This window comes from Spirosoma sordidisoli (assembly GCF_004138325.1).
GTDB classification, from domain to species: Bacteria; Bacteroidota; Bacteroidia; order Cytophagales; family Spirosomataceae; genus Spirosoma; species Spirosoma sordidisoli.
Window position 1 is genome coordinate 1 of sequence record NZ_SBLB01000006.1, and the last position, 115,343, is coordinate 115,343.

94 protein-coding genes and 1 tRNA gene (1 of these 95 running past the window's edge) are annotated in these 115,343 nt (G+C 56.8%); 59 read left to right on the top strand and 36 right to left on the bottom strand.

The annotated features are described in order from the left end of the window. Both EQG79_RS20365 and EQG79_RS20370 read left to right on the top strand, forming a co-directional pair. On the top strand, positions 1 to 318 hold a 318-nt coding region (locus tag EQG79_RS20365), incomplete at its 5' end, for a gliding motility-associated C-terminal domain-containing protein (RefSeq protein ID WP_165358932.1). A gap of 145 nt (positions 319 to 463) precedes the next feature. Beyond that, positions 464 to 3,370 (top strand): T9SS type B sorting domain-containing protein, encoded by a 2,907-nt coding sequence (locus EQG79_RS20370; RefSeq protein WP_129603572.1) that lies wholly within the window; start codon positions 464 to 466, stop codon positions 3,368 to 3,370. Positions 3,371 to 3,453: 83 nt separating this feature from the next. Here the strand turns inward: EQG79_RS20370 and EQG79_RS20375 are convergent, their stop codons facing one another. Both EQG79_RS20375 and lysA read right to left on the bottom strand, forming a co-directional pair. Further along, on the bottom strand, positions 3,454 to 4,167 hold the full coding sequence (locus tag EQG79_RS20375; RefSeq protein WP_077923773.1) for a YebC/PmpR family DNA-binding transcriptional regulator: 714 nt from the start codon (positions 4,165 to 4,167) through the stop codon (positions 3,454 to 3,456). A gap of 54 nt (positions 4,168 to 4,221) precedes the next feature. Continuing rightward, on the bottom strand, positions 4,222 to 5,490 hold the full coding sequence (gene lysA / locus EQG79_RS20380) for a diaminopimelate decarboxylase (protein WP_129603574.1): 1,269 nt from the start codon (positions 5,488 to 5,490) through the stop codon (positions 4,222 to 4,224). Between the two features lie 40 nt (positions 5,491 to 5,530). Here lysA and EQG79_RS20385 point away from each other — a divergent pair, with 40 nt between their 5' ends. The 3 genes from EQG79_RS20385 to EQG79_RS20395 all read left to right on the top strand — a co-directional run bounded on the left by EQG79_RS20385 (position 5,531) and on the right by EQG79_RS20395 (position 9,053). Then, a complete protein-coding gene (locus tag EQG79_RS20385) occupies positions 5,531 to 6,919 on the top strand; it encodes an alkaline phosphatase D family protein (RefSeq protein WP_129603576.1) in 1,389 nt (462 codons plus the stop codon). A gap of 21 nt (positions 6,920 to 6,940) precedes the next feature. After that, positions 6,941 to 7,672, top strand: coding sequence for a glucosamine-6-phosphate deaminase (locus EQG79_RS20390; RefSeq protein ID WP_129603578.1), 732 nt, complete (start codon positions 6,941 to 6,943; stop codon positions 7,670 to 7,672). A gap of 73 nt (positions 7,673 to 7,745) precedes the next feature. After that, a complete protein-coding gene (locus tag EQG79_RS20395) occupies positions 7,746 to 9,053 on the top strand; it encodes an NCS2 family permease (RefSeq protein WP_077923777.1) in 1,308 nt (435 codons plus the stop codon). A 4-nt stretch (positions 9,054 to 9,057) separates the two neighbouring features. On the opposite strand, the gene EQG79_RS20400 is transcribed toward EQG79_RS20395, so the two are convergent. After that, positions 9,058 to 13,266 carry a fibronectin type III domain-containing protein gene (locus tag EQG79_RS20400; protein WP_165358933.1) on the bottom strand — a complete coding sequence of 1,403 codons (4,209 nt, stop codon included), beginning with the start codon at positions 13,264 to 13,266 and terminating at the stop codon, positions 9,058 to 9,060. Between the two features lie 277 nt (positions 13,267 to 13,543). Here EQG79_RS20400 and EQG79_RS20405 point away from each other — a divergent pair, with 277 nt between their 5' ends. The 4 genes from EQG79_RS20405 (at position 13,544) to EQG79_RS20420 (ending at position 17,746) form a co-directional block, all read left to right on the top strand. Then, positions 13,544 to 14,347: a 5'-methylthioadenosine/adenosylhomocysteine nucleosidase gene (locus tag EQG79_RS20405; RefSeq protein ID WP_129603582.1), complete on the top strand. Its 804-nt coding sequence runs from the start codon at positions 13,544 to 13,546 to the stop codon at positions 14,345 to 14,347. Positions 14,348 to 14,443: 96 nt separating this feature from the next. Further along, the gene (locus EQG79_RS20410) at positions 14,444 to 15,637 is read left to right on the top strand and encodes a glycoside hydrolase family 1 protein (RefSeq protein ID WP_129603585.1); all 1,194 of its coding nucleotides are present in this window, start codon (positions 14,444 to 14,446) and stop codon (positions 15,635 to 15,637) included. A gap of 58 nt (positions 15,638 to 15,695) precedes the next feature. Beyond that, positions 15,696 to 16,448, top strand: coding sequence for a hypothetical protein (locus EQG79_RS20415; protein WP_129603587.1), 753 nt, complete (start codon positions 15,696 to 15,698; stop codon positions 16,446 to 16,448). 215 nt (positions 16,449 to 16,663) lie between these two features. Beyond that, on the top strand, positions 16,664 to 17,746 hold the full coding sequence (locus EQG79_RS20420) for a lipase family protein (RefSeq protein WP_077923781.1): 1,083 nt from the start codon (positions 16,664 to 16,666) through the stop codon (positions 17,744 to 17,746). Here EQG79_RS20420 and EQG79_RS20425 read toward each other — a convergent pair. From EQG79_RS20425 to uxuA, 3 genes are all read right to left on the bottom strand, one after another. After that, a complete protein-coding gene (locus tag EQG79_RS20425; RefSeq protein WP_129603589.1) occupies positions 17,743 to 18,471 on the bottom strand; it encodes an esterase family protein in 729 nt (242 codons plus the stop codon). The two genes, EQG79_RS20420 and EQG79_RS20425, sit on opposite strands and share 4 nt — an antisense overlap. A 73-nt stretch (positions 18,472 to 18,544) precedes the next feature. Beyond that, positions 18,545 to 19,138 (bottom strand): GDSL-type esterase/lipase family protein, encoded by a 594-nt coding sequence (locus EQG79_RS20430; RefSeq protein WP_077923783.1) that lies wholly within the window; start codon positions 19,136 to 19,138, stop codon positions 18,545 to 18,547. Between the two features lie 57 nt (positions 19,139 to 19,195). Beyond that, positions 19,196 to 20,389 (bottom strand): mannonate dehydratase, encoded by a 1,194-nt coding sequence (gene uxuA, locus EQG79_RS20435; RefSeq protein ID WP_077923784.1) that lies wholly within the window; start codon positions 20,387 to 20,389, stop codon positions 19,196 to 19,198. A 127-nt stretch (positions 20,390 to 20,516) separates the two neighbouring features. Here uxuA and EQG79_RS20440 point away from each other — a divergent pair, with 127 nt between their 5' ends. From EQG79_RS20440 to EQG79_RS20475, 8 genes are all read left to right on the top strand, one after another. Next, a complete protein-coding gene (locus EQG79_RS20440) occupies positions 20,517 to 21,857 on the top strand; it encodes an MFS transporter (protein ID WP_077923785.1) in 1,341 nt (446 codons plus the stop codon). Between the two features lie 7 nt (positions 21,858 to 21,864). After that, positions 21,865 to 22,857, top strand: coding sequence for a sugar kinase (locus tag EQG79_RS20445; RefSeq protein WP_077923786.1), 993 nt, complete (start codon positions 21,865 to 21,867; stop codon positions 22,855 to 22,857). 26 nt (positions 22,858 to 22,883) lie between these two features. Continuing rightward, positions 22,884 to 23,549, top strand: coding sequence for a bifunctional 4-hydroxy-2-oxoglutarate aldolase/2-dehydro-3-deoxy-phosphogluconate aldolase (locus EQG79_RS20450; RefSeq protein ID WP_129603591.1), 666 nt, complete (start codon positions 22,884 to 22,886; stop codon positions 23,547 to 23,549). Positions 23,550 to 23,563: 14 nt separating this feature from the next. After that, the gene (locus EQG79_RS20455; RefSeq protein WP_129603593.1) at positions 23,564 to 25,072 is read left to right on the top strand and encodes a tagaturonate reductase; all 1,509 of its coding nucleotides are present in this window, start codon (positions 23,564 to 23,566) and stop codon (positions 25,070 to 25,072) included. A gap of 136 nt (positions 25,073 to 25,208) precedes the next feature. Then, the gene (locus EQG79_RS20460; RefSeq protein ID WP_129603595.1) at positions 25,209 to 26,402 is read left to right on the top strand and encodes a hypothetical protein; all 1,194 of its coding nucleotides are present in this window, start codon (positions 25,209 to 25,211) and stop codon (positions 26,400 to 26,402) included. Positions 26,403 to 26,485: 83 nt separating this feature from the next. Beyond that, a complete protein-coding gene (locus EQG79_RS20465; protein ID WP_129603598.1) occupies positions 26,486 to 26,929 on the top strand; it encodes a DMT family transporter in 444 nt (147 codons plus the stop codon). A 167-nt stretch (positions 26,930 to 27,096) separates the two neighbouring features. After that, a complete protein-coding gene (locus tag EQG79_RS20470) occupies positions 27,097 to 29,145 on the top strand; it encodes a PAS domain-containing sensor histidine kinase (RefSeq protein ID WP_129603600.1) in 2,049 nt (682 codons plus the stop codon). A gap of 95 nt (positions 29,146 to 29,240) precedes the next feature. Then, positions 29,241 to 31,127 carry a PAS domain-containing sensor histidine kinase gene (locus EQG79_RS20475; protein ID WP_129603602.1) on the top strand — a complete coding sequence of 629 codons (1,887 nt, stop codon included), beginning with the start codon at positions 29,241 to 29,243 and terminating at the stop codon, positions 31,125 to 31,127. On the opposite strand, the gene EQG79_RS20480 is transcribed toward EQG79_RS20475, so the two are convergent. The 3 genes from EQG79_RS20480 to EQG79_RS20490 are packed head-to-tail and all read right to left on the bottom strand — an operon-like array spanning position 31,124 to position 34,402. Continuing rightward, entirely contained in the window at positions 31,124 to 31,726 is a 603-nt protein-coding gene (locus EQG79_RS20480; protein ID WP_129603604.1) for a biliverdin-producing heme oxygenase, read from the bottom strand. The genes EQG79_RS20475 and EQG79_RS20480 overlap by 4 nt on opposite strands. Then, the gene (locus EQG79_RS20485) at positions 31,723 to 32,157 is read right to left on the bottom strand and encodes a response regulator (protein WP_129603606.1); all 435 of its coding nucleotides are present in this window, start codon (positions 32,155 to 32,157) and stop codon (positions 31,723 to 31,725) included. The genes EQG79_RS20480 and EQG79_RS20485 overlap by 4 nt, the downstream gene beginning before the upstream one ends. Beyond that, entirely contained in the window at positions 32,150 to 34,402 is a 2,253-nt protein-coding gene (locus EQG79_RS20490) for an ATP-binding protein (RefSeq protein ID WP_129603608.1), read from the bottom strand. Before EQG79_RS20490 ends, EQG79_RS20485 begins: the two co-directional genes overlap by 8 nt. A gap of 449 nt (positions 34,403 to 34,851) precedes the next feature. Here EQG79_RS20490 and EQG79_RS20495 point away from each other — a divergent pair, with 449 nt between their 5' ends. Together EQG79_RS20495 and EQG79_RS20500 are read left to right on the top strand one after the other, a co-directional pair. After that, entirely contained in the window at positions 34,852 to 36,018 is a 1,167-nt protein-coding gene (locus EQG79_RS20495; protein ID WP_129603610.1) for a baeRF7 domain-containing protein, read from the top strand. A gap of 39 nt (positions 36,019 to 36,057) precedes the next feature. After that, positions 36,058 to 36,354, top strand: coding sequence for an HPF/RaiA family ribosome-associated protein (locus EQG79_RS20500; protein ID WP_077923795.1), 297 nt, complete (start codon positions 36,058 to 36,060; stop codon positions 36,352 to 36,354). Positions 36,355 to 36,609: 255 nt separating this feature from the next. Here the strand turns inward: EQG79_RS20500 and EQG79_RS20505 are convergent, their stop codons facing one another. Next, positions 36,610 to 37,152 (bottom strand): alpha-amylase family glycosyl hydrolase, encoded by a 543-nt coding sequence (locus EQG79_RS20505; protein ID WP_129603612.1) that lies wholly within the window; start codon positions 37,150 to 37,152, stop codon positions 36,610 to 36,612. Positions 37,153 to 37,310: 158 nt separating this feature from the next. Here EQG79_RS20505 and EQG79_RS20510 point away from each other — a divergent pair, with 158 nt between their 5' ends. The 3 genes from EQG79_RS20510 (at position 37,311) to EQG79_RS20520 (ending at position 40,541) form a co-directional block, all read left to right on the top strand. Then, on the top strand, positions 37,311 to 38,534 hold the full coding sequence (locus EQG79_RS20510; RefSeq protein ID WP_129603614.1) for a Gfo/Idh/MocA family protein: 1,224 nt from the start codon (positions 37,311 to 37,313) through the stop codon (positions 38,532 to 38,534). 80 nt (positions 38,535 to 38,614) lie between these two features. Beyond that, positions 38,615 to 39,223: a hypothetical protein gene (locus EQG79_RS20515; RefSeq protein ID WP_129603616.1), complete on the top strand. Its 609-nt coding sequence runs from the start codon at positions 38,615 to 38,617 to the stop codon at positions 39,221 to 39,223. A gap of 28 nt (positions 39,224 to 39,251) precedes the next feature. Beyond that, positions 39,252 to 40,541 carry an MFS transporter gene (locus tag EQG79_RS20520; protein WP_129603618.1) on the top strand — a complete coding sequence of 430 codons (1,290 nt, stop codon included), beginning with the start codon at positions 39,252 to 39,254 and terminating at the stop codon, positions 40,539 to 40,541. On the opposite strand, the gene EQG79_RS20525 is transcribed toward EQG79_RS20520, so the two are convergent. Beyond that, complete coding sequence (locus EQG79_RS20525; RefSeq protein WP_129603620.1) at positions 40,542 to 41,723, bottom strand: Gfo/Idh/MocA family protein; 1,182 nt, start codon at positions 41,721 to 41,723, stop codon at positions 40,542 to 40,544. 177 nt (positions 41,724 to 41,900) lie between these two features. On the opposite strand from EQG79_RS20525, the gene argH reads away from it, so the two are divergent. Further along, positions 41,901 to 43,235, top strand: a complete 1,335-nt coding sequence (gene argH, locus EQG79_RS20530) for an argininosuccinate lyase (protein ID WP_129603622.1) — start codon at positions 41,901 to 41,903, stop codon at positions 43,233 to 43,235. A 73-nt stretch (positions 43,236 to 43,308) separates the two neighbouring features. On the opposite strand, the gene EQG79_RS20535 is transcribed toward argH, so the two are convergent. Next, positions 43,309 to 44,178 (bottom strand): SMP-30/gluconolactonase/LRE family protein, encoded by an 870-nt coding sequence (locus tag EQG79_RS20535; RefSeq protein ID WP_129603633.1) that lies wholly within the window; start codon positions 44,176 to 44,178, stop codon positions 43,309 to 43,311. Positions 44,179 to 44,396: 218 nt separating this feature from the next. Here EQG79_RS20535 and EQG79_RS20540 point away from each other — a divergent pair, with 218 nt between their 5' ends. Next, positions 44,397 to 44,621 carry a hypothetical protein gene (locus EQG79_RS20540; protein WP_236648906.1) on the top strand — a complete coding sequence of 75 codons (225 nt, stop codon included), beginning with the start codon at positions 44,397 to 44,399 and terminating at the stop codon, positions 44,619 to 44,621. A gap of 100 nt (positions 44,622 to 44,721) precedes the next feature. Here EQG79_RS20540 and EQG79_RS20545 read toward each other — a convergent pair whose 3' ends face one another. After that, entirely contained in the window at positions 44,722 to 45,975 is a 1,254-nt protein-coding gene (locus EQG79_RS20545) for an MFS transporter (protein ID WP_077923800.1), read from the bottom strand. A gap of 76 nt (positions 45,976 to 46,051) precedes the next feature. Between EQG79_RS20545 and EQG79_RS20550 the strand changes: the two genes are divergently transcribed. Next, on the top strand, positions 46,052 to 46,702 hold the full coding sequence (locus EQG79_RS20550; RefSeq protein WP_077923801.1) for a phosphoribosylanthranilate isomerase: 651 nt from the start codon (positions 46,052 to 46,054) through the stop codon (positions 46,700 to 46,702). 75 nt (positions 46,703 to 46,777) lie between these two features. On the opposite strand, the gene EQG79_RS20555 is transcribed toward EQG79_RS20550, so the two are convergent. Further along, the gene (locus tag EQG79_RS20555) at positions 46,778 to 47,194 is read right to left on the bottom strand and encodes an Hsp20/alpha crystallin family protein (protein WP_077923802.1); all 417 of its coding nucleotides are present in this window, start codon (positions 47,192 to 47,194) and stop codon (positions 46,778 to 46,780) included. A gap of 380 nt (positions 47,195 to 47,574) precedes the next feature. On the opposite strand from EQG79_RS20555, the gene EQG79_RS20560 reads away from it, so the two are divergent. Continuing rightward, entirely contained in the window at positions 47,575 to 48,912 is a 1,338-nt protein-coding gene (locus EQG79_RS20560; protein ID WP_129603635.1) for a tetratricopeptide repeat protein, read from the top strand. Between the two features lie 297 nt (positions 48,913 to 49,209). After that, on the top strand, positions 49,210 to 52,071 hold the full coding sequence (locus EQG79_RS20565) for a sugar-binding domain-containing protein (RefSeq protein ID WP_129603637.1): 2,862 nt from the start codon (positions 49,210 to 49,212) through the stop codon (positions 52,069 to 52,071). A 237-nt stretch (positions 52,072 to 52,308) separates the two neighbouring features. On the opposite strand, the gene EQG79_RS31565 is transcribed toward EQG79_RS20565, so the two are convergent. Continuing rightward, positions 52,309 to 52,842, bottom strand: a complete 534-nt coding sequence (locus EQG79_RS31565) for a glycoside hydrolase family 95-like protein (protein WP_129603639.1) — start codon at positions 52,840 to 52,842, stop codon at positions 52,309 to 52,311. An 832-nt stretch (positions 52,843 to 53,674) separates the two neighbouring features. Here EQG79_RS31565 and EQG79_RS20575 point away from each other — a divergent pair. Further along, positions 53,675 to 54,064, top strand: a complete 390-nt coding sequence (locus tag EQG79_RS20575) for a protease inhibitor I42 family protein (RefSeq protein ID WP_077923806.1) — start codon at positions 53,675 to 53,677, stop codon at positions 54,062 to 54,064. A gap of 300 nt (positions 54,065 to 54,364) precedes the next feature. On the opposite strand, the gene EQG79_RS20580 is transcribed toward EQG79_RS20575, so the two are convergent. Then, a complete protein-coding gene (locus tag EQG79_RS20580; protein WP_129603641.1) occupies positions 54,365 to 55,135 on the bottom strand; it encodes an AMP nucleosidase in 771 nt (256 codons plus the stop codon). A gap of 105 nt (positions 55,136 to 55,240) precedes the next feature. Between EQG79_RS20580 and EQG79_RS20585 the strand changes: the two genes are divergently transcribed. Next, the gene (locus EQG79_RS20585) at positions 55,241 to 55,687 is read left to right on the top strand and encodes a type I restriction enzyme HsdR N-terminal domain-containing protein (RefSeq protein ID WP_077923808.1); all 447 of its coding nucleotides are present in this window, start codon (positions 55,241 to 55,243) and stop codon (positions 55,685 to 55,687) included. A 62-nt stretch (positions 55,688 to 55,749) separates the two neighbouring features. Here EQG79_RS20585 and EQG79_RS20590 read toward each other — a convergent pair whose 3' ends face one another. Further along, the gene (locus EQG79_RS20590; RefSeq protein WP_077923809.1) at positions 55,750 to 56,622 is read right to left on the bottom strand and encodes an N-acetylmuramoyl-L-alanine amidase-like domain-containing protein; all 873 of its coding nucleotides are present in this window, start codon (positions 56,620 to 56,622) and stop codon (positions 55,750 to 55,752) included. Between the two features lie 63 nt (positions 56,623 to 56,685). After that, a complete protein-coding gene (locus EQG79_RS20595) occupies positions 56,686 to 58,419 on the bottom strand; it encodes an alpha-amylase family glycosyl hydrolase (protein WP_165358934.1) in 1,734 nt (577 codons plus the stop codon). A gap of 197 nt (positions 58,420 to 58,616) precedes the next feature. Here EQG79_RS20595 and EQG79_RS20600 point away from each other — a divergent pair, with 197 nt between their 5' ends. Both EQG79_RS20600 and pgmB read left to right on the top strand, forming a co-directional pair. Next, positions 58,617 to 60,488, top strand: a complete 1,872-nt coding sequence (locus tag EQG79_RS20600) for a glycoside hydrolase family 13 protein (protein WP_129603643.1) — start codon at positions 58,617 to 58,619, stop codon at positions 60,486 to 60,488. 187 nt (positions 60,489 to 60,675) lie between these two features. Next, entirely contained in the window at positions 60,676 to 61,338 is a 663-nt protein-coding gene (pgmB, locus tag EQG79_RS20605) for a beta-phosphoglucomutase (RefSeq protein WP_129603646.1), read from the top strand. Positions 61,339 to 61,342: 4 nt separating this feature from the next. Here the strand turns inward: pgmB and EQG79_RS20610 are convergent, their stop codons facing one another. Continuing rightward, entirely contained in the window at positions 61,343 to 62,899 is a 1,557-nt protein-coding gene (locus tag EQG79_RS20610) for a serine hydrolase (protein ID WP_129603648.1), read from the bottom strand. A 125-nt stretch (positions 62,900 to 63,024) separates the two neighbouring features. Here EQG79_RS20610 and EQG79_RS20615 point away from each other — a divergent pair, with 125 nt between their 5' ends. Then, positions 63,025 to 64,530, top strand: a complete 1,506-nt coding sequence (locus EQG79_RS20615) for a M28 family peptidase (RefSeq protein ID WP_129603651.1) — start codon at positions 63,025 to 63,027, stop codon at positions 64,528 to 64,530. Between the two features lie 30 nt (positions 64,531 to 64,560). Further along, on the top strand, positions 64,561 to 65,733 hold the full coding sequence (locus tag EQG79_RS20620; RefSeq protein ID WP_129603653.1) for a serine hydrolase domain-containing protein: 1,173 nt from the start codon (positions 64,561 to 64,563) through the stop codon (positions 65,731 to 65,733). 16 nt (positions 65,734 to 65,749) lie between these two features. Here EQG79_RS20620 and EQG79_RS20625 read toward each other — a convergent pair whose 3' ends face one another. Next, positions 65,750 to 66,124, bottom strand: coding sequence for a hypothetical protein (locus tag EQG79_RS20625; RefSeq protein WP_077923815.1), 375 nt, complete (start codon positions 66,122 to 66,124; stop codon positions 65,750 to 65,752). A 310-nt stretch (positions 66,125 to 66,434) separates the two neighbouring features. On the opposite strand from EQG79_RS20625, the gene EQG79_RS20630 reads away from it, so the two are divergent. Beyond that, the gene (locus EQG79_RS20630; protein ID WP_077923816.1) at positions 66,435 to 69,110 is read left to right on the top strand and encodes an MGH1-like glycoside hydrolase domain-containing protein; all 2,676 of its coding nucleotides are present in this window, start codon (positions 66,435 to 66,437) and stop codon (positions 69,108 to 69,110) included. Between the two features lie 221 nt (positions 69,111 to 69,331). Here the strand turns inward: EQG79_RS20630 and EQG79_RS20635 are convergent, their stop codons facing one another. Beyond that, positions 69,332 to 72,751, bottom strand: coding sequence for a S8 family serine peptidase (locus EQG79_RS20635; protein WP_165358935.1), 3,420 nt, complete (start codon positions 72,749 to 72,751; stop codon positions 69,332 to 69,334). Between the two features lie 124 nt (positions 72,752 to 72,875). After that, complete coding sequence (locus EQG79_RS20640; RefSeq protein ID WP_129603655.1) at positions 72,876 to 73,898, bottom strand: S66 peptidase family protein; 1,023 nt, start codon at positions 73,896 to 73,898, stop codon at positions 72,876 to 72,878. 228 nt (positions 73,899 to 74,126) lie between these two features. Here EQG79_RS20640 and EQG79_RS20645 point away from each other — a divergent pair, with 228 nt between their 5' ends. From EQG79_RS20645 to EQG79_RS20655, 3 genes are all read left to right on the top strand, one after another. Beyond that, positions 74,127 to 75,140 (top strand): hypothetical protein, encoded by a 1,014-nt coding sequence (locus EQG79_RS20645; protein WP_129603657.1) that lies wholly within the window; start codon positions 74,127 to 74,129, stop codon positions 75,138 to 75,140. Positions 75,141 to 75,369: 229 nt separating this feature from the next. Further along, on the top strand, positions 75,370 to 75,732 hold the full coding sequence (locus EQG79_RS20650; RefSeq protein ID WP_077923820.1) for a hypothetical protein: 363 nt from the start codon (positions 75,370 to 75,372) through the stop codon (positions 75,730 to 75,732). A gap of 120 nt (positions 75,733 to 75,852) precedes the next feature. Then, positions 75,853 to 76,227 carry a hypothetical protein gene (locus EQG79_RS20655; RefSeq protein ID WP_077923821.1) on the top strand — a complete coding sequence of 125 codons (375 nt, stop codon included), beginning with the start codon at positions 75,853 to 75,855 and terminating at the stop codon, positions 76,225 to 76,227. Positions 76,228 to 76,230: 3 nt separating this feature from the next. Here EQG79_RS20655 and EQG79_RS20660 read toward each other — a convergent pair whose 3' ends face one another. Further along, positions 76,231 to 77,070, bottom strand: a complete 840-nt coding sequence (locus EQG79_RS20660) for an SdiA-regulated domain-containing protein (protein ID WP_077923822.1) — start codon at positions 77,068 to 77,070, stop codon at positions 76,231 to 76,233. A gap of 222 nt (positions 77,071 to 77,292) precedes the next feature. Between EQG79_RS20660 and EQG79_RS20665 the strand changes: the two genes are divergently transcribed. From EQG79_RS20665 to EQG79_RS20675, 3 genes are all read left to right on the top strand, one after another. After that, positions 77,293 to 77,646, top strand: a complete 354-nt coding sequence (locus EQG79_RS20665; RefSeq protein WP_129603659.1) for a T9SS C-terminal target domain-containing protein — start codon at positions 77,293 to 77,295, stop codon at positions 77,644 to 77,646. Between the two features lie 86 nt (positions 77,647 to 77,732). After that, complete coding sequence (locus tag EQG79_RS20670) at positions 77,733 to 78,887, top strand: sensor histidine kinase (protein WP_129603661.1); 1,155 nt, start codon at positions 77,733 to 77,735, stop codon at positions 78,885 to 78,887. Between the two features lie 56 nt (positions 78,888 to 78,943). Beyond that, entirely contained in the window at positions 78,944 to 79,723 is a 780-nt protein-coding gene (locus EQG79_RS20675) for a LytR/AlgR family response regulator transcription factor (protein ID WP_077923825.1), read from the top strand. Here the strand turns inward: EQG79_RS20675 and EQG79_RS20680 are convergent. Then, positions 79,701 to 80,084 carry an Hpt domain-containing protein gene (locus tag EQG79_RS20680; protein WP_129603663.1) on the bottom strand — a complete coding sequence of 128 codons (384 nt, stop codon included), beginning with the start codon at positions 80,082 to 80,084 and terminating at the stop codon, positions 79,701 to 79,703. The genes EQG79_RS20675 and EQG79_RS20680 overlap by 23 nt on opposite strands. 44 nt (positions 80,085 to 80,128) lie before the next feature. After that, on the bottom strand, positions 80,129 to 80,551 hold the full coding sequence (locus EQG79_RS20685) for a response regulator (protein ID WP_240699405.1): 423 nt from the start codon (positions 80,549 to 80,551) through the stop codon (positions 80,129 to 80,131). Positions 80,552 to 80,902: 351 nt separating this feature from the next. Here EQG79_RS20685 and EQG79_RS20690 point away from each other — a divergent pair, with 351 nt between their 5' ends. Then, a complete protein-coding gene (locus EQG79_RS20690; protein WP_129603665.1) occupies positions 80,903 to 81,817 on the top strand; it encodes an RluA family pseudouridine synthase in 915 nt (304 codons plus the stop codon). A 25-nt stretch (positions 81,818 to 81,842) separates the two neighbouring features. Here the strand turns inward: EQG79_RS20690 and EQG79_RS20695 are convergent, their stop codons facing one another. The 5 genes from EQG79_RS20695 to EQG79_RS20715 are packed head-to-tail and all read right to left on the bottom strand — an operon-like array spanning position 81,843 to position 86,510. Then, the gene (locus EQG79_RS20695) at positions 81,843 to 82,559 is read right to left on the bottom strand and encodes a glycosyltransferase family 2 protein (RefSeq protein WP_077923828.1); all 717 of its coding nucleotides are present in this window, start codon (positions 82,557 to 82,559) and stop codon (positions 81,843 to 81,845) included. Further along, a complete protein-coding gene (locus EQG79_RS20700; protein WP_129603668.1) occupies positions 82,559 to 83,665 on the bottom strand; it encodes a DegT/DnrJ/EryC1/StrS family aminotransferase in 1,107 nt (368 codons plus the stop codon). The genes EQG79_RS20695 and EQG79_RS20700 overlap by 1 nt, the downstream gene beginning before the upstream one ends. A 28-nt stretch (positions 83,666 to 83,693) precedes the next feature. Then, positions 83,694 to 84,188 carry an acyltransferase gene (locus EQG79_RS31570; protein ID WP_077923830.1) on the bottom strand — a complete coding sequence of 165 codons (495 nt, stop codon included), beginning with the start codon at positions 84,186 to 84,188 and terminating at the stop codon, positions 83,694 to 83,696. Between the two features lies 1 nt (position 84,189). Then, positions 84,190 to 85,197, bottom strand: coding sequence for a Gfo/Idh/MocA family protein (locus EQG79_RS20710; RefSeq protein WP_077923831.1), 1,008 nt, complete (start codon positions 85,195 to 85,197; stop codon positions 84,190 to 84,192). A 56-nt stretch (positions 85,198 to 85,253) separates the two neighbouring features. Continuing rightward, a complete protein-coding gene (locus EQG79_RS20715; RefSeq protein WP_129603670.1) occupies positions 85,254 to 86,510 on the bottom strand; it encodes a hypothetical protein in 1,257 nt (418 codons plus the stop codon). Between the two features lie 232 nt (positions 86,511 to 86,742). Between EQG79_RS20715 and EQG79_RS20720 the strand changes: the two genes are divergently transcribed. Together EQG79_RS20720 and EQG79_RS20725 are read left to right on the top strand one after the other, a co-directional pair. After that, positions 86,743 to 89,397 carry a TonB-dependent receptor domain-containing protein gene (locus tag EQG79_RS20720; RefSeq protein ID WP_129603672.1) on the top strand — a complete coding sequence of 885 codons (2,655 nt, stop codon included), beginning with the start codon at positions 86,743 to 86,745 and terminating at the stop codon, positions 89,395 to 89,397. A gap of 191 nt (positions 89,398 to 89,588) precedes the next feature. Further along, positions 89,589 to 89,672, top strand: a tRNA-Thr gene (locus tag EQG79_RS20725). Between the two features lie 361 nt (positions 89,673 to 90,033). Here the strand turns inward: EQG79_RS20725 and EQG79_RS20730 are convergent. Beyond that, positions 90,034 to 90,270 carry a hypothetical protein gene (locus tag EQG79_RS20730; protein ID WP_077921173.1) on the bottom strand — a complete coding sequence of 79 codons (237 nt, stop codon included), beginning with the start codon at positions 90,268 to 90,270 and terminating at the stop codon, positions 90,034 to 90,036. Between the two features lie 300 nt (positions 90,271 to 90,570). On the opposite strand from EQG79_RS20730, the gene EQG79_RS20735 reads away from it, so the two are divergent. The 5 genes from EQG79_RS20735 to EQG79_RS20755 all read left to right on the top strand — a co-directional run bounded on the left by EQG79_RS20735 (position 90,571) and on the right by EQG79_RS20755 (position 94,015). After that, positions 90,571 to 90,777 carry a hypothetical protein gene (locus EQG79_RS20735; protein WP_129603674.1) on the top strand — a complete coding sequence of 69 codons (207 nt, stop codon included), beginning with the start codon at positions 90,571 to 90,573 and terminating at the stop codon, positions 90,775 to 90,777. Positions 90,778 to 91,103: 326 nt separating this feature from the next. After that, positions 91,104 to 91,451: a hypothetical protein gene (locus tag EQG79_RS20740; RefSeq protein ID WP_129603676.1), complete on the top strand. Its 348-nt coding sequence runs from the start codon at positions 91,104 to 91,106 to the stop codon at positions 91,449 to 91,451. Positions 91,452 to 91,734: 283 nt separating this feature from the next. After that, positions 91,735 to 93,357 (top strand): capsule assembly Wzi family protein, encoded by a 1,623-nt coding sequence (locus EQG79_RS20745; RefSeq protein ID WP_240699406.1) that lies wholly within the window; start codon positions 91,735 to 91,737, stop codon positions 93,355 to 93,357. After that, entirely contained in the window at positions 93,339 to 93,596 is a 258-nt protein-coding gene (locus tag EQG79_RS20750; protein ID WP_129603678.1) for a hypothetical protein, read from the top strand. The genes EQG79_RS20745 and EQG79_RS20750 overlap by 19 nt, the downstream gene beginning before the upstream one ends. A gap of 68 nt (positions 93,597 to 93,664) precedes the next feature. Next, positions 93,665 to 94,015 carry a LytR/AlgR family response regulator transcription factor gene (locus EQG79_RS20755; protein ID WP_129603680.1) on the top strand — a complete coding sequence of 117 codons (351 nt, stop codon included), beginning with the start codon at positions 93,665 to 93,667 and terminating at the stop codon, positions 94,013 to 94,015. A 128-nt stretch (positions 94,016 to 94,143) separates the two neighbouring features. On the opposite strand, the gene EQG79_RS20760 is transcribed toward EQG79_RS20755, so the two are convergent. The 4 genes from EQG79_RS20760 to EQG79_RS20775 form a co-directional block, all read right to left on the bottom strand. Then, positions 94,144 to 94,755 (bottom strand): YceI family protein, encoded by a 612-nt coding sequence (locus EQG79_RS20760; RefSeq protein ID WP_129603682.1) that lies wholly within the window; start codon positions 94,753 to 94,755, stop codon positions 94,144 to 94,146. Between the two features lie 52 nt (positions 94,756 to 94,807). Continuing rightward, entirely contained in the window at positions 94,808 to 95,263 is a 456-nt protein-coding gene (locus EQG79_RS20765; RefSeq protein ID WP_077921180.1) for a MarR family winged helix-turn-helix transcriptional regulator, read from the bottom strand. A gap of 57 nt (positions 95,264 to 95,320) precedes the next feature. Further along, on the bottom strand, positions 95,321 to 97,129 hold the full coding sequence (locus EQG79_RS20770; protein WP_236648770.1) for a BamA/TamA family outer membrane protein: 1,809 nt from the start codon (positions 97,127 to 97,129) through the stop codon (positions 95,321 to 95,323). 241 nt (positions 97,130 to 97,370) lie between these two features. Next, positions 97,371 to 97,904 (bottom strand): GNAT family N-acetyltransferase, encoded by a 534-nt coding sequence (locus tag EQG79_RS20775; RefSeq protein ID WP_077921181.1) that lies wholly within the window; start codon positions 97,902 to 97,904, stop codon positions 97,371 to 97,373. Between the two features lie 65 nt (positions 97,905 to 97,969). Here EQG79_RS20775 and EQG79_RS20780 point away from each other — a divergent pair, with 65 nt between their 5' ends. Further along, on the top strand, positions 97,970 to 98,542 hold the full coding sequence (locus tag EQG79_RS20780) for a Maf family protein (RefSeq protein WP_129603684.1): 573 nt from the start codon (positions 97,970 to 97,972) through the stop codon (positions 98,540 to 98,542). Between the two features lie 3 nt (positions 98,543 to 98,545). Here EQG79_RS20780 and EQG79_RS20785 read toward each other — a convergent pair whose 3' ends face one another. Further along, a complete protein-coding gene (locus EQG79_RS20785) occupies positions 98,546 to 99,892 on the bottom strand; it encodes a hypothetical protein (protein ID WP_129603686.1) in 1,347 nt (448 codons plus the stop codon). 159 nt (positions 99,893 to 100,051) lie between these two features. Here EQG79_RS20785 and EQG79_RS20790 point away from each other — a divergent pair, with 159 nt between their 5' ends. From EQG79_RS20790 to EQG79_RS20830, 10 genes are all read left to right on the top strand, one after another. After that, a complete protein-coding gene (locus tag EQG79_RS20790; RefSeq protein WP_240699407.1) occupies positions 100,052 to 101,986 on the top strand; it encodes an alpha-amylase family glycosyl hydrolase in 1,935 nt (644 codons plus the stop codon). After that, a complete protein-coding gene (locus EQG79_RS31360) occupies positions 101,875 to 102,897 on the top strand; it encodes a T9SS type A sorting domain-containing protein (RefSeq protein ID WP_240699408.1) in 1,023 nt (340 codons plus the stop codon). The genes EQG79_RS20790 and EQG79_RS31360 overlap by 112 nt, the downstream gene beginning before the upstream one ends. A gap of 69 nt (positions 102,898 to 102,966) precedes the next feature. Continuing rightward, entirely contained in the window at positions 102,967 to 104,925 is a 1,959-nt protein-coding gene (locus tag EQG79_RS20795; RefSeq protein WP_129603688.1) for a helix-turn-helix domain-containing protein, read from the top strand. Positions 104,926 to 105,184: 259 nt separating this feature from the next. Further along, positions 105,185 to 108,214 (top strand): SusC/RagA family TonB-linked outer membrane protein, encoded by a 3,030-nt coding sequence (locus tag EQG79_RS20800; protein WP_240699409.1) that lies wholly within the window; start codon positions 105,185 to 105,187, stop codon positions 108,212 to 108,214. A 48-nt stretch (positions 108,215 to 108,262) separates the two neighbouring features. Continuing rightward, positions 108,263 to 109,864: a RagB/SusD family nutrient uptake outer membrane protein gene (locus tag EQG79_RS20805; RefSeq protein ID WP_077921186.1), complete on the top strand. Its 1,602-nt coding sequence runs from the start codon at positions 108,263 to 108,265 to the stop codon at positions 109,862 to 109,864. 75 nt (positions 109,865 to 109,939) lie between these two features. Then, positions 109,940 to 111,244, top strand: a complete 1,305-nt coding sequence (locus tag EQG79_RS20810; protein ID WP_129603689.1) for a SusE domain-containing protein — start codon at positions 109,940 to 109,942, stop codon at positions 111,242 to 111,244. Between the two features lie 91 nt (positions 111,245 to 111,335). Then, on the top strand, positions 111,336 to 112,868 hold the full coding sequence (locus tag EQG79_RS20815; protein ID WP_129603690.1) for an alpha-amylase family glycosyl hydrolase: 1,533 nt from the start codon (positions 111,336 to 111,338) through the stop codon (positions 112,866 to 112,868). 52 nt (positions 112,869 to 112,920) lie between these two features. After that, positions 112,921 to 113,529, top strand: coding sequence for a Uma2 family endonuclease (locus tag EQG79_RS20820; RefSeq protein WP_129603691.1), 609 nt, complete (start codon positions 112,921 to 112,923; stop codon positions 113,527 to 113,529). A 119-nt stretch (positions 113,530 to 113,648) separates the two neighbouring features. Beyond that, entirely contained in the window at positions 113,649 to 114,572 is a 924-nt protein-coding gene (locus tag EQG79_RS20825; protein ID WP_077921190.1) for an aspartate carbamoyltransferase catalytic subunit, read from the top strand. Positions 114,573 to 114,732: 160 nt separating this feature from the next. Beyond that, on the top strand, positions 114,733 to 115,343 hold the beginning of the coding sequence (locus EQG79_RS20830; protein WP_240699410.1) for a CocE/NonD family hydrolase. 1,234 nt of this gene lie beyond the right edge of the window; the window shows 611 of its 1,845 coding nt (coding positions 1-611); its start codon is at positions 114,733 to 114,735; the stop codon falls past the right edge of the window.

Genomic DNA, 115,343 nt, shown 5'->3' on the forward strand with positions numbered 1-115,343 from the left:
AACCAGGCCTGCCCCTACTTTGCCCTGCCCAACGTGTTCACCCCCAACGGGGATGGCAAAAACGACACCTTCCGGCCGATGCGCTGCGAGCGGTTCGTGGAGCGGGTAGAGCTGGTGGTCTACAACCGGTGGGGGGCGAAGGTCTTCGAGAGCAGCGGGCCGACGGTGAACTGGGACGGTCGGACCAGCGACGGTCAGGAGCTGCCCAGCGGTCTGTACTACTACCAGGCGACGGTGTACTATGCGGTGCTGGAGCGCAACGCGGCCCCCTCGGTGATCAAGGGCTGGGTGCAGATCATCCGGGGCGGAGGGGCCTGATCCCAACCCACCCTAAATAGAAAAGCCGGGAAGGCAGGAGGCTATAGCAGCCCTTGCCTTCCCGGCTTTTCTTGTACGCCTTTTTTCCGAAGCCTGCTTATACTTTCAGCATAAGAATTCGTTGTAAGTGAAATGGATTAACTCTATGCGCTTACTATACATTTGGCTGCTGGCGTTGCTGAGTGGCTTCGCTCTTCTGCCTACGACCAGCCAGGCTACGCACGTGCGGGCCGGTGAGATTACCACCCGACGGATATCTCAAACATCGCTGACGTACGAAATCACCTTCACGGCCTACTACGACGAAATACGGGGGCGCGATGCGGCCCGGGAGGGCGACGAGTATACCATCTGCTTCGGCGATGGCACCTCGCAACTGGTTCGTCGCCAACCGCCTGTCTTCATCAATGGCCGCACCTCATCGATCAACGTATACCGGGTCGTTCACACCTATCCGGCGGCTAACCCCTACACCATCTCCGTAACGGTACCCAACCGAAACAACGAGACCAAAAACCTGCCTGCTCCCTCTGAGGCCATCTTCTTCTATGTGTCGAGCACCATTCTGATCAGCAACAACCTGGGCCAGAACTCGACGCCGATCATGCTCAACCCGCCCCTCGATTCGGCCCGGGTAGGTCAGCGCTTCTGCCACAACCCGGCCGCCTTCGACGTCGACGGCGACAGCCTGGCCTATCGGCTGAGCGTGCCTAAAGAAGGACTCGAGATCGTATGCCCCCGTTTCAGAGATATTCCGGGATATCAGAGTCCGACCCGCTTCAGCCGCACCTCCGAGACGGGTGGCACCCCCACCTTCCAGATCGACTCCCGCACGGGCGAGCTCTGCTGGGATGCCCCCGGTGAAGAAGGCCAGTTCAACTTCGCCTTCATCGTTGAAGAGTGGCGCAACGGCGTACTCATCGGCGAGATCACCCGCGACATGCAGATCATCGTGGTCGACAACCCCAACCGCCGACCCCGCATCAACCCCCTGCCCGACCTCTGCGTGGAGGCTGGTACACTGATCAACCAGCCCATAACGGCCACCGATCCCGATGGACAGCGGGTCATCATCACCGCCTTTGGGGGTGTCTTCAACGTAGGCCAGGACGGTCAGCCTCTACCAGCCGGTGAACTGATCGCCCCCCAGTATGCCCAGCTGGCGAACGGCAACACGCCCATCAACCAGCCCGGCACCGCTACCTTCCGCTGGCAAACCAACTGCAACCAGATTCGGGAAGCCCCCTACGACGTCACCTTCAAGGTCAACGACGTGCCCCCACGCGGGACAACCTCGCTGGTGTCGTTTCAAACCCTGCGCATCCAGGTCGTAGGCCCATCGGTCAAGAACCTCACCGCCCGACCTACCGCCACCGCTACCGGACGAGCCATCCAGCTCAGCTGGGACCCCTATACCTGCGGCCGGGCCGGAACAACCATTGCCATTTACCGAAAAGAAGGCTGTACCGATATTCCGCTGGATCCGTGCCAGACCGGGCTGGCAGCCAGTACCGGTTACCAGGAAATTGCGCGGGTGCCGCTAACGGCTACGTCGTACGTCGACACCAGTGCTCTGCGCCGGGGTGTCAGCTATTCGTACCGGCTGGTGGCTCAGTATCCGGACGGCAGCAGCACGATCACGGACGGGGTCATCGACCAGGCCAGCCTCAATGGGGGTCAGAGTATAGCCTCCAACCAGGCCTGCCTCGAGCTGCCCCTGCTGGCCCCCGTCATGACCCAGGTCACCGTCGACTCCACCCGCGACACCAACGGACAGATCACCGTCCGATGGAGCCGACCCATCGGACTCAACCCCGGCGACCTGCCAGGACCCTACCAGTACCGGCTCCAGCGGGCCACCGGACTCGACGCCCAGGACTTCGCCACCATCGCCACCATCAACACCAGCCTGCTGCCAAACCCCGACACCGTCTTCGTCGACCGGGGTACCCCCAGCGCCCCCCTCAACACCCAGGCCAACCCCTATAGATACCGCGTCGAGTTCTTCTACACCAGCACCGCCGGACAGCTCACCCGGCTCGACGTCACTGAAGCGGCCTCCAGCGTGCGGCTCACCACCCGACCCGCCAACCGGCAGGTCAGCCTCAGCTGGCAGGCCAACACCCCCTGGGCCAACACCAACCAGACCCACCTGATCTTCCGCAGCCGATCCGGACCCAACGGACCCTTCAACCAGATCGCCGAAGTCAGCGTCCAGGGACCCGACTCCTTCACCTACGTCGATGACGGCACCGACCGGCTCGCGGCCGATGGCAACACCAGCCGCACCCTCTCGGCCGACTCCAGCTACTGCTACCGGGTGATGACCCGGGGCCGCTACGCCGACGCCCGCCTGGCGGGACTGGGCCTGCTGATCAACTACAGCCAGGTCAGCTGCGCCACCCCCGCCGACACCACCCGGCCCTGCCCCCCCAGCCTGCGGCTCGACAGCCTGGACTGCGCTAGTTTGAGCCCCGAGAGTGGCTGCAACCAGACCAGCTTCACCAACCAGCTGGCCTGGACACCCACCCAGGGACCCACCTGCGACCCCAACATCGCCACCTACCGCATCTACTACGCCCGCTACCAGCCCGACACGCTGGGCCTGCTGACCAGCGTGGCGGCCCCCACCACCAGCTTCAGCCACAGCAGCCTGACGACGGTGGCGGGCTGCTACTACGTGACGGCCGTCAGCCAGCGGGGCCTCGAGAGCCGCCCCTCCAACCTGGTCTGCAACCAGGCCTGCCCCTACTTTGCCCTGCCCAACGTGTTCACCCCCAACGGGGATGGCAAAAACGACACCTTCCGGCCGATGCGCTGCGAGCGGTTCGTGGAGCGGGTAGAGCTGGTGGTCTACAACCGGTGGGGGGCGAAGGTCTTCGAGAGCAGCGGGCCGACGGTGAACTGGGACGGTCGGACCAGCGACGGTCAGGAGCTGCCCAGCGGTCTGTACTACTACCAGGCGACGGTGTACTATGCGGTGCTGGAGCGCAACGCGGCCCCCTCGGTGATCAAGGGCTGGGTGCAGATCATCCGGGGCGGAGGGGCCTGACCCCAACCCACCCTAAATAGAAAAGCGAAGGGGGCTGATGCGTTTGTTATAACGCATCAGCCCCCTTCGCTGTATTCGACGGATTACTTCATGTTATGGTATACGGTCTGAACGTCGTCATCTTCTTCGATGCGCTCGATCAGCTTCTCCACGTCGGCGGCTTCGTCGTCGGAGAGTTCCTTGTAGTCGTTGGCGATGCGTTCAAACTCCGCGCCTTTGATCTCGAACCCTTTTTCTTCCAGGTATTTCTGGATAGCGCCGAAGGCCGTGAATTCGCCGTAGATGACGATCTGGTTGGTATCTTCGTCGAGTTCGAGCTCGTCGCCACCGTAATCGATAATGTCGAGTTCGAGTTCTTCCATATCGACCCCGTCGGCCGGGATGCGGAATACCGATTTACGATCGAACATAAAATCGAGCATTCCCTGCGTGCCGAGGCTACCACCCAGCTTATTGAGGTAGCTGCGGATATTGGCTACCGTCCGGTTGTGGTTGTCGGTGGCGGTTTCAATGACCAGCGCTACGCCGTGGGGGGCATAGGCTTCGTATACGATTTCTTTATAATCTTCCTGATCCTTCGATGTCGCCTTCTTGATGGCCCGCTCCACATTCTCCTTGGGCATGTTGGCGGCCTTGGCGTTCTGGATGATAGCCCGCAGGCGCCCGTTGGTGTCCGGGTCGGGGCCCCCGCTTTTTACGGCGATCACAATGTCTTTACCAATTCGGGTGAAGGTCTTGGCCATCTGCCCCCACCGCTTCATTTTCCGGGCTTTCCGGTATTCAAACGCGCGTCCCATTTTGTTGAAAAAATGATGAGTGATTAGTGATGAGTTACTGCTGGTATGCCGGACTTATACAACCTGATCGTCGCTTACGGCTACCAGCTCGTCGCTGAATATATCGACCTGCCCCCGAACCAGATCCTCGAAGGTTTCGCGCTGACGAACCAGATGCGGCTTGCCGTCGTACACCAGGACTTCGGCGGGCCGTTCGCGCAGGTTATAATTCGAGGCCATGCTGAATCCGTAAGCCCCTGCATTCTCGAGCGACAGTACATCGCCGGGCCGCACTTCGGGCAGCTGCCGATCCAGCGCGAAGGTGTCGGTTTCACAGATGTAGCCCACCACGTCGTACAGCTGTTCGGCACCGGCTGGGTTCGAGACGTTCAGGATGTGATGGTAGGCTTCGTACATCATGGGCCGAATCAGGTGGTTCAGGCCAGAGTTTACCTGTACAAAGGTGCGGGTGGGGTTTTCTTTCACGACGTTGACCCCAACCAGCAGGTGGCCGCTTTCGCTCACCAGCAGTTTGCCGGGCTCGAAACACAGCTCCACCTCGCGGCCATACCGGTCGCAGAATGATCGGAAAGCGGCCGATACCCTGGCGCCCAGATCGTTCAGGTTGGTGTAGTAATCGCCTTCGCGGTAGGCCACTTTGAAGCCGCTGCCGAAGTCGATAAACCGCAGATTCGGATAGTCGCCCGCCATATCGAACAGCACATCGGCAATTTTCAGGAACGTATTGCTGTCCTTGAAGTCCGAACCGGTATGGATGTGCAGCCCCACTACCGGAATCTGATACTGCTCTACCAAGGCCAAAATCTGGTCGCGGTACTGGTTGGGGATCCCGAATTTCGAGTTTTCGTGGCCGGTCTGGATCTTGAACGTTCCGCCTTCGGCAATGCTGGGATTGATCCGCAGCGCCACCGGATACCGGCTGCCGTAGGTCTGCCCGATCTGTTCGAGTAGCGGCAGACTGTCGGCGTTCAATTGCAGGCCCATTTCCAGTGCCTCCTGAATTTCGGGCCAGGCGTTACCGCTGGGGGTGTACATGATCTGACCGGGCTCAAAGCCTGCCAGCAAGGCCAGCCGCGCTTCGTTAACCGACACCACCTCTATGTCGATACCCTGCATCTTCATCAGCTTGAGGATGCTCAGATTGGTCAGGGCTTTGGCCGCGTACTTAATCTTCAGGTTGACCCCCTGAAACGCCGACCGGAGCGAGCCGATTTTTTCGATAATTTTGTTGGCGTCGTAGACGTATAGCGGCAGGCCGAACTCGTCGGCGATGTCCAGTACATCAACACCCTGAATTTGATAGCGGTAGTCTGACAGTTGCATAATCGGAAAACGAACCGCAAAATTACTTGATCTTTCCCCCATGTACAAAATTCACTGTAGGCTCCTGCTCGTCATTCTGCTCCAGAGTGCCCTGCTGGCAACCGCCCAGGTCCCCGTTACCTCCCGAACGAGCAAGACCGGCACCCCCCGGCGGGCCGCCCCGGCTACCCTCCTGCAGTCGGGGCCCATGGTTGGCTACTCCGACAGCCGGGAAGTAGCCCTCTGGGTACAAACCAATAAACCGGCCCGGGTGCAGATCCGCTACCATGAAGCGGGCAAGCCCAGTCCGGCTTACCTGACCAGCGAGGTACAAACCCACGAGAAAACGGCTTTTACAGCCCACCTGCTCGCCAACCAGGTGGAACCCGGAAAAAAGTACGCGTACGAACTACTGATCGGGGGCCAGAAGGTGAGCCTGCCCTACCCGACAACGTTCCAAACCCAAAACCTATGGCAGTGGCGGACGGACCCACCGGCCTTCCGGTTCGGCGTCGGAAGCTGCACCTACGTCAACGAGACAGCCGTTGACCGGCCCGGTACGCCCTACGGCAATGGCTACGAAATCTTTACGGCCCTCAACGCCCAGAAACCCGACTTCATGCTCTGGACCGGCGACAATACCTACACCCGCGAGGTAGACTGGAACAGCCGGACGGGTGTACTGCGTCGCTATACGCACACGCGCTCGCTCCCCGAAATGCAGCCGCTGCTGGCCAGCACCCATAACTACGCCATCTGGGACGACCACGACTACGGACCCGACGACTCGGACCGGGCCTACTGGCTCAAACCCGTTACCCTCGAAGCGTTTAAGCTGTTCTGGAGCAATCCAAATTATATCTTCGACGAAGGCTGTACCGGCACCTTCACCTGGAACGACTGCCAGTTTTTCCTGCTCGACGATCGCACCTTCCGGGCGCCCGACGCCATGCCCGACGGACCCGAAAAGACGTATTTTGGCGAGAAACAAATGCGCTGGCTCATCGATGCCCTGCGCTTCAGCAAGGCAACGTTCAAGTTCATCATCACGGGCGGGCAGATCGTAAACCCCTCGGCTATTTTCGAAAACTATGCCGTTTACGGCACCGAACGCGAGCGACTCTTCAACGCCCTTACCGAAGCCCGCATTCCGGGTGTGCTGTTCATTACCGGCGACCGGCATCATACCATTCTTCAGAAACTCGACCGGCCCGGCACCTATCCGCTCTACGACCTGACCGTTTCGCCCCTGACATCGGGCCCGGCCAAACCCCGCCCCGAAGAACTCAAACAGTCGACCGTTATTGACGGAACCCTCGTCACCGACCGTAACTTCGGCCTGCTGAGCGTTAGCGGCCCGCTCAACGACCGCGTACTCAACATCAAAGTCTATGATCAGAAAGGCATCCAGCGCTGGACCAGAGACCTGCGTGCCGCTGAGTTAAAATAAACCAGTAACCCAACCCCTCGAATGACCCTACAAACCTTCCCGACCCACGACCTGCTCTCTCAGCATACGGCCGAACACATGGTGGCGCTGATCAATCAAAAACCCGACGCGCTGATCTGCGTAGCCTCCGGCGATACACCCATCGAAACCTACCACCGGTTTGTAGAACTGGTCAGAGCCGGCAAAACCGACGTTAGCCGCTGTATGTTCATTGGCCTCGACGAATGGGTTGGCTTTGCTCCCGACGATGTAGGCAGCTGCTCCTACTACATCTTCCGGGACCTGTTCGAACCCCTCGCCCTGCGGCCCGACCAGATTCGGGTATTCGATGCCCAGTCAGACGATCTGGCAGCGGAGTGCCGCCTGACAGACGAGCTGATCGATCGGCGGGGCGGGCTGGATCTCCTGCTGGTGGGCATGGGCATGAATGGCCATATCGCTCTGAACGAACCCGGCACGCCCTTCACGAACGGTTGCCACGTGAGCCAGCTTGCCGAGAGTACCATTACGGTGGGCCAGAAATACTTCGAGAAAGAAACCGTACTGACGCAGGGCATTACCCTGGGACTTCGGCACCTGACCGGAGCGCAGGAGGTCATCCTGCTGGTTAGTGGCGAAAAGAAAGCCCCCGTACTGCGCGATGCTCTCACCGGCCCCGTTACCGAGCAGCTGCCCGCCAGCCTAATTCAGACCCACACGAACGCCCACGTATGGGTCGACGAAGCCGCCGGGCAGCTGGTGCAGGGCCTGTAGGTACCCCGTTGACCGCCACCCAAACCCGGACTGGTTCCAGGAGCCGTTCCGGGTTCACCGTAAACTACATACCGTGTCTCACACACCTTCTTACCGTACCGAAATACTGGCTGGGGTCTCTACCTTTCTGGCTACGATGTACATCATTATCGTGAACCCGTCTATCCTGAGCCAGGCGGGGTTACCGTTCAGCGGGGTGCTGACGGCAACGGTACTGCTGTCGTTCTTCTGTAGTCTGATGATGGGGCTCTACGCCCGCAACCCGATTGTGGTAGCGCCGGGTATGGGGCTGAACGCGTTCTTCACATTTACAGCGGTGAAAGGCATGGGCATCCGGCCCGAGGTAGCGCTGGGTGCGGTATTCTGGGCGGGTATCCTGTTCCTGCTGCTTTCGCTGCTCAACGTCCGGTCGGCCATTGTCCGCATTATTCCGTTACCGATCCGCTATGCCGTATCGGCCGGCATCGGGCTGTTCATTACGCTGATCGGCTTCGAAAACGCCCGCTTCATCATTGCCAATCCGGCCACCCTGGTGGGCATCGCCCGCCTGTCGGACCCCGTCGTGCTCACGTTTGTATTCGGCTTGCTGCTGACCGCCGTTCTGGTGGTGCGCGACGTGCCGGGAGCCATCATCATCGGCATTGTGCTGACGACCCTGGCGGCCTGGCCCATCGGCCGGTACTGGGGCGATGCATCGGCCATCAACTTCGGCCAGCGAACACTCGTTAATTTTCAGGGCCTGATAGCCGCTCCCGATTTCTCGCTGCTCGGTAAGCTCGATCTGGCCGGGTCGTTTAGCTGGGCGCTGTGGCCCGTTATCTTTGCCTTTGCGTTCACCGATCTGTTCGATAGCCTCAGCACCTTTGTGGGTGTGGCCGAAGCGGGCGGCATACAGGACGAAAACGGACAACCCCGAAACCTGAACCGGTCGCTGCTCACCGATGCGGTCTCTACCACCCTGGCGGGCCTGCTCGGCACCAGCCCCGGTACAGCCTACATCGAGTCGGCAGTGGGTATTGCGCAGGGCGGCCGCACGGGGCTGACGGCCATTGTGGCGGGCTGCTGTTTTCTGCCCTTCCTGTTCCTGTCGCCCCTGCTGTCGGTCATTCCGGCCATTGCTACGGCCCCCGCGCTGGTGCTGGTGGGCGCGTTCATGATGAAGCCCATCACCCGGATCAACTGGGGTCAGCTCGACGATGCGCTACCGGCTTTTCTGGCTCTCGTGCTGATTCCGTTCAGTTACTCCATTACGCAGGGGCTGATCTGGGGGTTTTTATCCTGGACCGTCATCAAAGTAGCCGTGGGCAAACGACGCGACGTACCACTGGGGCTGTGGATCGTGGACGTCTTCTGCGTGCTGGCGCTGTTTTCGGGCCATTAGCCTCTTACTGCCCGGCCTTCAGTTGCGCATTGGTGCTGAAAACCAGCCGCTGCCCCAGGTCGACACGCACCTGTCGGGCCACCGCCACCAGACTGGCCGGAATGGTTATGACATGCCGGATATAAACCACATCGGTGCTGACGGGAACCCGGTTACACGACCATACGGCTGGATCGTTCCATAACCCGGCTTTAACGGTGGCCATATTGAGACAATTGGTAGTGAACGGTACCGAGGCCGAAAAAGCAGAGGCTTCCGTTGCCGAGCAAAGCGTCCGGATCTGCCACTCGTACGTCAGGTTGGCGGTTAGCCCGGTAATGTCCGTAAACCCCTGCCCGTTGGTACTTCCCAGCCCGGCCAGAACGATCCAGTCGGCGGCATTGACGATCCGGTAGCGGACTTCGTAGCGGGTTTCGGCATTGGCCAGAAAATAAGACCAGTTGAGCCGGGCCGAGGTGCTGGTCTGCAGACTTGCCATCAGGTTGACAGGTACTGCACACGAAGGCGTTGTAAAGCCGTTTGTTCCCGAGAACTCCGACACCACGTTACTTTCGCAAAGGGTTCTGACCTGCCATTCGTAGGCGGTGTTGCCGGTAAGCCCCGTTATGGTAGCCTCGGTACCCGTTACAGCGCTCCCCAGCAGCCAGTTCTCGCTGCCGGTGGGTCGGTATCGAATCTGGTACTGGGTGCCAAACCCGGGATAGCTCCAGTTCAGGGTTGCCGAGGTGACCTTTGCCTGCACATACAGACTGTTGGGACTCGCGCACTGGGTGGTAAAAGCGGTGCCGGCCACAAAGTCGGCCCCTTCGCTGGCCGAGCATATTGTTCTGATTTGCCACTCATACGTCGTATTGGTCAACAGCCCCGTCAGGTCGGTGGTACCAACGCGGTTCGTACTGCTCAGATTACCCACCAGGGTCCAGTCGGTGGTGCCGAGTGCCCGGTAGCGGAGTTCGTAGCGGCTGTCCGCATCGGCATAGTAAAAAGTCCAGCTCAACCGGGCCGAGCTTACGTTTGTCAGGGCCTGCAGCCCGAACGGCGCCGAACAGGAAGCGGTCTGAAACGTATACGCATCCGAAAAAGCTGAATACAGCCCGTCGCTGCATCGGGTTCTGACCTGCCACTCGTACTTGCTGTTGCTGGTCAGGCCGGTGATGGTCGCGTTGGGCGCCGTCAGCGTATTGATCATGATCCAGTCCGCTGTTCCGAACAGCCGATACCGTATCTCGAACCCGGCCCCCGTTTCGGGCGATAGCCAGCCGATGGCAGCCGACGTGACAAACGCATTGACGCTCACGTTGACGGGTGCCGCACATTGGGTGGTAAAAAGCGGGCCGTGCGTAAACGTGGAGCTGGTCGTACCGGAGCATACCGCCCTGACCTGCCATTCGTACTGGGTACTGTTGGTCAGTCCCGTTAGCGAATAGCTGGTCGTAGTCAGACCGTCGATATTGGTCCAGTTGGCGGTTCCGGCTGGCCGGTAGCGCAGATCGAACCGGGTTTCGGCATCCGTGTAGTGACTCCATCGAAACTGAGCCGCCGTGGCCCACACACCGGTGACCTGCATATAGTCCGGATTGATGGCGTAACAACCCGTCGTGAACGTAATGACGGGCAGGTAGTCTGAATAGGCGCCGGGCGAACAGAGCGTCCGCAGCCGGGCTTCGTAGGTAGTGTTGACGGCCAATCCGGTTACGGTCTGGGTCGTATAGCTACCGGACAGATACCCCACAACGGTAGTCCAGCTGAGGCTCTGCAGGGGGCGGTACTGCAATTCATACGTACTGTTCGGTTCGGGCGTACCGGCGTATGACCAGTAGAACGAAGCGGCTGTAGCAGCGGGCTGGCTGCTCATTCCTACCACATTCAGGCAAACGGTCGTAAACGTACCCGAAGGGGTATAGTCGGAGAAGCTGCCCCCCAGGCAGGCTGTTCTCACCTGCCATTCGTACTGGGTGTTGTTGCTGAGGCCGGTCAGTGAATAGCTCGTTGTCGGTACGCTGCTGGTGCTCGTCCAGGTTGGGGTATTGACCGGTCGGTACCGGATTTGGTACTGCCGACCCGGATCATAATAGGCCGTGGACCACGACAGGAAAGCCGACTGCGACCTGACGTTCTGCGAATTTGGGAACAGGGGTGGCTCACACGAGCGCGGAGTAAACTCTGCCGAACCCGAGAAGCCCGACGCTTCGGTAGGCGAACATAACGTCCGGATCTGCCATTCGTAGCTCGTGTTGGTCAGCAGACCCGTCAGATCGAGTGTACCGACGCCATTGGTACTACCCAGATCAGAAATGGTTGTCCAGTCAGTAGTTCCCTGCACCCGGTAGCGAATTTCGTAGCGGGTGCCTGCATCGGCCGAGGAAAAATTCCAGCGCAGCTGAGCCGCGTTGGCGTTGGTGGTCGTCTGTAAGCCATAGGGTGCCGAACAGGACGCGGTTTGAAAATAAGCCGGCGGGGAGAAATCAGCCGCAGCGCCATCACGACACAGGACCCGAACCTGCCACTCATACGACGATCCGCTGGCTAATCCGGTCAGGGTTGTACGGGTGCTGCTCAGGTTACCGACCGTTGTCCAAGTGGTTGTTCCGGCTGGCCGGTAGCGCAGGTCGTAGCCAGTGCCGCTGGCCTCAGTCCAGGTCAGCGAGGCCGATGTCACCAGCGCAGTGGCACTCAGGCCACTGACCAGACCGCACTGGGTGGTAAAAGCGGGTCCGGGTGTAAACAGCGAATTAGGTGTATTGGGGCACGTAGCTCTCACCTGCCACTCATAAGGGGTGTTGCCGCTGAGTGCGGTCAGGGCATAGCTTGTCGTTGTCAGGCCACTGACCGTGATCCAGTCCGGAGCCCCTACCGGCCGGTAGCGCAGGTCGAATGCGGAGCAGGCGGCTACCTCACGCCAGGCCAGCTGTACACCGGCAGACGTGATATTCGTGGCAGTCAGCGTAAGCAGGGCAACGTCGATACTGGTTGTCGGACTCAGGCTGCCCGTGGTCGTGTTGGACGGGCGAATCCGGTAATAATACGTCGTTTGGGGGGCTATGGTGGCGTCAGTAAACGTGGTACCATCCGGAGCCACCCCGCCGATTGGCACGAAGCTCGTAGTGGGCGAAACCGATCGTTCAATAAAGTACCCCATTTCGTTGGTCGCGTTATCCTGCCAGACCAGCTGCACCGACGAACTCGTCAGACTGGCAATCAGACCGCTGGGGGGCGTTACGTTGGCAGGAGGAGCGTTGAGGGTATAACTCGTATGCGTCTGCCGAAGCGCCAGCGCGGCCTGCATCTGGTTGTTCTGGTCAGGAGTAAACTCATGCGCACACTGAGACCGGTAATTTTGCCAATACGACATAATGTTCGACATCGATGGCGCATATAGCTCCCCGTTGGCATCGCGGGCGGTACTGGTGGGGCTGTAGACCAGGCAGCCATTTACGTTGATATACCCGATCTCGTCCCACCGGCCGTATGGGTCGGCCGGTGTATCGCACAGAAAATCGCCTTCCTGCAAACAGTTGGCCCCGCTCCCCCGCGTCACCAGCTCCTTGCTCAACTGAGTACCGTTCCCAAAACCAAATGTATGATAGAGCGAAAAATTATGCCCCAGCTCATGAGGTACGGTATTATTGGCCAGCCACTCCAGGTTAGCCACCGGATCGTTCAGGGCGTTGGTCAGAATATACGAATGGGTCGACAGTGGATTGTCGTACGGAAAACTCGCCAGGCCGCCATACCCGGCCAGACTACCCGAAAAGTGATTGGCATAGTACTGATTGAGGGCATTGTTATCGGTCTGTCTGGGCGATAAACTACCATCAAAATTGGCAAAAGACCCATCGTCGTCGATGTAGTCGGGGGTACTGCCGGAGAAATAAAACTGGATACCCGTATCATTTTTCAGAAAATAACTGTTGGTCAGGGCCATGACCTGGTTCATACTCGCCAGATCGAATCCGCCTGTACCGTTGCTGCGCCGAAAAATATGGGGCCGAATGGGTACGTAGGTTATAGCCGTCAATGAGCCCGTCTGCGCCCGCTTGCGTTCCAGCGCCTGAGTAGCTAGCTGAACCTGTAAACGAGCCTGGGCCGGCGTCAGTGCCGTTGTACCGCAGGCGGGTACAGCCGTCAGACTGCTGACCTGCGCCGAAGCGGCCTGATTGTGGATGCAGAGGTATACCACAGCAATAATGAATATAGTATAAATTTTTATCATATTTTGAAGAAATAATTTCATCTATATCATACTATTATCAAAGGTTGCTCTTTGCCGCAGGGATATTGCCATACTTGACCAATATTTTTTTAATCGGTAGACAATCAGGGCTTTGCTATGCTTTTACGCTAACGCGGCCGCTTATACGCACGAGCTGTATTTAGTCTTTCCTGAACCTCCGGCGGTAAAATTGTACTTTTGTTAATCAGCTTCCTGAAAATCCGGCCACCCCCATTTCAGGCTTTTGTATACAACCGACTCGATTAACGCCGAACTGATGAAGAACCTGTTTCCTGTACTCCTGCTCATCTCACACCTTGCCTTTTCTCAACAGTATAAAACCAGACCCGTTACGGGCTTGCTGGGTGCTTTTGGCGCCGAAGTGGCCCTGGTTAAACAATCGCTGAAAAACCCGAAAACGGTCGTCGTCGATGGCGTATCGTTCACCACCGGCCGCATTGGCAAACAGCAGGTGGTGGTAGCCGAAACCGGCATCGGCAAAGTCAACGCGGCCATGACCACGGCCCTGATGCTGAACCACTTCCGACCGGAGCGGATTCTGTTCACCGGTATTGCCGGCGGTACCAACCCCGACCTGCAACCCGGCGACATTGTCATTGCCCGGCAAACGGCCCACCACGACTACCAGTCGATCACGATGGACCGGAAACCGACCAGGCAGACCTATTCGCTGTCGGGCAAGGTGAACCCGGCCTTTTTCCTGGCCGATTCGGTCATGCTCAGCCGCGCCCAAACCACGGCCCGGTCGGTAGCGTTCGAGCCGATTCCGCTGACGACGCGCCCGCCAACGGTTATCACCGGGATTGTTGTCACCGGCGATCAGTTCATTTCATCGGCCGAGAAGGTAACGCAGCTCCGTCAGGCCTTCAATGCCGACGCTACGGAGATGGAAGGAGCCGCCGTGGCGCAGGTATGCTACCAGATGCAGGTGCCCCACCTGGTGATCCGCAGCCTGAGCGACCGCGCCGACGACAACGCCCGCAACGACATGCTGTCGTTTTACCAGACGGCCGCCCGCAACTCGGCCAAGCTGGTGCTGGCCATCGTAGAAGGCCTGTAAACGGCCCGGGCGCGGTCCGGAACTCCGAATCGTTCCAAAACAGTCGCTGTCGATTGGGGGTTAGTTGTCTAGATTACCTCCCGACAACTCAATCGTATGCCATTGACCACTACGCCCGATTCATTCGTAAACCCGTTCCAATCATTCTGGTGGGCAGGTTTCGAATGTACGGACCAACTCAACTGTTTCGGCAATCGGGTCGACTTTTTACCGCTGACGGGACACCTTCAGCTCCTGCGCGACGACTACCAGCGGCTCAGTCCGTTCAACATCCGGACCGTACGCGAAGGAATCCGCTGGAGCCAGGTAGAGCGAACAGCCTACCAGTACGACTGGAGCGTCGTGGAGGCCATGATGACCGAAGGCCACCGCCAGGGTATTCAGCAGGTCTGGGACCTTTGCCACTTCGGGTATCCCGATGACCTGACGCCCCTGCATCCGATGTTTGCCCGGCGCTTTGCGCACCTGTGCCGCGCGTTCGTTCGTTTTTACCGCGACCGCTACCCCGACGATACCCTGATTGTTACTCCCATCAATGAAGTCAGCTTCATGTCGTGGCTCGGGGGCGATGCCTGCGGTACCTCACCCTATTGTACCAAGCAGGGCTGGGAAGTGAAAGTGGGGCTGATGCGGGCTTATATCGAGGGGGTTGCGGCCATGCGCGAGATCGATCCCGGCATCCGTATCCTGACCACGGAGCCACTGGTGCAGATTGTCCCCCCGCTTCAGGCCACCGAGCAGCAGATCATCGATGCCGCCATTGCCGACGACAACCAGTTTCAGTCGGTCGATATGCTGGCGGGGCTGCTCACCCCCGAGCTGGGCGGCTCACCCGACTACCTCGACATACTTGGTTTCAACTATTACTACAATAACCAGTGGGTACTGGGCTTTCTGAATTTTCTGCCCTGGGCCGATGCCGTACCCGACCCGCGCTGGGTAGAGCCCCGGCGGCTGCTGATGAAAGCATACCGCCGTTACCAGCGGCCCATTGTCCTGACCGAAACCAGCCATCCCGGTATTGACCGGCCCCAGTGGATCGAGATGATCGGTCGGGAGTGTGCGGCCGTGATTGAAGCGGGGGTACCGCTCTGGGGCGCCTGCCTCTACCCCATCATCGACCGGCCCGACTGGGACCACCTCGACCACTGGCACCATTCGGGCCTGTGGGATGCCGACCTGACAACCGTGCCCCCCGGCCGGGTGCTGGCCGAACCCTATGCCGAAGCGCTTCTGCGCGCCCAGGCCACCGTAACAGCCGCTCAGCCCACGCTGATAAATACTGTCTGATTTACCGTTACATGCCGAAACCCCCGGCGTCTCAGCGCATCATTTACTAAATCAGACTATGCATCAACGGATAACAGGTTTGTTTCTGGGTACCATGCTGGTGCTTTGCGCAGCCTTCACAACGGTTTTTGCCCAGGTTCAGGGCGGTAATGGAGGAGGTTTCGGCGGTAGTAACGGAGGAGGCTTTGGCGGTGGCAACCGCCCCTCAAACGGCCGGGTCGTGTTATATACGGGTATAAAGTACACAGGGCAGTCGAGGTCATTCGGTGTCGGCAATTTCACGGCCCGGCAGCTCGGCTTCGGCGTCATCGGCAAAATTTCTTCGGTTCAGATTCCCCGGGGCTGGTATGTCGATATAGCCGACAATCGCGGACGGCGGTACCGGCTTACGGCCAGCCAGACCGCCCTGAGCAGCATTGGCTGGGACAATCGGATCGTGTCGGGCGTTATCGGGGTGCTCAACGGCTCGGGTAACGGCGATGGTTTCCAGGGGGGTAACAATGGCGGTGGCGGTAATCAGCCTATCGTGGTCACCCTGCATTACGATCTGAACATGACCGGGCGGGCGGTTAACTTCGCCACCGGCTCGTTTCCCAGCGTAGGCGTAAACGTTGACAGGAATATTACCTCCATCACGGTAGCGCCGGGCTACGCCGTTCGGGTGTACAGTCAGACGGCGCTGCGGGGTCGATCGCAGATATTTGGCCAGTCGGTCAACGATCTGCGCCGGTACGGCTGGGACAACCAGGTGGCATCTATCGTCGTGTATGCCGTGGGGCAGGGCCGCCCGCCCGGTTTCGGTTCTAACTAAGCATCTGTCTACCTGTCTCTTTTTATTACACATCTGCTACTCATATCACCCCGGCCCGGCCGGTTGGCCGCTACCGTCATTAAGATACGGCCGACCGGCCCCGGGGCAACACAGGCCTAACAAAACAGCAAAACCGATTCGTACACAGGTTCTAACCCAATCGCTACCAATCATCATTGACCGCCGGTTCGTACCGGCTCCATCCGCTCCTACTTATGCGCTATCTGCTCTCTTTACTCGCTACGGCTCTGTTTTGTACAAGTACCCTGGCCCAGGCCCTGAAGCCCGGTTTCGACAAGGCCGAATACATTGAAATGCTGAAGGTGTCGGCCCAGTTTGGCGACTCGACCTACGTGCAGGCGTTTCCGGCCCCGCAACAGTTCAAACTCGTTTACCGGTCGCCGGTTGTCGGGCTCGACAACCGCTGGGATCTATGGACCAACAACCGGTCGGTAGCGGTCATCAGCCTGCGGGGTACAACGGCCAACAGTGTGAGCTGGCTCAGCAATTTCTACGCGGCCATGGTTCCGGCCAGGGGAGAGCTTCAGCTATCGGCCGGCGAGACATTTCCGTATCAGCTGGCCACAGACCCCAAGGCAGCGGTTCATGCGGGCTGGCTGGTGAGTATGGCTTTTCTGTCGAAAGATATTATGCCCCGGCTCGACTCGGCCTATAAAAAAGGCACCAAAGACATGATTATTCTGGGCCACAGCCAGGGGGGCGCCATTGCTTTTCTGCTAACGGCTTACCTGTACAACCTGCAGAAACAGGGTCGCCTGCCGGCCGATATCCGCTTCAAGACCTACTGCAGCGCCGGCCCCAAACCGGGTAATCTGTTCTTTGCTTACGAATACGAAGCCGCTACCCAGGCCGGATGGGCCTATAACGTGGTCAACTCCGCCGACTGGGTACCCGAGGTACCCCTGTCGGTGCAGACGATCAACGACTTCAACGCCACCAATCCGTTCAAAAATGCCCCGGCCATGATCAAGAAGCAGAAGCTGCCGCAACGGATTGCGCTCAACTACGTCTACAACCAGCTTAGCAAACCGTCATTGAAAGCCCAGCGGAATTACCAGAAGTTTCTGGGTCAGTTTACGTCCAGAACCGTCAAGAAAAACCTGGCGGGCTTCGAATCACCGGCCTATTACAACAGCAGTAACTACACCCGCGCCGGCAACACCATCGTCCTGCTGGCCGACGCCGATTATTACAAACAGTATCCCGACAGCGAGGAAAAAATCTTTGCCCATCATTTTCATCCGCCCTACCTGTACCTGACCAATAAACTGCCTTAAAGATACAGCGGGGCCATTTTCTGCCAGTCGTCGGCCTGGTGGGCCCGCCCGTCCCAGACGAACAGCTCGTGCGAAACCTGCTTGTCGGCCAGCGCCTGGCTGAGTGCTACATTGCTGCCCAGGAAAGGATCGTCGGCACCGATGGTGAGCGTGATCTGCATCCGACGGAGCTGGGTCAGCAGCTGCTCATCGGTCAGGTTCGGCATAAAATGATTGGGGCTGTGAAAGTAGATATCGTCGTCGTAATAGTCGTCGAACAGCCCCCTGAACTCGCCAACCGGAGCCGAGAGGTCGTACCGCCCGCTGAACGCCACCACCTTGCCAAACCACTGCGGATGCCGGAACGCCGTATTCACCGCGTGGTAGGCGCCCAGGCTGCATCCGTGCGCAATCATAAACGGCTGCGGATTTTTGAGCCGCGAGAAAACCAGCACTTCGTTCAGGATATACTGCTCGTACTGATTATGCCGCCGGATGCGATCGTGGGGCGGCACGTACCGGTTGTAGATACTTTCGCGGTCAACGCTGTCGACGCAGAAAAGCTGTAGCCAGCCATTGTCGATCCGATCAGCCAGGGCGCTGACCAGCCCGAAGTTTTCGTATTCATAGAATCGGCCGCGTCGGGTCGGGAACACGAGTACACGAGCGCCTGCGTGGCCAAAGACCAGCAGCTCCATATCGCGATTCAGGTTCGGACTAAACCATTTGTGATACTCGCGGTGCATAACGGTAGTAACAGGGACCGGCGAAATTGCAACGTTTCTACCTGACTAGCCTACTTAGTGAGTAAACAAATCATTAAAAGTTATCAACGTGCGCCTGTAGCGCATTTTTCCAGACCTGATACCCCCTGGGGCTAAGGTGCAGACCGTCACTTTCGAAGTACTCGCGGGCGGGCCTACCGTCGGCACCCAGCAGCGGATCGGTCGTATTGACCAGTTGGGCGTGGGGCATCCGGCCAATCTCGCCGGCAATCAGCTGATTGGTCCAGCGAATCTGCCCGACCAGGTTCCAGCGGGACGGGCTAATCTTAATGCTGAGAAACGTCAGCGGTACCTGGGGCAGGTGACGACGCATTTTTTCGGCGAAAGCGCAGAAAAACAGATAGACCTCTTCGGGGTGGCGACCATCGCCCAGGTCGTTATCGCCGGCATAGAAGACCACCGAGCGGGGGTTGGCGGGCACGACCAGCCGGTCGAAGAACCAGGTGCAGGCCGCCAGCGTAGAGCCGCCAAAGCCCAGATTGAGCAGGTCCAGCTCCAGAAAATCGTTGGCCAGGGTTTTCCAGAGTCGGATGGAGGAGCTGCCGTAAAAAACAACCGGTCGGTTGCCGGCCGGTTGCTCACGCGTATTTTTTTCGAGTTCGCTTACTTCGTTTTCGTACCAGGTCATATAGCTCTTTACTTACATCCGGCTGGTTTTGTTTGCCCGGTGGCTGATCTTATGAGCTTACGCACTGGTCAGGCCAAGCATTAAACCGCGTAGTTCGGCCAGCCCCCGCAGCCGCCCAATGGCCGTATAGCCCGGGTTTATTTTCTTCGTCGACTGCAGATCGTCGAGCATCCGGTGCCCATGGTCGGGTCGGAACGGCATCCGCAGGTACCCATCACCGGGCGACGAGGCCTCGCTGACCCGGCGTTTGTTCTCGGCCAGCAACGCCCGCATGACCCCCACCATCGGCACATCGCCTTCGAGGTGGTTGGCCTCGTAGAACGAGCCGTCGGGTTCGCGCTGGGTGCTGCGCAGGTGAATAAAATGAATGCTGGGCGCCAGCCGTTCTACCATACCCACCAGGTCATTATCCGGACGAACACCGTAGCTACCGGTGCAGAAACAGAGGCCGTTGGCGGGCGAGTCGACAGCGGCCAGCAGCGCCCGGGCGTCGGCTTCGGTGCTAACCACGCGCGGCAGACCCAGAATAGGGTATGGCGGATCATCGGGATGGATGGCCAGCCGGACCCCTGCCGACTCGGCAACGGGTACGATCTCCCGCAGAAAGGCGTACAGATTCTGGCGCAGTTCCTGGTCTCCCACATCGGCGTAGGTAGCCAGCGCGTCGCGGAACTGCTCAACGGTATAGCTTTCTTCGGAGCCGGGCAGGCCCGCAATGATGGTACGGGTCAGTCGTTTGACCTGTGCGTCGGTCATGGCATCGAGCTGACGGCGGGCACGCTGTTTCTGCTCGTCGGTATAGAGGTACTCGGCCCCCGGCCGCTGCAGGATAAACAGTTCAAAAGCCGCAAACTCGGTAGCGTCGAAGCGCAGTCCCGTCGATCCGTCGACCATCGGAAAATCGAGGTCAGTACGGGTCCAGTCGAGTACCGGCATAAAGTTATAGCAGACCGTATCGATACCCGCCTGGGCCAGGTTAACGATCGACTCTTTGTAATTTTCGATATGCAGCCGAAAATCGCCGGTGCGGGTCTTAATGCTTTCGTGAACCGGAATACTTTCTACCACCGACCAGGTCAGCCCCGTTGCCTCGATCATTGTTTTCCGGTTCAGCACCTCGGCCAGCGGCCATACCTCCCCGTTTTTGATATGATGGAGCGCCGTTACGATTCCCGTGGCACCGGCTTGTCGGACGTCATTCAGCGATACGGGGTCGGCGGGGCCGAACCACCGCCAGGTTTGTTCAAGCATGGTTGATTTGATGGGTCATTCGCCCAAACGGATTGATAAAAATGGAATAAGGAACACAACTCGATAGCTGTAGTCAGGTAAAAAAGGCCCTGCCCGCGCTTTTCTCCCCAACTAAGCTATTTCTATTTTGCAAACGACCACCACTTCCGGCCGCTTCCGCTGGCGTATCGTAGCGCTCCTTTTTCTGGCAACAACCATCAACTACGTAGACAGGCAGGTCTTGTCGTTCACCATGACCGACGAAGTATTTCGCAAAGAAATGCTCGATCTGGCTCCCGATGCGGTGCTGACCAAAGAAGCAACGGATCGGTTCAAAGTGCTCTACGGCGATGTTGACGCGGCCTTCAAATTTGCCTACGCCATCGGTTTTCTGCTGGTCGGCTGGCTGATTGACCGGATCGGTACCAAACGTGGGTTCGCGCTCGGCATTACCGTCTGGAGCATTGCGGGGGTGCTGACCGCTTTTGTGAACAACATGGTAGGGCTACGCTGGGCCCGGGCGCTGCTGGGACTGGGCGAAGCGGCCAACTTCCCGTCGTCGATCAAAACCATTGCCGAGTGGTTTCCCCGGCGCGAACGGTCGTTTGCCAACGGTCTGTTCAACGCCGGAGCCAACGTAGGCATCATCCTGACGGCCATTGCCGTACCGTACCTGATTCTGGAATACGGCTGGCGATCGTCGTTTCTGGTCACGGGTATACTGGGTTTTGGCCTGCTGGTATTGTGGTGGCTGACCTACAGCAAACCCGAAACGAACCCCAAGCTCTCGGCCGACGAACTGGCGTATATCCGGAGTGACCAGGAGAAAGTAACGCCCCTGAAGATATCCTGGGGGCGGCTGCTGGGCTACAAACAAACCTGGGCTTTTGCGGTGGGCAAGTTCATGGCCGACCCCATCTGGTGGTTTTACATGTCGTGGCTCCCCGATTTTTTCAACTCGAACGATGCCCTCGACCAAAAACTCGACCTCAAAAGCTTTGGCGTTCCGTTCCTGATCATCTACGTCGTATCTGACGCGGGTAGTATTTTCTTCGGCTGGCTCACTACCCAGCTCATGAACCGGGGCTGGACGGCCAACCGGGCCCGCAAAACGACCATGCTCATCTGTGCGCTCTGCGTTGTACCGATCTTTTTTGCGGCCCAGACCAGCAGCCTTACCGTGGCCATTGCGTTAATTGCACTGGCAACGGCCGCGCATCAGGGCTGGTCCGCCAATATGTATACCTTTGCATCGGACCTGTTTCCCCGCAACGTGGTGGCTTCGGTCACCGGAATCGGGGGGATGTTCGGCGCCGTTGGCGGTATACTGCTGGCCTTGCTGGCCGGCCGGATTATAACCGCGTTTGGCTACTTGCCCATGTTCATCATTGCCAGTTGCGCGTACCTGATTGCGCTGGCTATTATCCACCTGGTACTGCCCAAAATGGAGCCGGTAAAGGCCGAAGAACTGACGCAGGAACTGGTATAACCCATCTATGAAAATTATTACGTTTGGCGAAGTCATGCTTCGGCTGAGTCCACCGGGCGTGGAACGCTTTGTGCAGACCGACGTCCTCGACATGCATTTTGGCGGCACCGAAGCCAATGTTGCCGTTTCGCTGGCCCAGTTCGGGCTCGATGCCAACCACGTCACCCGCTTTCCTGACCACGCCCTCGGGCGGGCCGCAGCGGGCTACCTGCGCCGGTACAATGTCGGTACGCAGTATATCCGTTACGGCGACGGACGCCTGGGGCTTTATTTTCTGGAGACGGGAGCCGGCAGCCGGGCCAGCCAGATCATCTACGACCGGGTCGATTCGGCTTTTACCCGCATCCAGGCTGACGGGATCGACTGGGAAACGGTGCTGACCGGGGCGGCCTGGTTCCACTGGACGGGCATCACCCCCGCCCTGTCGCAGGGAGCAGCCGACTGTCTGCTGGCCGGTATCCAGACCGCCAACCGGCTGGGGGTTCCGGTTTCGGGCGATATCGTTTATCGGAGCAACCTCTGGCAGTATGGCCGTACTCCCCAGGAAATCATGCCCGCTCTGACCGAGGGCTGTACGCTGGTGCTGGGCAGCAAAGCCTTGTTTTCAGAACTGTACGGAGTCGTTGGCAGCACGTTTACCGAAGCCGGCCGGGCGCTGATGGAGCGTTTTCCGCGGGTCAAATACGTAACCGATACCAAGCGCACGTCGCTCAGTGCCTCCCACAACCGGCTGTCGGCCAAACTCTACGATGGCGAAACCGTGTTCAAGTCCCGTACCTATACCATGAACCCCATCGTTGACCGGATCGGTACCGGCGATGCCTACATGGCCGGGCTAATTTACGGGCTGGTTTCGTTCAACGATCCGCAGCGCGCGGTCGAGTTCGGCGCAGCCGCATCGGCCCTGAAACATACTATTCCGGGCGATGTCAACCTGGCCACGGTGGCCGAGGTAGAAACCCTCGAACGGGGCGATAGCTCCGGTAAACTGAAGCGGTAATTCCGCCGTAACCATTTTTCGTTCCTATGGCTCGTTTGTCCCGACTGTCTGTCTATCAAACCATACGCGAGGTGCCGCTGGTGCCCGTTTTTTATCATCCTGACCCCGAGGTCTGCGCGGGCGTACTCACCGCCTGCTACCGGGGCGGCATCCGGGCCTTTGAGTTTACGAACCGGGGCGATTTTGCGCACGAGCGCTTTGCGGAACTGAGCCGGCTCTGCGCCCGCGAGTTCCCCGACATGGCCCTGGGGGCCGGTACGCTGGTCGATGCGCCCACCGCTGCGCTATATCTGCAGCTGGGGGCCGACTTCGTAGTAGGCCCCAATTTCATCGAGGATATTGCCCGCGTCTGCAATCGGCGGAAGGTTGCCTACATGCCCGGCTGCGCTACCCTGACCGAAATTACCACGGCCCACGAGTGGGGGGTTGAGTTTGTCAAGATTTTTCCGGGCGATGTGCTGGGGCCGGGATTCGTAAAAAGCCTGCGCGGGCCCCTGACGTATACCAACGCTATGGTGACGGGGGGCGTTGAGCCGAACCGGGAAAGCCTGACCAAATGGTTCAGCGCCGGTGTGGTAGCGGTTGGCATAGGCTCCCAGCTTTTTCCGAAAGAACGACTCGATACTCGTGCGTTTGATCAAATAGAAGCCACTGTTAGCGACCTGGTTCGTATTATTGCCGAAATAAAATGACGCCCATTGACACTATGTCCCGACTAAACCGTACTTCTCACCCGGCCCCTACTCATCCCGAAAAAATTCTGCAGTTTGGCACCGGTGTGCTGCTTCGCGGTTTACCCGACTACCTGGTCCAGAAAGCCAATGAAGCGGGCCAGTTCAATGGCTCCATTGTGGTCGTTAAATCGACGGGTAGCCAGACCGACGAATTTACCGGACAGGACAACCTCTATACGGTAGCGGTGCGGGGGGTTCAGCAAGGCCAGAACGTGGCCGAAACAACCGTGATTTCCGCCATCAGCCGGGTGCTGGCCGCTCCGACGCAGTGGGACGAGATATTACGGCTGGCCCGGAATCCGGCCCTGCAGATCATTATATCGAATACCACCGAAGTTGGTCTGAACTACGTGGAAGAAAGCATTTTTCAGCGCCCCCCCGAGTCGTTCCCGGCCAAGCTGACGGCGTTCCTGTACGAGCGGTTCCGCAGCGTGGGTGGGTCGAAAGCCAAAGGGCTGGTTGTTATTCCGACCGAGCTGGTCACCGACAATGGGCTCAAACTGCGCGAGGCCGTTGAAAAGCTGGCTACGTTCAACGAACTCGGCAAGCTCTTCACCAAATGGCTCAAGTTTCATGTCCGGTTCTGCAATTCGCTGGTAGACCGGATCGTTACCCGCCCGACCGACGAGGCCCGGCAGGCGCTGGAAGCCGAAACGGGGTATGAAGATGAGCTGCTGACGTTCACCGAACCTTACCACCTCTGGGCCATCGAAGGCGACGACCGGGTACGGCAGATGCTGAGCTTTGCCAGCGACGCAACGCCCCAGATCATCATCGACGAAGACATTAACTTCTACAAAGAGCGGAAACTGCGGGTACTGAACGGCACCCACACGCTTACCATGCCGCTGGGCTATCTGCTTGGTCTGGAAACCGTGGCCGATGAGATGCAGCATGCCGATATGAGCCGGTTTGTTGAGTCGCTGATGCTCGACGAGATCGTTCCGACCGTACCCGACTACGGCACTCCCGGTATGGACAAAGCCGCCATCCGGCAGTTTGCCCTCGACGTGCTGGACCGGTTCCGCAACCCGTATCTCGATCACCTGCTGCTGAATATTTCGTTGCAGGAGACCGCCAAGATGCAGGCCCGTAACGTAGCCACGCTGCAGCGCTATTACGACCAGTTCAATACCGTACCGAAACATATGGCGCTGGGCTTTGCGGCTTATCTGCTCTTCATGAAAGCGGTGCGGGAAGAAGAAGGTCAGTTCATTGGCGAGATCACCGCCAGCGGGGGCGTTATTTCGTACCCGATCCGGGATGAAAAAGCAGCCTATTTCTACGGCGACTGGCAAACGGTCGATGTCAAAGAGGCCAGCACCGTGCATACCTTCGTCAAAAGCGTGCTGTCTGACGCAGCCATCTGGCAGGCCGACCTCAGTACACTACCCGGTTTTGTCGACGCCGTTGCCGAGAACCTGAACCGGCTGCTGAACGAAGGAGCCGAAGCCACACTACGCCAGCATATGACTGCCTGAGATCGGTATCGGCACTGATCCATATCGGTGTGTTAATCAAGCTTTTTGTTTGATTAACACACCGATTTTTTAGTTTTATAGGCGGTTACCAGCGTTGGCCGTTTATTGACGAAACAGCCAGAAAACCGATCAGACCATGAGCTGCCTACGAAGCCGGTATTTGTTTTTTCTGCTGTTCCCATTCGCAGCCAGCGCCCAGCGTCCGGCGCCCCCAGCGCAGCTCGCTAACCCCGCCGAAACGCGGCAAGCCTACCAGGCCAGCCTGACCCAGCTCCGGCAGGGCTACCCAGCCCGGTTTGCGGTGCCGGAGCTGTCTTTTTTTCTCTTCGGCATGGGCGACCGGCTCAAGCTCATCTACCGCAGCGGGCGGCTCCTCAACGCGCTCACCGGTAATATCGAAGAACAATGGACGGTAAAAAAAGAGGTTATCGTTCCGTCCGAATACACCGTTCATCTCGACCTGGCCGACGAACCGGGGCAGCCCCCCCGGTCTGTTCAGATTCGGGAAGATGAACAGGGCGTCTGGGTACTGCAACCCGGCAAACGCCCGCGCCTGATTCCCGGTACGCGCCGACCGCTGACACTGCCCCGCTTCGCCGACCAACCGTTCGGGCCTGTTCTGCGGGTGCTGCACCACGAAGTGCTGATCAACATCAGTGCTGGTCGGCCCCTGCCCAACTTTATGGTCTATGCCAGGCCCCGGTATCGGGACGCGGCCCTGATGGCTATGGTCCTGCGCGAAACTGGCAACCTGGCTCTGATACGCGACTGGATCATGGCCCTGCGCGATCCGCTCGATCGCTACCAGGATATGACCGGCGCCGATAACCTGGGTCAGGTTCTGTTTCTGGTGTCGCTGGTGTCGGACAAAACCCATCCGGTCGTGGCCGTGGCGCTCGACTCGTCCCGGCGAGCCATACCGACCCCGGCCGAACATGGCGTTTATCAGACTACCTGGATGAACTTCGGCCTGGCATCCCTTGGCCTGCCCAACCCCTATCCGGTGCCCAGACAGACCGATAGCTATGCATCGCTGTGCTGGTGGGCCCGGGCCGAAGAGCCGGTGCCCGCTCAGCCGGTTTCAGCCGCCGACCGGGAGCGCTATCCTTACCTGGCCTGGGCCAGCGATCATTTCAGAAGCCGCACCGGCAATCGGCAAAAACTGGCTCCCGTCGGTACTGCCGACTACCCGCTGAGCTGGGAAGCGCAAACCCGCGATGCGCATTATCCGGGGCTGACCGTACTGGACAAGGGGCTCGTGAAACAGAAACTGGCGGTTCTTCACGCCTGGCAGGCCGCCGAAATGTTTCTGGCTATTGCGCAGCCGTAGGCCGGTCAGGTGCCGCAGTATTTCAGCCCAAACGGGGATTGGATTCCGGGCAGGCTGACCGTTCAGTACTTACCTTTGCGGTCATGAATTACGTTTTTTTACTCCTTGCTTTCCTGACAGGACTCGCGATAACGGTTCAGGCGGGCGTAAACGCCAATCTGCGGCAGGCCATTACCAATCCGCTACTGGCCGCTGCCATCTCATTCGGAACGGGGTTCATGTCCCTGCTGCTGGTGCTGTTGACAACGAATTCGTCGGCTCCTTCGATCGATACGTTTCGGCAAATAAGCTGGTGGAAATGGACGGGTGGCTTTATTGGGGCTATTTACGTATCGACGGTTATTGCCAGCGTCCCCAAAATAGGCTCCGGTAACCTGGTCAGCCTGAGCGTGGCGGGACAACTGCTGGCCGCGGTTGTGCTGGATCACTACGGACTGCTTGGCTTCACCCTCCACCCCGCCAACGGCTGGCGTTTGCTGGGGCTGGTCCTGATCATGGCCGGGGTTCTCCTGGTCGTTCGCAATTAGGAACGCAGCCCTGACCGCTGGCCAGCAAACGCCATTTCTTTCTGCCGGGTATGTGCTCTCCTGAACGGAGGTCAGTATGGTGTATACCACTTTATCGATTATACCTATAGAAGACAAAGCTATTAAGCCTCATTGATTATCTTGCAGGATAAACCGACACGTAATTAATGACTGGCGAGCAGAAGCCTTTTAGTCGATACGATACCCTTGCCCTGGACCGATTGCAGTTTGCCTTGCAAGCCGCCCATGTTGGAACCTGGGATATTGATCTGGTCAATCAGCAGGTCTGGTGGGACGACCATTGCCAGGAACTCTTTGGTATTTCAGGAGCGAATCAGGTGCCGTTTGCCCAGGTACTGACGATGGTGCACCCGGCCGATCAGCTGCGGGTTGGGCAGGCCGTTCAGCGGGCCATCGACCAGGAGGAAAACGGCCGATACGATATTATGCACCGCGCCAACAGCGTTGATGGCAGCGAGCGCTGGTTACACTGCCGGGGCAAAGCCTATGTAAACGAGCAGGGGCTGCCTTACCGGCTGGCGGGTACGGTAGCCGACGTTACCGAGCAGGTTCTGGCCCGCCAGCAGGTCGATGCCAGCGAAGCCAGGCTCCGCTTCATCGTGGCGTCGGCCCCCATTGCCATCGCCCTGTTCACCGGCGAAGAGCTGGTGATCGACCTGCCCAATCAGACGTTTATCGACACCATCGGCAAGGGGCCCGACATTGCGGGCAAACCCCTGCGGCAGCTGATGCCCGAGCTGGAAAACCAGCCTATTCTACAGACACTCAGCGATGTATACACAAGCGGCACCCTGCACCAGAGCTTCGGTACCCCGGTTGATGTAGTGCAGCAGGGTGTACTGCGGCATAATTTTTACGATATCACCTATACGCCCATCCAGAATGCCGTTGGTCATACCTACGCGGTGCTGAACATATCGGTCGATGTAACCGAGCAGGTACTCGCCCGGCAAAAGATAGCCGAAGCAGAAGAGCGCTTTCGGGGCGCTATCGAACTGGCCGAGCTGGGTACCTGGGAAGTCGATCTGTCTACCGCCGAGTTTTGTTTTTCTGACCGGCTAAAAGCATGGTACGGGCTGCGGCCTCACGAATCCGTAACGGGCGAACATGTTTATCTGGCCGTTCGGGAAGCGGATCGGGCCCGGCTCTGGGCGGCTGCTTCTGACATCATAAGCCAGGCGTCGCCCAACCGCCTGTACGATGTTGAGTATACCATCGATGCCGCCCGCACGGGTCGTGAACGAATTCTACGGGCGCAGGGGAACGTATTCGTCGATGCCAGCGGACGGCCCACCCGAATCAGTGGTACCGTACAGGACGTAACCGAACAGCGCTGGGTGCAGCTGGCCCTGGAACGGGAAGTGCAGGAACGCACCGAAGAGCTGGCGGTCATGAACCGGGAACTGATGACCACCAACGAAGAGTTTATGGTCGTCAATCACGCGCTCGAAGAAGCAAACAACGACCTGGTCCGGTCCAATCAGAACCTGGAGCAGTTTGCCTACATTGCGTCTCACGACCTGCAGGAACCGTTACGCAAAATTCAGCAGTTTGGCGATTTGCTCAAGATCCGCTACGCCGACTCGGCGGGCGACGAACTCGACTTTCTGAATCGGATGCAGTCGGCGGCCGGCCGCATGTCGATCCTGATTCGGGATCTGCTGGCGTTCTCCCGCATATCGACCCGGCAGGCCTCACTAACCCCGGTGGCGCTCAGGCAGGCGGTTGAGCAGGCTCTGGATAACCTATCGGTATCCATTGCCGAAACAAAAGCGCAGATTGACATTCACGACTTACCAGTCATTCCGGGCGACTCTTTGCAGCTGAGTCAGCTCTTTCAGAACCTGCTATCCAACGCCATCAAATTCAGCCGGCCGGGGGTTACGCCACACGTGGTGATCAGCAGCCACCCGGTGCAGGCCCGCGAACTCCCTCCCTCGATCAAGCCAACCCGGCTGGCGGCCGCTTACCACCGCGTCGAAGTAGCTGACAACGGCATTGGGTTCGACGAAAAATATACCGACCGCATTTTTCAGGTGTTTCAGCGACTGCATGGTAAAAACGAATTTGCGGGTACCGGGGTGGGCCTGGCCATCTGTGAGAAGGTAGCCGTCAACCACGGGGGAGGCATTACCGCCAGCAGCCAGTCGGGGCAGGGAGCCACGTTTTCGGTTTACCTGCCCGTCAGCGAATGAGCCGGAGGCTGGTCTTTTGTTATTAAATACTTATTACTTGCGTTTTGGACGCTACTCAACAAATATCGGAAAATAGCCTCATCGAAGCGTCAGCTTTGTCCACGTCGCCCGTAGCGCTGTTGCAGGGAATCCTGAACGCATCGCCGGGCTGTGTGGCGTATTACGAGCCGGTTCGTTCATCCGACAACGAACCCGGGCAGGTCATCGATTTTGTATACCGGGTGGTCAATACCCGGCTGTGTAGCCTGATTGGCCGGCCCGTTGATCAGCTCGTTGGCCAGCAAATGACTGAGCTTTCGCCGACGGTTAAAACCAACGGTCTCTTCGCGCGATACGTCCGCGTGCTGGAGACCGGAGAGGCCGATAGCTTTGAATCGACCTACCTCGCCGACGGCACCGAAGGCTGGTACATGATTACCGCCGAGCCGCTGGCCAGCGGTCTTGTTGTCTCGCTGATCGACATCACCGATCGGAAACAGGCCGAACTCCACGCCCGCCGGCAGGCCGACGAACTGCGGGCTACGCTGGATGCATCGCTGAACAGTATCCTGCTGATGCGGGCCATGCGGGATGCGGCTGGTCAGATCATCGATTTCCGGATGGAAACCGCCAACAAATCGGTGGTTAACAGCCTGTTTCGGCCACCCGAAGAGCTGGTTGGCCAAACGCTGCTGTCCGTCTTTCCGGGTAATGTAGAGTCGGGGTTCTTCGCCTTATACGCCCGGGTGGCCGACACGGGTTATTCTGAACAGGCCGAATATTATTACCAGGACAAGAACGGATTTCGGGGCTGGTTCGAAGTATCGGCCGTTCGGCAGGAAACCGACCTGATTGTTCTGACCTTCAACAACGTGACTGCTCAGCGGGAAGCCCGCCTGGCTCAGGAAGGCCAGACGCAGGTGCTACAGGCTATTCTCGACCACTCGCAAACGGCCATTTCGCTACACGAACCCGTTCGGAATGAGCAGGGTCAGATCGTCGATTTTCGCCCCGTGCTGGCCAACCGGCAGGCCCTGCTGAGTCTGGCCCCCCTGACCGACGTGATTCCGCAGCAGTCGGTTGCCAACATCCAGCAAACCGATGAGTTTGCCCGCTACGTACGGGTCATCGAAACAGGTCAGCCCGATTCGTTCGAGTTAGCCTATAACAACCGCTATTACGCCATTACCATTGCCGGCGCCGACGGGGGCGTGGTTACCTCGGCCGTCGACGTAACCAACGACCGGCAGTACCGTTTCGAGCTCGAGGCCGTCAACCGGACGCTGCAACAGTCGAACGAGAGTCTGCAATCCTTTGCCTACGTAGCCAGCCACGATCTGCAGGAGCCGCTGCGCCGGATCCAGGCCTTCAGTGATATTCTCCAGAACCAGTTCGAAGACAACCTGTCGGAAGGGGAACGCGACATGGCCCGGCGCATTCAGAAGTCGGCCAACCGCATGCAGCTGCTGATCAAGGATCTGCTGGCCTATTCGCAGGTGGCTGCCCACCGGGACCCTTACGCTGCCGTTGACCTGAACGACGTATTCGACGATGTTGTCAGCGACCTGGACGTGTCGATTGCGGAGAAAAAGGCCACCGTTCAGGTGAACCCGCTCCCTACCGTTCAGGGGAGTGCGTCGCGCCTGCGGCAACTGATGCAGAACCTGGTATCAAACGCCCTGAAGTTCAGACGACCCAGCGTAGCGCCTTTTGTTCAGATCGACGCCCGCCCGGCCCAGCCCGGCGAGCTGCCCGAAAGCCTGCCCGACAACGTACCTTTCTGGCTCATCAGCATAACCGACAACGGCATCGGTTTCGACGAGAAATACAAGGATCGCATCTTCCAGCCTTTTCAGCGGCTTCATAACGTAGCGACCTATAGCGGAACGGGCATTGGCCTGGCCATTTGCCAGCGCGTTGCCGAAAGCCACGGCGGAGCCATCGACGTCAGCAGCCGCCCCAACGAAGGTACCACCTTCAGGCTGTTTCTTCCCGTTTCCTAAACCGACGGGTCGGCCTCGGCAAGGTAAGCCTGCGCCCGGGTTTGCGGGAATAGCGTCTGATAGACTAAAAAGGCCTGGCGGGCACCTTCCACTACATCGGCCGGTTCCGCATCGGCGGTGGTCAAGAACGTCCCGAACAACCGCCAGCGCTGCCCCGTGTCGGCGCCATAGCCGCGGTAAAAACGCGCGTTCTCCAGCAGGCTATCGAGAAACGGACTCTGGCGCAGCAGGTTCCAGACGGTTTTGCCACCCAGCATAGACCCCTCGCCCACGTAGGCAGCCCCCAGCAGCCAGGCTGGCGACCAGTCTTCGAACAGAGAGGCAGACACCGCATCTGCCGACAGCCCCGTTTGGGCCAGATCGTTCAGGAGCCAGGGTGTTTTCCGGCGCGTATCGGGTTCGTAATCCTGAAAAAAGGCCGGATGCCGATCGATAGCCTGCTCCAGCGACCCGTGAAACTGCGCATGCATCAGCAGCAGGTGGCGGTACTGATCGACCGAGAGCGTACCGGCCCGCAGCGCATCGGTGTACAGCAGTTGTTCGGTCTGCTCGTGGAGCGGCCGGGTCTCCTGCCGTAGTTGTTCATGAAGTGTATTCATTGATTTCCGAATCGGGTGTTGTCATTCAGCCAGAACTCGCAGAGCCGCTGCAACATCACGCCCGTCGCCTGATAGCTGCCTGGTTTTACGAGATAGGCATTGATCCCCGCGGCATACGCCTGTTCAATATCTTTGGGGTTATCGGATGTACTGAACGCTACGATAGGTAGCCAGCGGGTTCGTTCTTCGGCCCGAATCACCTCCAGCACGTCGATGCCGCTCATACCATCCAGATTCAGATCCAGCAACAGCAGCTTGGGCAGCGAAACGTCCTGGTTCGCATGGTCAGCCGGCGGGTTCGACAGGTAATCCAGCGCTTCCGAACCACTGTTCAGTATGGTGTAGCTGACTGGCAGGTTAAGCTTCCTGATCAATCGACAGAAAATGTCAGCATCATCTATATTGTCTTCTACATATAAAATATCAGTCATGATATACGCTAGCCTGATCGATTGGAAACGAAACAAAAAACGCAGCGCCCCGATTGGGTTCGCTATGATACCAGATTTTTCCGCCATGCCGGTTGATAATCCGCTTGACAATGGCTAATCCGACCCCCGTTCCTTTGAAAGAGCGGGCATTTTCCAATCGTTTGAACAAATCGAACATCTTACCGGCCCCTTTCATATCGAAGCCGATACCGTTATCCGTCACTGAATAAATTACATCGTCGGCCGTTTGCTGACCGGTTACCACGACCTTCCCCTCGGAGGCCGAGCGGGTATACTTGGCCGCGTTGGCCATCAGGTTCGTAAACAGCTGGCGCACCATGACCGGATCGGCATGAAGGGCCGGAGCCGCGTCAATATCGAGGGTCAGCACCCGGTCTTTTTCGGTAATCAGAATCTCTTCCCGAATCGTTTGCAGGAGTTGCTCCATATCAATCGGCTGGGCGTTGATTTCGGTGCGTCCCATGCGCGAATAGAACAGGATATGCCGAATCAGCGCCCGCATACGGTCCGTAGAATCCACGATTTTCTGGAACAGCACCTGCGCATCGGGGTTCAGCTCAGCACCGTGCTCTTCCTGCAGGATTTCGGCATAGCAGCGGATCGACGACAGGGGCGTACGCAGGTCGTGCGAAACGGTATAACTGAAGGCATCCAGCTCTTCGTAGGCCGCCTGGAGCCGCTGGTTGAGCAGCCGGATTTCGTTGGCCTGCCGGGTAACTACCTGCAGCACATCTTCCCGGAGCTTCACGGCCGCCGACACTTCGGTCTCTGTCCAGGACTCCGAGGTGTTATGAACCAGTTCGGTCCAGGCTTCGAAGCTCTTGCGCGGGCTGATGCGGGCTTGCCCGTTGTCGCTTACCGTCACCGGTTTCTCGGGATTACCGGCCCAGGTCACCTGCTGCACCTGCTCCGGCTTGAACCAGATCAGGTATTCGTTCAGCTCCCTCGACAGAACGACGGCCAGTATACCCGCCCCCGTCTCGCGAAAAGCTTCGGCCGCCGGGTAAAGCCGCGGCAGCTGGCTGGTTTCGATGATCGAGTCGGTGGTGTTGGTCCTGAGCCAGTCGGCCAGGCCCTGAATAGCGGCTTCGCCGGGCGTTTGCCCCAACGGATACTGTTTGTTGTTGAAGAGCAGCACCGCCCCCGTTGCCCGGGTCAGATCCAGCGCCGTCACCGAACGTCGGGTCAGGGCCTGTACGATATCGCCATCGAGGAGGAGCTGCTCGTGTAGTTTTTTTCCGTTCTCCCGGCTCAGCAACAGCTGCGCCTGGTCTTCTTCGTCTTTTCGGAACTCCAGTGCAGCCGACAGCAGCTGGCTCACGAACCGGGCCGACTGCCGGGCCCCGTAGCCCACAAAGCGGGGCGAGTAATGGTGACACGACATCAGGCCCCACAGTTCGCCCCGGTACAGCAGCGAAATGCTCATCGACGCCTGAACCCCCATATTTTTCAGGTACTCGATATGCACCGGCGATACGGCCCGCAGCGACGACTGAGTCAGGTCGAGCGGCTGATCATCGGGCCAGCCGGGTTGCGACAGTATGGGGGCGGGCGTGCTGCCAACATCGGCAATCAGTCGCACCAGATTGATCTTGTAGAGTTCGCGCGCCTGCCGGGGAATGTCGGAGGCCGGGTAATGCAGCCCCAGAAACGGTTCCAGATGCGGTTCTTTCTCTTCGGCGATGACCTGCCCGTGCCAGTCGTCGGCAAAGCGGTAAACCATAACCCGGTCGAAGCCGATGATGGTTTTGACCCGCCGGGCGGTGTTTTGCAGCAGCTCGACCAGCTGCCGGCTCGATTGCATTTCGGTCAGCGCTTCGGCAATCAGCCGCTGGTTGAGCGAAACCAGCTCCGGCTCCTGAACGGGCTCCCACTCGAGCAGCAACAGGCCGTTATACTCGTGGACGATCAGGTTCCAGGGGTGGCCGTTGATCCGCAGGGCCTGCGGGTTAATGGTATCCCAGGAGTGATTGCGCTGCCCTACGTTCAGCAACTCGACCAGGGTACTGGCGGGCAGGTCGGTCTGGGCCAGCAGCACCTCGATCGACTGGCCCAGTACGTCGGCCACCGGCTGGTTGATCAGATCCGGCAGGTTGGCACTCGCGTGTACAACCAGGTAGGTGTCGGGCCGTAGCGCCACCAGATAACCGTGTGACTGGATATGGCCTAAGATATGAATGGGTTCCTGCTCGCAGTTCGTCAGGTCAACGTTGAAGTGAGTCATTCTGTGTAAAAACGGCATTTGTTGCCTGGTCAACTGCTAGCTAGCCGACCCCTGTTGATGGCAGTAAAAGCATTACGATAGGCAATATACGTCATATATGCTAAATGTACCAACCAGGCTATACTACTAACTGCCAGGAAAGCACCCCAAGCCCCATTGGCCCGGATAAATTTACCCATCGGCCCGGTTGGTAGTCTTCCGAAGAGCGGGCCCGACACCCGTTTCAGCACGCCTACGGCGCTACCCATGAACCAGTTGACCGGCACACAGGCCCGGCCCGGCGTTACCCTGGATCGACCTTATAAATTACTTAGAAATAAATTATAAAAAACTTATAATCAATTATTTACAAATCAATCTCTAGCCATACCGGGTTCATTTATAAAGGCTGTCATCGCACATAGCCATAGTACACCCGGTCCTGAAGGGCCGCCTAAACAGACGAACATATGGATTTAGTACGCGCCGAAAAGGAAACTATACTCAAACTGGCCGACCAGAGTCATCAACAATGCATCTCTATCTTCATACCTACCCACGTCAGGGGCAAGGAAGTTAACGAGAGACAGGATCAGCTTGCGTTCAAAAATCACAGCCAGACCATCCGGCGGGCCCTCGAACAGCAGTCGCTGCGCAGCAACGACATCGACGAGCTGATGCAACCGCTGGAATCCCTGCTCGACAACTCGCCGTTCTGGCGCCACCAGCGCGAAGGACTGGCGGTGTTCCGAAACCCCGATTATTTCGCCGTTTTCCAGAGTCCGCTTCCGCTGGAGAACAGCTGCCATCTGGACTCCAGCTTCCGGGTGCGGCCGTTGCTGACGTTTGCCGAGCCCTTCCCGATTTATTACGTCCTTCAGGTTGGCAAAGACGGCGTGGTTCTCTACCAGGCCGACCCGTTCTCTATCTCTCAGGTCGATACCGGCGAGGTGATGCCCCTGGGCCTGAGCGATATTACCCAGTATTACGATTTCGAGGAAGAGTTGCAGGGGCGTACGACAGGCCGGGGCGGTATGGCTACCAGGTACACCAGCGACGACCTGGACAACAAAGAAAAAGGGCATCTGCTGGCCGACTATTTCCGGCTTATCGACGAGGGCGTTATCAAGCTGATGGGCACCAGAAATGTGCCGCTGCTCCTGGCGTCGGTGGCCTATTACCAGCCTATCTACCAGCAGATCAACTCGTATCCGTATCTCAGAAAAGAAGGACTAACCGGCAACTTCGATCACGTTCAGCCCCGTGACATTCATCGGATGGCCAACGAACTGCTGATCGATGATTTCAGGCAAAACCGGCAGCTACGCATCGACCAGTACCAGCAGCATAGCGGCACGTCACTCGTATCGCGCGATCTGCGGCAGCTGCTGACAGCAGCCGTGATGGGCCGCATCGACGTGCTGTTTTTGCAGTCTGAGGCCGACGTATGGGGGCATTTTGACGAAGCTACGCTGGCTACTACCCTTCACGACGAGCGCCAGCCGGACGACCAGTCGCTGCTGGATCGGGTAGCGCTGCTGACGCTTCGCCAGGGCGGAGAGGTATATATGGTCGATGACATGACCATCGTAGACCCTCGGGGGTCGGGTTCCGTAGCGGCCTTGTTCCGCTTTTAACAGTCAGTTCATTATCTCATTTAATACGCTAAAACCAGTATGGAATACACCATCGATCGCATCAAAATAGACCTGCAAACGGTTGGGTTTCGGGAAACGCCCGAGTTGCTGAACCAGGTAGAACATGAACTTCGACGGGTCATGCGCTTTCGGCAGGACATCGTAGCGGCCGACTTCTACCTCCGCGAAGAAGGCCGTAACCCCACCAATAACAAGACGGTTCGCTGGCGGCTGGGGATTCCCGGCACCGATCTGTTTGCCGAAGGTGCCGGTCCATCCTGGGCAGCCGGCCTGCGCGATGCCAGCGATAAACTACGCCGGCAGTTTGTTGACTAGATAGCCCGCTACCAGCGGCAATTGATTCACAACCAAAGCCAGGCGGGGACAACAGCGCTGTCACATCCACCCGCCCCGACGATAAACACCCAACAACCAACCAATAATGCTCTATTCGTCAGCCAGTTAACTCACCGTTCGACTACCGACCTCTCGAAGTACGAGGGGTTTCCGGTAGTGAAAACAGCATGCTACAGGCCAAGGAATGAGGTTGGAGTCCTTCAACATCGGCCCAACTCTGGTTGCTGAGCCACCCTAAGTTTCGGTTTGTACGCCCGGAAAAACCATGCCTTTGTTCCAGTCCTTAGGCCGCTCCTTCGACCAGACATACCACGATCGGTATGGCGAATCCTTACGGCGCCGGGCCTCTTTGAACCACGGATGCTCGTTGGAGGTGTGGTTGATAACGAGAGCCATCACGACCCGGATATCCCGGCGGCTGGCCTGCTGCATGAACGTCTGGAAGTCGCGCTCGGTGCCCAGGCGCTTATCGATGCGGTAAAAATCGGACACGTCGTAGCCGTCGTCTTTGTTGGGCGTTGGTTGAAAAGGCGACAGCCAGATTACGTCGACGCCCAGGTTCTTCAGATAACCGAGCTGCTGGGTCAGGCCATTGACATCGCCGATACCGTCGTTGTCGGAGTCTTTGAACACCTCAACGTCGAGGTTGTAAACGAGGCTGTTTTTGTACCAAAACTCATTCAGAAAATCGGCCGGCACCGGAATGGGCTGCGCCCGTACCGACAGCGACGCCAATACGCCCGCCAACAGGCCGGCGCCTGGTCTCAATCTGCTCATAAGGGCATGGAGAACGATGTACCGAGTAAACCCCATTGAGTCAATAAGGTTAAACTACTTTACCTAGTTGATTACTATACCAATCCAAACATTTCAATTTTGACCGGGTTGACAGCTATAGTAATCAGACCAATGACCCGTAAACAACTCCTGCTCTTATGAACCGTTCGCCTTTGTTTATTCCCAACTCCTCGCTCATCCGCCGGGACTTTATCCGGCATCTGGGCGCAGCGGCCGTGGCCATACCCAGCCTGGCTACCCTGGCGAGTCTGCAAGCCTGCGGAGGCAGCTCGAACAACGAAACGGCAGGCACCGATGCCGCTGGCTCAGGCCGAACCGAGTCGGGCCGCAAACTGGGCATTGCGCTGGTCGGGCTGGGCAAGTACAGCGAGGGCGAACTGGCCCCGGCCCTGCAGGAAACGGAGTACTGCCGGCTGGCAGGGATTGTGTCGGGCACCCCCGAAAAAATAGACAAGTGGAAACGGAAATACGACATCCCTGATAAGAACGCCTACACCTACAAGACTTTCGACCAGATTGCTGACAATCCCGAAATCGACATCGTGTACGTGGTGTTGCCGAACGCCCTCCATGCCGAATACGTCATCCGGGCGGCTCAGGCCGGCAAGCACGTCATCTGCGAAAAACCGATGGCTACCACCGCCGAAGACTGTCAGAAGATGATCGATGCCTGTAAGAAAGCAGGCAAGAAACTCTCGATCGGTTACCGGCTTCATTTTGAGCCCCATAATCTGGAGATGATGCGACTGGGCCAGAAAGAGACCTACGGGAAGGTTAACCGGATCATTGCCGAAAACGGCCAGAAACAGGGCAACGATACCCCCTGGCGGCTGGGCAAAGGGCTGGCGGGTGGCGGCCCCCTGCCCGATGTTGGTGTCTACTGCATTCAGGGCGCCATCTATACCAAGGGCCAGGTACCCATTTCGGTTACGGCTAAATTCCACCCTGTAACGGACAAAGAAAAGTTCAAAGAGGTAGAAGAAGGAATCGACTTCCAGTTAAGATTTGCCGACGGGTCCGTTGCCGACTGCCGAACCAGCTACAACGACAAGTACAATAAGCTACGGGCCGAAGCGGCCAGCGGCTGGTTCGAGCTGGCCCCGGCCTATCAGTACGATGGCCTCAAGGGCGAAACCAGCCGGGGGAAGATGGACATCGAGAACGTGAACCAGCAGGCCCGCCAGATGGATGCCTTTGCCGACTGCATTCTGAACAACAAAGAAACCACCGTTCCGGGCGAGATGGGCATGCGGGATGTTCAGCTGATCGAAGCCATCTACCGCGCGGCCGAAACCGGTAAGCCCGTCTCGACCGCCGACGTACGCCAGGTACTGGACTCGACCGCCGTTGCCAGTCGGTAAGCCCTTTCTGTTCTAACCCGGTAAGGCCCTGACACGTTGGGGCTTTTGTCTCTATCTTCAGGCCCTCATCTGGCAAACGCATGTCTGTACACTATCGTTTTTACCCATCGCTGCTCAACGTTTTTTCGCGCTATGTCCGTGGTGGTAATCTCTCGGCCCAGGCGTTGATTGACAGCATCAACCGGGTGCCAACGCCCACCACCGACGCCCAGGAGCGCGGCACCTCGTTCGAGGAAGCCATTGTCAAGGGCACCAATGAAGAGCGCTTCGACCCGGAAATTGTCCGGCGGGTTCGTAAGCTGCTGCCCCGCCCTATCGTCGACACGCAGGTATTTTGTCAGTGGCAGATCGACGACGTTTTGTTCTACGGCTATGTCGACCTGATTGGTACGTTCAAGGCAGTTGACCTGAAAACAACCGGCTCGTACCAGAAAGACCGGTATCTGTTCAACCACCAGAACCTGTACCTGCACGCGCTGAAGCGAAAAGGAATCCGGCTGATGGAATACGTCATCACGGATTTTAATGACGTGTACGTAGAAAGCTACAGCCTGACCCACCCCATTGACCGGCAGCTGGAAGAGATCAGGCTGTTCAAAGCGTTTCTGGAGGAGCACCGCCCGCTCATTACCGATAAAAAGATATTTGTGGCCCCCGGCGAGGACCCGGCGGCCCAGCGCCGAGGCTGAGCCAGCCGAAACGCCTACCTTTGCGGCCATGCTGCAACGTACAATTCGTCTGTATCGCAATGCCTACCAGGGTCTCTCGCCATCGGTCTGGCTCCTGGCGGGTGTGATGCTCATCAACCGCTGCGGCACCATGGTGCTGCCTTTCCTGACGCTATACCTGACCCAGCATCTGCATTTTTCCGTCACCAACGCCGGTATCATCATGGCTGTCTACGGTGTGGGCGCTTTCGTGGGAACGTTTCTGGGTGGGCGGCTCACCGATCGATACGGCTTTTATTACGTACAGCTGATCAGCCTGCTGTCGGGGGGTGTTTTTCTGCTGCTGCTCCAGTTCGTAACCGAGTTTTACACCCTGTGCGGCAGTGTTTTTGTCTTCACCTTGCTGGGCGATACCTTCCGGCCGGCAAACCAGGCGGCCGTGGCTCATTATGCCGGCGCCGACACCCGCACCCGGGCTTTCTCGCTCAACCGGCTGGCCATCAACCTCGGCTGGGCGGTGGGGGGCGGTCTCGGCGGCTGGCTCGCCAGTGTCGACTATAGCCTGCTGTTCTGGGTAGACGGGCTAACCTGCGTAGCGGCCGGCATCGTGCTGGGCTCCTTTCTGCCCCGGCCCGCAACGGACCAGCCGCTGACCCGCCCCCCGGCCGGCAGCCACCTGCCGAACGCACCGACGGCCGGGCATCAACCCGCGCAGTCGCCGTACCGCGACCGGCTTTTTGTCGGCTTTGTGGTCTGTTCGGCCCTGTATCTGATGGTGTTCATGCAGCTGTTCACCCTTGTACCGCTGTTTTTCAAGCAGGAACTGAACCTGACCGAGCGTACCATCGGCGGCTTTATGGCGCTGAACGGACTGGTGATCGTTGCCGTAGAGATGGCGCTGGTCTATGGTCTTGAGCAACGGCAGGTCCCCAAACCCCGGCTCATCGGCATGGGGGTCGTAGTGGGCGCGTTGTCGTACGCGCTGCTGTCGCTGGCCGGGCTACCGGGCTTCACCGGGCTGAGCGTTGCGTTCTCGTTTATCATGCTGGTTACCATCAGCGAGATGCTGGCCATACCCTTTATGCAGTCCTTCACGGTAGAGCGGGCCAGCCCGGCCACGCGGGGGCAGTACCTGGCCCTGTATGCCATGGGCGGAGCCTTTGCGCAGACCACCTCGCCCGCGTTCGGCTCACTGATGGTAACCTACGTTGGCTTTGCCAGCCACTGGCTGATCATGGCCAGCATCGCGCTCCTGTCGGCAACCGGTTTCTGGTGGTTTGGGAAACAGCTCCGCATCGAGCCAACCCAGCAGCCGGTTCCTGACAACGTAACGGGCTGATCAGCTCCGCACGGGCCACTGGAAGGTCGACGCCAGCTTGATCCGCTGGCCGGTATCGCCCGACTTGCGCGCGGCTTCGATGATATCGAGAACGTGCAGGGCATGTTCGGGCCGGATAAACGGTTCTTTGCCGGTAGCCAGACATTCGGCCACTACCGACGCCCCCATTTCCCAGACATAATCGGCCCGGTCGGTGGCGTATCGCTGCCCTTTTTCGTCGTCCAGCGTGGCCAGATCGACCCCGAACGGTGCCCAGTCGTAACCGATCAGTGCTAGGTTTCCTTTGGTGCCCCAGACCGAAATAGTCGGTTTCTCCTGCCCCTTGCCTTCGTGTCCGTAGGGATCGAAATAATTGAATCCGCACTGTATGTGCGACAGCGTACCGTTGGCGTGTTCCATCAATACCATGGCGTTATCCTCGGCGACTACGGCTATAGGGCCTTTGTTGCCGGTATTGCGGGTGGGGGTTACGATGCTGGTCATGGCCATCACCGAACGGGCCGGCCCCAGCAGGCCCGTCAGGGTGGCGATGTTGTAGACCCCCAGATCGGGCAGACTACCGCCCCCCTTCTCGAAAAAAAACGCCGACCAGTCGGGGCCGAGGTGGCCGTAATGCGCGTGGGCGGCCGACACCCGCCCCAGTTTGCCCTCCTGAATAGCCTGCGCCATAAACGCAAACTGCGGACTTTGCACCACCGCCGGAGCGCCCCAGATCCGGAGCTTCTTCTGGATAGCCAGCGTGAGTAGCTCACGACCTTCGCGGTAGCTATTGGCCATCGGTTTTTCACTCCATACGTGTTTGCCAGCCAGCAGGGCCTGCCGGTTCAGCCGACCGTGTTCCTGCATATTGGTCAGGTTGACCAGGAGGTCGAAGGGCGCCCCGGCCAGGAGCGCGTCGATGTGTGGGTAGTGGTTCGGGATGGCGTATTTCGTGGCGGCCTGCTGCGCACGCTCCGGCAGAATATCGCAGGTGCTGACCAGCGTAACGAACGGCGACTTGCTCAGGTGCGGCAGGTACATATTCGAGACACTGCCGCAGCCAATGACGGCGACGCGTACTTTTTTATCGTCGGTTACACGGGCAGCCGACTGGGGGGCAGCTAAAGCCGGGGTCAGGGCCGTGGTGGTGGTCAGGGCAGTGACCTGGGCCAGAAACGTCTGGCGGGTTATTTTTCGGTTCATGGGTGCTTACGTTGTACTCAGTAGCCGGAAAAGCCGGTTCTTCCTCCGATCTAACCACGCGCCAACCGCACAAACGCCCCGGTCCGTTTGTACCTTTGCGCCCGTACATGGCTTATCCGGGCAGGCGGGTTCTAAACCAGCCGGTTGCCCGATCACACTTTTTACGCTGTCACCACCTTGAAACTCTGGCAAAAAGAAGGCGTCAGTACCGCTGACCAAATCGAACGCTTCACCGTTGGACGCGATCGGGAGATGGACCTGTTCCTGGCTCCGTTCGACGTGTTGGGAAACCTGGCTCATGCGCAGATGCTTGAGACCATCCATCTGCTGACCCGCTCCGAACTGGATGATATCAGCCGGGAGTTGAAACAGATATACGCGCAGATACAGGCCGGTACGTTCGTCATTGAAGAAGGCGTTGAAGACGTACACTCGCAGGTTGAGCTGCTGCTGACCCGGGCGCTGGGCGACGTAGGCAAGAAAATTCACTCGGGTCGGTCGCGGAATGACCAGGTGCTGGTCGACCTCAAATTATTTACCCGCGACCGGCTCTTGGCCGTTGCCGACAGCGTTCAGCGGGTGTTCGACAGGCTCGTCAGTCGGTCGGAGCAGCACAAAGATGATTTGCTGCCGGGCTATACGCACCTCCAGATTGCCATGCCGTCGTCGTTTGGCCTGTGGTTCGGTGCGTATGCTGAAGGGTTGGCCGACGATATGCTGACCCTGCAGACCGCCTACCGGCTGGCCAACCGAAACCCGCTGGGGTCCGGCGCTGGCTATGGCTCTTCGTTTCCGCTCAACCGCTCACTCACCACGGAACTGCTCGGGTTCGAAGGCATGCATGTCAACGTAGTTTACGCCCAGATGAGCCGGGGTAAAACCGAGCAGACGGCCCTAACGGCCCTGGCTGCGGTGGCCGCTACCCTCTCGCGCATGGCTATGGATATCTGCCTCTACAACAGCCAGAACTTCGGTTTCCTGACGTTGCCCGACGCGCTCACGACGGGTAGCAGCATTATGCCCCACAAGAAAAACCCCGATGTAGCCGAGCTTCTCCGGGCCAAGACCAACCGGCTGAAAGCGCTGCCGATGGAAGTGACGCTTGTGCTAAGCAACCTCCCCTCCGGCTACCACCGCGATATGCAGATTCTGAAAGAAGTGCTGATGCCCGCCTTCGACGAACTGCTCGACTGCCTGTCAATCACTGAATTCATGCTCGAGCACCTGCAGGTGAAGCCCAGCCTGCTCAACGATACGAAGTACGATCTGCTCTTCAGCGTGGAGCGGGTCAACGAACTCGTGCTTCAGGGTGTGCCGTTTCGGGAAGCGTACCGGATCGTGGGTCAGGAGATTGCCCAGCACACCTACGAGCCGCCCCGCCAGCTGCACCACACCCACGAAGGCAGCATCGGCAACCTCGGCACCGACCTGATCGTAGCCCATATGCAGGATGCCCGCGCCGGTTTCGGCGCCGAACGGGCCCAGCAGGCAACCGCCCGGCTTCTGGCCTAACAAACCAAACGACGCGACCGAAGCCCGGTCGCGTCGTTTGGTTTATAACGAATCGATCAGCTCACGGGCCAGCTTATCGGCTTAGCTCATAGGCTACCAGCTTGTTTTTCATAAACGTCGGCACGATCAGCAGCCTCCGGCCGGGAATGTAGTCGATATCGGCCGCGTTGATGCCTTCTTTGCGCGTATCGAGCAGCTGTTGTTTGGCTCCTTTGGCGTCGACGTGAAACACCTGACCGGTCCAGTCCGACACCAGGTAGTTTCCTTTGCCTTCGGACACGATACCGTCGGTCCGGTCCATGCCCTCGGCCATAGTCGTCATGGTTTTGGTATTGATGTCTACGGCTCGCAGTGCCCCGGTTTTCGTGCAGCCAATCAGGAGTTTATCCTTCCCAACGGCCAGTACGCCATTGGGTTTGTTGAGTTGCTCGCCTTCCATCCAGACCTCCCACTTATCTTCTTTCAGCCGGTAGATCTTGTCGCTGCGGCTGTCTGACACGTAGATGGTCCCATCTTTGGCTATTGTCACATCGTTCAGGAACGCGGTTTTCTGGTCAACGGCATCGTAGGTTTTCTCGGCCTGTCCCGTCTCGGTATTGATGACGACGAGCCGGTACACATCCGTAACGTAGAGCCGGTTCCTGTATAGCCCCATACCTTTGGGCGCATTGAGACCCGATGTCCAGCGCAGGTTCTCGATCTTGCCATCGAGGGATACCTTCGAGATAAATCCGGTTCCATCGAGCGCGTCGGACTTACCATCGATGTTGGTTACATACAGGGTGTTCTGCCCATCATAGAGAACCGATTCAGGTACGCGCAGGGTGGTATCCGTTTCCCAGACTTTAACCAGCTTCCGCGGTTTGGGGGCCGTAGCCGGAATCAGGGCGGTAGCGCCAATTCCCAGCAGGACAATCAATAAACAGCTGACGATGTTTTTCATACAGACGAGTTTATACCGGTTGATCTATTTTTTAATGTATACGTTTGAATTGAACAATTCTGCTTCGAATCAGGGTTCAGCCGCCGGTATGGATAGAAACGCTGGTAGTATTTCAACATGACCGAAATACAGGCATCTTTTTGGCTAAACATTCTCTACATGAGCGCGTTTACAAACTCGCGTACAAAAGATACTGACACAACTAATCTCCTTGCAGCATGAACTCGTATCAACCAATGACCTTCCAGTCATCCGATCAGCCTATGGCTATGCCGGCCGTGCCCCTGAAAGAAAGCATCCGTGACATGATCCGGTTGCAGAAAGACTACCAGCTCTCGGACGAATTGTTCTGGGAAATTTTCAATACGCGGGTTCTGCTCAACGAATCCATCGATGTGAACGCGTTTATTCATGAACTGAATGCGCCAACTGTACGCGCATAACTTACCGCCTATCATGCATCCACGAAGCAGGCTCAGGCCTGAGTACCGCCAGTAACCCGGCTGATCTGCCCGCTAGAGGGACACGATCAGCCGGTTTTTTTTAATTCAGCTTTACCGCAAAGAGGGCTTTGGAGCGTACAAAAATATAGCTGACCACCACCAGCGTTACCACTCCGCCCAGCAGTACCGACGGCACCGTACCGAACAGCCGGGCCGCGACCCCCGATTCAAAAGCGCCGATCTCATTCGACGTACTGACAAAGATGCCATTCACGGCCGCTACCCGACCCCGCAGGTGGTCGGGCGGAAAAATCTGCATGATCGTTTGCCGGATAATGACGCTCACACTGTCGAACGCGCCCGTCAGCCCCAGCATCAGCAGCGAGAGGTAGAAATTAGTCGACAGCGCAAAAATAATCGTGGCGATCCCGAAACCGGCTACCGCCAGCAGCATGTTGCGCCAGGCGTTATGGATGGGCGGGTACCGGGTCATGAACGCCAGCGTCAGCACGGCCCCTATACTCGGGGCGGCCCGCAGAAAGCCCAGTCCTTCGGCACCGACCCGCAGAATATCTTCGGCAAATACCGGCAAAATGGCCACGACTCCACCAAACAGTACCGAAAAGAGGTCGAGCGAAATCGCATAGAGCACGATGGGCGTATCGAATACGAACCGGAAACCTTCTTTCAGGCTTTCGCGGAAACCGGCCTGGGGAGCCTCGTTCACCGGCACCGGTTTGCGACTCACCAGCGAGATCAGCCAGAAACAGAGTACCAGCAGGCCGATGACTACCAGCAGCGTATTATCGAACCCCAGCCCGCTGTAGAGAAAGCCCGCCACGCCCGGACCGACAATCGCACCCGTTTGCCAGAACGAACTGCTCCAGGTGGCCGAATTGGCATATAATTCACGCGGTACCAGAAACGGCTTCAGCGACGAACTGGCCGGCGAATAAAACCCTTTGGCGGTGCCGATCAGCATCAGTACGCCATAAATCGTGGCCAGCCGCACCGTTTGCGACAGCTTAGCTACCACCGCCGGCTGGAACGTGAGATACAGGATGATAGACCCCAGAATAATTACCGCCAGACTCCATTGCAGAATCCGCTTCTTGTCGCGCCGGTCGGCCAGGTGCCCGCCAAAGAGCGACAGAATAATAAACGGGACGGCCTCAGCCAGCCCCACCAGGCCCAGCGCCAGCGGATCGTGGGTGATTTTATAGAGTTCGTACCCCAGAACCACCTCCTGAATCAGCAGCGTAGCCGTGATCAGGAAACTATTCATCACAAAATAGCGGAAGTCAGGAATACGTAGCGACGCGTAGGTATCAGTAGCCGGAGAAGGGGGTATCATTCGTCATGAACGTTTGAGAAATAACCGGATATTCGCCAAAAAATTCCGGCCCGGACCGTTAAATCTAGCTTACCTCATGCGTACCCGCCTAAAAATCTGCTGCATCAGCAGCATTGACGAAGCCCGACTGGCCATTCGACTGGGCGCCGATGCACTCGGTCTGGTAGGCCGTATGCCCAGCGGCCCCGGTGTGGTGGCCGATGAACTGGCCGCTGCCGTTGTTCGGGCCACGCCCCCGCCTGTGGCCACCTTCATGCTCACCAGCGAACGGACGGTAGCCGATATACTGGCCCATCAGCAGCGCGTAGGTGCCAACACCATCCAGCTCGTCGACGCCGTACCAGCCGGCACCTACGCCCAGCTTCGGGATGCGCTACCCGCAGTTAAACTAGTTCAGGTCATTCACGTGATCGATGAGCAAAACATAGCCGAAGCACTGGCCGCCGTTGAGGCCGGGGCCGATGCGCTGCTCCTGGACTCGGGTAACCCGAACCTGGCCGTTAAGGAACTGGGGGGCACCGGTCGGCAACACAACTGGCTGATCAGCCGGCAGATTGTGGCGCAGTCGTCGGTGCCGGTCTTTCTGGCGGGTGGCCTGCATGCCGGCAATGTTCGCCAGGCGATTGAGCAGGTGCAGCCGTTCGGACTCGACATTTGCAGCGGAGTGCGTACCAACGGTTATCTCGACGAACGAAAGCTGGACGCGTTTCTGGCCGCTCTCGGGTAATCACAGCCTGATCGTTGGGTATAAAAAAAGCCCGTATCGATCGATACGGGCTTTCTGTTAAAACGCCTGTTGCCCTTAGGCGATGGCGATTTCTTTCACCAGTTTTTCTTCTTTCACGTCTACTTTCGGCAGCGTTACGGTCAGGATGCCGTCGGTGTAGGAAGCAGCGATCTGGTCGGCATTAACGGATTTGGGCAGGCGGAAACCGCGCTCAAAAGCGTTCACGCCAAACTCGTGATGCGTAAAGGTCTCGGCGGTTTCGGTCGCTTCGGGCTTGTACGCAATGGTGAGGATGTTATTCTCTACGTTTATTTTCAGATCTTCTTTCTTCAGACCGGGGGTAGCGAGCACCAGCGTAAAGCCGGTTTCTGTTTCTTTCACGTTAGCGGCCGGTACGTTTGGCCTGGTGTTGTAAAAACGCGTTACAGCCGGGCGAACGTAAAAAGGATTAAAGAACGAAGGAGTGCGGTTATATCGAACTAAGGTTGCCATTGCTTTATCTAGTTGCTGTTGATTGTTCATTGTCAAACACAACCTTCCTAACTCAAATCCTGTACCAGGGCATAAACACAGCCATTTTGTCTTAATAATCTAAGAAAAGACCGCACATCACGACAAAATGTCACCTTCAAGCAGATCACCTGATCAAAGACTGTCAGACAAAAACCGGACTACATGCATCCCGCGCGACTCTACCTACCTGCCTGTAAGGAACGGCAATAGACTGTTAATCAGATGGATTTAGTATCATTTATACAATTATCCGATTTTTGAAAATTAATATATAGCAACTTGGCTTGCACATGGCAAAGGTCTATTTTTAGCACCCAAACTAACTATATCTCTCACCACCTGTCACTTTGTATTTACTTATGAAACGACATCTCCTGTCGGTAACGGCACTTTTGTGTGTCAGCCTCACCCAACCCGTCTTTTCTCAGCAAACCGCCGTTGATTTTTTTGAAAGTGGTGTCTCAAAAAGTAAGTCCGGCGATTACACAGGGGCATTACAGGCATTCAGTATGGCCATCACCATGAACCCCGACAATGCGGTCAGTTATTACAACCGGGGTGTGGCCAAGGCTAGCTTGAAAGACCATCGGGGGGCCGTGCTTGATTACGATCGCGCCATTGAACTGAACGGCAAAGACGCACTGGCTTATCTGAGCCGGGGTATCAGCAAAAGCAAACAGGATGACCACCGGGGCGCCCTCCTCGACTACAGCCGTTCCATCGAACTGAACCCCGACGATCCGCAGACGTACTACAACCGGGGCCTGAGCCGGAGCCGCATCGACCAGTACAGCGGAGCCCTGGCCGACTTCAACAAAGCCATCGAACTGGATCCGGCCAACGTACAGACCTACTACGTGCGCGGCATTACCAAACAGAAGCTCAACGACTACGCGGGCAGCCTCCCCGATTTTGCCAAAGTGATTGAGTTAACCCCCAAACGTTCACAGGCCTACGCCGGCCGGGGCATATCGAAAACCGAACTGAACGATTATACCGGTGCCGTGGCCGATCTCAATAAGGCCATTGAGCTGAACCCCGAAGACGGCGAATCTCATTTTTACCGTGGTTTCGCCAAAGGCAAGCTCGACGATTACAAAGGCGCCCTGGCCGATTATAACCGGGCCATCGCGCTAAAAGCCGATAATTACGCGGCTTATTACGGACGGGGGTTCTGCCGCAGTAAGCTCGGCGATCAGAAAGGTGCCATCCAGGATTTTAACGAAGCCATCGAGATCAACAACAGCAATACCGAGGCTAAAGTCGTTTACAGCGGCCGGATCAACCGCGCCACCCTTGATAACCTGCGCAACGTGGTGCAGGAACGTAACAAAATCAACGAACTGGGCAGCGAACGCGCCGAAGCCTATTTCAGCCGGGCCGTCAGCAAGAGCAAACAGGGCGACCCCAAAGCCGCGCTGCTCGATCTCAACAAAGCCATAGAGCTTAATCCAACTTACGCCGAGGCTTATTTTACCCGCGGCCTGATCCGATCGGCCCAGGGCGACCAGCGCGCAGCGATCATGGACTGCAACAGCGCCGTTAAGCTCAATCCGCGCTATGCCGAAGTCTATTACGTCCGGGGCATTATCAAACACAGCCTTGGCGACGAAAATGGCGGTTGCCTCGACCTCTCCAAAGCGGGCGAGCTGGGCTACAACCCATCGTATAAAGTCATCAGCGATTACTGCAACTAAGCGTCCGTACGCTACCGGAACGCAACAGCCACACGCCGATCAGGGTCGGGTGTGGCTGTTTTATTGTAGATCTCCGGAGAGAAACGCAGCCTCTGTACTATAAACCGCACAGGCGGCATAAATGACGTAAAAAAGTCAGCGCCTTAGCCGTCCGATTATCGGCAGGACGGGCATGTGCCTGCCCAATCAAATCAGAATAACATATATCTTTTTCAGAAGAACCATCATGGAAGCGTAACGGAGAGAAGCGGTCATTTGCACCTGTTACACCAGTCCTTACCTGGTTAACACCTCAGTATGAAAATCAGAACTACATTAACCGCTCTTCTGGTACTGCTTGGCCTCTACAACTCAATTGCGCAGTCGGAATTAACCCTGGCCGGCACCTGGCAACTACGGCTGGACCCTACCGATGAGGGCATCCGTCGACACTGGTGGTCAGAACCTTTCCCCGATACGATCAGCCTGCCAGGCTCATTAACGGAACACGGAAAGGGCAATGAAGTGACACTACAAACGCCCTGGACCGGCGACGTGGTTGACAGCACCTATTTTTTTTCAAAATCGTACCAATCCTTCCGAGAAGGGGATTTAAAAATTCCGTTCTGGCTGAAACCAGTAAAATATTACGTCGGACCAGCCTGGTACAGAAGGCAGGTTGACATACCAGCCGGCTGGAAAAAGCAGCGGGTGGTGCTCAACCTGGAACGCTGCCACTGGAAAACTATGGTTTTTGTAAACGGGCAGTTTGCCGGCAGCCAGAACAGCCTCGTAGCGGCCCATCAGTTCGATCTTACCAATCTGCTTCAGGCCGGACGAAAAAATACCATCACCATACGCGTCGATAACAACACCCAGGTTTACATTGGCCAGAACTCGCACAGCATATCCGATCATACGCAAACCAACTGGAACGGCCTCGTCGGAAACCTGTCCCTACGGTCGGGCAGTCTCACCGCGCTGGATGAGGTTCAGGTATATCCGAATATTTCTCAGAAAAACATCCGGGTAACGGTGGGCTTTAGCCAGCCCCGAAACCAGACGTTTTCCGGTAAGCTTCTGATGCAGGTTCGTTCGCTACAGAACAGCCGATCAACCCTCCCTCAGCAGGTAAAGGCAATTAAGCTTACGGCCGAGAACACAACGCTCGAAACGACTTATTCCATACCGTCTCCACAGCTCTGGGATGAATTTTCGCCGAACCGCTACGAGCTTTCGCTGGTAGTGGTTGGTAACAGGGCAGATACTATCTCCCGGAAAAAGGTAACGTTTGGCATGCGCGAGATAGGCACAAAAGGAACCCGCATTACCGTAAACGGCCGACCGGTTTTTTTGCGGGGCGACGTAGACTGCGCTGCCTTCCCGCTTACAGGTTATCCGCCAACGGACTACAAACACTGGGGAAAAATCATGCGAACGCTGAAAGAGCATGGTTTGAACCATTTACGTTTTCACTCCTGGTGCCCACCGGAGGCCGCCTTCCAGGTAGCGGATGAACTGGGTTTATATCTATACGTAGAAAGCCCGTCCTGGGCCAACCAGGGTAGCGCCGTAGGGGCAGGTGGTCTGGTCGACGACTTTATCTATCAGGAATCGGAGCGCATGCTGAAGGCATATGGGAATCACCCCTCGTTCTGTATGATGTCGTACGGCAATGAACCTGCAGGCGTTAATCAGGGCAATTTTCTGGGCAAATGGGTACTCCACTTCAAAGCCAAAGATACCCGACGCCTGTATACGAGCGGAGCTGGGTGGCCTATGCTACCCGAGAACCAGTTTCATATCCATTCAGATGCCCGAATTCAACGGTGGGGAGAGGGGCTGGCCAGCATCATCAACCGCGACAAGCCAAGAACCGACTACGACTGGCGTACTATCATCAGGCCATCTAAAGTTCCTTATATCAGCCACGAAATCGGGCAATGGTGTGTGTATCCCAACTTCGATGAAATGGCCAAATACACCGGGGTGCTAAAACCAACCAACTTTGAGATTTTCCGGCAGACGCTTCAGGATCAGGGAATGGGCGATCAGGCCCGTGACTTTCTGATGGCCTCGGGCAGGCTCCAGACTCTCTGTTACAAAGCCGACATAGAAGCGGCCCTTCGAACTCCTGGTTTTGGCGGTTTTCAGCTGCTGGGCCTCCACGATTTTCCGGGGCAGGGAACGGCACTAGTGGGCGCGTTAGATGTTTTTTATGAGCCTAAGCCCTATACCTCGAAAAGCGAATACAGCCAGTTCTGCAATGCAACGGTACTGCTGGCCCGGCTCGACAAACTTGTTTTTCAGACCAATGAATCCGTAAAAGCGGCTATTGAGATTGCTCATTTTGGTGCTCATGAACTAACCAACCAGACCGTCAGCTGGTCGGTTACCGATGACCAGTCGAAGGTGCTCGTTCAGGGTAAACTAAACAAAGAGCGGGTTCATATCGATAATGCCCAGCCGGTAGGCCTGATCAATGTCGATCTGGCTTCTATCAAAGAACCGACCCGCCTTACCCTGACGGTCCAGCTGGTCAACTCAGCCGTGAAAAACAGTTGGCACCTCTGGGTCTATCCGGCTGGTCTGAGGGCTGATGCTGCCGTAGGTAATGTACTGATAGCTCACTCTATGACGGATGAGGTGGTGCAACGGCTGGAGCAGGGCGCTACGGTTTTGCTGCTTCCTTACGGCCGTATTGCACCCGACAAAGGGGCACAGGTAAAAATCGGTTTTTCGACAGTTTTCTGGAATACTTCCTGGACCATGGGACAACCCCCTCATACCCTCGGTCTGGTTTGTAATCCGAAACACCCGGCTCTGGCCCATTTCCCAACCGAGTCATTTAGTGATTACCAGTGGCATGATGTTGTCAGCCACGCCCAGCCTATGATTCTGAATGAGTTTCCGAAGCGGTTCAGACCGGTTATCCAGCCGATCGACACCTGGTTTGAGAACCGACGACTGGCCCTGGCGTTTGAAGGAAAAGTAGGTAAGGGGAAATTGCTGGTTTGTAGCGTTGATCTGGAAACGGATCTGAGCAACAGGCCCCCTGCCCGTCAGCTGAAATACAGTTTGCTTCGGTATATGAACAGCGACCAGTTTAACCCTGAACAAGCACTGGATACACCCCTGATTCGCCAGTTGCTCACCAGTTCGGCTTCGGACCGGCGGTGAGTTATTACCCATCGTATAAAGAAACCGGGCGTTAGCACATATACGCCCGGTTTTTTATTGCCATCGATCCGCGAAAGTCCGTATGTTCCTACTATCTTCTGGTGACGCGGTTCATTAATCCGCCGATTCAGCAACGCCATGATCAGCCGTGCTTCCAGCGTTCATGATCGTAAAACTTCCTATACGCTTACGGAGCCTTTCTGGGTTTAGCTCAACGGAACAGCCTGCTCGCTACAGCTATTGCTGACGAAAAGCTTTTGAAAGCACATTTCGCATACGGCCGTTCACATTGACTTTCAGGGGCCGGGCCGTGGGAGAAGTAACCCGGTAGCTGGTAACCCGACCGTTCTTCCAGGAAAAATCGACCGTGAAATTACTGCGGGCTTTGAGTCCTTTGACGGCCCCCTCTCCTTTCCAGCCATCGGGAATAGCCGGTAACAGATCAATGTATCCCTCGTGGCTCTGGATCAGCATCTCAGCAATACCTGCTGTTCCGCCACTGAATACTAACGTAGCGGCTGGGCTCACAGTCAGTTTAAAATTTCCATCTGTATCCGTTGTCGTTCCTTTATTTGTCGCTCCATCAATAAGTATACTGACACCAGGCAGCGTGATTCCGGTAGAGTCTGGAACCGTACCTGATACACTTATTAACTCCTGAGCATACGAATGTGCTGAGCTTATCAAAACAGCAGGAATGAGGTATAAACCCATCATCCATACACGCCACGGGGAGAAACCGAAGCGTAGGAAACGTAGTATTTTCTCCATATCTATCCAGGCTTATAGTGTTAATAATGAATTGAATAAATAGAAATCGTACAAAATTAACTTGCCTCAATATCCTGTTTGGTTATATAATTGACTTTTTATAGTTCGATATTGACTTTGTTAAAAATATAAAGGCAGATTTTTTATTTTGTATTTTTAATGCAGCAACCTATTTTACAAGAAGCTCACCAATTTAATCCCTACAAAATATATAAGTGAAGTATACGGAAACTAAACGGCCTGAGAAACAATGGTATAACTACAACAAATAGAGTAAAATGATCTATTCATCTATTACAATTAATTTAACAGTATTGTACAACAGAAAAATTCTTCACAGAACAAATCCTGAAAACAAAAACGATAATAAACAAGAAATGCTATTCAACAGGCATTTTACTAGTGTGTTCCTACAGTATTATTGTGTATTCAATTTTAAAATATCAAAAAAAAATTCAGGCTAAAAAATTACTATCTATAGATCTCCGTACGCCATATTACATACTCATCAGACTACAAATCTCAGTTAATGATTATTTCTAATTCATCGATAAGCAACTAGTGACGACTGACCTATAGAAGTCAAATCATTAACAATCAAGATTTTACAAACAAATCATATTTACACGAATCATAAATTATTATCAACAACAACAATAATTCCTACAAATACAATATGTTAAGTTCAGTATATACCATTCACGTTTCAATACTATCTCTATATAATATTTAGAGAAAAATAATTAAAAATAAATCCAAAAAATTTATTCATTCATTACAACCCTTTTTATTCGGACAGAGTCATCGATAAAGTAAAAACTTAAAAATCATTATGAAACGCGTAACTTCAATTGTACTACTCCTGTTCGTTCTTGGCGCTGCAGCCTGTAAGCGAGAATCCGAAAGTGTTACTCCAGAAAATACTACCACCCTCTCCGTTAAGAAAGGAGCCACATTCGACCTGACTTTACCAGTGCAATATTCTGCCGGTTCAACAGGAGTAATTTGGAATTTAGTAAACGCTGGTGATGCCACAATTCTTAAGATGAACAGCATGAACACGGTTGTGAATCCCGAAAATTCAGCTGTGTGGGGAAACCAGGTGTGGAATTATACTGCGCTCGCCAAGGGAACTACTACGCTGGAGTTTCATTTCGCTAGACCTACTGTTTTAAACGAGGTCATGGAGAAAAAAGCCTATAAAATTACGGTGACTGACTAACCAGTAGAGAGAATAGCCGAAACCGGCTCTGTCTTGTTGTATCTGGCCTGATGACAGCCAGATACAACAAGACAGGATACACAACAAAGACTAATGGCAGCGTCTCAGGTTTCTTTACCTAAGCTATCGACCTATCTAATGAAGCACCAGGCGCCCGTCTGGTGCTTTTTTTGTCCGCCCAATGTATCATCAGTATCCGAGGCCATCGATCGCTATACGACTTTCCTGGTCTGTATAAACGAAACGAGCGGCTGCCCGAAACCGACAGCCGCTCGCCTGGAAAATCCGTTCCTCCCATTGTTATTCGAAGCGCAGGTGCTTCACCGAATCGCCGGACATTTCGAGTTCGAGCAGGGAGTCGATGCCAATGTCGAGGTGTTTGGTAACGAACTGTCCCGTAACCCGTTTATCACTTTCTTCGGTTTTTACCCCCTCGGGCACGAGCGGATTATCAGACACCAGTAACAGGGCGCCATGTGGAATGGAATTCGCAAAGCCAACGGTAAAGATCGTAGCCGTTTCCATATCGATCGCCATCGCCCGGGTCTCGCGCAGGTATTCTTTGAACACTTCGTCATGCTCCCAGATGCGCCGGTTCGTGGTATAGACCGTACCCGTCCAGTAGTCGAGTTCGTGCTTCTTGATCATCGACGACACCGCCCGCTGCAACCGGAACGAAGGCAGGGCCGGAATTTCCGGACGCATGTAATCATTGCTGGTTCCTTCGCCCCGGATGGCCGCGATGGGCAGCACCAAATCGCCAATCTGGGTCTTTTTCAGCCCTCCGCACTTGCCCAGGAACAGAACCGCTTTCGGCCGGATGGCCGATAACAGGTCCATGACGGTAGCGGCCATAGCGCTACCCATACCGAAGTTGATAATGGTGATGTTATTAGCCGTAGCGGTTTGCATGGCCCGGCCCAGCCCAAAAATTTCGGTGTTGAATTTTTCCGCAAACAGCTCTACATAATTAATAAAGTTGGTCAGCAGGACATATTCGCCAAATTGCTCGATGGGGGTTCCGGTATACCGGGGCAGCCAGTTATTGACAATCTCTTCTTTCGTTTTCATAGGTACAAAGTGGGATTAAAAAGAGCAGCCTATTATTGCCGGGAGTGAGCCAAATTGCTGGTGTATTATTCCCGGTTGTCGATGCTTTCTCTGTATTTTTGGGGTATGCTTGCGTTGAACCTGCCCCCTTTTGATCACAAAACTAAGCAAGTCGAAGGGAAACCGTATATTTTCGACTTACTCCGCCGGAAGTATGTCCGGCTCTCGCCCGAGGAGTGGGTTCGGCAACATATTGTCAACCTGCTGCTGACGCATTACGCCTACCCGAAGGCCCTTATCCGAACCGAAGGCGGGCTTACGCTCAACCAGACGCAGAAACGGACCGATGTAGTGGCCTTTGACCGGCAGGGGCAACCGTTTCTGGTCGTTGAATGCAAAGCCCCCCACGTGCCGCTGACCCAGGCCGTTTTTGATCAGATTACCCGCTATAACCACATTCACCGGGCGCCGTATATCGTTGTTTCCAACGGGCTGACCCACTACTGCTGCTGCATTGACCACGACACGGCCGAAATCCGTTTCCTAGACGATTTTCCGGCGTTCGGAGCCTAGCAAAACGCCCCGGTACCGTACGGGGCCAGGGCGTTCGTAGCATCGGATAAAGGTGGCCTAAGTTACTGATTCACAACGGCCGTGAGTGCCCCACTACCCGCCCGCAACCGCGCCACCCGGATTCCCGATAGTCGCTTATGATACAGCACATAGTCGCTTAGCGGCTGGGCGGTAATCATGACCTGGCCCTGCTCCGACGATGCGTGCAGGAGGTGAATACGACCGTTTGGCTGACGAACGGCCAGCCCAACGTGTTTCATATCGAGACCCGGACGGGCCGCGGTCAGCATCACAATGTCACCCTCGCGCAGCTGGCTCTCAGCCTGCCGGATGTTCTTCCTGGGGATGAACGCAAACGTCTGCTGGTTCAGCTCGGCTTCGGTCAGCGCCATCTGCCGGTATACTGCCGGATCACGCAGGGCCGGGTATCGGTACGTGGCGGTTGTCATGTACGACACCGGTTTGGCCACCGACATAGCTCCCGGCAGTTCGCGGGTAACGTCGGTCAACAACCCCTTTCGTTCGTTATCGCGGAGCCAGTCCGAAAAATAATGAAGTCGGCTGGCGTACCCGTCTATGCGGCCATTGCGGTAGCGCAGCTGGGTCAGATACTGCTGAAAGCTACGTTCGAGCTGCGCGGGCGTCGCTTTTGCCGACAGCTCGAACCGCGCCAGTGAAAGCGCCAGCACCGTTTCGAGGTAGGTCGTACAGTCGAAGGCGTCTACATTGACCACCAGCTGCTCGGTCGCGTTCAGGTCGAGCGTATTGGCTACGTACGGCTTACCGATCAATTGCTTGCCGACCTGCACGGCCGTTTCGGCGGGTGTTTTTCCGCCGGCACTGGCCCACTGACTCAGCTTCACCGCTATCGGTTCCTGAGCCAGCGAAGCCGTTGCTATGGTTAAAAGTACGCCCAGGGTAAACCTTTTTTTCATAGATTGAGATAACAGTTGCCTACGTCGTATGGACGACGCAAGCCGGATAAAGTACCGATTTTGTCAGGCTTTAATTTCCAGCACCCGAACACTGCGGGGCGGAACAGACAGCGCAACCCCCTCGCGGCCCACAGCCTCTACCTGCGTATCGCTCAGAAAAATATCGGTGAACCGGTAAGTCCGCATGGGGTCCAGCCCCAGAGTAGCGAACGCATGGCCTGGCAGCTGAACGGTGGTTTCGTAGGTTGTATGCGCCGAGAAGTTACAGACGATCAGCAGTTTCTGGCGATCGGTATAGCGCAGGTAACTGTACAGCTGATGAGCGTCGTAGCCTATGCTCTGGCCGTTGTCGTTAGCCCACTGAAGATCGTAGAAATAACCGTTCTGGATGGCGTCGGAGCCGTTGACGAGGTGGTTGAGCTGCTGGTAAAACGCCCGCAGCTGCCGCTGTTCGTCGGAGAGCCCCCCACCGTCGTAACGGCCCTGCTCGCCGGGCTGCGCGTTGAGCCAGCCCTGCCACTCGGGAATGCCCCAATAATCGAAGATGGTCGTACGGCCGTCGTCGCCACTGAATCCTTCGCTGCCCTCGGCCCGAACGCCTACCTCCTGCCCGAAATACAGCAGAAACGGCCCGGTATGCATGGTAGCGGCCAGGGTCATGGCCGGCACAGCCGCCCAGGGCGTATTGGCAAAAACCCGCGAGGCAATGCGTTGCTCGTCGTGGGTTTCCAGAAACCGGAGCATGTGCTGGGCATAATCGCCCGACTGCTGCTGCCACACCCGCGTGAGGTCGTAGCAGGAGCCGTGACCTTCCATCAACGCCCGCAGCGCATCGTACAGCCCCACCTTATCGTAGAGATAATCAAACCCACCGTCGAAAATAAAGGGCCGGTACAGGTGCGGCTCGTAAATCTCGGCAATGAAAATAAGCCGCGGATACCGTTGTTTCACCCGTCCGATGGCCCACCGCCAGAACTCGACCGGCACCAGCTGAGCCATGTCGCAACGGAACCCGTCGACGCCTTTGTCGGACCAGAACAACAGGATGTCGAGCATCTGCTGCCAGGTGGCCGGTATCGGGTCGAAATGACGGCTGCCGTCGAAGACATTGATCCCGTAGTTGAGCTTTACAGTCTCATACCAGTCGTTGCTATCGGGCGTGGCCGTAATGGAGCCCGACCCGGTAACCTTGGCCGGGTATTCGTGCAGCCGGGCGGGGCCATTGGTGTTCCCGGCCGGGGCTACAAAAGTCTGACCGGGCAGGTAATAGAAATTATTATCGGGCGCAAAGCCAACCGTCGTATCGTCCTGCTCGCCCAGATCGACTACCCCCGCCGGTTTGGCGTCGGACTGGTACTGCCGCGCCACGTGGTTCGGTACAAAGTCGATGATGACCCGCAGTCCGTGTGCATGGGTCCGCTCGATCAGGGCGTCGAATTCGGCCATCCGATTCGGCACCTCAACGGCCAGATCAGGGTCGACATCATAATAATCGCTGACCGAGTAGGGAGAACCCGCACGGCCTTTGACCACGGCCGGATCGTGGGGTTGAATGCCATATGCTGCGTAATCGGTCTGGGTAGCGTGCTCCAGCACCCCCGTATACCAGACGTGCGAGGCCCCAAACTGCCGGATACTCCGTAACGCTGCGTCGTTGATGTCGGCGAATGTTCCGGACCCGTTCTCCGACTTTTCGCCATGGGGGCGGTTGGTGGTATTCGTGTTACCGAACAGCCGGGTAAAAATCTGGTAGATAATAAGTTTGTCCATTACGGGGACAACGGACGTCGTATTCATGAACGAGGTTACGGCTGTTTACAGTTTATAATGCAAAGCTATGGCCTTTTTCGCCGAAAAACTTGGGTTATTTTTGCCAACGAATAGCCCCTCGGTACGCAGGCAGGCCGCTGACAGGGGTAACCAAACCGGCGCCCGTCGGCCAGATCGCCTGCTACGCCTGGTTCGGCTTCATTTTCATCCAGCATAACCACTACATGAGACGATCATTGTTTACACTCATCTGCGCCCTGGCCACTACGCTGGCGGCTTTTGCCCAGACCGCTCAGATCCAGCGGCTGAACCCAACCAACTGGTGGGTGGGCATGAAAAACCCGAAGCTGCAACTACTGGTCTACGGCCCCAACGCCGGTACCCTGACCTATACGGTCAACTACCCGGGGGTTAAGCTGGTCAAAGCCCATACTGTCGAGAACCCCAACTACGCGTTTCTCGACCTGACCATTGCCCCAACGGCCCGCCCCGGCACACTGAAACTGGTTGGCAAGCGCGGCACGCAGACGCTGACCCAGCCTTTTGAGCTGAAAGCCCGCAACCGCGAACCGAAAGCCCAGGGCGTAACGGCCGCCGACTTCATCTACCTGGCCATGCCCGACCGTTTTGCCAACGGCGACCCCGGCAACGACAAATTTGCCGACCTGGCCGACCCCAACGCCGACCGGGCCAATCCGGTTTACCGCCACGGGGGCGACCTCGCCGGAGCTGCCCAGCACCTCGACTACCTGAAAGACCTCGGCGTGACGGCCATCTGGTTTACCCCCGTACTGGAAAACAACCAGCCGCTTACGAACGAAGGGGGCCTGATGCGGTCGGCCTACCATGGGTATGGCTTCACGGACCATTACACCATTGACCGGCGCATGGGCGGCAACGAAGGGTATAAGGAATTTGTCAGGAAAGCCCATGCCGCCGGCATCAAGGTTGTTCAGGACGCCGTGTATAACCACGTCGGTATTAACCACTGGTTCCTGAAAGACATGCCGATGAAAGACTGGCTCCACCAATGGCCTACCTACACCAATACGTCGTACAAATACCAGCCCATTACCGACCCGCACGGCGCCGAAAGCGATCGGCGCGTGTCGCTCGATGGCTGGTTCGTACCGCACCTGCCCGACCTCAACCAGAACAATCCGTTTCTGGCCAACTTCCTGATTCAGCACGCCATCTGGTCGGTCGAAGAGTTTGGGGTCGATGCCTGGCGGGTCGACACGTACATGTATAACGACCAGCCATTTATGAACCGCTGTAACGCGGCCCTGCTGGAACAATACCCCAACATCCACATCTTTGGCGAATCGTGGGTCAACAACGTAGTCGATCAGGCCTATTACACCCGCAACAAAATCGATTTTCCGTTCAAATCGAACCAGCCGGGCGGCCTCGATTTTGTGGTGTATTCGGCTATTCTCGACGCGCTGAAGCAGAATTTCAGCTGGGACGATGGCGTCAACCGGTTTTACCAGGCGCTGGCGCAGGATGCCGTTTATGCAGACCCCAGCAAGCTCGTCACCTTCCTCGACAATCACGATACCGACCGCTACCTGTCGGTCATCGGCGAAGACATCAACAAGTACAAGATGGGGCTGACCTGGCTGCTAACCACACGCGGCATACCCAGTATGTACTACGGCACGGAAATTCTGATGAAGAATTTCAAGAACCCGTCCGATGCGGAGGTCCGGCGCGATTTTCCGGGCGGTTTTCCGGGCGATAAGGAGAACAAGTTCACGGCCGCCGGTCGCGACAAACGCGAGAACGATGCGTTCGATTTTGTGCGGAAGCTGGCCACGTACCGCAAGGCTACCCCGGCCCTGCATACCGGTAAGCTCATGCAGTATCTGCCGCAGGACGGTACGTATGTGTATTTCCGGTACGATGCCAACAAAACGGTGATGGTAGCCAGTAATACCAACGACAAAGAGATTTCGCTCGACACCGCCCGGTTTGCCGAACGCGTGGCCGGATTCCGGTCGGCCCGTAACGTGCTGACCGACGAAACCCTGTCGGACCTGAAACTGATCAAACTACCGGCCAAAACGGCCGTTGTGCTGGAACTGAAGAAGTAGTTATGCTCCTGATTGTTTGTCATGGTGACCAAGCCGGCCGCCCGGCTTGGTCACCATGACAAACAATGACTGCACCTTTATACCTCTGTAGACAATAGGCTTCTATAGCAGCGCTCAGCCTTATCGAAGAAGTCTACGCTTTCGTTAAAAGGCCCTACTTTTACGACTTACTACAACCTGAAACGCTATGCCCATCAAGGCTTTTTTATTCGATCTAGACGGCGTCATTGTCGACACAGCCGTATACCACTATCAGGCCTGGAAACGACTGGCCAACGAACTGGGCTTCGATATTTCAGAAGAGTTTAACGAACGGCTCAAGGGCGTCAGCCGCACCGAGTCGCTGGATATTATACTGGCCCACGGTGGCCTGACCTTACCCGATGAGGAAAAGCTGGAACTGGCTTCCCAGAAAAACAACTGGTACCTGGATCTGGTCAGCCGCATGACCGCCGAGGACATCCTGCCCGGCGTGGCTACATTTTTCTCGCAGGTTCGCAAAGCGGGCCTGCAAACGGCGCTGGGATCGGTCAGTAAAAACGCTCCGCTCATTCTGGAGCGCATCGGTATGTCGGCGGTGTTCGACGCGGTCATCGACGGCAACAAGATCAGCAAGGGCAAACCCGACCCGGAAGTATTTACCAAAGGCGCGGCCGAGCTGGAGGTTCGTCCGGCCGAATGTGTGGTTTTCGAAGACGCCGTAGCCGGGGTAGAAGCGGGCAAACGGGGCGGCATGTTCGTGGTTGGTCTGGGGTCGCCGGAGGTGCTGACGCAGGCCGATCTGGTAGCCCCTTCGCTCGACGTACTAACGGTCGACGAGGTGCTGGCCAAAGCCAATGCGCGGCCGTAAACCGCTAGCGCTCAGCTACGCCCTTGCTGGTCGGCTCGGGCGTTTTGAGCAGTTCGGTACCGGCCCAGCTTAGCCGGGCCACGCTCCCCCGCGCATCGAGCACGAAGCCTACCGCGTCGGTTCCCTCCCAGAAGTTGCTGTAGGTCAGCCGGAACGTGTCGTAATGCCAGTGATCGAGCCGGCCGGTCATCACGTCGTTGGCCGAAAAGACGAGTTTACCATCCTGCACGCTCACGCTGACCTTGCCATAGAGCGGGTCCGTATACTGCCCGGCATAGGCCGTGAGCGGCAGCGATGGTTTTGTATTCCTGACGCGCAGGCTGTCGACCCGGCGCTCGGCCGCTTTCCGGCGCAGCTGTATATCGCTGTACAGCTTGTAGAGATCGGCGTTCCAGTCGCGGCTGATCCCCAACGCAAACTGATCGAACGCGCGGTACATGAGCGCGTGGCGCAGTTCGGCATGATCGAGGTTGCCCTGTATGTAAACAGCCAGTTTCTGGTCGGGGAGCTGGGCATGCATGGCGACCATGCCCGTCAGGCTCCCGGTATGGAAGTTGACCCGGTGGCCCCGGTAGTCGTGCTGGAACCAGCCCAAGGCGTAGGTTTTCCAGGTCGGTTTGGTCAGCACCTTCGAGGGGTAAAACTGGGCATCGGTCACGATTACCTGCGGCTTGAACAGCTCGGCCCAGGTGGCGGGTTTGAGCAACTGACGGGCTTCGGCCTGTCCTGACCGATACCGGCCCGAATCGAGCATACACTGCATCCAGAGGGCCAGATCGTCGGAACACGACCAGACCGACCCGGCCGGCCCTACCGCGTCGACGGCGCCCTCTTCGCGTTTGTTTTTAACGACCCGGACCGTATCGTTTACCGCTACGTGTGGCCAGGCCCGGTTGGGGTCGGTCACCTCCCGAAACAGCGCTTTGGTGCGGGTCATACCCAACGGTTCGAAAATACGCTGCCGGATAAACGTTTCCCAGGGCTGGCCGCTCACTTTCTCCACCACTTTGCCGGCGGCCAGATACATGATATTCTGGTAGATGAACCCCGACCGCAGCGAGTATACCGGTTTGACCAGCCGCATCCGATGCAGAATCTCATCGGACGGAATCTGCATAATGGTCCAGAGCAGATCGGCATTCCCAACACCGGTGTTATGGGTCAGCAGGTCGCGCACCCGCAACTCGCGCGTAACGGCCGGATCGTACAGCTGAAAATCAGGCAGGTAATTGAGGACCGGATCGTCCCAGTGGAGTTTGCCTTCGTCGACGAGCATGCCGAGACAGGCCGCCGTCATAGCTTTGGTGGTCGACGCCATGGCAAAAAGCGTTTGCGTATTGACGGGCTCCGCCTGGTTGAGCTCCCGAACGCCGTAGCCTTTCTTGAGCAGCACGGTTCCATCTTTCACCACCGTAACGGTGAGGCCCGGAACGTGCCAGTCGCGCACGGCCTGCTGTACGTAGGTGTCGTAGGCCACGACCGGATCGGCCTGCCGGGTTTTTGACTGGGCCATCAGGCAGTGGCTGCCGATGAGGAGGGTACACAACAGGGCGAGTTTCATAGAGGGGAGGATTGAAGAGCCAATATACACAGAGATCGACCAGTATTTTACGGATTGGCACCAATCATCAGCGCCAGGCCATTAGCTTTGCTTTTCATCCTGTTTGTGCCCAATACATCCTGACAATGATTCACCTGTACAGTCAACGAACCCTGCTGCTGGCGGCCCTGAGTGCCTGCATCAACCTGGCCAGTCCATCCGGTATCCATGCTCAGTCCAAAGCCCGATCCGCTTCACCCGCCGGAGCCGCTGCCATCCGCGAAGCAGACATCAAACGCGACCTGTTTGCCCTGGGGGGCGATCATTTTCGGGGTCGCGAGGCCGGCTCGCTCGATGAGCTGAAAGCCTCGGTCTGGATTGCCGAACAACTCCGCGCCATGGGCCTGCAACCCGCCGGCGACGACGGTACGTTTTTCCAGTTCTTTCATATCCAGCGCACCCGCATCACCGAAACCAGCCGGCTCGCCATTGGCAGTCGACAGCTCACCCACGGCCAGGACGCCTTTCTGCTGGCGCCGGCTATTGCCTCGGTCGATGCCCCCCTCGTCTTCGTCGGTACGGGTTCGCCGGGCGAGATGGCCAATGTCGATATTAAAGGCAAGGCCGTAGCGATCCTGTTTTCGGGAACCGGCCCGGCCGAGCTGAGCTACCGTCGGTTTTTGTTCGGCACCATGACCCGGCGGGCGGCCGAACTCGTGAAGGCGGGTGCCGTGGCGGTGGTGTGGGTATCTAACGAGCAGGCCCAGTCGTATTTCGAGCGCTGGACAACGGGGCTGGAACGCGGCCGATACGATCTGCCCGGCGGGCCCAACACGCGCATATTTACCCAGGCGCCAACGGTCTGGTTACCGGCCAGCGCCATCGACTGGATCAAACAACCCAACCAGCAGTTTACCAACGTGGTCAACGTGGAGAGTTTCAGCTACCCGTCGGTCAATATCGTCGCCAAAGTAGCCGGTACCGACCCAACGCTGGCTAAAGAACACATCCTGTTCAGTACCCACCAGGACCACGACGGCGTTCGGCGGGCGGTAGCGGGTGATTCGATCTGGAACGGTGCCGACGATAACGCCAGCGGCTGCGTTGCCACGATGGCCATTGCGAGAGCGTTTGTCAAACAACCCGCCAAACGCTCGGCGCTGTTTGTGTTCCACGGCGCCGAAGAACGGGGGCTGCTCGGTTCGCGCTATTACGTGGACAAGCCTACCGTGCCGCGCGGGTCGATCGTGGCGGTGCTGAACGCCGAAATGATCGGCCGTAATGCCCCCGACAGTGCCTGTATTCTGGGTCAGCAGCCACCCCACCGTAACTCGACCGACCTGGTCAGTGCCGCTCTGGCCGCCAACCAGGCCAACACCCGGTTCAAACTCGACACGCTCTGGGACAAACCAGAGCACCCCGAAGGCTGGTATTTCCGGAGTGACCACCTGCCCTACGCCCGGGTCAATATCCCCGCCATCGCGTTTACGAGCCTGCTCCACCCCGACTATCATACCCCCAAAGACGAACCCGAGCGCATCGACACCGGCAAAGTGACCAACATAGCCCGCTGGATGTACCTCACCGGCTGGGACATTGCCAACCACCCAACCCGCGTCCGGCTCGATCCGAATTTCAAGCTGGAACGATAAACGGCTCACGACAAACCTTTCTCTACACGCATGACGCATCTCTATTCCCGCCCACTGGTTACCGCGTTGCTGTTGTGGCTGGTGGTTGCCTGCCAGCGCCCCGTTTCGTCCTCCGCAGTATATTATCCGCCCAAAGGCGATAACTGGGCCACGATAACGCCCGAAAAAGCAGGCATGAACCCTGCGTTGCTCGACGCAGCCGTGGCCTTCGCCAAAACGCAGGAAACCACCCAGATGAAACCGGATTTCTCGACCCAGGAAGAGATTTTCGGGAAGCTCCTCGGGCCGATGCCCACCAGCCGGGCGGCCACGAACGGCATCATTCTCCGCCACGGCTACATCGTAGCCGAATGGGGCGACACCCGCAGCGTTGACCCAACCTACAGCGTAGCCAAAAGCGTGCTGTCGACGGTGGTAGGCATCAGCCACGAGCGGGGCCTGATCCCGGACATTTTCGAGCCGGTCTCGACGCTGATTCACGATGGCGGCTATGATTCGGAACAGAACCGGGCCGTAACCTGGGAGCAGCACCTCCGCCAAACAACCGAGTGGGAAGGCAGTCTCTGGGGTAAAAACAGCGATTTTATTGGCAAGGAAGCGTTTGGCCGCGGAGAACGCAAGCCCCGCACCCTGCAAAAACCCGGCACCTATTACGAGTATAACGACGTACGGATCAACCGCATGGCGCTTTCGCTGCTGCGGCTCTGGAAAAAGCCGATCCCTGAGGTAGTGCGCGATGAGATCATGAACCCCATCGGTGCGTCGGACACCTGGCAGTACATCCCCTATCCTACGGCCGTAGCCGACGTGGATGGCCAGTCCATGCCCTCGGTAAGTGGCGGTACCCGCTGGGGGGGTGGCCTACGCATCAGCGCCCGCGATCTGGCCCGGTTCGGCTACCTCTACGGGCGGCAGGGACGCTGGCAGAACCGGCAGATCATTTCGGCCGACTGGGTCAGGCAGGCTACTACCGGCAACGCCGTTGGCCCCGACTACGGCTACCTGTGGTGGCTGAATACGGGCAACGCAGCCGGTGGCAAAAAGCCCTGGCCCGACGCACCGACCACCAGCTTTGCAGCCCTTGGCGCGGGGTCGAACACCGTCTGGGTCGACCCCGAACACGATATCGTTATTGTGTGGCGCTGGCATAACGGCAGTCCGAACGAGCTGATCAAACGGGTACTGGCCGCAGTACAGCCGTAACGGTACGATCGGCGGGTTATCGACGTAAGTAGCTGGCTACCAGGAAATCGTCCGGGCGGATTTGCTGCTTCAGCGCCCACTGGCGGCCGATGTCGACGCGGGCTCGGTTGAGTTGACGCACCACCCGTTTCCGGTAAATGTTCAGACAACGCCCCGGCAGTTTTTCTTCGTAGATCAGCTGGTTGGTTTCATCGTAGAAGCGTACAATCGTATAGGGCGATGGCTTGCGGTTGGTTTCGGTCATCCAGAAAATGCCCGACGGTTCGGCCGGTGCGGCATAGCCCGCCAGTCGGTTTTTTTCCGTGTAGGAGCCCGCGGTCAGGGTCTGCGCATAGCCAGTGAGGCTCAGGCTGGTCAGTAGTAGACAGAGGAGTGTGATTTTACCAGTCATAGACGTAACGAGTAGTCATTGTGCCGGCCCCTACCAGGGTCGGCACAATGGGTTTGGAGGTTTAGGAATAGCTGTCTGATCAACTCAGCATCCCTTTGTCGGTATCGAACCGGCCGAGGGTAACACGACCAGTACCCGTATTGAGCGAACGGTCATGGAGAGCCTTTTTGGCGCATTTTACTGGCATACAAGCGGTTCGGAACCCGTATACGCATGAAATTTTCAATCATTAAGTCAGCATGCATACTATCTTTGACGGCTGATTCATCAGCGAGCCTGTGCTTACCCGCCTGACATTAACAGATCACTTATGACCACGATAGCCGAACGCGAACGTCTGTACGAACGAGCCGACAACAAAGGGTGGAAAAAATGGGGACCGTATTTATCCGAGCGGGCCTGGGGTACTGTCCGTGAAGACTACAGCCCCTACGGCGACGCTTGGAACTACGTAACCCACGATATGGCCCGCTCCCGCGCCTACCGCTGGGGCGAAGAAGGCATCGGCGGCATTTCCGATAACAAAGGTCATATCTGCTTCGCCCTGGCGTTCTGGAATCATAAAGACAATATCCTCAAAGAGCGGTTATTTGGCCTGTCGGGGCCCGAAGGCAACCACGGCGAAGACGTAAAGGAGCTGTATTATTACCTCGACAGCACCCCCACGCACTCCTACATGAAGATGCTTTACAAGTATCCGCAGCAGGAGTTCCCCTACAACCGCCTGGTCATCGAAACCGCCCGCCGAAACCGACAGCAGCCCGAATATGAACTGATCGATACCGGGGTTTTTGAGCAGGATGAGTACTTCGATATTTTCATCGAATACGCCAAAGCCGATCAGAACGACTGGCTGGTAAAAATTACCGCCCACAACCGATCTGCCCAGACAGCTCCGCTAACGATGCTGCCCACGATCTGGTTTCGTAATACCTGGTCCTGGGGTTACGAGCAGTACAACGCCCGGCCCATGATGAACGGGATCGCCAACAACCAGATCGAGGTGAACCACAAGCAGCTGGGGAAGTATAAACTCTACTGCGAAGACGCCGACGCGCTGCTGTTCTGCGACAACGACACCAATACCGAGCGGCTCTACGGCCGGCCCAATGTAGCCAAGTACCCCAAAGACGGGATCAACAATTACATTACGTCGGGCGGGAAGAAAAACTTTATCAACCCCAACCAGATCGGCACGAAAGCGTCGGCTCAGTATACCCGGCAGATACCGCCCGGCGAGAGCATCAGCGTACGGCTGCGCTTCAGCGACCAGACGCTGATGGGCCAGCCCTTTGCCGACTTCGACGACATCTGGAACCAGCGCCTGGCCGAAGCCGATGCGTTTTACGCCAGCCTGCAAACCAACGTAACCGATCCCGAACTGCTTACGATTCAGCGACAGGCCTACGCCGGTATGCTCTGGAACAAGCAGTTTTATTACTATAACGTCAACGAGTGGCTCAAGGGTGACCCCAAGATGCCGGTACCGTTTCAGGGGCGGGTCTATGCGCGCAACGAGAGCTGGCGGCATATGTACACGGCCAATATCCTGAGTATGCCCGACAAGTGGGAATACCCCTGGTTTGCGGCCTGGGATCTGGCGTTTCATACGCTCACCCTGGCGCGGCTCGACCCCGATTTCGCCAAACGGCAGCTGGCCGTTATCCTGCGGGAGTACTACATGCACCCCAATGGTCAGATACCCGCCTACGAATGGAATTTCAGCGATGTGAACCCACCGGTTCACGCCTGGGCTACCTGGAAAGTGTACGAGATTGACCGGGAGCAGAACGGCACCGGCGATGTGGCCTTTCTAGAGCGGGTGTTCCATAAGCTGCTGCTTAACTTTACGTGGTGGGTGAACCGCAAAGACGTCGAAGGCAACAACATTTTCGGGGGCGGCTTCCTCGGCCTCGACAACATCGGGGTGTTTGACCGGAGCCAGCCGCTGCCGATGGGTGGGCGCATCGAGCAGGCCGACGGTACGGGCTGGATGGCCATGTATACCCTGAACATGCTGCGGATTGCCTGCGAAATATCCCTGACGCGCCCCAGCTATCAGGATATGGCCAGCAAGTTCTTCGAGCACTTTCTGCACATAGCATCGGCCATGAACAACCTCGGCAAGCAGAACATCAGCCTCTGGGACGAGGTCGATCAGTTCTACTACGATGTCCTTCACACGCCCGACAACAACGCCCGCCTGCTGAAGATCCGCTCAATGGTGGGGCTGATTCCGCTCTTTGCGGTCGAGATTCTGGACGAGGAACTGCTCTCCAAACTCCCCGACTTCAAGCGACGGGTCGAATGGGTACTGACCAACCGCCCCGACCTGGCCTCGCTGGTGTCGCGCTGGCACGAGCCGGGTAAGGGCGAAACCCACCTTTTGAGCCTGCTGCGCGGTCACCGGATGAAGATGATCATGAAGCGGATGTTCGACGAGACGGAGTTCCTGTCCGACTTTGGCATTCGCGCCCTGTCGAAATTTCACGAGCAGACACCGTATCAGTTCGAGCTGAACAGCGAGATTTTCCAGGTGCGGTACTCGCCGGCCGAGTCGGAAATGAGCATGTTCGGGGGTAACTCCAACTGGCGCGGTCCGGTCTGGTTCCCACTTAACTTCCTGCTCATCGACTCCCTGCAGAAGTTCTACCAGTATTACGGCGACGACTTCGAGGTAGAATACCCCACTAATTCGGGGCAGGTGATGAGCATCAAGGAAGCGTCTGTTCAGGTAGCCGAGCGGTTGATCAACCTCTTCCGGCGCGGGGCCGACGGCCGTATTCCGGCCTACGGGTTCGATAAGAAACTACAAACCGACCCGCATTTCGATAAGCTTTACCTGTTCTTCGAATATTTCCACGGCGACGTTGGAGCGGGTCTGGGCGCCAACCACCAGACCGGCTGGACGGGTCTGGTAGCCGACCTGATCGAGTACTGGTACAAGTACCAGAGTGAAACGGTTGCTGTGCCCGCTACCAAATAAACAGGCTAACCGTATAAAACCGAATCCGTACGGCCCTAAAAAAGTCCTCCCCATGCATGGAGAGGACTTTTTTAGGGCCGTATGTCAAGTGACTCAACGAATATCCCTATCTCAGGGCCTATCGCTCATGTCGAACCCAGCCTACGGTCATTTTGCGGATTAGTCTACAGCTTTGTCAGGATCGGCATACCCATCGGTATGAATCACCTGTCGACAATTCGCTAATTCGCAGCCGGAAACGACACGGATCCTTTTGTGGCTACAAACTGTAACGTCCCCCCTCTGTATACGAGTTGTCTGGCCCACTGGCTTAGCTGGTCTACCGATACGATATGCCCATTGTCCAGAAACACCACATCATTAATCGTTGGCAGACGGTTGCAGGACCAGGTGGCCGGATTTGACCAGGTGCCCGACTGCACCGTACGCATGGCATCCCGGCTGAGGGTAACCGCAACCCGGTTGCTGGGGCAATATCCCATACACTGGCTCTGTACATAAACCGTTTGGCTGGCAGTGGTCGACAGTGGCGGGCTATACGAACTCCCGGTTTCCAGCAGTGTACCGCTGGCAGGTGCGCTCCACCAGGTGAGTGTAGCTGGCGGAACACTACCCACTGTTTCAACCGTTACCGAGAATCCGGATACACAAAGCGGATCCAGGGAATAGTCGTCCAGCGGTAATAGCGTCCATACACCGTTAGGGTTCTGCCCCGTAAGTATAGAAAGCGACTGCGCCGGTGAAAACGTACCCGACCTGGGGGTTGAGCCAAAGACAATAGCGGGAGCACCATCCTGAAAAACCGTCGTTATACTACCTGCATAGGCCGTATTCAGGCCATAGGTACGGGCAGGCACCAGCGTAATGATAGTGCCCTGGGGCGACTGAAGCTGAAACTGGACTTCTTCATTGAACGGATTACCGGAGCCAGCCGGCAGGCCGCAACTGGTTTCGTAATTTCCATCTTTCTTTTCCCAGGTAATTGACACAGCAATTCGGCTCAACTGCGCCAATCCGCTTATCTGTACCGTTGGGTCGTTCCCGCTTTTCAAGCGGCCATCGTAGCCAACCACTCCTCCGCTGTAGGTGGCGGTCTGGGTTATACTGGTTGGACAGGCAGTCGCTGCGGCAGTCAACGACGTGGTAGAAGGGCGGGCCGGATCAAGTCCGCACAGGGTCAGGCTGGAGGCTGCCGGTAGCGGACTTCTGACATCCAGAAATTGCAGAGGCAGTTGATTGGATGTGAATAAGCAATTCTGGATAGTAGCACGAGCCTGGTACGTACCTGCCTGCGTTGCGCCAAGGGTTGATGACACCGCGCCCGACACAACCGCACCGTTACGGAGCCACTGGTAACTGGCCGGAGGTAGTGTATTGGTACTCAACATGATCTGGCCACCCGTACAGCCCACGGTCATCGAACTACCAATTGTGACGGTATGTGCCACAACGGTTGTTGATACGGGTGTTGCCTCAATCTGACACCCTGGAAAGATAACGGATACCGTATACGTACCTGTGATTCGGGAGGCAAGACTGGCCGAATGAATGCCGGTTATGACCTGCCCATCGCGGCTCCAGGTGTAGGGCAGGCTGCTACGAACAGCCGCGCTGGCATCAACCGCAATGGCCTGCAAAATTGTCGAGTCGCCACTGCAGATACCGGGCGGACGCGTGGTTGAGATCTGAAGCGCGCCCGGCAGCTGCAGGACCAGTTTGCGGGTAGACGGAATAACGCAGTTACCGGTATTGATCGAGGCCGAATATACACCACTCTCGGCAACAGTGAGCGTCGGGGTCGATATCGCCAACGAGGCATTGTCTCGCTGCCACTGGTAGGTGGCTCCCGCTACCGGCACCAGACTCAATGTCGTCTGCTGGCCCGGGCAAAGTGTCGTACTACCCGACGCCGACAGGTTTGGGTCGACCACAACCTGCGTTACCGATATAACCGGACTTACAGCGGTACAGCTCAACCCGGCGGCTTCCAGACTAACAGAATAATCGCCCCCCTGATTGACCATGAGCCTCGACCGGTTCGTACTCGCCACGAGGCCGTTCCGATACCATAGTACCGTTCCGGCATAGGTAACAGGAATGCTTAGTTCTACAGAATCGGTCTGGCACAGGAGCGGTCGTTTACTGGTCGTCACGCTCAGCGAAGCCGGAATAAACGTCACGTTCACTGCCGACGCCGATACGGGACAGCCCTGCGTACCCTGTACCGTTAACCCATATACGCCTGTTTGTGTAACGGCGAGGGTAGCAGCATCGGGACCCGTCGGCTGACCATCTCTGGTCCATTGGTACGACTGCGTCCCGGTCAGGCTCGTGGCGCGCAGCGTTAACGGCGTACCCGCGCAGAGGACCGGGTTACCGGAGGGTGTAATACTAACCGTCGACGAGCTTATGCAGGCTTGCTGAACGGCCCGCAGCGCGTTAATCCGACCGCTTCCCAGCAAACCCGAAAAACCGGGGTTCTGCGCATCTATGTTATCGCAGGTATTTTTTATGAGCGTAATCAACTCCGAACTGGTCAACGCTGGTTTCACCGACCAGATATACCCAAACAGGCTCGCTACCAGCGGAGAAGCCATAGAGGTTCCGCTGTATGTGGCATAGGTGCTGGTCGGCACCGTGCTGTAGATCGACGATCCGGGCGCGAACAGATCGACCCAGGGGCCGTAGTTACTGAATGAACTCCGCGCATCGGTTGAGGTAGAACTGCCTACCGAGATGATGTTATTGTAAGCGGCCGGATAGGACACCGAACTTGTATTGGAATTGCCGGCCGCTGCTATCCAGATTATGCCCCGGCTGAATACGTCGTTGGCTAACGTCTGGGCTGTACTGGAGTAAGCACCGCCCCCCCAGGACGTGTTGATGATGTTTGCCCCATTCTGAGCTGCCCAGGCAACTCCTTCGTATGCATGGGTAATCGCATTGCTACCCGCCGAAGCGTCGGTTGATGACTTTACCGGAATGAGTTTTATGTTGTTAAACCCCATCGATGCAACCCCTACCCCATTGCCCGTTACGGCACCAACGATACCTGCTACGTGGGTCCCGTGCGACATGGATGTATTCGGCGGATTAGGGTTATTATCTCCGTCGGCCACATCGTACCCCGAAAGCATATTGGCCGCCAAATCAGGGTGGGTAATCTGCACGGCATCGTCGCAGATCGCTACTTTAATGGTTGCATACCCCTGGTTCAGATCCCAGGCCTGGTAAGCCTTGATGGTACTCAGATGATACTGGCTATTGAGGCTCGGATCGTTAGGGGTCAGACTCGTTCGCATGAGCGGAACCCGCTCAACATATTCGATATCCGGACGCGCCTTTATCTCGTCCATAAATTTTTCGACGAGTTTGTGATTGGCCAGTTTCAGCCGGTACACTCGCTGCAGGTCGGCATTCGTAGAAAAGAAAAACGAACGCTCGGCCCTGTCGACGGCAAACTGCGTACTGAGCTGGGCTATAAACGGTAACTCGGCCTGTATGTTCACCGCGTTGCTCCCTTTGCGCTGAACGGAGCTCACTGACTTCAGCTTGACATATACCTCGCCGTCGACATACTCTTTACTACTATCCTGCGCCTGTCCACCGAGGGAGAAACACAGAAACAACAGAGTGAACAAGCACCACACCCGATTCATAGAAGGCTCTTTATCAATAGTTGGAGAGCCCAAATATATAAAATACTTTACGGGATATACTTAGTAAAAATACTCAATCCGTTTAAAGTGAATTTTTTAACTCGTATCACACCACGGCGGGTTCAAGCAGCCGAATCAGGCCTTTCTCGGCGTCCATCTCGGCGTTGATTCCGATGGGTACGGTAAACTTGTCGGTAATATGCCCGATCATGGCGCCGGCAAAAGCCGGAATATTCAGCGGCCCTATATGCTCGATCAGCACGTCTTCGAGCGTCAGCGACCCGTAGCCCCCGCTACCGGGACCACAACGCGTACACTTGCCGAACACGAGCCCCGACAACTGGTTGAGCACCCCGGCCAGTTTGAGATGGGTCAGCATTCGGTCAACACTGTAGATATCCTCGCTGACGTCTTCAATGAACAGAATTTTGTTACGCCAGTCGGGCACGTAAGCCGAACCCAGCAAATGGCAGAGCACCGTCAGATTGCCACCCACCAGCGGACCACGCACCGTACCGGGCCGGATCGTCCAGATGCGATCGTCGGTCTGGGCGAGCGTATCGCCCTTTTCGGTCGGATTTTCATACACGACCGGTTCGCCCTCCATAATCACGCGCCGGAACCGGTCTACGGTATACGAATTCCAGGTGGCCGAGCCTACCGGGCCGTGGATGGTAGCCAGCCCGGTTTTGGTATGAATGCCTAGCAGCAGAGCCGTAATGTCGCTGTAGCCAACGAGTAGTTTGGGGTTTCGGCGGATCAGTTCGTAGTCGAGCAGCGGCAGCAACCGGGCGCAGCCCCAGCCGCCGTGCATGGCCATGACCATCTGGATATCCGGGTCGGCAAACATGGCGTTCACGTCGGCAGCCCGGTCGGCATCGCGCCCGGCCAGATAGCCGTAGCGGTCGTAAAAGTGCGGAGCCAGCCTGGTTTTCAGCCCCATCGCCACCAGCGACTCCTGCGTAACCTGCACCTCTTCGCGGCTGTAGGCCGGCGCAGCCGGACAAACCAGCCCCACCGTATCGCCGGGCTTGAGCCGGGCCGGTTTTACAGTAGCCAGTGGTTTTTGGTCGTAGGTAGCAAAGGGCGCAAGCGCAGTGGTTTTGAGCAGAGAACGGCGGGTCAGCATGGCAGAAAGTCGTTTGCAGAAATCGACGTATAATACTAGCGAAAAATCGTACATGAGCGCATATACGGGTGCTTGTAGCTGCCCGCAAACAGGTTACGGCCAGACGATTTACCCCACCATACACTGGTAGTACTTGCTGGATCTGCCGGGCGCAGGTGTTAAAAAATCGTAACGGCACAACGCATCCACCCGCGCGGGTATCCTGCTGGTAACCAAACTACATACCCGATGGCTCATGTCAACAGGCTCCTGATTATCATTATTCTCGCGCTCGCCCAGCCCCTGGCCGCTGCCCCGGCTATGCGCCCTAAGAATATACCGTGTGCCCCACCCGATTACAGGATATATCATCGCAGCATTGCCCGCATCCATGACCTGATTGCCAGTCAGCAGTACAACGATGCATTGGTGGCCTACAAAAATGTATTTACCAGCTATGATTTCGTCTTCCTGCGGGACTACAAAATAGCCGCCCAACTGGCATTATATCTGGGCAGGCCCGGCGAGGCTCTGGGCTTCGTTCACAAGGGCTTCGCAGCGGGCATAACACCAAAGCAGATCCGTAAGCACGCCTTTCTCAGGCAGCTTACCGACCAGCCCGACTGGAAAAAACTCAAAAAACAGTACCCTGCACAACGGGTCATCTATCAGCAACGCATAAACCCGGCGGTTCGAGCCGAGGTGCAGGCCATGTTTCGTAAGGATCAGTGGAAAGCACTAGGTGCCTTGTTTACCTTCAGTTCTAGACGACAGGACCACTATGCCGAAAAGCGGTTCGCCCCGCATAGTCAAATTCAGCTGGCCAGGCTCACCAGGATTCTGAAAGCCTACGGCTATCCTGGTGAGAAGCTAACGGGTAATGGCAGTTGGGGAGCCGTTATTCTCAGCCACCACAATTCCATTAGCCAGCGCCATGCCCTTGCGGATACACTCTATCCGGCACTCAAACCTAAACTTCTCAACGCACTGGCACTGGGGCAGCTTTCGCCCTATGAACTGGCTCTGATCGATGACTGGTATGTAGCCGTCAAAAGCAGTCGCCGGGAAAAACTCTATGGCTACATGGACGACGTCCTGACAGAAACCGAACGGGACAAAGTCAACGAGTGGCGCGGTGAGATTGGCCTTAGCCGGGTTGAGACAATCAATGCGCTCATGGACAGACAACAGGAAACCGGCCTGAACTTTCATCTTCCATTCCGCCAACCCGCTAAAACACGCATTCGACCCGATAGCCTGTGACTCTGTATAGCCACATAAGGGCCTGAGACCGATGTGAATAATCTGACTGCACCGGGGTTATTCCATCGCTCGTGCCGTTAGATCGGCCATTCTAACGATTAAACCAGCGATTTATGACCTACTGGTTCATAGTGAACCGGTTAACGATGAGCCTGCTCTGTTAGGCTACTATTGCAAAACAATCACACACAGAGGCAGTTTATAATATAAACAAAACACAACCAGCGTTATGAAAATTGCCGTAGAAAAAGGACAGGATAAACCACTGCTGGCCGACGGGCACCACAGCGTTACGATCACGCACATCGACGAAGGTACCAGCGAGAATAAAGGGGTGCCTTTCTTTGCCGCCCGCTTTGAAAACGAAGACGGATATGTTTCGCACCGGTTTTACCAGTCGCAGGCGGGTATGGCCAGTATTGTCGGCCTGTTCGAGCAGGCGGGTATAACCGTAGAAGAAGGCAAGGAGCTGGACACGAAACAGCTGATTGGCAAACAGGTAGACATTGAAGTCGGCGAACGGTCGTATACGGACCCCGAAACCGGTAACGAGCGCACCCTCAAACAGGCGATGAATTTTCTGGTAAGCTAAACCAGGCTGCGCCAGCTGCTTCCGGGTGGCTGGCGCAACCAGTTAGTCAGAAAACCAGTCTGCTTTTCGGTCCTATCGCCGGATCAGGTATCTTAGCCGTTCATGTTTACTCCTTACGTTATGAAACCTGTGTTCGGCCTTCGCTTCTGCCTGCTTTTATTGACCTGTCTGCTCTGGAACTGCAAAAGCGACGACCCCGCCCCTACCCCGTTTCAGGCCACCGATTTTGAGGTCGTTATCAATACAACCACCCAGTCCGGAAACGACTACCGGGTCAACTACGATATCGTTAACAAAACGACCCGCCGGTACGCAGCCCCCAGCGACCAGCTGTTTAACGTTGTCTTCACGGCCAAAGCAGCCGATGGCTCAACCTATACCGAGCAGGAAGGCGTACCCGAACTGGATGCCAGCTCCCGACAGTCGCGGGTAACGCTGGTCAGCACGACCGGCAAGCAAACTACCATTACGGCCGAAGTGCTCAAGGCCCAATAGGGTTTACTTTTTGTAGGCAAATCGCATCAGATACCCTTTCTTGCCATCGCCTTCGCTCGCGATGAATAGATCGCCGTTGGGTGCAAAACAGATGCCTTCCGGCTGGCGAAACCGCTTCGGGTCGAGCGACTCCGAGTAGGTAATTTTGGCCTGTCGGTTCGTAATGACCAGCCGCTTCCCGGCCGAGGTCAGTATATACCACTCGCCCGTTATGGGGTGAACAGCAATGGCCGAGGGCTTGTAGGATTTAGGATCGATGCCCGCGCCGTTCAGCTGCTCGTCGTTTAGCTGCATATCCTTAAATACCGCCCGGTTCAGCAGATCGAACGAGTAAACGGCTTTATCGCTCGACGCGCTCCCCCCGTTCTTGACGGCCAGCAGCAGCCGTTTTGTCTTAGGATCGTAGCCCAGCCCTTCTACCTCGGTTTTGGCGGGCAGGTCGGTTTTGGTGCGACCAATCTGCGTCGACTCCGGCTTGAACCGGAACAGGTTGCCATTACTTTCGAGCACGTAAACCTCGCCGTTCACGTATTCGATCCCCTCAAAATCGCCGTACCCGCCGAAGCCAAAATCTTTGACTACTTTCTTTTTGCGGATATCGTAGACGTACACTGCCGCTTCTTCATCCTGCACGCATAGCAGCTGGCCATCCTTGTAATACGTCAGGCCCGATATCTCTTCCAGCGCTTTGGGCAACGTTACGTTGTCGTCGGGCGATTGGAGGTCGTAGGGAAGTTTGAACGGGGCCGCTATGGTTGCGGACTCGGGTTGGTTCTCCGTTTTGGTCGATGAGGTGCCGCAGCCAGCCAGCCCAAGCAGTATTCCCAACAAAAAGCGATTCATACAGGATGCAGGTTTGGCGCAAAGGTACGTGCCTAACCGATCTGCACACCGATCGGCTGCCCAACCGCCGTTTTTTTAACATGACGACATGGCCCTATTTTACTCGGAACGCTGAATCTCAGGCCCGTCGGGCAAAAACCGTCGTTCATCCACATTGCTTTTGCGGGTTGATTCGGGCAGCACACCTTTGTCTCAGTCAAACGAACCAAACAAATACGAACCATGAAAAAAGTATTCGTTCTGATGCTGGGACTGGTAGCCGGTACCGCATCATTTGCCCAGACCACCGCCGACAAAGCGCCCGTCACCTACGTGTCCGTCACCACTGACCAGAAGATTCAACTCGTTGTCGGCCGTGAACAGGCCACCGCTACGGTGAGCCTTCGCGATGAGCAGGGCCGCATCCTGTACGCGCAGAACGTAAACCTGCGCGATGGCCTCCACCAATATTTCAACATTGCCGAACTGGCCAACGGAACCTACCAACTGGCCGTTCGTGTCGGTAAAGAGCAGATAGTGAAAACGTTTGTAGTCGGCGAGCAGCCCGCTCAGAAAGTGGTTGCTTTTGAGTCGTGATCCAAAAATCGTCACCCAACCCACCGAAACCGGCATTCCGCCGGTTTCTTTTTTTGTAGCATAGGTAGGATGTGTAGATTTGTTATATGACCACCGTACCGACAACATACCGCCTGACCAACCGGCAAAAATGGCAGCTCGCCCTGAGCGTGTTTGTTGTCTACTGGCCCCTGCGGCTTTATGTCAATATCTCGAACCCCAGCTGGGCCCTGCGGGCGTCGCGGCTGCCGTTCTTCATTCTCGAGATTCTGCTGTCGCTGTTCTTTTTCTTTCTCTGGATCAGCATTACCGAGTGGATACAGCGACGGCTGTTCAGCTGGTTCGGCGACGGGTTTCTGCTGGAGTTCAAAATTCCGGCTCAGCTGGCTACCCTACTCATTGCCAGCGTCATAGCCCTTTCGTTTAACTATGGCTTTTACACCATCTGGCGCACACTGGACAGCTTCGTTGACGAGCGGTTTCCGGCGTACCGGTCGCAGCGCCCCCCCAAATCATACACTCCCCTCGACCTAGCCGTTTGGCGGCAGGGGCGCGAACAGCGGGCCCGGGCCAATAACAGCCTCACCGTTCTGGCACTGCTGTCGGCTTTTTACCTGGCGGCCAACCGGCGTACCAACCGCCGGCTCGAGCTGGTTCAGGTGCGGGCCGAACGACTCGAGAAAGAAGCGGTACAGGCTCAGTTTACGGCCCTCAAAAGTCAGGTCAATCCGCATTTTCTGTTCAACAGCCTGAGTATTCTATCGTCGCTGGTTCACGCCGACGCCGATCTGTCGGAGCGCTTCATCGACCAGCTCTCCCGGGCGTATCGGTATATTCTGGAGCAGAAAGATAACGAGAGCGTATCGCTCAAAACTGAGCTGGAGTTCATTCAGGCCTACCGCTTTCTGCTCAACATCCGCTTCGAAAACAAGTTCGATGTCATCATCAACGTACCCGAGGCCGATCAGGTCCGGTACGCCATTGCTCCGCTCACCCTGCAGCTCCTGGTCGAAAACGCCGTAAAACACAACCGGATGTCGGCCAAAGAGCCGCTGCAGGTACAGATCTTCCTGGAAGACGACAGCCTGGTTGTGCAGAACAACCGGCAGCTGCGTCCCCAATCCGAGGTGTCGACCGGTGTGGGTCTACAGAATATTGTCAACCGATATACGCTGCTTACCGATCGGCCTGTGCACGTCAGTGAGAACGAATCGGCTTTTATTGTCAAAATACCGCTACTCGGCGAACGGGTACCGGCATAGCCTCCCTACAGGTTTTTGTTTACGGTAGTTCGTCGGCTGGCTCTGCTGCCCCGATTATGAATGTATTGATTATTGAAGATGAGAACCTCACCGCCAAACGGCTGGAGGGCATGTTGCAGAAATACGATCCCGGTATACAGGTGCTGGCGGCCATTCCATCGGTAAGTGAAGCCGTGGCGTGGTTCAACCAGCCGGCCCGCCCCAGTGTCGATCTGGTTTTCATGGACATCCACCTCGAAGATGACCTGGGATTCCGCATTTTCGAGCAGGCCAACCTGACTACGCCGGTCGTTTTTACCACCGCCTATGATGAGTACATGATCCAGGCGTTTAAGGTAAACAGCATCGATTACCTGCTCAAGCCCATCAACTACAACGAACTGGTAGCGGCCATTGAAAAATTCAAAGCGCTGAAAAAGCAGTTTGGCTCGGCGAGCGCATCGGCTCCCGACCTCGAAACCCTCCTGAGCCTGATTGGCGGCCCCCGCCAAACCGAGTATAAGGACCGGTTCATGATTACGGTGGGCACCAAAATCCGGAGCATCGAAACAACCGATGTAGCGTATTTCTACCTCGAAGAGCGGGTGGTCTTTCTGGTCACCAAAGACGGGCTCAACCTGCCTATTGACTATAGCCTCGACAAGCTGACGCAACTGCTGAACCCCCGGCAGTTTTTCCGGATCAGCCGGCAGTTTCTGGTGTCCTTATCTGCCATTCAGACCATCCACACCTATTCGGCGGGCAAACTGAAACTCGATCTGATGCCCAAATCGCGGCAGGAGGTGTTTGTCAGTGGCGACCGGATGACCGAGTTTAAGGAATGGTTGGGGAAGTAGGGTCAGCCAGCCGGTCCAGTTCGCTGCGTAACACAGGTAACGCCTGCTCCAGCCCGGCTTTGAAGTGATTCCAGCGGCTAATTACCCCCTCTGGTTCGGGCGCTGACTTGGCATACTGCTCCAGCTGGCGCAACTCCATTTCCAGCGACGTCAGTCCGACCATACCCACCCAGGGCACAATCTTATGGGCCACATCGGCCACACCGACCCAGTTTTGCTGCGCCATACCGGCTTCCAGCTGGTCAAAATCCGGCATGACCTCATCGAGAAACAGATGAAGTACACTCACAATCTGTCCTCGGCTTCCGCCATGCAGCCGGTCTAGTCGTGGGTAATCAATAGCGGGGGCGGTTAATGGCATAGTAGTTGGATGAGCAAACGGTGGTGATCAGGCCCGGCGGTACGTTACCGCTGGGTATATCGGGCAATCTTTTCGAATAAATCGTCGGGGTTGAACGGTTTGGTGACGTAATCGTTCATGCCGATCGCAAAGGCGCGGTCCTGGTTGCTGAACGGAGCCGATCCGGTCAGGGCCAGCACGGGTACAGCCGGATTTTGCTGCCGAATAACCTCGGTAGCCAAATACCCATCCAGAACCGGCATCTCCAGATCCATCAGTACAATATCGTACGTACCGGCGCTGAATTTATCGATGGCTATCTGTCCGTTCTCTGCGGTATCGACCAGAATTCCCCACTTCTGCATAAAGCGCTGCGCCATTTTAAGATTGATCGGGTAATCATCGACCAGTAACAGCCGGATGCCAGCCAGCGGCTGGTCACTGCCATCGGCCGGCGTCGGTTTTTGAGAAGAGGACAGGCTATCCACGGTATATATCGGTTTGTCAATCAGGTGTATGGCACCCATGATTCGCTGAAAATCCAGCCTGAATCAGGTCCTGCAACAAATATAAGTTAGTTTACCATTTCTTAACTCAGGCAATTAAAATTTTACTTTTCAGGAAAAATAGAGTTTTTAAGCGGTGTGTTTCGGGCTCAACCTGCGCCAACGAACCCCGTTTGGCTGGTTCAGTTACGGCTGGCAGGCAGCCTTATCGGGTACTGAGACTGAGGCTTTCTACGGGATGTTTATCGGCCCGAATCCGGTTAATCGGGTTTGTACCCGTACCTTTGCCGGATGACCGGCTCGTTATGGCCGGTCTTTGACATCTGGTATACTATGCAACATTCCGATCAGCCGCGTCGACGCGGTCAGCGCACCGACCAGCAGCTCACGGTTCAGGCTCCGGCCCAACTGATGGCTTTCCTGATTGACAAGCTGCCGCACAAGAATCGTAACAATATCAAATCGCTGCTGAGTAATAAACAGATTCTGGTCGACGGGCGGGTGTATACCCAGTTTAACCACCCGCTGCAACCCGGCCAGATCGTTACCGTAGCGGGCAACCGGGCGCCCGAGACAACCCAATACAGAGGCCTGACCATCCTGTACGAAGACCCACACCTGATCGTGATCAACAAACAGGCTGGTCTGCTGTCGATGGGCACCAGTAAGGAGCGCGACCGTACGGCCTACAGCATGCTGAGCGACTTCACCAAGAAAGAGGATCCGAAGAACAAGATTTTTATCATCCACCGGCTCGACCGCGAAACATCGGGGGTGATGATGTTTGCCCGGAGTGAGAAAGTGCAGAAGCTGATGCAGGAATCGTGGAACGATACCACCAAGCAGCGGACCTACGTGGCGCTGGTAGAGGGCGTACCGGAACCGCCAGCCGATACCATCACCTCCTATCTGCGCGAAAGCAAAGCCCTGATCGTATACTCCAGCCAGAATCCGGAATATGGTCAGCTGGCCGTCACGAACTATACCGTGTTGAAGGCCGCCAACGGATACGCCCTGCTTCACCTGGAGCTGGAAACCGGGCGCAAGAACCAGATTCGGGTACACATGCAGGATATTGGTCACCCTATTGCGGGCGACAGTAAGTACGGCGCCACTTCTGACCCGATCGGGCGCCTGGGGCTGCACGCCGAGATGCTGGCCTTCGAACACCCCATCACGGGCGAGGCCATGCGGTTCGACGCGCCGGTGCCCAAATCGTTTCTGAGCGTTTTAAAACAGTCCGAATGAATAGTTCAGACTGCGGACCCGTTACTCAGCGGGTCCGCAGTTGACGTTTGAAGGTATTCAGCACCCGGGCCAGGGTCAGCGTATCGCCAAAGGCCTGCCGGACAATCTTCAGCGAAGCGCCCTTGCTCACGCCCGACTCACGCGGGTGATATCTGGACTCTACCTGCCGAACGGTATGCCCCGTAACGAGCAGCTTCGCGCATATTTCACTTTCTACCAGGGAGCTCTCCAGCTCGACCTTCAGCGACTGAACGGCCTGGGTCTTGTAGATCTTTACCCAGTTTACATCTTTCAGGTCAAAGCTGAGCAGAAACCGGTTCACAAGCCGGTTGGCGTACGAGAGCGCGTTGCGGAGCATGGTATAGGTCGTATTCTCGAGCCGGTAAAACGACACGAACGACCGGTCCGGCACGTTCATGTGCGGAATCAGCTCATCGGTATCGAACTGCCCATCGGCCGGAACCGCCGTCAGGTTTTCGTAACGCGCATTGGCGTATCCTGTCCGCAGCGCATGGCCAATACCCCGGTTGACCGGATGAATCAGCGGCCGGATTACGGCATATTCTGCAGCCAGCTCCCGTACCACATCGGCCGAGCCATCTGAACTGCCGTCGTCGACCAGCAAAATTTCATACAGGCCGGGTTTGTACTGCTCAAACGTCTGAATCAGTTTGGTAACGACTTTCCGAACGGTACCTACTTCGTTGTAACAAAAGACGACTACACTCCAGGTTTGGTCCATCAATAGCGGTTGATCACGTCAATAACCTGATTAACTTCTTCGTCGGTCAGTTCGGCAAACATCGGTAGCGATACACAGTGTTCGGCCAGGTATTCGGCCTGGGGGAAATCGCCTTTGTGATACCCGAGCGATTCGTAGGCCTTCTGGAGGTGGCAGGGCACGGGATAATGTAAACCAGCCACAATGTTGTTTTCTTCCAGATAGCGCAGGAAGTCGGCCCGGTTCTCGACCGTAACCACAAAGAGGTGATAAACGGATTCGGCAAAGCCGGGCTGCTGCTGCATTCGTACACCCGGGTTGGTGATCTCCTGCTGGTAACGGGCGGCAATAGCCTGCCGACGGGCATTCCACTGATCGATATACCGCAGCTTGATGCTCAGGATAGCGCCCTGAAGACCATCCATCCGCATGTTATACCCAATCTCGTCGTGGTAGTACCGCGTCTGCGAACCATGGTTGCGCAGACTTAGCACATGATCGTAATAGGGTCGGTGGTTGGTCGTTATCCCTCCGGCTTCGCCATAGGCGCCCAGGTTTTTGCCGGGATAAAAGCTGAAGCAGGCCATTTCACCAAAGCCCCCCACCCGCGTACCGTTGTAGCGGGCGCCGTGGGCCTGGGCGGCATCTTCGATAAAGCGCAGGTTGTGCTGTTCCGCTACGGCCTGAACGGCCGCAATATCGAAGGGTTGCCCGTACAGGTGTACGCCCGCAATCACTTTGGTCCGCTCGGTGATCCGTTCGGCAATTTTCGATGCGTCGATCTCCCAGGTGTTCGGGTCGCAGTCGACAAATACGGGGGTAGCGCCCACGTGCGACGCGCCCCAGGCCGTAGCAATGAACGTATTGGCCGGAATGATGACTTCATCACCGGGGCCAACGCCGAGTGCCAGCATGGCCAGCTGCAGGGCCGTGGTTCCGTTATTAACCCCCATGGCATGCGATGTACCACAGTAATCGGCAAAGGCCCGCTCGAAGGTGGCAACGTAGGGACCGCCGGAGAACGCGTTCGATTCAAAAACTTCTTCGGTTACTTTGAGCACCTCGTCTTTCAACTGGTGATACTGTTTCCGCAGATCAAGAAAAGGAATTTTGTGGGTGGCTACCATCTGATAAATTGAGTTGGCGCGATGGAAATTAGGATTTCACAGACTTAAGAACACGGGCTGGGTTACCCGCCACGATGGTGTTGGGCGCAACGGATTTGGTCACGACCGAACCGGCGCCGACAATGGCTCCTTCGCCAATGGTGACCCCGCACAGAATCGTGACGCTCGACCCGATCGACGCGCCTTTTTTCACCCAGGTTTCTTCCATAGTCCAGTCGGCATCGGTCTGTATCGACCCGTCGGGGTTGGTAGCACGGGGGAAACGGTCATTAATAAACGTCACATTATGCCCGAGAAACACGTTATCCTCGATATGGACGCCTTCGCAGATAAAACTATGGCTCGATATTTTGCAGTTCTTGCCGATGGTAGCGCCCCGCTGAATTTCAACGAACGTGCCGATCTTAGACCCATCGTCGATTGTACAATGGTAGGCGTTTACAAAATCGTATATCTTGACGCCTTCGCCGACCTGCACCTGATTCAGCGAACGTTTGGGCGAGTCTTCTGTCAGTGTAGTCATGTTACAGTTTAATTTCTTTCCCGTTTTGTTTGATCGACATTTCGGCGGCTTCGAGTACGCGGACGACCTCCAGGCCTTTGTGTCCATCTACTAACGGTTGTTTCCCGTGCAGGATTGCCCCCACAAAGTCGGCCGCCATATCGGCCAGCGCTTCCTTCGGCGACACTTTCGGGATAAACACATCGCCGGTTCGGTAGTCGACCTGCTTGCGGTGTTTTTCCTGTTCCGACTCGTTGAGCTGGTAGCCCGTGTCGTAGATCCGAATTTTATCGGTCGGTTCCACGTCGTCGTAGAGTACCATCTTCCGGTCGCCCCCGATCAGAATCCGGCGTACCTTCAGCGGAGAAATCCAGGAGCAGGTAAAGTGAGCGATAAAATCGGACTGGTAGTGCAGCGTCAGGTAAGCAATATTCTCGATGCTGTTGATAGCGTGGGCTTTACCGGTTGCCGTCAGGCTGTAGGGTTTCTCGCCAACCAGATGGAACAGAATCGAGATGTCGTGCGGAGCCAAATCCCAGATCACGTTGACATCGGACTGAAACAGGCCCAGGTTGATCCGGGTGGAGTCGAAATACTGGAGCTTGCCAAATTCGCCCGATTCGCAGAGCGATTTGATTTTCTGCACCGATCCCGTATAGAGAAACGTATGATCGACCATCACGACCAGGTTCCGCTGAGCCGCCAGTTCGATCAGCTCTTCGGCTTCGGCAACGCTGGCCGTAAACGGTTTCTCGACCAGCACATGCTTCCCCGCCAGCAGCGCCTGTTTGGCAAGTTTGTAGTGGGAGAAGACGGGGGTGGCCAGCACGACCGCGTCGATAGCCGGATCGGCCAGCAGGTCAGCATAATCGTGGGTACCGCTAACCGTTGGATAGCTCTGCCGGGCTACGGCCAGCCGCTCGGCCCGCGGATCGCAGACGGTTTTAACGGTGCACTCTTTGGCGTTCATGAAGTTACGAAGCAGATTGACTCCCCAATATCCGTAACCGACCAGGCCAACTTGTATCATTCGATATGACAATAAATAAGGTTAATACGCTGCTCTTTTCGGCAGGCAGCGCTGCATTACTTGCTCATCCCGATGAGCCGGGCTGCCTTGAACTGGATGGCCAGCAGCCAGATTAAACAACCAACGATAACGACCTCCAGTACGTATTCGGCCACGGCCTTAGCGGTGGTGAGGTCGCTCAATGAACTGAACAACGGCATATCCATACTCCACCAGAGGGGTGGCTGAACCACAACCGCCACGTTGAACAAAAGCAGGAACAGCAACTGGTTCCGGCTGGTCAGCGCAACAACGCCGAACAGCATGGGCATGACATAGATATACGCGTAGTTGGCCAGCGAACTCTGCTGAACAATCATCATAAACGCGTACGTACTGACCCATAGCGTCACAAAACCAGCCTCGAACCGCGGTCGGTTGCGGTAAGCCACATAACAGCCGAACGCCAGAATAGACGCCAGCCCCACCCAGTTGAGCGATTTCTGACCCAGCGGGATAACACTGCCCAGCAACGGCCGCAGAACGGTCCAGATATTCGGAGTCCGCGGATCGTTGGCCTGCTGAACGGGCTCCAGAAACTCAAGCCCTACTAAACCATACATAATAGCTAGAGCTGGTAAACCAACTAGCAATAATCCGGCCACATACCGCAGCTGGTTACGAACCAGAAAAAACACCGGTATGAGGGTCAGCACCAAAATGGCTTTGGTTACGACCATACCCAGACCCAGCACCAGCCCCACCGACAGATCGTCCTGACGGTGACGCCAGGCCATCAGCGCCCATACGCCAAAGAGCCACATCAGTTCATCTTCCTGCCCGCTCAGCACCGACAGTACCATCGAGATGGGCAGCAGCAGGTACAGGATGGCTTTATGGAACGGCTCGTCGGCCGGGCCCGGCAGGCTGCGATAGTAGCGGAAGGTCAGCGCCAGCGTCAGCCCCTCCAGCAGAATCAGCAGCAGGGTAATGGCTTCCGGGCTGTACCAGATCAGCAGGGGCAGGGCCGTCAGATAGGCAAATAAAGGCGAGTAAGCCGAATCGAAATCGCGGTAAACCACCTTCATCTCAAGCGCTTCTTTCGAGGCTTCAAAAAACATGGGCACATCCGAACGCGCATCGTAGCCCAGCACGATGTACAGGCCAATAAACGGAACGATACGGAGCAGAAAAAAGGCAATCCCCAAAGCGAGGGGCTGGCGGTTATAGGCGGGCGTAAGTGCCTGACGATAATACCAGAACAGAACAAGCAACACGGATAACAGGAATGCAATAGCCGCTTTGGGAATGACTGACGACGGGAAATCTGGCATTGGTGGATTGCTTGTACGCAACAAAACTAAGATAAAAGTACAGATCCGCGACGAATTAATTATCTACCGTATGTTGTGTAAACGGTAGCAGCCTGGTTTGACCACTTTTTGTTCCCGGGGTCAATCCCTGCTTTCGGCACCCAAAAATCGGCATTCGGCCAAATTGATTTCCCGGCCAGACAGCCTGTCATCACCTTTGGGGCATCAGTCCGATCACCAGATATACAACCCTATGAAAACGTTATTACTTGTTTTATACATCGCTTCGGCAACGGCCGCGCTGGCTCAGGTTCCTGCCGGAGCAGGGCCGGGCAGCTCTGGCGGATTTGGCCGGCCTGCCGACGAACGAACTCAGCGCCCTACAGCTACCATTTCCGAGTCTGATCCGCTGCCCCGCGGCAACGGTAAAATTGCGGGTCTGCTCATGGACTCCACCACCAGCAAGCCCGTTGAGTTCGCGACCATAGCCGTACTCAGCGCCCAGACCAACAAACCCGTTGACGGGACCACCACCGATGAAAAAGGCCGGTTCACCCTGACCAAGCTGGCTCCCGGCCAGTACCGGCTTCAGTATTCCTTTATCGGGTACCGGGACAAACGGTCTGCGCTCATCACCGTTGAACGGGGTACCGACCTCAACCTGGGCATCATCAATCTGGCCCCCGACATTCGCACGCTCAGCGAAGTAAACGTGGTAGGTCAGGCGGCCATGATCGAAGAAAAAGTAGACCGGCTTGTTTACAACGCCGACAAAGACATTACGGCCAAAGGGGGCGACGCCAGCGACGTGATGCGCAAGGTGCCGATGCTTTCGGTCGACCTGGATGGCAACGTGAGCCTGCGCGGCAGCAGCAACGTAACCGTACTGATCAATAACAAGCCCAGCACGATCGTGGCCAGCAGCGTAGCCGATGCGCTCAAGCAGATTCCGGCCGACATGATCAAAACCGTAGAGGTCATTACCAGCCCCTCGGCCAAATACGATGCGGAAGGGTCGGCGGGTATCATCAACATCGTGACCAAGAAAACGACGCTGCAGGGGGCTACCCTGAACGTCGACGGGGGCGTTGGCAACCGGGGGGCGCTGCTCGGCCTGAACGGTAACTACCGCACCGGCAAGATGGGCTTCTCGCTGAGCGGCTTCGGCCGGGCCGAGTATAATGTGCGTGGCGCCTTCAGCAATGACCAGACAACGGCTTCGCCCAATGGCACCATCCGTACGCTGCAGAGTGCCAGCACGCAGAACCAGCGCATCTTCGGCAACTATCAGCTGGGCTGGGATTACGACATCAACAAGAATACCTCCCTGACCGCCAGCGTTCGTTACGGAGCCCGTAATGGACTGACGAGCCAGAACAACCTGCTGACCCAGACCTTTCTGCCCAACGGTTTCTTCCCGATCAATAACCTGCGGAACGTAGACACCAAGGATTTGTCGGGTACGGTCGATGCCAACGTAACGTATACCCGTACGTACAAGCCCCAGCAGGAGCTGAGTATTCTGGCCCTGTATAGCCGGAACAACCGGACCAACAACTTCGTTGCCGACATCCTGAGCGGAACCGACTTCCAGACCATTACGGCCCGCCAGCGAAACGATAACCAGAGCTACAACCAGGAATCGACCCTTCAGCTCGACTATCAGGTACCGGTCGGCAAAAACCAGCTCTTCGAACTCGGTGGTAAAGGTATTTTCCGGCAGGTCAACAGCGATTTCCAGTATTTGATTGCCGACGGCCCCGACGCCCCCTACGAGACGGACAACAGCCGCCGGGCCAACACCCTCTTCTACGATCAGCAGATTGCCGCGTCGTATCTGTCGTATACCCTGACGACCAAGAGTAAATTCACGATCAAAGCCGGAGCCCGGTACGAGTATACCTTCATCGGCGCCCGGTTCAGCAACGAGCAGGGCGCCCCAGCCGCGTCGATTCCCGACTATGGCAATCTGGTTCCGAGCATCAATATCTCGAAGAACCTGGGCGGTGGCAAAATCATCAAGCTGGCCTACAACCGCCGAATCCAGCGGCCGGGTATCCAGTTCCTGAACCCGAACGTAAACACGGCCAACCCGACCAATATCACCACGGGTAACCCCTACCTCTCGCCCGAGTTGACCGATAACATCGAGCTGGGTACGAGTGCCAACATCAAAGGCATTTACCTGAACGCAACGGTTTTTGCCCGGCGCACCAACAACGAGATTACCGCCGTTCGGGATACGTCGACCCAGAACTTCGGCGATCCAACCAACCCCGTTTTTCAGCAGGTTATCCGGACCGGCTATCAGAACGTTGGGCGGCAGGACGCCTTCGGTCTCAACCTGTTCGGTAACGCTACGTTGTTTTCGAAGTGGCAGCTTGGTGGCGGTGTCGATGTGTTCCATGTCAGCCTGACCAACAACAACAGCAACCCCATTTATGCAGCCTCTAACTCGGGCTGGATCGTGAGCGGTCGTCTGATGACCAGCCTGACCCTGAAGGGCGGCTGGGGGCTACAGGCCTTCGGTGGTATGCGGGGTCGGCAGGTGCAGCTCCAGGGCTACCAGAGCACCATGTACTTCTACAGCATGGGGGTTCGCAAGGATTTCAACCAGAAGAAGGCCAGCCTGGGCCTGGCTGCCGAAAACTTCCTGAACCATCCGTTCGTACAGACCTCCGAACTGCGCTCGCCCATCCTGACGCAGAACAGCACCAACAGCTTCTACAACGCCGGGGTTCGGTTGACATTCAGCTACAAGATTGGCAAAATGAGCTTCGACGCCCCGCAGAAACGCCGGCGGTCGATTGACAACGACGACATAAAAAGTGGCGAAGGTGGCGGCAACGACGGTCCACAACAGGGCGCTGCGGGCGGTGGCGGAGGGGGCGGTCGCCCAAAAAATTAGTGGATACAGGCCCGTACCGTTCAGCGCTGGCTAACGTATTCAGTACAAGCAATTAATTAGATAGGTTGACGGTAATCCCTTCTGCACTGCGGGGGGGATTCCTTTTTTTAGTGTGTTTGCGCGAAAGTTGCCGGGCCAACACTTGCGCGACATAGCGGAAAGCACTACTTTTGCCCCACAATTCAGGAGACGCCAGTGTCGGATAGCGGTCGATTCCGCCTGATTTGTAATCAGGATGCGCAAGCGCGTCGGGGGTTCGAATCCCTCCACTGGCTCAAAAAAAGCACGTATAGCCCAGGCCGTACGTGCTTTTTTTGTTCGTTACGCCAGCGCGGGCGGTACCTGAACGCTGCCTTCGTATACGGTAGTCGACCCCGTTAAGAGGTTGTTTGGGGAAGGAATTTATGTGAATTCTTCTAGCCCGAATGGCTGCCTTTTCGCCCCCCAGCCCCTTCAGAGCTTGTCTGGGGAAGGAATCTGCTGGCTTTAGTCGCTCGAATGGGCACCTTTTTTACCCCCCAGCCCCCTAAAGGGGGAGAAAAAACGGCTGGGTTAACTCCCCCTTTAGGGGGCTGGGGGGCAAAGTCCGGTCTCTTTATGGCTTTACCTGCTTATCAACCCTTCCCCAAACAACCTCTATAGTGTCGTTGCCGGTTTGAGCAATTGCTTCCTGATTTTATCAGCCGCCGACAGGTCCGTCAGGGTAATATTCATCCGGTGGCGCATGGTGGGCGAAGCCGTTAAAATTTCCGTTGCCATCTGAATCAGCAGGGCTGCCGTTGCCGATCCGTTGGCTTTTCGGCGTGCGGGCCGTGCTGAGGTCGTAGCTGCACCGTGATGCAGTGGTTTGCTGGCCGTGTAAGTCGATTCCATAGGTATGTTCTCTAGCAGTTGTTGTCTACTTAAGAACAAAATCCAGCCGAAATTCGTCCCATTTTTACTCAGCTTTACCATCAGGTCATCTAACTGATTAACAGCAGCTTAAGTGTATACTTTCGAGTTTCAGCAACAGCAGGCGTAGCTGGTAAAACAATCAATTTCAAGGTGCAGGTAACCCACATAGCTACGAGGAAAAGTGTACATAATTATGGACTCGCCAAACCATTTTGTCCGTCGGCTGTTTGACTTTACCAAACGGATTGGTTTGAGGAAATACACTCAATACAGATAGACATGCGTCACACAGTGTGGATGTTTTTGCTGATTGCCACCGCGCTTCTGGGCTTTTGTGGCTACTGTACAGCCCTGCTGGATTGGGTGCAGGACGTTCGGACCGGCGCATACGGACTGAATTATCAGGAAGCGGTTCTGGAAACTTCGGCCCTGATTATGTATACGTATCTGTCGATTCGATTTTTTAGAAGCAAGCTATTCCCCTGATCGGTATAATAGATCCAAATTTTAGTGTCAGTTGCCGATAACCGGTTCAGGGCCAGTCAGTCAGTTTTCACCGGATAAGTAAATGAATTTGCTCATATTGCAGCCATCTTCTATCAAGCAACTTGACTAGATCGGCCACACTCAACGTCACCATCACTATGCGCAACACTACCAATTAGCTGAAACCCGATTCACCGGTTTCAACCAGGCAATTTTTCGGGTGGGGTACCGTGCTATCCGGCGCGACCCAGTGCGCCTTCCGGGTTGGCTTATCGACACAAAAAATCCGGCGGCCGGTTTCGGGCCATGGGCGTTTGGGTTCTTCTGTGCGTCTGTTTATTCATGATGTCTTTGCCTTTTATAGCCAGTTGTCCCGCTCATCGGCCTGGGTACTCCTGATCGGTTTGTTCTATGCCATGGCAGTGCTGGAAGTAGATCCCGGCGACCTGGGCGATGACTTTGGCGACACCTACGACACGCATCTGTCGGTCACCTCCGAAAAGTCCCTTGAGGTCTTACCGGCTTTTTTTCCTGCCCCGTCAGCGTCAGATCAGTCCTTTGGCTCTGTACGTCGACTGCCCCTCCGGCTAGTTCGGGTTGTCCATAATCCGTACCAGCAGCGTCTGGCGCCCGCCCGGCGCATTTATCTCCGTCATGCGGTCTGGCGTATATAACCAGCCTTCGACAATGACCCGGCCTCAGAACAGGTTCCTGTAACCAGTCCTCGATTACGATGATCGGCTGCGCGCCCTGCTGACCTGTACGATAACCTCTACAGTAGTAGGGACAATTTCGTTCGACTATACGCGAAACAACGTATATACCTACTCGTTCGTCTTTGAAACGTAAGTAACGACAGGTTACAAGTTTACGACATCAGCCGCTTAACGATACACTTACTCAACCATTCGTTAACTTAAATTTTCAGTATCAGCACTTCCTGGCACTGTCACTAGTATGATTACTCAACGACATAACCAGTACCCGCGCAGGCTCTGGACTACGCGCTTTATTGCATATGGCCTTTTCGGACTACTTATGCCTGCCGGTATGGCATCGGCTCACGGCCCCGATTCGTTACGACTGCCCCGGACGTTACCAACCTGGGTGCCCGTAATTCCCGTCGATTCGGCGGGGAAGCGATCTACCCGGGTCAGCGCCGAAGCGGGCGGTTTTGCCTCGTCGTCCGGCGTTACCCCTTTCTGGCTGCAAACCAATCAGTTTGGCGTTGTTCCAGCCACGGCTCCGTCGGGCCTGCTGCGGGTCGGCATGCAGCAGACGTACCGGCAGGGAACCAGCCCGCGCAAAACCGACTGGGGTTACGGACTGGACATAGTGGGGCAGGCAGGATCGAGCCAGTGCGTCATTCTGGCCGAAGCTTACCTAAAAGCCCGACTGGGGGTGTTCGAACTGTTTGGCGGCCGGCGCAGGCAAATAGTGGGTCTGGTCGAAAGTCCGCTCTCTTCGGGGTCTTTTATCTGGTCGGGTAACGCCCTGCCCCTGCCCCGGGTGCAGATCGGCCTTCCTGATTACGCCCCTCTGGGCTTTACCGGAAACTGGTTGGCTGTAAAGGGCTTCTTTGCCCACGGCTGGTTTGGCGATGGGCGCTACGTACAGCGTTCATACCTGCATCAGAAGGCTATCTTCCTGCGGCTCGGCACCGACAGATCACGGGTTCGGCTATACGGCGCCTTCAACCACCAGTCGCAGTGGGCCGGCTACGCCCCCTTCCTGGAGATGGATCCTGCCACCTCGTTCGGGGGTCAAATTGCCAATAGCCTCGACGCGTACCTCAACGTGGTTGTGCCGATGAAGACCGACGCCCTCAAAAACCTGTCGAAGTTTACCACCTACGATCAGAACCGGGTAGGCGACCATCGGGGCGCGGCCGAGCTGGCTCTGGACGTAAAGGCCGGCACGTGGTCCATACTGGCTTATCAGCAGCATTTCTACGAGCGGGGTCGTAAACTGCTCAACTTTCGCAACATTGAAGATGGTCTGTATGGGCTGCGGCTCCTGAATACCCGCAGGAAGGCTGTGGTTCAGGAGTTCATCGTTGAGTTGTTCAACTCAGGAAATCAGGGCTACATGCAGTTCGGTCAGCATCTGGGCGGAGAACACGAAGAGTATTTTCTCAACGGGCAATACCCCGACAGCTGGTCATACCGGGGCCGGACGCTGGGTACGGCCTTCATCAGCCAGGCCCGCGATACCAACCCTACCCTACCCCGCCCCACGTTTGAGGGTATGACGGCCGATAACCAGCTTATTCAGGGTATTCACGGCATCAACAACAACCGCGTGTGGGCGCTGTATACGGGTATAGCCGGGAATCTGGGCGCGCGCTGGGGCTATGTCGCCAAAGCGTCGTTCAGCCGAAACTACGGCACGCTTCACCGGCCCTTCCCGGCCGAAACGAACCAGCTCTCAACCATGGCTTCGCTTACCAAATCCATGCGCTGGCTGAACGGGGCGACCATGCTGCTGTCGGTTGGCTACGATCAGGGCAAGCTTTTAGCGAATCCGATGCAGTACGGAGGTTACCTCGGCTTACGAAAAGAATGGAAAGTTCGCTCATGACCCCTACCAGCCGCACCCGCATCTACGCCTGGCTACTGCTCGGAATGGGCAGTTTACTGAGTCACTGGCTCTATTACAACCTGCTCACCAGCTGGCTCCAGACCCTCGCCAGGCTGGATAGCCGGTCGGTTGACGGGCGGCAATTCGGCTGGCTATCAGTTGGGCTAGCCCTGTGGCTATGGGGCACACTGTTCTTCTATAAGAAAAACGCCAGGCTCCTCAAGTCCGAACTTCGCTAATTAATTATTTTTTCAACTAATTGACTTACAAGTAGTTCACTTTTTTTCACTCAACACCAGCTATTCACATGACATCTGCCTCAGCACCCAACGCCATCAAATTACCCAGTATCTCTGATCCGGTTGCTATCGACTTTATCACCTACCTGGAAGGGTACGGCAACTACACCCGGGTTTACCAGCAGGCCAAGTCGACGCCCCTCGTTATCAGCCAGACCCTCAAATGGTTCGAAGATCAGCTACCGGCCTTCATTCGTACGCATAAGTCAATGATGGTTAACCCGAGTTACGTAGCCACCATCAGCCAGGGCGATGATGCCCGTACCATACGCCTGAAGCTGGTCGACGGCTCCTGGATATCGGTGTCGCGTCGGCGGGCCGATCTCGTGCGCGGCAAACTGACAACCCTCCGGCGCTAACGGCAGCTGATTGAAACAAGGCGGCTGGTTCAGTAACCCGTCGGGTCTTCGTTTCGGTTATGCTCTAAACAAATATCCCCGGCACGGGTGGGTGCCGGGGATACTGGTATGCTACGAAAAGGGGTTGCTTATTTGCTGGCTACCAGCTTCATTTCAACCGTAAAATCGTCGTATATGGCTTTGTCGCCAATGTTCTCGAAGAACGATTTCGATCCGTAACGGATGTCGTATTTCGTACGGTCGAGGGTGGCTTTGCCGTTAGCTTCGATGGTGTTTCCGTTCATTTTAACCGTAGCCGGGAACGTTACCGCATTCGTGATGCCTTTGATGGTCATGTTACCGGTGATGTCGTAGACGTTGGCACCCTTCGGCGTCACTTTCGTGATTTTAAAGGTAGAGGTCGGGAATTTCGCCGTGTTGAAGAAATCTTCCGACTTCATGTGGCCGATGAATTTGGCGTTGTAGCCAGGATCGGTCAGGTCGGTACAGGTGATGCTGTTCATGTCGAAGCTGAACGTACCGCCCGTGATTTTGCCGCCGTCGACGGTGAACGCACCGTTTTCCAGCTTAACCGCACCCGAGTGCTCACCGGTTACTTTCTTGCCATTCCAGTTCAAAACGCTTTTCTGGGTATCTACCTTAAACGTAGCAGGGGCTTTTTTAACGGGACCAACAAAGGCCGAGGTGGCAGCAATTACCGCAACGGCAACCATGCCTGTCAGAAATTGACGAGTTTTCATAGAGATTACTTGTGTTAACTTGGTTGTATACTTGAATTAAAGGAAATACGTGTCAGGACCGCATTCGGTCCAGGAGATCGCTCAGCAGAACCGCTTCGTCTTCGGTTAGCTTACACCGCTGGCTCTCGTCCCATTCGGTCAGATGCGCATCAATCCGTTTCAGCAGCGCCAGCCCCTGTTCGGTAATGACCACATCGACAGCCCGGCGGTCGCTCGGACATTCCGTCCGGAGAACGAGCCGCTTCAACACCAGTTTATCGACCAGGCGCGATGCATTCGACATTTTGTCGAGCATACGCTCCGTAATGTCGCTCACCTTGACCGGGTTGGGGTGCTGACCGCGCAGGATACGCAGCACGTTATATTGCTGCAACGTCAGACCAAACGGTTTTAATATACGGGTCTGGTTGTCAGCAATCCAGTTGCTGGTATAGATCAGGTTCACCATCACCCGGTGATAGGGTGTTTTGAACGGTGTCGTTTGTTTGATGTCGGTTTCAATTGACATGATGCAAATATAATGCAATTACATTTAATGTAACAACATTAAATACAAAAAGTTTTTTTATCGATAAGGAACAAGCTGAGGAGCCGACAGGTCGAAGTCGCGGAACCGGAGGGCCGGCACCCCTTCAAAAGCCTGACGGAAAGGCTGCCGGTTGTTCGGAATGTTGGGATAGTACGACAGCCGGATCTGAAAACTAGTAAACGTCAGGTTCTCGTTTCGCAGTCGGAACCCCAGACCGTAGCCCTGGTACAAAGGGCCCCGCAGTAGCGAACGACCCGGGAAACTGACCAGACCCAGATTGGCAAAGGTGATAAACGCCACCCGAAAGCCAATGACACTGATGCGTGAGAAGAGAATGTTCTCGTAGTTGATCAGCATCCGTTTGGTACCGCGCAGCGCGTCGCTGTTGATCCCGATTCCGTCGGTGTTGATCCCGCTTCCCGAACTGCTCAGCGATATGTATTCGTTCTGAAACCGCCCGATACCGGTCGTGAACCGGGTGTTGAAAAAATGACGGGCGTTGCCCCAGCGGGTGGCCAGCAACGGACTGAAATAATTCGACTCCAGCGATACCACCCCCTGCTCAATACCCTGGCTCCGCGCGTAGCCGCCCAGGTTGACCAGCCCATAGAGGTAACCGAGTCGTTTGACGTACTGCCCGTGGGAGAAGTTGATGCCCGTATACAGGCGTTTGCCCAGTTCGGCATTATCATACCCGATTATACCGGCCAGGGTTCCCCCTACGGGTACGTCCTCCGTTCGGCCGAAGCCGTAGATCAGCACGTCGCGCACGTACTTCCGGCGCGACACACCCACGCTGAACAGGGTTGTTCGGCTGTTCTGGTAAATCTGGTTGGTATCGGCCGTTACGGTGGGGCGGTTGACGTACTCGTAGTTCGTATTACGCAGGGCTACAATCAGTCGGGTACGGCCGACCTCGTCGGGGTTCTGCGGCCCGTAAAACAGGCGGAACGACCGGCCAATCCAGACATCGGAATAATTATACCGCAGGGGAACCAGCAGGACGCTGTCGTTGCGGTCTACGATCCGGCTGTTGATCTGCGTATGGTTGAGTTCGATCGATCCCGCGTATTTGGTATCGGGCGTCAGAAAGGGTCTGAACAGCCGTACGGCCGCCTGCTTCAGATCACGCAGGTACAGAAATTCGGCCTGGGCGGTCAGAAACGTTTTTCCGATGAACGGTACCGTATAGCGCCCGCGGTACTCCAGTTTCTGACGGGGGTCCCGGCCGGCATAGGCTACCTGCGCAAAAAACTGATGCCCCAGTCCCCTGAAATTACGCTGCTCAAAACCAACGTTGAAATTGTCGAGCCCCCCTACTCCACCCGTGGGCAGCAGCGACCAGACGTCCTGGGTGATCACGTACACGTCCACAAACTGACGGCTTCCCTCCCGGGGTAACACCAGAATCCGGGCATCGTGGAAAATACCCGAAGCGGTTGTCCGCAGCAGCCGTTCGTTATCGCGCAGCACGTTGGGATCAACGGCATCGCCTTCTTTAAACAACAGGTACGATCGGCGGATAACGTTCTCGCGGGTGTTGGTGTGCAGCCGGTTGGCGGTTCGTTCGAGCCAGTTGCCGGGCTGCCGCAGCGTATCGTAGACCGACTGCCCGAATACGCCCAGCCGCCGAATGTAAATGTCGCCGATGATCCGCCCCGCAAAGGGCAGGAACGGGTTTTCTTCAATCTGGTTGACCTCCCCGGTTCTTGACCGGCTGTTATACACATCCCGGAACACCGCATCGTAGAGCTGTCGGGTGAGCCGACGCTTGTACATGCCTGTTTTGAGCCGGGTGTAGAAAACGCTGTCCCGTTGCTGCAGGATACTGTCGGCCATGACCATGGAGCGGGTCGTTGCCAGCGAGTCGGCCGCCAGCACCCGTTTTGATTTCTGGCGGGTACTGTCGATCTGCGCCTGTACGCTCAGGATACATCCGCACCAAAACAGCCCTGCCAGCCAGTATCGGTAGACCCGGAGGTAACTGTTTGCAACGGTGTTTTTCATGATATTGGGTTACGTACAGTCTTTGGATAAAACAGCTCAGCTCTGGTTTAACGATGCATTGATCAGTATAGTAACGATTTTACGCGTCAATGATCTTAACGAGCCAGTAATCCCGCTGCCGCTCGGGGCCAAACTGGAAGTAGTGAAACCCGAACCGCTCGAATCCCATCCGCTGGTAGAAGCCCAGGGCCCGTTCGTTGCGCTCCCAAACGCCCAGCCACACCGCTTTGTAACCCTGCTGCCGGGCCCAGTCCAGGCAGTAGTTCATCAGCAGGCGCCCCTGCCCCCGCCCCACCTGGCTGTTTAACAAATAGATCCGCTGTATTTCGATGGCCTGACCACGACCCCGGTACGGCAACGGCATTCGGCGCGGAGGGGCATGCCGGCGGAGTTTGGCGAACCCCACCGCGGAGCCATCCTGATCTGCGATGAAAAAAGACGACCGCTTATCATCCAGTTCGGACGCCAGCCTTTCGGGCGTCAGGGCTGACTGAATATAGGCGTCAACGACCGGCGCCGGATTATGAGGTGGCCCGAAGGCTTCGCGCATGGTAACGGCCGACAGGTCAGCCAATAAAGCCGCATCGGCAGCTGTAGCGGGACGGATAAACACGTCAGATAGGGTTTAGTGCGTATGATTTACGAATTTTGTCGATAAAAATAGCCATAAACACCTTGATGCGTCTACGCTATCCGCTGGTGCTGGCGTCGGGTTCGCCCCGTCGAAAGCAACTTATGACCGATGCCGGTTTTTCCTTTACGATCGAGACCCGCCCTACCGATGAGGTCTTTCCCGACACGATGCCGGCCAACGAGGTCGCCGAATACCTGGCCCGCCAGAAAGCGGAACAGTTTCTGCCAGACCTTGGCAACCGGCTCGTACTCTGCGCCGACACGGTCGTTATTTTGGACGGCCAGATTCTGAACAAACCCCAGGACGAAGCCGACGCCCGCCGTATGCTGCGCGCGCTCTCCGGACAGACCCACCGCGTTCGAACGGGCGTGGCCATCCTGAGTCCGGACGGGTTCGACTCATTTACGGACGAAACGACGGTTCAGTTTGCCACCCTCACCGATGCCGAAATCAGCTATTACATCGACGTTTGCCAGCCGTTCGACAAAGCCGGGGCCTACGGGGCGCAGGACTTCATCGGTCTGGTCGGTATCGAGCGGCTCGATGGGTCGTTCTATACGGTGATGGGATTACCGACGCATCGCGTTTATCAGGCGCTGAAAGCGTTCATGATCTAGGCCCTACTCAACTACGACGTCGCGCTCCAGCGGCAGGGCATCGACCGGACCGGCGCCCTGAAGCTGCTGATAGACCAGCCGATACCGACCGGCGGGCAGGGTTGCCGGTACCGGAAACAGAACCGATGAGTCGGCCTGCGGCATCACCGTGTACTGCTCGGCCGGGTTGGTCAGCGAAATGAGCCGGAGCTGCGGCCTGACCGGACTGTTGGCGGCAGCTGCCACCTCGACCACGGAGGTATGGATAGCGTACGTTTTGCCGCGCCGAAAAACCAAAGGTGTCGTAAACGGGGCGCCGGGTGTCAATAACTGACTGACCGACGCAGCCGTTCCCAACTCGGTTATCCGCTGGATAAACAGCGTTCGGGCATCGCGGATGACAACGAGCCGAACCTGGGCGGCTGTCGGCTGCTCGTCCTGAAAAAGCTGTGCGTAATAATAACCGGGTTTTAGCTGGGGTGGGGTTCTGAACGCAGCGGCCGTTCGGCGAAAGCCACCTACAACCAGCGGAGCCTGAAAGGTTTCACCCGCAGCGTTGGTAAGCTTCAGGCTCAGCCGACTGTCTTCGTACAGATTATAACCTGTCAGGACAAACGATGCGCTATCGACCAGCACGGGGCTGGCCTCGGCCGACAGCACCACCCGCCCCTTCCGCACCGTCAGGGTCTGGGGCAGCGTAGCCGTGCGGCCATTTTCTTTGCGCACCGACACCGTATACTCGCCCGGATCGACAACGTTATGCTCAACCAGCAGCGACAGCACCACAGCGCCATCGGTCTGGCGGGTCGACTGACAGGTGCTGCCGGGACACAGGAAGAATTCGCGTCGGCGGGCGGTTGCTACGTTGGTCAGCGTCAGGAAACCACAGGCCACACTATCCCTAAAATTATAGATCGGAAAGCACAGGCTCGACGGCTCGGCTTCCATGCTCACCTCGCGGGGGCCCGTATAGGGAGCAAAGGCCATATCGCCGGCGGCTCTGGTCACAAACTGATAGGTAGCTGCCTTTTTGGTATCACTCACGATCCGGAGCGTCTGCGTATCAAGCAGCCACTGATTTTTGTCGTTGCTGAACAGCGACGAGTTGCCGTAATCGACGGTGGTGTTGGGCGTGAGCTGCAGGATCGGCACCACTCCCGTAGCGCTCAGACTGGCGGGAATCGTGACCACCACCCGGCGCAGGTTCTGATCGATGCGGATATGGTCGGCCGGAATACCAGCCAGGGCCAGCCCGAGGAGCCGGGGCTCACCGTCTGGTCCGGACCCGGGGTTGGGAGCCACGGCATCGGGCCCACAACGGCTGAGCAGCAGCAGCAACAGCCCGGCCAGCAGGCCATGTGGCCAACGCAACGGTCGAGTCGGGTAGCCGGAAAACGTCCGTCCCATGGTAGTTTCCTTTTTATGCAATAGGATGATTTTTTCGGATAAAACCAAGTTTTCCTGAACGCATAGTAGCATCAGGCCGCGTGGTATTTCCGTAAGTTTGCTTTACGTATTACCAGCTAACCCATGCGAACACTTCTTCACACGTTTATTTTTTCGATTTGTCTCTTCCTGACGGCACAGGCTCAGGTAGTTACCACCCAGCCCGCTTTTCCAACCGCCGACGCCGAGGTTACCCTGACCATCGATCTGAAATTAGCCACCGATAGCCGCGCCAAAGCCCTGCTCGGCAAAACGGACGATGTTTATCTCTGGTCAGGGGCAGGCACCTCCGAAACAGGCAATGCCTTTGAATTTCAGCCAGCGGGCCAGACCAACTTCAGCGCCCCCTTCGCGCCCGGCAAAATGACCGCCCTCGGCAATGACCGCTGGCAGATCAAACTTGTACCGCGTACGTACTTCGGTGTTCCTTCCGGCCGCCCCATCCGGAAACTGGGCCTGCTGCTCAAGAGTGGCAACGGCCAGGCGCAGACTGAAGACCTGCAGGTTACTATTTATGATGACAGCTTCAACCTGTCGCGGCTCTCGCCCAACCAGAAAGACTTCTACGTCGACGCCAGCCTGGACCTGCTCGTTCGGTATAAAACGTCCCGGCAGGCTACCTTCTCCCTAACCCTCGATGGTCAGCCCACGCCCGCGCTCCCCTCGGGCGACTCGGTACGAACCACGCTGAACACCGGCACCCAGGCCGGCGTTCGTCGGACGGCTATTCTGCGCGCCACCGCCACGGCGGCTTCGGCCGAGTCGGCAGCCGATACGTTCTACTTTACCGTAAAGCCCCAGCCGACCATTGCCGCGCTCCCCTCGGGTCTGCAGGATGGTATCAACTATACAGCCGCCAACCGGGGCGAAACCAAAGTGACGCTGGTGCTGTACGCGCCGAAGAAAAGCTTTGTTTATCTGCTCGGCGAGTTCAACGACTGGACCGTCAGCCCGGCTTACCTGATGAACCGCACCCCCGACGGCAACCGCTACTGGCTCGAGGTGTCGAACCTGCCCACCGGCGAAACCGCCTTCCAGTACCTGGTCGACGGCACCATCCCCGTTGGCGATCCGTATGCCGATAAGGTGCTGGATCGGAACAACGACCGGTTCATCACCCCGGCTACCTACCCCAACCTGAAACCCTTTCCCGAAAAAGCGCAGGGCAACGTGGTATCGGTACTTCAGCCCGCCCAGGCTCCGTTTACCTTCACCACTAATTTTCAGCGGCCCGCCGTCAACACCCTGGTTGTTTACGAACTGCTCGTGCGGGACTTTTCGGCCAGTCAGACCTTCAAAGCCGTGCAGGACAGCCTGCCTTACCTGAAGCGGCTGGGGATCAACACCATTGAACTGATGCCGATCATGGAGTTCTCGGGCAACAACTCCTGGGGCTATAACCCCATTTATTACTTTGCCCCCGACAAAGCGTACGGCACCAAAAATGACCTGAAGCGGCTCATCGACGAAGCCCATAAACAGGGCATTGCGGTGGTGCTGGATATGGTGCTGAACCAGGCCGACTACGAGTTTCCGTACGTAAAAATGTACTGGGATGGCAACCGCCCCTCGGCCGACAGCCCTTTTTTCAACCAGCAGGCCACCCACCCCTTCAGCGTTTTCTTCGACTTCAACCACGAAAGCGCCGATACCAAAGCGTTCGTAGACCGGGTGTGCCGGTACTGGCTGCAGGACTACCGGTTCGATGGCTTCCGGTTCGACCTCTCCAAAGGATTCACGCAGAAAAACACGGGCGACAACGTCGGTGCCTGGGGGCGTATGATGCCAGCCGGGTGGCCATCTGGAAACGGATCTATGATCAGATTCGCGCTGTTGACCCAACGGCCTACGTCATTCTCGAACATTTTGCCGAAAACACCGAAGAGCGCGAACTGGCCGATTATGGCATGCTCTTCTGGGGCAATCATAACGGCGACTACCGGAGTGCGGCCCGCTCGGGGCAGGGCAACCTGTCGGGGATATCGTACCAGCAGCGCAACTTCCGGTCGCCGAACCTGATTGGCTATGCCGAAAGCCACGACGAAGAACGACTCGTGTACGACCTGCGCCAGAACGGCCAGACCCAGGGCAGCTACTCCATCAAAAACCTGCCCACCGCCCTCGACCGCGCCAAGCTGGCGGCAGCCTTCCTGCTAACCGTACCCGGCCCGAAAATGCTGTGGCAGTTTGGCGAGCTGGGCTACGATGCCTCCATCAACACCTGTCCCAACGGCTCCATCAGCGACGGGTGCCGCACCGATCCCAAACCCGTTCGGTGGAACTATTACCAGGAAGCCGACCGGCGGAAACTGTACAATGTCTACGCCGAGCTGATCAAACTCAAAACCACCGTGCCGGCCTTTGCCAGCACCGATTTCTCCACCGATTTTGCCAACCCGGTTAAACGGCTGACCCTGCGCAGCTCGTCGGGAACGGTTTTTCTGCTCGGCAATTTCGATGCGCGCGCGCAGACGGTCAACGCCGGTTTCCCTTCGGCAGGCACCTGGTACCACTACTTTACCGGCCAACCGGTAACGATTACCGACGCGGAGCAATCCGTTACGCTGGAACCCGGCGCGTTTCATCTGTACACGACCAGCCGCCTGCCTACCCCGCCGGCCGGGCTCGTCCCGTTCGCGCTGGTTCCCAGTCCCGTAACGGCCAGCGAACCCGACGCATCGGGACAGATTACGGTCTCGCCGAACCCGGTCGATAACCAGATGGTTATTGACGTGACGAGTTCGTACAGAGGTTTGGTAGAATTTAACCTCCTCAATGCGGGTGGCCGGTCAATCCAGACCGTGCGAAGCCAGAAGTCTGCCAGCCAGCTTCGGCAGCCGCTGGATCTGCACACCCTCCCCACCGGCTCTTACCTGCTCCGTGTACAGCAGGGCGACCGGCAACGAACCGTTACGGTATTGAAACGGTAAAAGATCGTCCTGTCCCGGGATATGCCCGTCATCGGGTGGCCCGGGCAGGACGGTATAACAGTCTATTACATGACCCGATTTGGTCTTTTTCTGGCGTTCTTCTGGATGCTGGCTCTTACGGCGTCGGCTCAGGTTCGGGTAGAGGTGTCGGAGTACCCGGCGCTGTCGCCAACGGCATCGGGCCTGTTTATTGCCGGCGAGTTCAACAACTGGAACCCCGGCGACCCCCGATTTGCGCTCCGTCGGCAGAACAACGGTACCTACGCCATCACCTTACCCGATACGCTGCGCCGGTTCGAGTACAAGTTTACCCAGGGCAACTGGTCGCTGACCGAGGGCGACAGCGACGGCCGGGCCGTGGCCAACCGGGTTTTTGAACGAACGCAGGCGGGCCCGGCTTTTGTCCGGGTACGTATCGAAGGCTGGGAACAGAAACCCATGTACCGCTTTGTGGTGACGGAGGTACCGGCCAACACCCCGGAAGACGCCACGCTCTACATTACCGGCTCGTTTAACCGCTGGAATCCGCATGATGCGCGCTACAAACTCCAGCGGCAGGCCGACGGTACCTTCCGCGTCACGGTCTATAGCGACGCGCCCCTGCTCGAGTACAAGTTTACCCGGGGCAGCTGGGATGCCGTAGAAGGCCGCGAATCGGGAAAATCACGCCCAAACCGGACAGTAACCCGCACCGAAACCGGCAACCAGGACATCGAGGTAACGATTCAGAGCTGGGAAGACCTCACCAGTACCTTCCAGTTTTACTCGGTATACGACCTGCTGATGCTGTTTTCGTGCTTTCAGGGGCTGCTGCTGCTCATTGCCATTCCGAGTATTCAGAACTACAACCGCGTTGCCAACCGCTGGCTGGTGGTCCTGATCGGCAGTTCATCGCTGTTCATTCTGCTGAAGGTTATCAGTGGCTACCGCGATGTAGCGCAGGCCTATACCAAACTCCTGCTGGTGCCGGACTTTATCTGGTTTCTGTACGCTCCGCTGTTCTATTTCTACATCCGCCGGCTCCTGTTCGATGCGGGGTTACCCAACCGGCGCTGGGCCTATCACTTTATTCCGGTGGCCATTCAGTTTCTGGCGTACCTGCCCTACTTCCTGATGGAGAGTAAAATGTTCCAGCTCCGGATTGTCAACCAGGACCCGGTGCTGCGGGGGCTGTTTCTGGTTACGGGTTTTCTCGCGCTGGTTTTCAACGCGGTTTACTGGCTGAGCTGCCGCCGAACCATCCGGGCCTACAAAACCCATTACCAGACCAGCGTATCGTACGAGCAGAACCTCGAATACCTCAACACGGTCCTTATCATCCAGGCCGTTTGCCTGACGCTCTGGACCTTCCTGTACGGGTTGGTACTGGTCAGCCGGCTGATGCCGTTCGATGTGCTGGTGCTGGCCGAAGGGAGCGTAGACACCATCTGGCTGGCCTTCTCGACCATCATCTATTTTCTGGGCTACGTGGCCGTTCACCAGCCGGAGATCTTCAAGATGCCCCAACCCCGGCTGGCCGACGCGCCCCCCGTCAGCTTTTTCGAGGATGTGGTACACCCCCTGAACGAGCCCGCTCCCGAGCCAGCCTTCGAGCAGGATAGCCTGCCGATACCGGTAGCCGCCGTCGATGCAGACCAGCGGCCCGGCACCCACAAGCCCGCTTCGGCGTTCGACCTCCCGAAATATCGCGACAGCCTGGAAGCCTACATGCGCGACCACAAACCTTACACGAACCCGAACCTGACCATCCATGAGCTGGCCAGCGGCTTGAAAATCCCCCCGCATGTGCTGTCGAAAGTCATCAATGAAGGCTTCGGCAAGAACTTCTTCGACTATGTCAACCAGTACCGGGTAGAGGAGTTCAAGCAACGCATGGACGACCCCCGCAGCCGTCAGCACACCCTGCTCAGCCTGGCGTTCGACGTAGGGTTCAACTCCAAATCGGCCTTTAACCGGGCGTTCAAAAAGCTAACCCACCAAACGCCGAAGGACTATTTCCAGATGGCCAGCGAAGAGCAGCCTTTGTAGTGCGAATCGGATCAATATTGCCCAATTTTATCGACTGACTGTTCTATCAACGTGCCATTTTTGTAAAATGGCACGTTCTTTTTTTCATATATAATCTACTGGTTTACAGTTTATTATAAATAATTTTAAAGTTTCTTAACACATTCCGAAAGTGGAACGACAGCGGGGAGAGGCAATGGTACTTTTGTCAGATAAAGTTGACTGAAACAGCTGCTTCGGTCAATAAATCAAGTGTATTAAACCATTGTAAATCAACCCAATGATGAAACTCTTTTCACAAAGGTTTCGACGGGATGCTCGATCAGCTTCGCTCTGGCGGCTGGTCGTCATCGCGCTGTTATCCGTCGGCATTCACGCATCAGTACTCGCGCAGGGGGTAACCCTGACGGGGGTCGTTAAGGAGGCCGACGGTGTCCCGCTCCCCGGGGTTACGGTACAGGTAAAAGGTACCAACCGGGGTACGCAGACCAATGCCGATGGCTCCTATCAACTGACCAACGTACCGGCAGGGTCGGCGCTGATCTTTAGCTTTATCGGAAAAACCCCGCAGGAGGTGCTGGTCGGTAACCGCACCGCCGTCGATGTGGTCCTGGCCGACGATTCCAAATCGTTGCAGGAAGTCGTCGTGGTGGGGTACGGTACCCAGCGCCGGAAAGACCTGACCGGCGCCATTACCTCTATATCGGCCGAAGAATTTCAGAAGGGCAACATTGTCAATCCCGAACAACTCGTGGCAGGTAAACTGGCCGGGGTCAGCATTACGCCCCCCAGCGGTCAGCCCGGCGGGGGGAGTACCATCCGCATCCGGGGCGGTTCGTCGCTGAACGCAAGCAACGACCCGCTCGTAGTTATTGACGGCGTACCGGTCGATAACACCAACATCAGTGGGGCATCGAACGCCCTGAGCCTGATCAACCCGCAGGATATCGAAACCTTTACGGTTCTGAAAGATGCATCGGCAGCGGCTATCTACGGCGCCCGCGCAGCCAACGGGGTTATTCTGATCACGACCAAAAAAGGACGGCAGGGCGATCAGCTTCGGGTGAGCGTGAGCGCGCTCGGCTCCGTATCGCAGCTGGTCAATCAGGTGCCGGTGCTGTCGGCCGACCAGTTCCGCGATGTCATCGGGCAGACCGGTAATGCGGCTCAGCAGGCCCTGCTCGGCACCGCGAATACCAACTGGCAGGATCAGATCTACCAGACCGCCCTCAGTGGCGACTACAACGCATCGGTTACCGGCTCGGTGAAGAACATGCCGTTCCGGGCTTCGTTTGGCTACCTGAACCAGAACGGGATTCTGAAAACCTCCAATTTCGAGCGTTTTTCGGGATCGCTGGGTCTCTCGCCCCGCTTCTTCAACAACCACCTGCGCGTAGACGTCAACCTGAAAGGGTCGATCATCAACAACGTATTTGCCGATCAGGGCGCCATTGGTGCGGCCGTGGCGTTCGACCCCACGCAGCCCGTTTATAGCGGCCAGGACACCTACGGCGGTTTCTTCGAGTGGCTCGACCCGGCTACGGGCCGGCCCAATACCCAGGCCACGCGTAACCCGCTGGGCCTGCTGATGCAGAAGCAGGACCTGACCACGGTAAAACGGAGCATCGGTAACGTTCAGTTCGACTATAAATTCCACTTCCTGCCCGAGCTGCGCGCCAACCTGAACCTGGGCTACGACCTCTCCTCGTCGACGGGAACGATTTTCGTACCGGCCGATGCAGCCCTGCAGTTTAACCGCGGTGGTCAGAGCAGCCAGTCGGCGCAGACCCGCGATAACAAAACCCTGGAGTTTTACCTGAACTACGTCAAAGACCTGCGCAGCGTGTCGAGCCGGGTCGATGTCACGGCCGGGTACTCGTACCAGGATTTCATCCGGAAGAGCCCGAGCTTTCCGGAGCTGACGGCCAACGGTACGGAGTTTACGCCCGCCGGCGTTCCGTTCGAGACCCAGTATACGCTGCTGGCCTTTTTCGGACGGGCCAACTATACCTTCAAGGATCGCTATACGCTGACGGCCACCCTGCGCCGGGATGCAACCTCGCGGTTCAGCCCCGAAACGCGCTGGGGCTGGTTCCCATCGGCGGGTTTTGCCTGGAACATCAAAGAAGAGTCGTTCCTGCAGGGCGCCAAAGCCCTGTCGGCGCTGAAACTGCGCATCGGCTACGGGGTCACGGGTCAGCAGGATCTGCCCTCGGGCCTGAGCGACTACCCGTACCTGCCGCGCTACACCCTCAGCGACCTGACGGCTCAGTATCAGTTCGGCAATTCGTTTTACCGGACGCTCCGGGCCGAAGGGTATGACGCCAACCTGAAGTGGGAAGAAACCCAGGCCCTCAACGCAGCCATCGACTACGCCTTCTTCGACGGCCGGATCTCGGGTAGCATCGACGTGTATCAGAAGACAACCAAAGACCTGCTGGCGACCATTCCCGTACCGGCCGGCTCGAACCTGACCAACCAGATCCTGACCAACGTGGGTAATCTGGAAAACAAAGGGGTAGAATTCACAATCAACACCAACCCCGTTCGGAACGAGCGCCACAACCTCGACGTAGGCTTCAACATCACCTACAACCAGAACAAGATCACCAACCTGAGCAAAGTACCAAGCCCGAATGATCCGGGGGTGCTGGTGGGTGGCATCACGGGCGGAACCGGCAACACGGTACAGATCCAGACCGTAGGCTTCCCGACCAACTCGTTCTTTGTGTATCAGCAGGTATACGACGCATCGGGCAAACCGCTGGAAGGGGTTTATGTAGACCGCGGCCGTAACGGCGAAACCACCGGCGACGGCAAGATCACCATCGACGACCGCTACCGCTATCAGTCGGCCAACCCGAAGATATTCCTTGGGTTTACGAGCCAGTACACCTACGGCAAGTTCAGCGCGGGTTTTGTGCTGCGGGGCAACATCGGCAACTACGTGTACAACAACGTCCGCTCGAACTACGGCGCCTACCGCAACTTCACCAACGCGCTGGGCTTCAACGCCAACGGCTCACCGAACGTGCTCGAAACCGGTTTCGTCAACAATCAGTATTTCTCGGACTACTACGTAGAGAACGGCTCGTTCCTGCGGATGGACAACTTCAACCTGGGTTACAACTTCGGTAAGGTGAGCAACCGCCCCGGCAAAGGCATGAACCTGCGGCTGTCGGCTACGGCGCAGAACGTCTTCGTGATCACCAACTACACAGGTCTCGATCCGGAAGTGTCGGGTGGTATCGACAACAACCTGTACCCCCGCCCCCGCATCATCTCGGCCGGTCTCAATCTCGATTTCTAATCCACAGCCGACGGCTTGCAGTCAATCCGTCGGCTGTACTACAGAGCTATGAACGTACTTACATCCATCACAAAAACCGGTGTTCTGGCCGCTTTGCTGCTCACGGCAGCCTCCTGCCTACAGGACCTCGACCGGCAACCGGTCTACGACGTCACGTCGGCGTCGGTATATAAAGACCCGGCCAACTACAAACAGGTACTGGCCAAACTCTACGCCGTTCTGGCCGTGAGCGGGCAGCAGGGCCCGGCGGGCAAACCCGATATTGCCGGCATTGACGAAGGGTTCTCCAACTACCTGCGTCAGTACTGGAAAGCCCAGGAGCTGACGACCGACGAAGCCGTTATCGGCTGGAACGACGGGTCGCTCCCCGACTACCACAACATGAACTGGTCGTCGAGCAATGAGTTCATCACGGCCATGTACAACCGGATTTTCTACATGGTCACCGCTACCAATGAGTTCATCCGCGAAACCACCGACGCCAAACTGGCCGAACGCGGTATTACGGGCCAGGCCGCTACCGACGCCAGAACGTTCCGGGCCGAAGCTCGTTTTCTGCGCGCCCTGGCCTATACGCACGCCATCGACCTGTTCGGCAGCGTACCCTTCGTGACCGAAACCGATGCGGTGGGGTCGTTCCAGCCGCGCCAGATCAGCCGGGCCGAGCTGTTCACCTACGTTGAAACCGAGCTGAAAGCCATCGAAGAAGAGATGGCCGCGCCCCGCGCTGCGGAATACGGCCGGGCCGACCGGGCAGCGGCCTGGACCCTGCTGGCCAAACTGTACCTGAACGCGCAGGTCTACACCGGCACCGCCCGCTATACCGACGCCGTGACGTATGCCAACAAGGTGATCCAATCGAACGCCTACGCCCTCGACGCCGACTACAGCAAGCTCTTCCTGGCCGATAATGGCAGCTCGCGCGAGATTATCCTGCCCGTCACCTTCGACGGTACCCGGACCAAAACCTACGGAGGCATGACATTCCTAGTTCACGCGGCTGTGGGCGGCAAGATGAGTCCGACCAGCTTCGGGATTAACAGCGGCTGGGCCGGTCTGCGTACTACCAAAGGACTGGTTGACTCGTTTGCCGACCCCTCGGGCCGGACCGACACGCGGGCACTGTTCTTCACCGATGGCCAGAATCTGGAAATCAACGAGGTGCTGAACAAGTTTGAAGACGGCTATGCCATTACCAAATTCAAGAACGTAACCTCGGCTGGCCAGCCCGGCTCTGACGTTGAAGGGAACTTCCCCGATACGGACTTCCCGCTCTTCCGGCTGGCCGATGTCTATCTGATGTACGCCGAAGCGGTACTGCGGGGCGGTACGGGGGGCGACGCAGCTACGGCGCTGACCTACGTGAACCTGCTTCGTCAGCGGGCCTACAAGGGCACGACGGGCAACATCACAGCCACGGCCCTGACCCTCGACTTCATTCTGTCGGAGCGCGCCCGTGAACTGTATTGGGAAGGCCACCGCCGAACCGACCTCATCCGCTACGGCCGCTTCACCGAAGCTACGTACCTCTGGCCATTCAAAGGGGGCGTAAAAGCCGGACGGGCCGTCGAGTCGTTCCGTACTGTTTTCCCGCTGCCCGCGGCCGACCTTATTGCCAATCCAAATCTGAAACAGAATACAGGCTACTAAACCAGGTGCTGGTCATCGATTCAGGATGGGTTATGTCCCGAATCGATGACCAACTCTTGATAATCAGTCATTTTTATGAAAACACGGTTTTACAATCTGCTCGTCATGGGCATGGTGTTACTGACGCTGGGGGCGTGCGAGAAAGAAGACGTGCGGGCGGTTCTGAACCCCGGTTCAGCTCCCGTAGTGACGCTCTCCTCGCCAACGGTCGTGCTGACCAAAGAGAATGCCGACCAGGACGCGCTGACCGTATCGTGGGCGAAACCCGACTACGGCTTCAATGCCCCGGCGGCCTACACTATCCTGATGGATAAAAAAGGGGGCGACTTCACCAACGCCATTACGGTATCGACGGGTAGCGAGCTTCGAAAAACGTTTAAAGCGTCGGAGCTGAATCCTATGTTGCTGAAGCTGGGGCTGGTAGCCGGTACGGCCGCCGATATCGATCTGAAAGTACAGTCGGACCTGGGTCCCGGCGCGGTACTGATGTCGGCCGTGAGCAGCGTAAAAGCAACGCCTTACCTGGACAAGCTGGACCTGAGCAGCACCTGGGGACTGGTCGGCAGCGCTACCGCCAACAGCTGGGATGGCCCCGATCAGCCCTTCTACAAAACCGACCAGAACAACGTGTTCGTGGCCTACGTAACCCTGACCGATGGGGAAATCAAGATACGGCAGGACAACAAATGGGACGTAAACTACGGCGGCACCGGCGGCACGCTGAAAGCTGGGGGCGATAACATCGTGGTGAAAGCAGGTAACTACCGCGTTACCATCAACATGACCGCGCTGACCTATGCCATTGAGCCGTTCTCGTGGGGTATTGTAGGCAGTGCCGCTCCCAACGGCTGGGACGGTCCCGACGCGCCTTTTGTCTACGATCCCTCTACCGACCAGTGGCGGGCGGTGGTAACGCTCAAGGATGGCGACATCAAGTTCCGGCAGAACAACGCCTGGACCGTCAATTACGGGGGTGCGGCCGGTACGCTGAAAGAAGGGGGCGATAACATTGCCGTGAAGGCAGGTACCTACCTCGTCACGGCCGATTTCAAACCGACGGGTCTCAAATACACCATCGAGCCCTTTAACGCCTGGGGGCTGGTCGGCAGCGCGGCCCCCAAAGGCTGGGACGGTCCGGATGCTCAGTTTCAGCCCAGCTTTGTGGAAGAAGGTATCTGGACGCTTAGTAAGGTAACGCTGAAAGATGGCGAGATCAAATTCCGTCAGAACAACAAATGGGACGAAAACCTGGGCGACAGTAACGCCGATGGTATCCTGGAAAAAGGAGGTGGTAACATCACGGTGAAAGCCGGTATCTACGACATCCAGCTCGACCTGACCAACGCCAGCCGACAGACCTACAAGCTGACAAAAAAATAACCCCACGCAGCGGTTTGCCGTTATACTATCGCCTTTGTTCGTGATGTTCCCAGTGGTACGGACCGGATAAGGGCGATACTTTTGTTTGCATATGACCGAAGCGTTACTCCACCATCGTTTGCCCCACGCCCGCCCCATCGGACATACCGGCGTCCATTATGAAATCTTTGTCCGTTCCTTTGCCGACTCTAACGGCGACGGCATCGGCGATCTCAACGGCGTTACCAACAATCTCGATTATTTACAGGATCTGGGCGTATCGGCCATCTGGCTCATGCCCATCAGCCCCTCGCCCAGCTACCACAAATACGACGTTACGGACTATTACGGCATCGATCCGGAATACGGCACGATGGATGACTTCCGGCGGCTGATTGCCGAAGCCCACAAACGAAACATTGCCGTACTGATCGATCTGGTCCTGCACCACACCAGCACCCAGCACCACTGGTTTCAGGAAGCCCGCAAAGGACCTGACAATCCCTACTGGCCCTACTACAAATGGCTCACGCCGGCCGAGATCAAAGCCCGCAACCTGGCCACCCGCGACATTACGGCCGACTCGGGCGAACGCAACCCCTGGCATGCGGTACCGGGCGCTGCCTACCCCGAACGGTATTATGGCATGTTCTGGCAGGGTATGCCCGATCTGAATTTTGAGCACCGGCCCCTGCGCGAGGAGGTATTCCGCATTGGCCGCTACTGGCTTACCGAGGTGGGCGTCGACGGGTTCCGGCTCGACGCGGCCCGCCACCTGTACCGCGAATTCGAAGAGCCGAAAAATCACCAGTTCTGGGAAGAGTTTCGTCAGGAGATGACGGCGGTGAAGCCAGACATGCACCTGATCGGTGAAGTATGGACCCGCCCCGAACGGGTAGCGCCCTACTACCGCGGTCTGCACGCTACGTTCAACTTCGATTTTGCGCTGTCACTGGCCGAAGTTATCCGGCAGGAAGACGATACCGAAGACCTGATCGAATTTCTGGACCACGTACAGGGCGCCTACGAACACGTCAGCCCCGACTTCATCGACGCGCTGATCCTGTCGAATCACGACCAGGAACGCATCGGCAGCACCCTGCGGGCCAATACGAACCATCTGAAAGTGGCCGCTAATCTGCTGCTCACCCTGCCCGGTAATCCATATCTGTACTACGGCGAAGAAATTGGGATGCTGGGCCGCAAACCCGACGAGTTCATCCGCGAGCCATTTCTGTGGAACACCCGTGACCTCGACAAACAACGCACCTACTGGCAACGGGGCCGCTACAGCACCAGCAAAGCCATAAAGCCCCTGGCCCGTCAGCAAACCGACGCCGACTCGCTGTTCTGCCACTATAAACGGCTGATTCAGTATCGGAACGCCCACGCCGTGCTGAACGACAACCTGAGCCGGCTGGAGCAGACCGGAATCCGGCAACGGGGCGTCGTGGCGTTTATCCGCAAGTCGGCTACGGGCGGGCGGGTGTTGCTGGTACATAACCTGACGGCGAACCCCATTGAGGTGGTTTTCTCGCCCGACGAGGAATGGTGCCGCTGTATTGTTTTTGCAACCCGTGAGGGTGCCTCCTTCAACGACGACCGGGTGCGGGTGCCGGGGTATAGCTGTGTGGTGGTGGAATAAGTTAAAAAACATATATTTACCTTATTCCTGTTCTACCAGGTACCTTTCTGTTATGCAGATAACCAAACCGTCTCGCAGGCCAGGGGCCATTTCTCAACGTCGCCGTAAAGCAACACCAGAGCAGTACTTCGCGTTTGAAGCACGATCTGTGCGCAAACACGAGTACATCGACGGAGAAATTCGCCTTATGCCTTACACGTCCGAAAATCACGGTCTGATTGTGGCCAACCTGATTGCTTTATTGCACAGTGCGCTCAAGGGAAGTGGTTGCCGCGTATATCCCAGCGACCGAATGCTGTACGTACCCCCAACGGGTAATTATTATTATCCCGACGTGATGGTGGTTTGTGGCGAATCCCTCTTCCACCAATTTAAACCCCGCATGGTCGCCACGCTAAATCCAACCGTGCTGATTGAAGTGCTTTCGGAAAGTACCGGCGAATATGACGAGACGATGAAATGGTACAACTACAAGCAGATCGATACGCTACAACAGTACGTTCGCGTATCGCAGGACCAAGTCCGGCTTGACCTCTACACCCGTGTCGGCACTACCCATGACTGGCTCAACACATTTGCGGAACAGCTCGATCAAACAGTGACGATTGGCAGCTGCGAAATCAGGGTGAGCGAGGTGTACGAACACATTATCACAAACTAGTTGTAGCTCCTGGTTACTACGAAGTCAGACTACGGATTGGCTCCCCTAGCGCTGGCTACATATGTTTAGAACGGCTTTGCGCTTATCTTTGCCCAATTTTAGCCGCTTCATTACCCCTCATGGCCCAATCCCTCAGCGTCCGCCATCTGGTGGGCATCAAAGATCTGACCGAGTCCGACATCAACCTGATCCTCGAAACGGCCGGCCAGTTCAAGGAAGTCATTAACCGTCCGATCAAGAAAGTCCCGTCCCTGCGCGACGTGACGATCGCCAACGTTTTTTTCGAAAACTCGACCCGAACCCGGCTGTCGTTCGAACTGGCCGAAAAGCGGCTCTCGGCCGATGTCGTCAACTTTTCGGCCTCGGGTAGTTCGGTCAAGAAAGGCGAAACCCTGCTCGATACGGTCAACAACATTCTGGCCATGAAAGTCGATATGGTCGTGATGCGCCATAGCAGTCCCGGAGCGCCCCATTACCTGACCAAACACATCAAAGCCAACGTGGTCAACGCCGGCGACGGTACCCACGAACACCCCACCCAGGCCCTGCTCGACTCGTTCTCGATCCGCGAGAAACTCGGCGACGTAGCCGGCAAACGCATCGCCATCATCGGCGACATTACCCACTCGCGGGTTGCCCTGTCGAACATCTTCTGTTTGCAGAAGCAGGGCGCCGACGTTATGGTATGCGGCCCTAAAACGCTGATCCCTAAATACATCGAAAGCCTGGGCGTACGCGTTGGGCATGACGTACGGGCCGCCCTGGCCTGGTGCGACGTGGCCAACGTATTGCGGATTCAGCTGGAGCGGCAGCAGATCAAGTATTTCCCATCCCTGCGCGAGTATTCGCTGTACTACGGAATCTCCAGGCAGATGCTCGACGAACTGGACCGACCCATCGTACTGATGCACCCGGGCCCTATAAACCGGGGGGTCGAACTTACGTCCGACGCAGCCGACTCGCCCCATTCCATTATTCTCGATCAGGTCGAAAATGGCGTAGCGGTACGGATGGCGGTGCTGTATTTACTGGCTCAGTTGTAGGTCTGGCGGTATTTCTTCCTACTTTGTAGCAGCAACCGCGCGACCAGTCAGGTCGCGCGGTTGCTGCTACCCCTCTTTCTACCGTTTCATTCGCCCCCTGCCTATGCGCCCCCCACAACTACCCACTGGCCTACCAACCGTATTATACGTCGTCCTGTTGATGCTGACTTCTCTGGCCGCCCGGGCGCAGGAAGACGTCTACAAACAATTGCAGGCGGTGGCCATCATCGAGCCTAAAGTCATGATGCCCATGCGCGACGGGGTTCGGCTGGCTACGGACATTTACCGCCCCAAAACCGATAAGCCCGTCCCGATTATTTTCTCCAAAACCCCTTACAACTTTAACGGCTGGGGCGACGGCGAGCAGCGGCCGAACTCATACCAGGCCGCTCTCGATGCCGTAAAACATGGCTATGCCTATGTAGTACAGAACGAGCGGGGCAAGTTCTTCTCCGAAGGCGACTGGGATATTCTGGGGCCACCCACCACCGACGGCTACGATGCCTTCGCCTGGATGAGTAAGCAACCCTGGTCGAACGGAAAGATCGGCACGCTGGGCTGCTCGTCAACGGCCGAGTGGCAGATGGCCGTTGCGGCACTGGCCCACCCCGCCCACGCGGCTATGGTGCCGATGGGGTTTGGCGCCGGTGTAGGTCGCGTCGGCCCGTTCATGGAACAGGGCAACTGGTACCGGGGCGGGGCGCAGCAGATGCTGTTCACTACCTGGCTCTACGGCACTCAGACCGATGCGGCCCGGCCAACCTTTCCTAA

Excerpts from the sequence above, each read along its gene's own strand:
- EQG79_RS20370 (WP_129603572.1), top strand. The coding sequence starts at position 464 with ATGCGCTTACTATACATTTGGCTGCTGGCGTTGCTGAGTGGCTTCGCT.
- EQG79_RS20375 (WP_077923773.1), bottom strand. The coding sequence starts at position 4,167 with ATGGGACGCGCGTTTGAATACCGGAAAGCCCGGAAAATGAAGCGGTGG.
- lysA (WP_129603574.1), bottom strand. The coding sequence starts at position 5,490 with ATGCAACTGTCAGACTACCGCTATCAAATTCAGGGTGTTGATGTACTG.
- EQG79_RS20385 (WP_129603576.1), top strand. The coding sequence starts at position 5,531 with ATGTACAAAATTCACTGTAGGCTCCTGCTCGTCATTCTGCTCCAGAGT.
- EQG79_RS20390 (WP_129603578.1), top strand. The coding sequence starts at position 6,941 with ATGACCCTACAAACCTTCCCGACCCACGACCTGCTCTCTCAGCATACG.
- EQG79_RS20400 (WP_165358933.1), bottom strand. The coding sequence starts at position 13,266 with ATGATAAAAATTTATACTATATTCATTATTGCTGTGGTATACCTCTGC.
- EQG79_RS20405 (WP_129603582.1), top strand. The coding sequence starts at position 13,544 with ATGAAGAACCTGTTTCCTGTACTCCTGCTCATCTCACACCTTGCCTTT.
- EQG79_RS20410 (WP_129603585.1), top strand. The coding sequence starts at position 14,444 with ATGCCATTGACCACTACGCCCGATTCATTCGTAAACCCGTTCCAATCA.
- EQG79_RS20415 (WP_129603587.1), top strand. The coding sequence starts at position 15,696 with ATGCATCAACGGATAACAGGTTTGTTTCTGGGTACCATGCTGGTGCTT.
- EQG79_RS20420 (WP_077923781.1), top strand. The coding sequence starts at position 16,664 with ATGCGCTATCTGCTCTCTTTACTCGCTACGGCTCTGTTTTGTACAAGT.
- EQG79_RS20425 (WP_129603589.1), bottom strand. The coding sequence starts at position 18,471 with ATGCACCGCGAGTATCACAAATGGTTTAGTCCGAACCTGAATCGCGAT.
- EQG79_RS20430 (WP_077923783.1), bottom strand. The coding sequence starts at position 19,138 with ATGACCTGGTACGAAAACGAAGTAAGCGAACTCGAAAAAAATACGCGT.
- uxuA (WP_077923784.1), bottom strand. The coding sequence starts at position 20,389 with ATGCTTGAACAAACCTGGCGGTGGTTCGGCCCCGCCGACCCCGTATCG.
- EQG79_RS20445 (WP_077923786.1), top strand. The coding sequence starts at position 21,865 with ATGAAAATTATTACGTTTGGCGAAGTCATGCTTCGGCTGAGTCCACCG.
- EQG79_RS20450 (WP_129603591.1), top strand. The coding sequence starts at position 22,884 with ATGGCTCGTTTGTCCCGACTGTCTGTCTATCAAACCATACGCGAGGTG.
- EQG79_RS20455 (WP_129603593.1), top strand. The coding sequence starts at position 23,564 with ATGTCCCGACTAAACCGTACTTCTCACCCGGCCCCTACTCATCCCGAA.
- EQG79_RS20460 (WP_129603595.1), top strand. The coding sequence starts at position 25,209 with ATGAGCTGCCTACGAAGCCGGTATTTGTTTTTTCTGCTGTTCCCATTC.
- EQG79_RS20465 (WP_129603598.1), top strand. The coding sequence starts at position 26,486 with ATGAATTACGTTTTTTTACTCCTTGCTTTCCTGACAGGACTCGCGATA.
- EQG79_RS20470 (WP_129603600.1), top strand. The coding sequence starts at position 27,097 with ATGACTGGCGAGCAGAAGCCTTTTAGTCGATACGATACCCTTGCCCTG.
- EQG79_RS20480 (WP_129603604.1), bottom strand. The coding sequence starts at position 31,726 with ATGAATACACTTCATGAACAACTACGGCAGGAGACCCGGCCGCTCCAC.
- EQG79_RS20485 (WP_129603606.1), bottom strand. The coding sequence starts at position 32,157 with ATGACTGATATTTTATATGTAGAAGACAATATAGATGATGCTGACATT.
- EQG79_RS20490 (WP_129603608.1), bottom strand. The coding sequence starts at position 34,402 with ATGACTCACTTCAACGTTGACCTGACGAACTGCGAGCAGGAACCCATT.
- EQG79_RS20495 (WP_129603610.1), top strand. The coding sequence starts at position 34,852 with ATGGATTTAGTACGCGCCGAAAAGGAAACTATACTCAAACTGGCCGAC.
- EQG79_RS20500 (WP_077923795.1), top strand. The coding sequence starts at position 36,058 with ATGGAATACACCATCGATCGCATCAAAATAGACCTGCAAACGGTTGGG.
- EQG79_RS20505 (WP_129603612.1), bottom strand. The coding sequence starts at position 37,152 with ATGAGCAGATTGAGACCAGGCGCCGGCCTGTTGGCGGGCGTATTGGCG.
- EQG79_RS20510 (WP_129603614.1), top strand. The coding sequence starts at position 37,311 with ATGAACCGTTCGCCTTTGTTTATTCCCAACTCCTCGCTCATCCGCCGG.
- EQG79_RS20515 (WP_129603616.1), top strand. The coding sequence starts at position 38,615 with ATGTCTGTACACTATCGTTTTTACCCATCGCTGCTCAACGTTTTTTCG.
- EQG79_RS20520 (WP_129603618.1), top strand. The coding sequence starts at position 39,252 with ATGCTGCAACGTACAATTCGTCTGTATCGCAATGCCTACCAGGGTCTC.
- EQG79_RS20525 (WP_129603620.1), bottom strand. The coding sequence starts at position 41,723 with ATGAACCGAAAAATAACCCGCCAGACGTTTCTGGCCCAGGTCACTGCC.
- EQG79_RS20535 (WP_129603633.1), bottom strand. The coding sequence starts at position 44,178 with ATGAAAAACATCGTCAGCTGTTTATTGATTGTCCTGCTGGGAATTGGC.
- EQG79_RS20540 (WP_236648906.1), top strand. The coding sequence starts at position 44,397 with ATGAACTCGTATCAACCAATGACCTTCCAGTCATCCGATCAGCCTATG.
- EQG79_RS20545 (WP_077923800.1), bottom strand. The coding sequence starts at position 45,975 with ATGATACCCCCTTCTCCGGCTACTGATACCTACGCGTCGCTACGTATT.
- EQG79_RS20550 (WP_077923801.1), top strand. The coding sequence starts at position 46,052 with ATGCGTACCCGCCTAAAAATCTGCTGCATCAGCAGCATTGACGAAGCC.
- EQG79_RS20555 (WP_077923802.1), bottom strand. The coding sequence starts at position 47,194 with ATGGCAACCTTAGTTCGATATAACCGCACTCCTTCGTTCTTTAATCCT.
- EQG79_RS20560 (WP_129603635.1), top strand. The coding sequence starts at position 47,575 with ATGAAACGACATCTCCTGTCGGTAACGGCACTTTTGTGTGTCAGCCTC.
- EQG79_RS20565 (WP_129603637.1), top strand. The coding sequence starts at position 49,210 with ATGAAAATCAGAACTACATTAACCGCTCTTCTGGTACTGCTTGGCCTC.
- EQG79_RS31565 (WP_129603639.1), bottom strand. The coding sequence starts at position 52,842 with ATGGAGAAAATACTACGTTTCCTACGCTTCGGTTTCTCCCCGTGGCGT.
- EQG79_RS20575 (WP_077923806.1), top strand. The coding sequence starts at position 53,675 with ATGAAACGCGTAACTTCAATTGTACTACTCCTGTTCGTTCTTGGCGCT.
- EQG79_RS20580 (WP_129603641.1), bottom strand. The coding sequence starts at position 55,135 with ATGAAAACGAAAGAAGAGATTGTCAATAACTGGCTGCCCCGGTATACC.
- EQG79_RS20585 (WP_077923808.1), top strand. The coding sequence starts at position 55,241 with ATGCTTGCGTTGAACCTGCCCCCTTTTGATCACAAAACTAAGCAAGTC.
- EQG79_RS20590 (WP_077923809.1), bottom strand. The coding sequence starts at position 56,622 with ATGAAAAAAAGGTTTACCCTGGGCGTACTTTTAACCATAGCAACGGCT.
- EQG79_RS20595 (WP_165358934.1), bottom strand. The coding sequence starts at position 58,419 with ATGAATACGACGTCCGTTGTCCCCGTAATGGACAAACTTATTATCTAC.
- EQG79_RS20600 (WP_129603643.1), top strand. The coding sequence starts at position 58,617 with ATGAGACGATCATTGTTTACACTCATCTGCGCCCTGGCCACTACGCTG.
- pgmB (WP_129603646.1), top strand. The coding sequence starts at position 60,676 with ATGCCCATCAAGGCTTTTTTATTCGATCTAGACGGCGTCATTGTCGAC.
- EQG79_RS20610 (WP_129603648.1), bottom strand. The coding sequence starts at position 62,899 with ATGAAACTCGCCCTGTTGTGTACCCTCCTCATCGGCAGCCACTGCCTG.
- EQG79_RS20615 (WP_129603651.1), top strand. The coding sequence starts at position 63,025 with ATGATTCACCTGTACAGTCAACGAACCCTGCTGCTGGCGGCCCTGAGT.
- EQG79_RS20620 (WP_129603653.1), top strand. The coding sequence starts at position 64,561 with ATGACGCATCTCTATTCCCGCCCACTGGTTACCGCGTTGCTGTTGTGG.
- EQG79_RS20625 (WP_077923815.1), bottom strand. The coding sequence starts at position 66,124 with ATGACTGGTAAAATCACACTCCTCTGTCTACTACTGACCAGCCTGAGC.
- EQG79_RS20630 (WP_077923816.1), top strand. The coding sequence starts at position 66,435 with ATGACCACGATAGCCGAACGCGAACGTCTGTACGAACGAGCCGACAAC.
- EQG79_RS20640 (WP_129603655.1), bottom strand. The coding sequence starts at position 73,898 with ATGCTGACCCGCCGTTCTCTGCTCAAAACCACTGCGCTTGCGCCCTTT.
- EQG79_RS20645 (WP_129603657.1), top strand. The coding sequence starts at position 74,127 with ATGGCTCATGTCAACAGGCTCCTGATTATCATTATTCTCGCGCTCGCC.
- EQG79_RS20650 (WP_077923820.1), top strand. The coding sequence starts at position 75,370 with ATGAAAATTGCCGTAGAAAAAGGACAGGATAAACCACTGCTGGCCGAC.
- EQG79_RS20655 (WP_077923821.1), top strand. The coding sequence starts at position 75,853 with ATGAAACCTGTGTTCGGCCTTCGCTTCTGCCTGCTTTTATTGACCTGT.
- EQG79_RS20660 (WP_077923822.1), bottom strand. The coding sequence starts at position 77,070 with ATGAATCGCTTTTTGTTGGGAATACTGCTTGGGCTGGCTGGCTGCGGC.
- EQG79_RS20665 (WP_129603659.1), top strand. The coding sequence starts at position 77,293 with ATGAAAAAAGTATTCGTTCTGATGCTGGGACTGGTAGCCGGTACCGCA.
- EQG79_RS20670 (WP_129603661.1), top strand. The coding sequence starts at position 77,733 with ATGACCACCGTACCGACAACATACCGCCTGACCAACCGGCAAAAATGG.
- EQG79_RS20675 (WP_077923825.1), top strand. The coding sequence starts at position 78,944 with ATGAATGTATTGATTATTGAAGATGAGAACCTCACCGCCAAACGGCTG.
- EQG79_RS20680 (WP_129603663.1), bottom strand. The coding sequence starts at position 80,084 with ATGCCATTAACCGCCCCCGCTATTGATTACCCACGACTAGACCGGCTG.
- EQG79_RS20690 (WP_129603665.1), top strand. The coding sequence starts at position 80,903 with ATGCAACATTCCGATCAGCCGCGTCGACGCGGTCAGCGCACCGACCAG.
- EQG79_RS20695 (WP_077923828.1), bottom strand. The coding sequence starts at position 82,559 with ATGGACCAAACCTGGAGTGTAGTCGTCTTTTGTTACAACGAAGTAGGT.
- EQG79_RS20700 (WP_129603668.1), bottom strand. The coding sequence starts at position 83,665 with ATGGTAGCCACCCACAAAATTCCTTTTCTTGATCTGCGGAAACAGTAT.
- EQG79_RS31570 (WP_077923830.1), bottom strand. The coding sequence starts at position 84,188 with ATGACTACACTGACAGAAGACTCGCCCAAACGTTCGCTGAATCAGGTG.
- EQG79_RS20710 (WP_077923831.1), bottom strand. The coding sequence starts at position 85,197 with ATGATACAAGTTGGCCTGGTCGGTTACGGATATTGGGGAGTCAATCTG.
- EQG79_RS20715 (WP_129603670.1), bottom strand. The coding sequence starts at position 86,510 with ATGCCAGATTTCCCGTCGTCAGTCATTCCCAAAGCGGCTATTGCATTC.
- EQG79_RS20720 (WP_129603672.1), top strand. The coding sequence starts at position 86,743 with ATGAAAACGTTATTACTTGTTTTATACATCGCTTCGGCAACGGCCGCG.
- EQG79_RS20730 (WP_077921173.1), bottom strand. The coding sequence starts at position 90,270 with ATGGAATCGACTTACACGGCCAGCAAACCACTGCATCACGGTGCAGCT.
- EQG79_RS20735 (WP_129603674.1), top strand. The coding sequence starts at position 90,571 with ATGCGTCACACAGTGTGGATGTTTTTGCTGATTGCCACCGCGCTTCTG.
- EQG79_RS20745 (WP_240699406.1), top strand. The coding sequence starts at position 91,735 with ATGATTACTCAACGACATAACCAGTACCCGCGCAGGCTCTGGACTACG.
- EQG79_RS20750 (WP_129603678.1), top strand. The coding sequence starts at position 93,339 with ATGGAAAGTTCGCTCATGACCCCTACCAGCCGCACCCGCATCTACGCC.
- EQG79_RS20755 (WP_129603680.1), top strand. The coding sequence starts at position 93,665 with ATGACATCTGCCTCAGCACCCAACGCCATCAAATTACCCAGTATCTCT.
- EQG79_RS20760 (WP_129603682.1), bottom strand. The coding sequence starts at position 94,755 with ATGAAAACTCGTCAATTTCTGACAGGCATGGTTGCCGTTGCGGTAATT.
- EQG79_RS20765 (WP_077921180.1), bottom strand. The coding sequence starts at position 95,263 with ATGTCAATTGAAACCGACATCAAACAAACGACACCGTTCAAAACACCC.
- EQG79_RS20770 (WP_236648770.1), bottom strand. The coding sequence starts at position 97,129 with ATGGTCATGGCCGACAGTATCCTGCAGCAACGGGACAGCGTTTTCTAC.
- EQG79_RS20780 (WP_129603684.1), top strand. The coding sequence starts at position 97,970 with ATGCGTCTACGCTATCCGCTGGTGCTGGCGTCGGGTTCGCCCCGTCGA.
- EQG79_RS20790 (WP_240699407.1), top strand. The coding sequence starts at position 100,052 with ATGCGAACACTTCTTCACACGTTTATTTTTTCGATTTGTCTCTTCCTG.
- EQG79_RS31360 (WP_240699408.1), top strand. The coding sequence starts at position 101,875 with ATGCTCTTCTGGGGCAATCATAACGGCGACTACCGGAGTGCGGCCCGC.
- EQG79_RS20795 (WP_129603688.1), top strand. The coding sequence starts at position 102,967 with ATGACCCGATTTGGTCTTTTTCTGGCGTTCTTCTGGATGCTGGCTCTT.
- EQG79_RS20800 (WP_240699409.1), top strand. The coding sequence starts at position 105,185 with ATGATGAAACTCTTTTCACAAAGGTTTCGACGGGATGCTCGATCAGCT.
- EQG79_RS20805 (WP_077921186.1), top strand. The coding sequence starts at position 108,263 with ATGAACGTACTTACATCCATCACAAAAACCGGTGTTCTGGCCGCTTTG.
- EQG79_RS20810 (WP_129603689.1), top strand. The coding sequence starts at position 109,940 with ATGAAAACACGGTTTTACAATCTGCTCGTCATGGGCATGGTGTTACTG.
- EQG79_RS20815 (WP_129603690.1), top strand. The coding sequence starts at position 111,336 with ATGACCGAAGCGTTACTCCACCATCGTTTGCCCCACGCCCGCCCCATC.
- EQG79_RS20820 (WP_129603691.1), top strand. The coding sequence starts at position 112,921 with ATGCAGATAACCAAACCGTCTCGCAGGCCAGGGGCCATTTCTCAACGT.
- EQG79_RS20825 (WP_077921190.1), top strand. The coding sequence starts at position 113,649 with ATGGCCCAATCCCTCAGCGTCCGCCATCTGGTGGGCATCAAAGATCTG.